The sequence below is a fragment of the Candidatus Poribacteria bacterium genome (assembly GCA_028820845.1).
GTDB lineage: Bacteria > Poribacteria > WGA-4E > WGA-4E > WGA-3G > WGA-3G.
The window spans coordinates 1-115,343 of record JAPPII010000011.1 but is presented as its reverse complement, the minus strand read 5'-3'; the positions used below and the strand labels follow the sequence as shown (position 1 = coordinate 115,343).

97 protein-coding genes and 2 pseudogenes (1 of these 99 running past the window's edge) are annotated in these 115,343 nt (G+C 47.7%); 37 read left to right on the top strand and 62 right to left on the bottom strand.

Features of this window, described 5'->3' with window-relative positions; all coding sequences use genetic code 11:
- The 3 genes from OXN25_02705 to OXN25_02695 form a co-directional block, all read left to right on the top strand.
- Positions 1–254: the final stretch of a DegT/DnrJ/EryC1/StrS family aminotransferase gene (locus OXN25_02705; GenBank protein MDE0423761.1), read on the top strand. 1,156 nt of this gene lie to the left of the window's left edge; 254 of the gene's 1,410 nt are visible here — the last part of the coding sequence; its start codon lies beyond the left edge, outside the window; the stop codon is at positions 252–254.
- A 9-nt stretch (positions 255–263) separates the two neighbouring features.
- Entirely contained in the window at positions 264–1,958 is a 1,695-nt protein-coding gene (locus OXN25_02700; protein MDE0423760.1) for a glycerol-3-phosphate dehydrogenase/oxidase, read from the top strand.
- A gap of 98 nt (positions 1,959–2,056) precedes the next feature.
- The gene (locus tag OXN25_02695) at positions 2,057–3,052 is read left to right on the top strand and encodes an endonuclease NucS (GenBank protein ID MDE0423759.1); all 996 of its coding nucleotides are present in this window, start codon (positions 2,057–2,059) and stop codon (positions 3,050–3,052) included.
- A gap of 288 nt (positions 3,053–3,340) precedes the next feature.
- On the opposite strand, the gene OXN25_02690 is transcribed toward OXN25_02695, so the two are convergent.
- The 7 genes from OXN25_02690 to OXN25_02660 form a co-directional block, all read right to left on the bottom strand.
- Complete coding sequence (locus OXN25_02690; GenBank protein MDE0423758.1) at positions 3,341–3,778, bottom strand: lasso peptide biosynthesis B2 protein; 438 nt, start codon at positions 3,776–3,778, stop codon at positions 3,341–3,343.
- Positions 3,779–3,824: 46 nt separating this feature from the next.
- Positions 3,825–5,495 (bottom strand): asparagine synthase-related protein, encoded by a 1,671-nt coding sequence (locus OXN25_02685; GenBank protein MDE0423757.1) that lies wholly within the window; start codon positions 5,493–5,495, stop codon positions 3,825–3,827.
- Complete coding sequence (locus tag OXN25_02680; protein MDE0423756.1) at positions 5,492–7,225, bottom strand: glycosyltransferase family 4 protein; 1,734 nt, start codon at positions 7,223–7,225, stop codon at positions 5,492–5,494. The genes OXN25_02685 and OXN25_02680 overlap by 4 nt, the downstream gene beginning before the upstream one ends.
- Entirely contained in the window at positions 7,222–8,841 is a 1,620-nt protein-coding gene (locus OXN25_02675) for a glycosyltransferase family 4 protein (GenBank protein MDE0423755.1), read from the bottom strand. The genes OXN25_02680 and OXN25_02675 overlap by 4 nt, the downstream gene beginning before the upstream one ends.
- Positions 8,842–8,889: 48 nt before the next feature.
- Positions 8,890–9,198, bottom strand: a complete 309-nt coding sequence (locus OXN25_02670; protein ID MDE0423754.1) for a PqqD family protein — start codon at positions 9,196–9,198, stop codon at positions 8,890–8,892.
- 58 nt (positions 9,199–9,256) lie between these two features.
- Positions 9,257–11,029 carry an ABC transporter ATP-binding protein gene (locus tag OXN25_02665; GenBank protein ID MDE0423753.1) on the bottom strand — a complete coding sequence of 591 codons (1,773 nt, stop codon included), beginning with the start codon at positions 11,027–11,029 and terminating at the stop codon, positions 9,257–9,259.
- 706 nt (positions 11,030–11,735) lie between these two features.
- On the bottom strand, positions 11,736–12,107 hold the full coding sequence (locus tag OXN25_02660; protein ID MDE0423752.1) for a helix-turn-helix transcriptional regulator: 372 nt from the start codon (positions 12,105–12,107) through the stop codon (positions 11,736–11,738).
- Between the two features lie 241 nt (positions 12,108–12,348).
- Here OXN25_02660 and OXN25_02655 point away from each other — a divergent pair, with 241 nt between their 5' ends.
- Complete coding sequence (locus tag OXN25_02655; protein MDE0423751.1) at positions 12,349–13,425, top strand: VWA domain-containing protein; 1,077 nt, start codon at positions 12,349–12,351, stop codon at positions 13,423–13,425.
- A gap of 4 nt (positions 13,426–13,429) precedes the next feature.
- Here the strand turns inward: OXN25_02655 and OXN25_02650 are convergent, their stop codons facing one another.
- From OXN25_02650 to OXN25_02630, 5 genes are all read right to left on the bottom strand, one after another.
- Positions 13,430–14,428 (bottom strand): branched-chain amino acid ABC transporter permease, encoded by a 999-nt coding sequence (locus OXN25_02650; GenBank protein MDE0423750.1) that lies wholly within the window; start codon positions 14,426–14,428, stop codon positions 13,430–13,432.
- Between the two features lies 1 nt (position 14,429).
- Positions 14,430–15,326: a branched-chain amino acid ABC transporter permease gene (locus OXN25_02645; GenBank protein ID MDE0423749.1), complete on the bottom strand. Its 897-nt coding sequence runs from the start codon at positions 15,324–15,326 to the stop codon at positions 14,430–14,432.
- Positions 15,327–15,522: 196 nt separating this feature from the next.
- Positions 15,523–16,719, bottom strand: coding sequence for an ABC transporter substrate-binding protein (locus OXN25_02640; protein MDE0423748.1), 1,197 nt, complete (start codon positions 16,717–16,719; stop codon positions 15,523–15,525).
- A 66-nt stretch (positions 16,720–16,785) separates the two neighbouring features.
- Entirely contained in the window at positions 16,786–17,547 is a 762-nt protein-coding gene (locus OXN25_02635) for a hypothetical protein (GenBank protein MDE0423747.1), read from the bottom strand.
- 107 nt (positions 17,548–17,654) lie between these two features.
- Positions 17,655–18,251, bottom strand: a complete 597-nt coding sequence (locus OXN25_02630; protein MDE0423746.1) for a phosphatase PAP2 family protein — start codon at positions 18,249–18,251, stop codon at positions 17,655–17,657.
- Positions 18,252–18,316: 65 nt separating this feature from the next.
- Between OXN25_02630 and OXN25_02625 the strand changes: the two genes are divergently transcribed.
- Positions 18,317–18,541 carry a hypothetical protein gene (locus OXN25_02625; GenBank protein MDE0423745.1) on the top strand — a complete coding sequence of 75 codons (225 nt, stop codon included), beginning with the start codon at positions 18,317–18,319 and terminating at the stop codon, positions 18,539–18,541.
- A gap of 122 nt (positions 18,542–18,663) precedes the next feature.
- On the opposite strand, the gene OXN25_02620 is transcribed toward OXN25_02625, so the two are convergent.
- Positions 18,664–19,521, bottom strand: coding sequence for a LamG domain-containing protein (locus tag OXN25_02620; GenBank protein ID MDE0423744.1), 858 nt, complete (start codon positions 19,519–19,521; stop codon positions 18,664–18,666).
- Between the two features lie 328 nt (positions 19,522–19,849).
- On the opposite strand from OXN25_02620, the gene kdsB reads away from it, so the two are divergent.
- The 8 genes from kdsB to OXN25_02580 all read left to right on the top strand — a co-directional run bounded on the left by kdsB (position 19,850) and on the right by OXN25_02580 (position 27,526).
- Positions 19,850–20,581 (top strand): 3-deoxy-manno-octulosonate cytidylyltransferase, encoded by a 732-nt coding sequence (gene kdsB / locus OXN25_02615; protein ID MDE0423743.1) that lies wholly within the window; start codon positions 19,850–19,852, stop codon positions 20,579–20,581.
- Positions 20,582–20,647: 66 nt separating this feature from the next.
- Entirely contained in the window at positions 20,648–22,273 is a 1,626-nt protein-coding gene (locus OXN25_02610; GenBank protein ID MDE0423742.1) for a CTP synthase, read from the top strand.
- Between the two features lie 54 nt (positions 22,274–22,327).
- Complete coding sequence (locus OXN25_02605) at positions 22,328–22,666, top strand: type II toxin-antitoxin system RelE/ParE family toxin (protein MDE0423741.1); 339 nt, start codon at positions 22,328–22,330, stop codon at positions 22,664–22,666.
- The gene (locus OXN25_02600; GenBank protein MDE0423740.1) at positions 22,663–23,061 is read left to right on the top strand and encodes a hypothetical protein; all 399 of its coding nucleotides are present in this window, start codon (positions 22,663–22,665) and stop codon (positions 23,059–23,061) included. The genes OXN25_02605 and OXN25_02600 overlap by 4 nt, the downstream gene beginning before the upstream one ends.
- A gap of 72 nt (positions 23,062–23,133) precedes the next feature.
- Complete coding sequence (locus OXN25_02595; GenBank protein ID MDE0423739.1) at positions 23,134–24,414, top strand: lactate racemase domain-containing protein; 1,281 nt, start codon at positions 23,134–23,136, stop codon at positions 24,412–24,414.
- Positions 24,411–25,670 carry a lactate racemase domain-containing protein gene (locus tag OXN25_02590; GenBank protein MDE0423738.1) on the top strand — a complete coding sequence of 420 codons (1,260 nt, stop codon included), beginning with the start codon at positions 24,411–24,413 and terminating at the stop codon, positions 25,668–25,670. Before OXN25_02595 ends, OXN25_02590 begins: the two co-directional genes overlap by 4 nt.
- Positions 25,671–25,673: 3 nt before the next feature.
- Positions 25,674–26,240, top strand: coding sequence for a TRAP transporter small permease (locus OXN25_02585; protein MDE0423737.1), 567 nt, complete (start codon positions 25,674–25,676; stop codon positions 26,238–26,240).
- Positions 26,240–27,526 (top strand): TRAP transporter large permease subunit, encoded by a 1,287-nt coding sequence (locus OXN25_02580; GenBank protein MDE0423736.1) that lies wholly within the window; start codon positions 26,240–26,242, stop codon positions 27,524–27,526. Before OXN25_02585 ends, OXN25_02580 begins: the two co-directional genes overlap by 1 nt.
- A gap of 101 nt (positions 27,527–27,627) precedes the next feature.
- Here OXN25_02580 and OXN25_02575 read toward each other — a convergent pair whose 3' ends face one another.
- The 14 genes and pseudogenes from OXN25_02575 to OXN25_02510 all read right to left on the bottom strand — a co-directional run bounded on the left by OXN25_02575 (position 27,628) and on the right by OXN25_02510 (position 44,241).
- On the bottom strand, positions 27,628–28,422 hold the full coding sequence (locus OXN25_02575) for a LamG domain-containing protein (protein ID MDE0423735.1): 795 nt from the start codon (positions 28,420–28,422) through the stop codon (positions 27,628–27,630).
- 66 nt (positions 28,423–28,488) lie between these two features.
- Positions 28,489–28,734 (bottom strand): hypothetical protein, encoded by a 246-nt coding sequence (locus tag OXN25_02570; GenBank protein MDE0423734.1) that lies wholly within the window; start codon positions 28,732–28,734, stop codon positions 28,489–28,491.
- A complete protein-coding gene (locus OXN25_02565) occupies positions 28,731–28,985 on the bottom strand; it encodes a hypothetical protein (protein ID MDE0423733.1) in 255 nt (84 codons plus the stop codon). The genes OXN25_02570 and OXN25_02565 overlap by 4 nt, the downstream gene beginning before the upstream one ends.
- 6 nt (positions 28,986–28,991) lie before the next feature.
- Entirely contained in the window at positions 28,992–30,212 is a 1,221-nt protein-coding gene (locus OXN25_02560; protein MDE0423732.1) for a putative DNA binding domain-containing protein, read from the bottom strand.
- A gap of 82 nt (positions 30,213–30,294) precedes the next feature.
- Positions 30,295–32,877 (bottom strand): DEAD/DEAH box helicase family protein, encoded by a 2,583-nt coding sequence (locus tag OXN25_02555; protein ID MDE0423731.1) that lies wholly within the window; start codon positions 32,875–32,877, stop codon positions 30,295–30,297.
- Positions 32,878–33,051: 174 nt separating this feature from the next.
- Positions 33,052–33,234 (bottom strand): annotated as a pseudogene (locus tag OXN25_02550) (type II toxin-antitoxin system HicB family antitoxin).
- Positions 33,234–33,434 carry a type II toxin-antitoxin system HicA family toxin gene (locus tag OXN25_02545; protein ID MDE0423730.1) on the bottom strand — a complete coding sequence of 67 codons (201 nt, stop codon included), beginning with the start codon at positions 33,432–33,434 and terminating at the stop codon, positions 33,234–33,236. The pseudogene OXN25_02550 and the gene OXN25_02545 overlap by 1 nt, the downstream one beginning before the upstream one ends.
- A 166-nt stretch (positions 33,435–33,600) precedes the next feature.
- On the bottom strand, positions 33,601–35,244 hold the full coding sequence (locus OXN25_02540; protein MDE0423729.1) for a site-specific DNA-methyltransferase: 1,644 nt from the start codon (positions 35,242–35,244) through the stop codon (positions 33,601–33,603).
- A gap of 53 nt (positions 35,245–35,297) precedes the next feature.
- The gene (locus OXN25_02535) at positions 35,298–35,714 is read right to left on the bottom strand and encodes a type II toxin-antitoxin system VapC family toxin (GenBank protein ID MDE0423728.1); all 417 of its coding nucleotides are present in this window, start codon (positions 35,712–35,714) and stop codon (positions 35,298–35,300) included.
- Entirely contained in the window at positions 35,711–38,809 is a 3,099-nt protein-coding gene (locus OXN25_02530) for a hypothetical protein (protein ID MDE0423727.1), read from the bottom strand. Before OXN25_02530 ends, OXN25_02535 begins: the two co-directional genes overlap by 4 nt.
- Positions 38,810–38,889: 80 nt before the next feature.
- On the bottom strand, positions 38,890–40,005 hold the full coding sequence (locus tag OXN25_02525) for a hypothetical protein (protein MDE0423726.1): 1,116 nt from the start codon (positions 40,003–40,005) through the stop codon (positions 38,890–38,892).
- 657 nt (positions 40,006–40,662) lie between these two features.
- A complete protein-coding gene (locus tag OXN25_02520; protein MDE0423725.1) occupies positions 40,663–41,340 on the bottom strand; it encodes an alpha/beta hydrolase in 678 nt (225 codons plus the stop codon).
- 143 nt (positions 41,341–41,483) lie between these two features.
- The gene (locus OXN25_02515; protein MDE0423724.1) at positions 41,484–42,116 is read right to left on the bottom strand and encodes an HD domain-containing protein; all 633 of its coding nucleotides are present in this window, start codon (positions 42,114–42,116) and stop codon (positions 41,484–41,486) included.
- A 319-nt stretch (positions 42,117–42,435) separates the two neighbouring features.
- Complete coding sequence (locus OXN25_02510; protein ID MDE0423723.1) at positions 42,436–44,241, bottom strand: metallophosphoesterase; 1,806 nt, start codon at positions 44,239–44,241, stop codon at positions 42,436–42,438.
- A gap of 182 nt (positions 44,242–44,423) precedes the next feature.
- Between OXN25_02510 and OXN25_02505 the strand changes: the two genes are divergently transcribed.
- Positions 44,424–46,265: a Rieske (2Fe-2S) protein gene (locus OXN25_02505; GenBank protein ID MDE0423722.1), complete on the top strand. Its 1,842-nt coding sequence runs from the start codon at positions 44,424–44,426 to the stop codon at positions 46,263–46,265.
- A gap of 201 nt (positions 46,266–46,466) precedes the next feature.
- On the opposite strand, the gene OXN25_02500 is transcribed toward OXN25_02505, so the two are convergent.
- The 8 genes from OXN25_02500 to OXN25_02465 form a co-directional block, all read right to left on the bottom strand.
- A complete protein-coding gene (locus tag OXN25_02500; GenBank protein MDE0423721.1) occupies positions 46,467–47,327 on the bottom strand; it encodes a phytanoyl-CoA dioxygenase family protein in 861 nt (286 codons plus the stop codon).
- Positions 47,303–48,190: a phytanoyl-CoA dioxygenase family protein gene (locus tag OXN25_02495; protein MDE0423720.1), complete on the bottom strand. Its 888-nt coding sequence runs from the start codon at positions 48,188–48,190 to the stop codon at positions 47,303–47,305. The genes OXN25_02500 and OXN25_02495 overlap by 25 nt, the downstream gene beginning before the upstream one ends.
- A 15-nt stretch (positions 48,191–48,205) precedes the next feature.
- A complete protein-coding gene (locus tag OXN25_02490) occupies positions 48,206–49,060 on the bottom strand; it encodes a phytanoyl-CoA dioxygenase family protein (GenBank protein MDE0423719.1) in 855 nt (284 codons plus the stop codon).
- 87 nt (positions 49,061–49,147) lie between these two features.
- Positions 49,148–50,002: a phytanoyl-CoA dioxygenase family protein gene (locus tag OXN25_02485; GenBank protein ID MDE0423718.1), complete on the bottom strand. Its 855-nt coding sequence runs from the start codon at positions 50,000–50,002 to the stop codon at positions 49,148–49,150.
- 294 nt (positions 50,003–50,296) lie between these two features.
- A complete protein-coding gene (locus tag OXN25_02480) occupies positions 50,297–50,950 on the bottom strand; it encodes a DUF1326 domain-containing protein (protein ID MDE0423717.1) in 654 nt (217 codons plus the stop codon).
- Positions 50,951–51,502: 552 nt separating this feature from the next.
- The gene (locus OXN25_02475; GenBank protein MDE0423716.1) at positions 51,503–52,336 is read right to left on the bottom strand and encodes an amidohydrolase family protein; all 834 of its coding nucleotides are present in this window, start codon (positions 52,334–52,336) and stop codon (positions 51,503–51,505) included.
- Positions 52,337–52,372: 36 nt separating this feature from the next.
- Positions 52,373–53,929 carry an ABC transporter ATP-binding protein gene (locus OXN25_02470; protein ID MDE0423715.1) on the bottom strand — a complete coding sequence of 519 codons (1,557 nt, stop codon included), beginning with the start codon at positions 53,927–53,929 and terminating at the stop codon, positions 52,373–52,375.
- A 2-nt stretch (positions 53,930–53,931) separates the two neighbouring features.
- Positions 53,932–54,909 (bottom strand): BMP family ABC transporter substrate-binding protein, encoded by a 978-nt coding sequence (locus OXN25_02465; GenBank protein MDE0423714.1) that lies wholly within the window; start codon positions 54,907–54,909, stop codon positions 53,932–53,934.
- Positions 54,910–55,239: 330 nt separating this feature from the next.
- Here OXN25_02465 and OXN25_02460 point away from each other — a divergent pair, with 330 nt between their 5' ends.
- From OXN25_02460 to OXN25_02435, 6 genes are all read left to right on the top strand, one after another.
- On the top strand, positions 55,240–55,908 hold the full coding sequence (locus tag OXN25_02460) for a DUF1080 domain-containing protein (GenBank protein ID MDE0423713.1): 669 nt from the start codon (positions 55,240–55,242) through the stop codon (positions 55,906–55,908).
- A gap of 3 nt (positions 55,909–55,911) precedes the next feature.
- A complete protein-coding gene (locus tag OXN25_02455) occupies positions 55,912–57,435 on the top strand; it encodes a tetratricopeptide repeat protein (GenBank protein MDE0423712.1) in 1,524 nt (507 codons plus the stop codon).
- A gap of 11 nt (positions 57,436–57,446) precedes the next feature.
- Positions 57,447–58,892 carry a menaquinone biosynthesis decarboxylase gene (locus tag OXN25_02450; GenBank protein ID MDE0423711.1) on the top strand — a complete coding sequence of 482 codons (1,446 nt, stop codon included), beginning with the start codon at positions 57,447–57,449 and terminating at the stop codon, positions 58,890–58,892.
- A gap of 18 nt (positions 58,893–58,910) precedes the next feature.
- A complete protein-coding gene (locus tag OXN25_02445) occupies positions 58,911–59,981 on the top strand; it encodes an NAD(P)/FAD-dependent oxidoreductase (GenBank protein MDE0423710.1) in 1,071 nt (356 codons plus the stop codon).
- 16 nt (positions 59,982–59,997) lie between these two features.
- Positions 59,998–62,880 (top strand): DNA polymerase I, encoded by a 2,883-nt coding sequence (gene polA, locus OXN25_02440; protein MDE0423709.1) that lies wholly within the window; start codon positions 59,998–60,000, stop codon positions 62,878–62,880.
- A 583-nt stretch (positions 62,881–63,463) separates the two neighbouring features.
- Positions 63,464–63,745 (top strand): RNA-binding protein, encoded by a 282-nt coding sequence (locus tag OXN25_02435; protein ID MDE0423708.1) that lies wholly within the window; start codon positions 63,464–63,466, stop codon positions 63,743–63,745.
- Positions 63,746–63,996: 251 nt separating this feature from the next.
- On the opposite strand, the gene OXN25_02430 is transcribed toward OXN25_02435, so the two are convergent.
- A complete protein-coding gene (locus tag OXN25_02430) occupies positions 63,997–64,770 on the bottom strand; it encodes a LamG domain-containing protein (GenBank protein ID MDE0423707.1) in 774 nt (257 codons plus the stop codon).
- A 348-nt stretch (positions 64,771–65,118) separates the two neighbouring features.
- Between OXN25_02430 and OXN25_02425 the strand changes: the two genes are divergently transcribed.
- Positions 65,119–66,801: an FG-GAP-like repeat-containing protein gene (locus OXN25_02425; protein MDE0423706.1), complete on the top strand. Its 1,683-nt coding sequence runs from the start codon at positions 65,119–65,121 to the stop codon at positions 66,799–66,801.
- Positions 66,798–68,393 (top strand): tetratricopeptide repeat protein, encoded by a 1,596-nt coding sequence (locus OXN25_02420; GenBank protein MDE0423705.1) that lies wholly within the window; start codon positions 66,798–66,800, stop codon positions 68,391–68,393. The genes OXN25_02425 and OXN25_02420 overlap by 4 nt, the downstream gene beginning before the upstream one ends.
- A gap of 101 nt (positions 68,394–68,494) precedes the next feature.
- Here the strand turns inward: OXN25_02420 and OXN25_02415 are convergent, their stop codons facing one another.
- From OXN25_02415 to ndk, 4 genes are all read right to left on the bottom strand, one after another.
- Complete coding sequence (locus tag OXN25_02415; protein ID MDE0423704.1) at positions 68,495–69,265, bottom strand: LamG domain-containing protein; 771 nt, start codon at positions 69,263–69,265, stop codon at positions 68,495–68,497.
- Positions 69,266–69,338: 73 nt separating this feature from the next.
- The gene (locus tag OXN25_02410) at positions 69,339–70,109 is read right to left on the bottom strand and encodes a LamG domain-containing protein (GenBank protein ID MDE0423703.1); all 771 of its coding nucleotides are present in this window, start codon (positions 70,107–70,109) and stop codon (positions 69,339–69,341) included.
- Positions 70,110–70,370: 261 nt separating this feature from the next.
- Positions 70,371–71,147, bottom strand: coding sequence for an NPCBM/NEW2 domain-containing protein (locus OXN25_02405; protein ID MDE0423702.1), 777 nt, complete (start codon positions 71,145–71,147; stop codon positions 70,371–70,373).
- 101 nt (positions 71,148–71,248) lie between these two features.
- Complete coding sequence (gene ndk / locus OXN25_02400; protein ID MDE0423701.1) at positions 71,249–71,716, bottom strand: nucleoside-diphosphate kinase; 468 nt, start codon at positions 71,714–71,716, stop codon at positions 71,249–71,251.
- A 325-nt stretch (positions 71,717–72,041) separates the two neighbouring features.
- Here ndk and OXN25_02395 point away from each other — a divergent pair, with 325 nt between their 5' ends.
- Positions 72,042–73,043, top strand: coding sequence for a hypothetical protein (locus OXN25_02395; GenBank protein MDE0423700.1), 1,002 nt, complete (start codon positions 72,042–72,044; stop codon positions 73,041–73,043).
- Here OXN25_02395 and OXN25_02390 read toward each other — a convergent pair.
- Both OXN25_02390 and OXN25_02385 read right to left on the bottom strand, forming a co-directional pair.
- Positions 73,025–73,435: a helix-turn-helix domain-containing protein gene (locus OXN25_02390; protein ID MDE0423699.1), complete on the bottom strand. Its 411-nt coding sequence runs from the start codon at positions 73,433–73,435 to the stop codon at positions 73,025–73,027. The two genes, OXN25_02395 and OXN25_02390, sit on opposite strands and share 19 nt — an antisense overlap.
- Positions 73,432–73,772: pseudogene (locus OXN25_02385) on the bottom strand (type II toxin-antitoxin system RelE/ParE family toxin). Before OXN25_02385 ends, OXN25_02390 begins: the two are co-directional and overlap by 4 nt.
- An 831-nt stretch (positions 73,773–74,603) precedes the next feature.
- Here OXN25_02385 and OXN25_02380 point away from each other — a divergent pair.
- The gene (locus OXN25_02380) at positions 74,604–75,647 is read left to right on the top strand and encodes a DPP IV N-terminal domain-containing protein (GenBank protein ID MDE0423698.1); all 1,044 of its coding nucleotides are present in this window, start codon (positions 74,604–74,606) and stop codon (positions 75,645–75,647) included.
- 43 nt (positions 75,648–75,690) lie between these two features.
- On the opposite strand, the gene OXN25_02375 is transcribed toward OXN25_02380, so the two are convergent.
- The 13 genes from OXN25_02375 to OXN25_02315 form a co-directional block, all read right to left on the bottom strand.
- Complete coding sequence (locus OXN25_02375) at positions 75,691–80,778, bottom strand: C25 family cysteine peptidase (protein MDE0423697.1); 5,088 nt, start codon at positions 80,776–80,778, stop codon at positions 75,691–75,693.
- Positions 80,779–80,880: 102 nt separating this feature from the next.
- Positions 80,881–81,471, bottom strand: coding sequence for a hypothetical protein (locus OXN25_02370; protein MDE0423696.1), 591 nt, complete (start codon positions 81,469–81,471; stop codon positions 80,881–80,883).
- Positions 81,468–81,755, bottom strand: a complete 288-nt coding sequence (locus OXN25_02365; GenBank protein MDE0423695.1) for a EutN/CcmL family microcompartment protein — start codon at positions 81,753–81,755, stop codon at positions 81,468–81,470. Before OXN25_02365 ends, OXN25_02370 begins: the two co-directional genes overlap by 4 nt.
- A gap of 3 nt (positions 81,756–81,758) precedes the next feature.
- Positions 81,759–82,061 (bottom strand): EutN/CcmL family microcompartment protein, encoded by a 303-nt coding sequence (locus OXN25_02360; protein ID MDE0423694.1) that lies wholly within the window; start codon positions 82,059–82,061, stop codon positions 81,759–81,761.
- Between the two features lie 221 nt (positions 82,062–82,282).
- A complete protein-coding gene (locus OXN25_02355; GenBank protein MDE0423693.1) occupies positions 82,283–83,704 on the bottom strand; it encodes a sigma-54 dependent transcriptional regulator in 1,422 nt (473 codons plus the stop codon).
- A gap of 90 nt (positions 83,705–83,794) precedes the next feature.
- Entirely contained in the window at positions 83,795–85,378 is a 1,584-nt protein-coding gene (locus OXN25_02350) for an ATP-binding protein (GenBank protein ID MDE0423692.1), read from the bottom strand.
- A 107-nt stretch (positions 85,379–85,485) separates the two neighbouring features.
- Entirely contained in the window at positions 85,486–86,106 is a 621-nt protein-coding gene (hisH, locus tag OXN25_02345; GenBank protein MDE0423691.1) for an imidazole glycerol phosphate synthase subunit HisH, read from the bottom strand.
- 471 nt (positions 86,107–86,577) lie between these two features.
- The gene (gene ribH, locus OXN25_02340; protein ID MDE0423690.1) at positions 86,578–87,063 is read right to left on the bottom strand and encodes a 6,7-dimethyl-8-ribityllumazine synthase; all 486 of its coding nucleotides are present in this window, start codon (positions 87,061–87,063) and stop codon (positions 86,578–86,580) included.
- A gap of 169 nt (positions 87,064–87,232) precedes the next feature.
- Positions 87,233–88,465, bottom strand: a complete 1,233-nt coding sequence (locus tag OXN25_02335) for a bifunctional 3,4-dihydroxy-2-butanone-4-phosphate synthase/GTP cyclohydrolase II (protein MDE0423689.1) — start codon at positions 88,463–88,465, stop codon at positions 87,233–87,235.
- 224 nt (positions 88,466–88,689) lie between these two features.
- Entirely contained in the window at positions 88,690–89,361 is a 672-nt protein-coding gene (locus OXN25_02330; protein ID MDE0423688.1) for a riboflavin synthase, read from the bottom strand.
- A gap of 1 nt (position 89,362) precedes the next feature.
- Positions 89,363–90,466 (bottom strand): bifunctional diaminohydroxyphosphoribosylaminopyrimidine deaminase/5-amino-6-(5-phosphoribosylamino)uracil reductase RibD, encoded by a 1,104-nt coding sequence (gene ribD, locus OXN25_02325; protein ID MDE0423687.1) that lies wholly within the window; start codon positions 90,464–90,466, stop codon positions 89,363–89,365.
- Between the two features lie 65 nt (positions 90,467–90,531).
- Entirely contained in the window at positions 90,532–90,873 is a 342-nt protein-coding gene (locus OXN25_02320; protein MDE0423686.1) for a hypothetical protein, read from the bottom strand.
- 296 nt (positions 90,874–91,169) lie between these two features.
- Positions 91,170–91,664: a peroxiredoxin family protein gene (locus OXN25_02315; protein MDE0423685.1), complete on the bottom strand. Its 495-nt coding sequence runs from the start codon at positions 91,662–91,664 to the stop codon at positions 91,170–91,172.
- 160 nt (positions 91,665–91,824) lie between these two features.
- On the opposite strand from OXN25_02315, the gene OXN25_02310 reads away from it, so the two are divergent.
- The 3 genes from OXN25_02310 to OXN25_02300 all read left to right on the top strand — a co-directional run bounded on the left by OXN25_02310 (position 91,825) and on the right by OXN25_02300 (position 95,627).
- Positions 91,825–92,991: a tetratricopeptide repeat protein gene (locus OXN25_02310; protein MDE0423684.1), complete on the top strand. Its 1,167-nt coding sequence runs from the start codon at positions 91,825–91,827 to the stop codon at positions 92,989–92,991.
- Positions 92,963–93,820 (top strand): SUMF1/EgtB/PvdO family nonheme iron enzyme, encoded by an 858-nt coding sequence (locus OXN25_02305; protein MDE0423683.1) that lies wholly within the window; start codon positions 92,963–92,965, stop codon positions 93,818–93,820. Before OXN25_02310 ends, OXN25_02305 begins: the two co-directional genes overlap by 29 nt.
- A gap of 157 nt (positions 93,821–93,977) precedes the next feature.
- Positions 93,978–95,627, top strand: coding sequence for a CRTAC1 family protein (locus OXN25_02300; protein ID MDE0423682.1), 1,650 nt, complete (start codon positions 93,978–93,980; stop codon positions 95,625–95,627).
- A gap of 55 nt (positions 95,628–95,682) precedes the next feature.
- Here the strand turns inward: OXN25_02300 and OXN25_02295 are convergent, their stop codons facing one another.
- The gene (locus tag OXN25_02295) at positions 95,683–96,405 is read right to left on the bottom strand and encodes a hypothetical protein (protein ID MDE0423681.1); all 723 of its coding nucleotides are present in this window, start codon (positions 96,403–96,405) and stop codon (positions 95,683–95,685) included.
- A gap of 462 nt (positions 96,406–96,867) precedes the next feature.
- On the opposite strand from OXN25_02295, the gene OXN25_02290 reads away from it, so the two are divergent.
- The 4 genes from OXN25_02290 to OXN25_02275 all read left to right on the top strand — a co-directional run bounded on the left by OXN25_02290 (position 96,868) and on the right by OXN25_02275 (position 101,109).
- Positions 96,868–97,866 carry a hypothetical protein gene (locus tag OXN25_02290; protein MDE0423680.1) on the top strand — a complete coding sequence of 333 codons (999 nt, stop codon included), beginning with the start codon at positions 96,868–96,870 and terminating at the stop codon, positions 97,864–97,866.
- Between the two features lie 30 nt (positions 97,867–97,896).
- Positions 97,897–100,107 carry a VWA domain-containing protein gene (locus OXN25_02285; GenBank protein MDE0423679.1) on the top strand — a complete coding sequence of 737 codons (2,211 nt, stop codon included), beginning with the start codon at positions 97,897–97,899 and terminating at the stop codon, positions 100,105–100,107.
- Between the two features lie 99 nt (positions 100,108–100,206).
- A complete protein-coding gene (locus tag OXN25_02280) occupies positions 100,207–100,503 on the top strand; it encodes a hypothetical protein (GenBank protein ID MDE0423678.1) in 297 nt (98 codons plus the stop codon).
- Between the two features lie 84 nt (positions 100,504–100,587).
- Positions 100,588–101,109 (top strand): molybdenum cofactor biosynthesis protein MoaB, encoded by a 522-nt coding sequence (locus OXN25_02275; GenBank protein ID MDE0423677.1) that lies wholly within the window; start codon positions 100,588–100,590, stop codon positions 101,107–101,109.
- Positions 101,110–101,242: 133 nt separating this feature from the next.
- Here the strand turns inward: OXN25_02275 and OXN25_02270 are convergent, their stop codons facing one another.
- Positions 101,243–102,100 (bottom strand): energy-coupling factor transporter transmembrane component T, encoded by an 858-nt coding sequence (locus OXN25_02270; GenBank protein MDE0423676.1) that lies wholly within the window; start codon positions 102,098–102,100, stop codon positions 101,243–101,245.
- A 232-nt stretch (positions 102,101–102,332) separates the two neighbouring features.
- Here OXN25_02270 and OXN25_02265 point away from each other — a divergent pair, with 232 nt between their 5' ends.
- On the top strand, positions 102,333–102,674 hold the full coding sequence (locus OXN25_02265) for an STAS domain-containing protein (protein ID MDE0423675.1): 342 nt from the start codon (positions 102,333–102,335) through the stop codon (positions 102,672–102,674).
- 97 nt (positions 102,675–102,771) lie between these two features.
- Here the strand turns inward: OXN25_02265 and OXN25_02260 are convergent, their stop codons facing one another.
- A complete protein-coding gene (locus tag OXN25_02260; GenBank protein MDE0423674.1) occupies positions 102,772–104,268 on the bottom strand; it encodes a DUF5695 domain-containing protein in 1,497 nt (498 codons plus the stop codon).
- Positions 104,269–104,276: 8 nt separating this feature from the next.
- A complete protein-coding gene (locus tag OXN25_02255; GenBank protein MDE0423673.1) occupies positions 104,277–104,438 on the bottom strand; it encodes a hypothetical protein in 162 nt (53 codons plus the stop codon).
- A 385-nt stretch (positions 104,439–104,823) separates the two neighbouring features.
- Here OXN25_02255 and OXN25_02250 point away from each other — a divergent pair, with 385 nt between their 5' ends.
- Both OXN25_02250 and OXN25_02245 read left to right on the top strand, forming a co-directional pair.
- Positions 104,824–105,012 (top strand): hypothetical protein, encoded by a 189-nt coding sequence (locus OXN25_02250; GenBank protein MDE0423672.1) that lies wholly within the window; start codon positions 104,824–104,826, stop codon positions 105,010–105,012.
- Positions 105,013–105,212: 200 nt separating this feature from the next.
- A complete protein-coding gene (locus tag OXN25_02245; GenBank protein ID MDE0423671.1) occupies positions 105,213–106,160 on the top strand; it encodes a D-2-hydroxyacid dehydrogenase in 948 nt (315 codons plus the stop codon).
- On the opposite strand, the gene OXN25_02240 is transcribed toward OXN25_02245, so the two are convergent.
- Positions 106,157–107,299, bottom strand: a complete 1,143-nt coding sequence (locus tag OXN25_02240; protein ID MDE0423670.1) for a mandelate racemase/muconate lactonizing enzyme family protein — start codon at positions 107,297–107,299, stop codon at positions 106,157–106,159. The genes OXN25_02245 and OXN25_02240 overlap by 4 nt on opposite strands.
- A 159-nt stretch (positions 107,300–107,458) precedes the next feature.
- Here OXN25_02240 and OXN25_02235 point away from each other — a divergent pair, with 159 nt between their 5' ends.
- From OXN25_02235 to OXN25_02225, 3 genes are all read left to right on the top strand, one after another.
- The gene (locus tag OXN25_02235) at positions 107,459–109,402 is read left to right on the top strand and encodes a hypothetical protein (protein MDE0423669.1); all 1,944 of its coding nucleotides are present in this window, start codon (positions 107,459–107,461) and stop codon (positions 109,400–109,402) included.
- A 176-nt stretch (positions 109,403–109,578) separates the two neighbouring features.
- Positions 109,579–110,658 carry a phosphotransferase gene (locus tag OXN25_02230; protein ID MDE0423668.1) on the top strand — a complete coding sequence of 360 codons (1,080 nt, stop codon included), beginning with the start codon at positions 109,579–109,581 and terminating at the stop codon, positions 110,656–110,658.
- A 129-nt stretch (positions 110,659–110,787) separates the two neighbouring features.
- A complete protein-coding gene (locus OXN25_02225) occupies positions 110,788–111,528 on the top strand; it encodes an HAD family hydrolase (protein ID MDE0423667.1) in 741 nt (246 codons plus the stop codon).
- A 129-nt stretch (positions 111,529–111,657) separates the two neighbouring features.
- On the opposite strand, the gene OXN25_02220 is transcribed toward OXN25_02225, so the two are convergent.
- Complete coding sequence (locus OXN25_02220) at positions 111,658–113,493, bottom strand: ABC transporter ATP-binding protein (GenBank protein ID MDE0423666.1); 1,836 nt, start codon at positions 113,491–113,493, stop codon at positions 111,658–111,660.
- On the bottom strand, positions 113,490–115,160 hold the full coding sequence (locus tag OXN25_02215) for an ABC transporter ATP-binding protein (protein ID MDE0423665.1): 1,671 nt from the start codon (positions 115,158–115,160) through the stop codon (positions 113,490–113,492). Before OXN25_02215 ends, OXN25_02220 begins: the two co-directional genes overlap by 4 nt.
- Between the last annotated feature and the right edge of the window lie 183 nt (positions 115,161–115,343).

The following is a 115,343-nucleotide window of genomic DNA, read 5'->3' as shown; positions in this document are numbered from 1 at the left end:
TTCTCCACACCTTGCCGCTCTTCACACACGGACTCGACATCTACGAGAACAATCGGGGTCCTCTTTGCCCGGTCGATGCGGATGGCGTGTTTGAAACTTATGCAGCCGGGGATCTGCCTGTCACCGAAAAAGCGTGTTCTCAACTGATATTTTTGCCGTTGTTGACGAAACCCGTAGCAGGTGCTGTATCGGGAATTCTGAATGCTATTCGCAAGGTCTCCTTACACAGTCACTTGATAAATGACCGAAGTTAAGGGTAGAAAATGCCCATAGAATTTTCAGCCCGAACCCGATCTAAGAATATTCAAACACTGAAGACCGAACCGTTGGATGTTTTGGTTATTGGGGGCGGTATCGTCGGCGCGGGTGTCATCCGCGATCTTGCGCTCAATGGAGGCATCAAAGCCGGTTTAATTGAACAAGGGGATTTTGCGAGCGGAACGAGCAGTGCTACCTCACAGCTGATCCACGGTGGGTTTCGCTACATCCTGAAACGCGATATTGATCTCGTCAAGCAGTCTCGTAAAGAACGTGAGATTCTTCTGCGCATCGCGCCGAACCTTGTCAAACCGATTCCTTTAGCCCTTCTCTGCTACAAAGGTGATCCGTATCCGTTGACAGGTATGCAACTCGCTGCGCACTACTATAATTCGCTCTCTAAAACAGACAAGTCAGAAAAATCAACAGCGATTCGGGACACTCAAAAGATTCAACAACTCCTCGGATCTATCGCCACGAGTACTCTAAAAGGTTGTGTTGTATTATGGGATAGCATTGTTGACGACGCGAGATTAACCCTCGTGACACTCAAAGATGCCCATCAACACGGTGCGATTATTACAAATTATGTTCGGTTCCTCGATTTCGTCAACCCACCTGATACTGCTCATAACGGCAACCATGGCTACAGGATAATCGCTGAAGATGTTATCACTGGACACCGTTTTGAAATCTCTGCCCGAAAAATTGTATCGGCGACAGGTCCCTGGAGCGACCATGTATGGCGTAAAGATCCGAGTTATGACGGGGTTCCGCGCCTCGTAACGAAGAACGCAAAAGGTGTTCACATCGTCTTACCCAGATGTGGAACAGAACACAATTCAGGGATGTATGGTTTAGTCACCTTCACACGGGGAGAAAAACAACAGGGCGGCAAACCACGCGTTATTTTTATTTTGCCCGGTGCGTATAATACTTCTATTGTCGGTACGACTGAAACGACATCTGAAGAAGAACTATCGGCGGTGCGTCCATCAGCCGACGAAGTAGCGTACCTACTTTCAGAAACGCAACGGATTTTTCCTGAAAAAACGCTCAATAATAATGCTATCATCGCTGCTTACGCAGGCACGCGTCCGCTTATCGCTGCCAATCAACAACAGCGAAGATTTTCAAAAAGCGAATTCGTTTCGAGAGAACACCTCATCACAGAAAGTCCAAGCGGGGTAATGTATTTGTACGGCGGGAAACTCACGACACATCGACATATAGCAGAAGAAACGGTAAATCGTCTTGCTTTGTCTTTGAACGTTTCTCGTCATTGCAAAACCGACACCTGTCCATTACCTAATGCGGTAGGAGAAGTGTCAAACAGAGACCAAAACCACGAGTCATACGGGAATCTTGATACGGCGCGGCTTATTAAACGGTACGGTGAAGGGTATCGCGCGATTCAAGACTTCATCAGTGCCGATCCAACGCTTGCCGAACCGATTACGCCGTCTCTGCCGTTCACAAAGGCAGAACTCCTTTACGCCTGTTGGGGTGAGATGGCGATAACGTTGGAGGATCTTCTCTGGCGACGCACTCGAATCGGTTGGACTCGAGGACAAGGTCTTGACGTCACGTCTGAGATTGCACAATTCTTAGGTGAGAAAAACAACTGGCATCAAGATAGGATCAGGGCAGAGATGGAAAAATACCGCGAACGTATCTGCTGGTTAAATGCCAATCTGTAGGACCTACAATCAATAATTGGTCTGGACCGTATAGATAACGAGGTTAGAAGACCTCGACAGCAGAGGAACACGTTAAGCACTACAGACACAGAAAAACTATGGAAGTTTATCGTTGGGAAGATCGGAAATTTGGGAAGCTGGAACCTTTACGTTTTGGCGCAGAACGCGACTTTGAGGACCTGCTCGAAAAAGACGCAACGCTGGTCCTTGGTGAACCACTTTGCGTCATCAGCAGACAACCCCCGCTGAGTACATCAAAACAGAAAATTGACTTGCTGGCACTTGATCGACAGGGCAATTGCGTAATTATTGAACTCAAGCGCGGGAAACCTTCCCGAACAGCGATCACCCAGATTCTCGAATACGCCGCTGGGGTTTCTCAGCTCTCTTACATAGAATTAGAGCAGCTCGCTTATCGATGGTGCCAACAACAGGGTAAAGAGTTTTCGTCACTTACGGCACTTCACAGTGAATTCTTTGAATACGAACCGGGCGATATTCGACCCTCGGCATTCAATCAACGGCAGCGATTAGTCCTCGTCTCGGAAGGGGTCGATACACGCGTTTTGGAAGTCGCCGAATATCTACGCACGCTTGGGTTGGATCTCACTTATATCTCCTATTTTTCTTACCATGCCCCAGACGAAATTTTAGTCGCTACTGAAACCGTCTTAGGTGGGAAACTCGTCAAGGAAGAGGAACGGACCTATCGCACCACTGCAGAACAGTTCATGACCCTCACATCGTTCGTTGAGACCTTACAATCAAACGAGGAACTTCTACAAATCGTCCATGAATTTTTAGCGTACGTTGACACGTGCGGTGCCACCCTTCGGCCGCGTATCGCCAAGCTCCGCATGACGATCGGTGGCCGCTGGTGGCTTGATACTTACCCATCAAGAAGAGCAACCCACTTCCGCGTTGATGTTCATGCCGACTTTACGCCGCTCCACATCGTCGAGTGCAGAGCGAACTTGCCTAACGTGACAGTCAAGAATTTCGGTATCTCATTCAACATCGCCTCCAAATCCGATCTCGATTATGCCATCGAGATTTTTGAACGCGCCCGGAACTCTATCCTATCTTCCTCATGATATAGGCGAGCGTTAGGTATATAGCGATCTTGATGAACTGGTATTCAAAGTCATAATACAAACGCAAGCCGACGGATGGGGTGAGGTATTCCAAGTCGTTTCATTGCGTTGGGTAAAAGTTTTTTTCTAGAGGTAGTGAACTTTTTCTTGCGGATTGCCGATTTCCAGTCCCTTTCGTATTTTCTTGTGGTGCCCTTTAACTGGGCAGCATGGAGACTTCTGAGAGACTCAACCCACTCCTCTACCGGAAATATTTTTTTTTACTTCATCTTGCTTTCTGCCGTTGGTTTATGTTGAATGAGATGTGCCCCTATTTTGGGCAACAACCATACTCCCGTTTTTGTTAAACCTGATTCGTATAATTTCTCTATAATCTGCTATGACTTCGCTTGGCGGAATTGTTTTTCCATCAACTTCTACCCAGGCATGAGCTGCAAAGTCAAATGGTTTGACAGCAATGACGATTTCACATTCTTCTATGCTTGAGAAATTTATTAAAGTGGATGCTGTTACAATGGACAGAATGAGACATTTTTCTTTTTTTTCTAGCCAAGAATATATAGCAGAAAGTAACTTTATAACCTCTTCGGTAGGTCTGTTCATTCGCCAGAGGGTTCGTTGCAACTGTGTCAGTTGTTTCAGTTTAGTCCGCTTCGCCTTGCGGCTAAGGTTTAGGTCCCAAAAAACAGCCTGAATGGATATGAAAATTGTAGCAAGTCTTTTCACTATATTTCCTCATTTTTTTTGAAGTGAAGACAGGATGAAATAGCACTTACTGTTTTGCTAACCAAGCCTCACAAGCGAAAGCTTTTACGATAAATGGAGTAAACTTGGTATTTCCGCCGCGAAAACTCTGGAGTGCAGAAATAAATTTGTCTCGGTCTACAAGTCCAACATCATACAACCTAGCATTCTGTTGGAAATAAGGGATAATGGCCGGCCACTCTCGATGTAATCCCTGCAAAAGAATGGGATTATGAGGGTTCTCTTTTTTTCGCTTAACAACCCGCTCCGGAAGATATGACTGTGCAGCTTCCCGAAGCACAATTTTTGTGCTTTCATTGCTATGGAGGTTTTGCATGGGCAAAGCAGCAGCGACCTCAAGAATACGTGGATCAAACAAAGGACTATGATGCAGATATGGTGCTGGGATTCCAACATACGGACGGGCTGTTCTGAGACAGAATTCCATACGTTTCTGGACCCAGGTTTTCGCCCGAAACCCTCGGAGAGGACTTGCATGAGTCAACTGCGAGTGGGAAAGATATTCAGGAGGGATTGGCACAATTCTTTGAGGTCTTGTGGGGGCATGGCGCATTAAATCCATGTATGAGTGCTCCCCATTTTTCACTCGGTTATTAAGTCTTTTCAAAGTGCGAATGGGATGCCGCCAAGTTAACATGTCGGCGAACAGGATATGCTCAGGTGCATCAAAGAAGTCGTCCCCACCAAGTCCATTTAGCATGAGACGGATACCGCGAGAAGTGGTGGCATGGTCTATAATTTCCTTACTTTGAAACGTCGAACTCACTGGCTCCTCTGTAGTAGGCATATCAGGAAATCCTTGAAAAGTCCACAATTTTCCGAAATCCATACGTACCAATTTACCGCCATAGTGATTGACCACATCCTGTGCCCATTCTACCTCGTTGCACTCAGATATTTGAAATGAATAATGAAAAGCAATTGGAGGGCGGTGCCCCATATCAGCCGCTACCGCATAGACATAAGATGAGTCAAGACCGCCACTCAAAAAGACTCCGATTGAATCCCGATAATAAGTCATGAATTCGTGAGTAACTTCTGTCATCACTTCGTTAAGGCGGCGAGTACAGATATTCTCGGGCAATGAAGTCTTTTGAGGGAATGGCCACCAGTATTGCCACAGTTTCATTCGCAGTTTTCGACTTTCAAACGTTAGCCCCGTCGCAAGCGGTAACCGTTGAACATCTCTAAACGGGGTACTCCCCACGGGTCTGGGGTGCCCCCCGAGATATGCTATCATGTACGTAGGGTCAAGGTGAGGCATTTCTCTCGTTTTCTTAAACCAACTGAGTGTATTCGAGAGTGAAAGTCTATTTGTGGAAGAACCGACCTGCTCATAGAACAACGAACAGGTACTCAACTTATCTGTCAAGGCGATGAGCTTGTGCTGGTGACAGTCGTAAACAATCACGGTATATTGCCCGTTCATAGCAAGCAGCCCATCAACCCCCTTTTCTATATAGCGTTGCAGTGCCTCAGCGGCTATTCTGTATTCGATTGAGGTATTAAAGACATGGCCCTCAGCAGCTACGGCAATTTTTTTTTCTGGATCTATCAAAACCTCCCCTTCAGCCTCGCTCTCAAAGCGAACGATTACTTTCGCGCTGATATCTACCAGGGTGGAGGCGGTTGTGGAGTCGTTTTCGGGATAAATGTCCATCAAGGTGCACGCTATCATTGGCACTCCCCCTCACGATGTCCTTCAACATTGAGATTTCTCAAATCTGTGGCAGCTTTCTCGAGTGTATCCACATCAAAGGAAAGACAGTGGTATTTCAGTAAATACAAAAGGTGATACCGAAAAACCTCAGGTGTCGTTTGAATTATAGTGCAAAGGTTTGCTTCAAGTTCTGCTACGGCTATCCAATCCGTCGAGTGACTGAGAATCGCATCGATAATCTCTGGTTGGAGTTTTACATCCATTTCCTCATACCATGGTGGAGCGTTGCTTCCCGTAGATGTCAAAATCAAGGGAGTTTTCCGGACTCTGGTGGTTGGCTGCAGAGTCATTGTAGCGTAGTGCTGGAAAGTCTGAAAATATGCTGGACGGAACCACGAAGACTGTTGTAAGGGTAAGGCATGATGGGAGGCAATTTTATGCAGTTCCTCCCATAACTCCATATAACGACCAATGATAATCTTCCAGTCGTAAGTGTCAAGGACATGTTGGCGTGCCTGTCGGCCCATTTTAGAACGCAAATCATCATGCAAGATCAAGAAAAGTAACACTTCACTCATCTGCTCAACATCAACACATACAGACTGACTTAAGTAAAGGTGGTTAAGTCTGAAAGGCAAAAAAGGAGCATAATCACAGATTGTCTCATCACATTCCATCCAATAGGTGGGGACCCGAAAACCGGTTCTTCCATGAATCACCGAGATGCTGTATCCCTCCCAATCCGAGCAAACAACCGGGAGTCCAGAAGACATGCCTTCCAAAACCGTCTGTCCAAACGTTTCTTGAACGTTATCACTCGGCGAAACAAAGACATCTGCAGCGGAATAAAGTAACGGGAAGTCAATCCGAGGACGATTTTTAAGTATGATAACTTGCTCTTGAATATCGAGCTGCGTGGCGTAGGCAGTGACCTTCTCAGCGTAGTCGTAGCGACTATCATCTCCTGCCAATACAAGGACCGCTCTATCTTCTGAACACTTCTCCAGAGCCTTTTTGAATGCAATGAGTAACGGTTGTAGGTCCATCTTGTCGTAATGTGAAAAACGTCCGATCCAGAGTAGAATGACTTTATCGTTAGGTAAGCCAAAATGCTGTCTTAGTGCTTGTTTCTCTCGAGGACGATAAGTTTGCGTATCTACGCCTAAAGGAATACTGTCTAACCTTCCTTTATATTCCAGATTGAAGCCAAATTGCTGAAATAAACGATTCTGTAAGTGAGAAAAATGGTTCTTCATAACCTTCACAGCCGGAACTTCCAAACATACAATTGAATCCCACTGTTGTGCTCCTATGAGAGGCAGAGTGAGAAAGTTTACAAGCTGAAACTGGTAACTAATGGTATGTGTAACTCCCGTTATGGGGATATTTTGGCGACTAATCTGATTCCGGAGATAGAGCATTTGGGCAATATCAGGTCCTTGAGGACTATGAAATACGAGGTAGTTTGTTTCTTGCACCGCCTTCCCAAAATCCTCAAGTTTCAAAAGTTTGATGCGAGGATCCGGTTCCAATAATCCAAAATAGGCTTCTACCTCACCCGCTTCCTGTGGCTTATAGCGCCCTGGATTAAAAAAATGGTACGCTTCAAAATCCCCATACCGCAGTAGGTTTTTCAGAAACTGTTTAGTGGCAACCCTTGCCCCATAGATGCCTTGGCTGGATCCGTTGCGGTATCCGGGATCACCTATATTCGGATCTAATGGTAAAAAACCTCCATACACGTTCATAATGATTGTCCGTTCTTGCTGAGTGAAATAAACCCTTGCTTTACACACCACATGATGTGATAGGTGATATTTGGTACTAAATTATCGGTATCGTCGCCATCCGTTAACAAGAGCAGTGAATTGATAATCTCTGCTCCGGTGGTCACAGCCCTTGCCAAATTCAGAATCTTAAAAACGACAGGAGGATAAATTATATCCTTCATCACATCGTAACTAATAAGATGTTGTGTCTCCAAGAGTGTTTTACCGACAGAAGTAAGTTGTAAAGAGGTATCCTCTTCAAGGTCCGCAGACATGAATGAGAAAAAAGAGAAATCTCTGGTGTTAGCATCGCGGAATAGGATATCCCCCTGAATCTCTGATGACTTTGTGTGCTGCAAGTCCGATGGCACCCTTTCACGCAACGTCTGCCACAGACTAATATACCTGTTGACCATTGTTTCCCATCCATGATTTGCCACCACATAGTGACGCGCGGTTTTTCCAAGGGTCTGACGCAATTCGCGATCTTCAATCAGCAGTGTCAAGAATTCTATGATTTGTTGGGTATCAACGACGATACCTTGTGATAGAATCAAAGGTTTAACATCCTCGGATACGAGAGGCATATAGTTGTTTAACGCGTCATAACTGGAAGGTTGACATATTCGCCTTAGTTTTAAACCATTTTTACCGTGTGCTATTACCCCTCCATCGTCATCGTCAGTTACGATGACAGGAAGGTTATTTCCCATTGCTCTGAGGACTTGAATTTGGTTATCCCGATGAATTGTATCAGAAGGGGAAATAAATATATCTGCAGCCGAAAGTAGGAGCGATTGCGCGGATTTACTTGCATTTGGCATCAATATAATCTGTCTACCTAAATGCGAATTGTCAAGAAAATTCTGAAACTTGTCGGCATATCCATATTCATCAAAGCCGCTTATAATCAGCCGAACATCCCCATGTTTTTCAGCAACAACTTGAAACGCATGAAACAGCGGAAATAGGTCCCCACCCTCATAAACAGAGAAATCTGTCAAACATAAGATGATTAAGTCTTGTCCTGGAAGATCAAGAAGGTATCGTGCATCTTGTTTATCAGAGATGATCTCTGTTGAAGTGTTTACCCCGGATGGAATTGTAAAGATTTCAGGGATGAAGTTTGAACTCGGGAAACTTTGGGCGGACTGATGAACAATTCTGCAAATCGAAGGTTTTGAACATAAAAGGGCATCATATTCAGTTAGCCCTTTACTTATTTTCAGGGGATCTAATGCCAAACGCCACGGCTGAACCTGTATCGTAATTGGAAAAATCTGACCACTTAACCCGCGGAGATGCGTTAGATGGGAAACATCGCTATACCCAAAGTCATGCCAAACATCAATGGAATTCTCTTGAAAGAATTCTGCCAATTCTATGACACTATGGATGGATACACCTGAAATATTAGGAAACGATTTTGGTGGTTGGCAATCAAGCGGTAGAAACACATGGAAATTGTTGATTTTCCTCGAGGAACACAATAAAGCACGTATAAAATCCCAATCTGCTTCCGCGTACCCGCGTATCAATGGATACAAACTCGCAATCTTCATGCACATACTCAACTTTAATAGAGGAACTTTCATCAACATGTTCCAGCAGAAAACCGTGAAGTGATTTTAAGAATGACCTTTTTATTTTCTGGCATCTAAACGTGTGAGGATCCCTTTTTCAAGCAGAGATTCAACTAACGTCTCAATATCTCTCCAGAGGGTCTCTGCGGTAATCTCATATATTGACATTAGCGCCGCCACAATTTCCTCAAGACTCCGTTTATCTTGAATAAGATACCAGAAATCAAGACCGACACCATCTAAAGTGTAGAACTCTCCACTCTCATAATTTAAGAGGGTCGCTGATGCAGGAAAGCCATCCTTCTCATCAAAGACTACGAAATGCACATGTTCGGGGATTGAAAGTTGACCCAATCTTGAAAAAAACATGACTTTATACGACTTACCTCAGTTTTCGGTAGAATTCCTAGATGCGGAATAAGTTTTACTATTTTCTATCACCAGAGGTCTCCTCAAATTGCAAGCGATACAAACGCTCATATAACCCTCTTTGTGCAAGGAGCTCCTGATGCGTGCCTGTTTCTACAATTTTGCCGTTTTCCAAGGCAAGTATTACATCCGCATTCAACACAGTAGACAACCGGTGAGCAATCACAAAGGAAGTCCTTCCCTTCATCAGTCGTTCCAACGCTTCCATAACGACCTTCTCTGTCTCTGAGTCCAGTGAGGAAGTGGCTTCATCTAACAAGAGCAGTTTAGGATTCCGAATTAGCACACGAGCAATGGCAATCCGTTGCTGTTCGCCTCCAGAGAGTTTGATGCCCCGCTCGCCTATCTCTGTGGCGTAACCCTTTTCAAGTTGCGTGATAAACTCATGGGCATTCGCGGCGATAGCCGCATCAATGATGTCCTCTGCTGTCACTGTCTCAGGGTGTCGAGCACCCATTCGGATATTTTCCTCAATTGAACCCGAAAAGAGATAAGGGGCTTGAAACACTGTGCCGATCTGAGATCGTAAGGTACTTAGATGGAGTGTCGTTATGTCATGTGCATCAACAAATATTCGTCCTTGGGTAGGTTCGTAGAAACGCGGAATGAGATTGAGGATCGTGCTTTTTCCTGCCCCGCTTGGGCCTACAACTGCTACAAGTTGACCCGGTTGGATCCCAAAGGTGACATCCTGTAGGACTTCCTCGTTCTCACTATAACGGAAGTAAACGGATTCAAATCGGACCTTTCCCTCCAATTCTACAGCCTCGATCCCCTCAGTCGATTCGGTTTGATTTTCCTCAAGGAAAGTGAACACCCGCTTTGCACCTTCCCCAGCTCTGAGGAAATTTTGATATTCCTGCTGAGCTTGATAGAGCGGAAAGGTGAGTAGGTTCAAATAACGGTTCGCCATCCACAAAAAACCGAGGCTAATATCTCCAGCAAGGACCATTTTTCCACCGATGAGAAAAAAAAGCGGAGTTCCCAACCAAGATGCAAGGGGTCCGAGTGCTGTCAGTGCAGCGACTAACCTTTGATAGACCTCTGCACGAACGAGGGTTTCTATTGAATGCTGGATGAGCCCCATGTCTCGCATCTCATGACAGAGCGATTTTATTTCGCGGGACCCCGCGATCCCTTCTTGAAGTCGTGTCGAAATACTTTCTCGTTCCCGTAAGACTCGCTTTGAAGCGTTCTGCACAGGGGATCGGAAAATAACTGGAAGGTAAACCACCGCGAGAGCAAAGGGAATACTGAATAACCCCAACCAAGGGTTCACCCAGAACACCACGCCCAAGGTAATGACAAATTCAAGACCTGCAACGATAATCCAACCGATCGCTAAAATCCCTTCTGCGGCGGTAGGCGTATCGGAATTGACATAAGCCATGATCTGCCCTGTCGTGTGATTATCGTAGAAACGGCACGGCAGGAATCGCAGGTGTTCATAAACCTGCAGTTGCAGATCACGGCGAGTTTGACCTGTGACCAGAGTCACAAAATACGCCAATCCACAATTCGAGAAATAGATGGCGACTGCAAGGGCCATCCAGAAGCCTACAAGAATGGGTAGAAAATCGGCATCCTTTTCACCAAATACACGATCGAAAAGTTGACCTTCTACCCACGGAGTTACCAGATGGAGTGCCCGGTAAACAGCATTGAGGAGCACACATAGCAGGGCTAAGCCCAAATACGGTTTGAGATATCCTAACAAGCGGAGGGCGATCCTGCCGCCTCCAAAATCTTGTTTCTGTTTTGACGCTGCCAAACGGCTTCCTCCTTTTAGGCTTCCTCCTTAATTATGAAGGAGTGCGAAACGTCTCTGAAACGTTTCTGGCACAATTAGGGGAGCACCTACCCACCGGAGTTATATAAAATCTCCTGCCCATTCGAGTCTTTCTCACTATCACTCCCGACATTGCTTCCATGGGTAAGAAACGTGGCACGGCCGAGAGGGTAAAGTTCGGGTTTAGCGTATGCCTTCTTTTTTGAAGAAGACTTCTTCAAAGAAGACTTCTTGAAGTATGCTTTCAACATTTGGAATCTCCTATAGCAATATATCCGCTGCCTAATAGCACCGGTTTATTCTGTGTTCATCGGATTGCTTTGGCAAGAGAAAAAAAATAAAGTTCCTTGCATTTTTGGCAACCCGCCATTGTATAAGGTGCTAACCCAACAACTTCACAAAACAAGGGGTTTTATGCTACAATGTAGGTTAGCACTGTCATTCCGTACTAATGGCAGTGCCGCGTCAATGGGTGCTTTCACCACCCTCGGCGCCTCTCAAAACAGAGGAAACTACCAATACAATAAATATTATATTAAAAACGCGCGTTTTTGTCAAGGAAAAAATATATTTTTTCCTATTATGGTATTAATTTTACCTGAATATCCAAAAAACAGGCAAGTTTTTTCTAATATTTCCTGAAAATGGACAAGTTTCGGCTTTTTTAGACTTTGGCGGTTCTCAAACATTATCGCTCTATTGACTCAGAACTGAGACCATCAATAAATTTTGTGAGTTTTCTGTTTTCATAAGCCCAGCTGAGTCGTTGGCGAGCGGCTTCATCCCCGAAATAGGCAGCGTTGAAATCTTCGTAGAGAATCTCCTTGATGTTCAACGCAAGGTGCCCGGGGGCGATACCTAAGCATCTTTCCAAAATGGGGCGTTGTTTTTGGTTTGGCTGTGTTCTGCCGGTCTCCCAGTTTCTGACTGTCTGGACAGAAATGTTTATGTTTTCAGCCAACTCTTCTTGGGTGAACTGGAGGACCTGTTCGCGCAAATAGCGTAAGTAGAAGCGATTGATAGGCGTGGATGCCTGGGACGTTTTCTGTGTCTCTAACATAATCAGCCTCCTCTAACATAGACACTGTGCTCTCGGGGCGGCTACGCCCCTCAGCGGTTAGCAATCATCAGTCAATACCTTTTATAGTAAAACCCACAATTAAGTGTGCACTCGGTGACTGGTGCGGTTAGAATGCACGTCCCATTTGAGCGAGTACGCTGCAAAACCGCAACTACCAGTGAAATAATCCTACATCTATTATAGTAGTTTCGGACTTATTTTTTCTATAGGAAAATAAAAAATGAACTGGCTCCGTTTTGGTCATCCAGAATTTCTCCACTTCCTATGGGCAATTCCGCCACTAATTCTGTTGCTACTCTTCGGATTGCGACAGAAACGGAGGGCGCTGCTGCGATTCCACAGTAATGTGGATCCGGCGCATCTACGACGACACAAAGTTCAAGCGGGGTTGCTGTTGTTGAGTTATCTTTTTCTGACGCTGGCGATCGCTCGCCCACAATGGGGCACGGCACCTGAACGGGTTGCAGAAAGGTTGGACGTTATGCTTGGGCTTGATATTTCAACGAGTATGCTGGCAGAAGATAACACATCTGTTCGACGACTCACGCAGGCTAAAGAGGCTATCTTCTCACTCTTAGCGGAACTTGAGGGTGACCGATTCGGTCTGCTTTACTTCGCCGAAGCGAGTTTCGTGGTATGTCCATTGACGAAGGATACCGACACGCTCAGAGAATTCTTAGCAGCAATAACCGCCGATACACTGATCCATAGCGGCACCCGCATCGGCAATGCCATAGAGATAGCGACCGAGCGACTGACTTCGGATCAGGACGACCTAACAGCAATAGACCCCGATGATAGAGGACAGAAGGTGCTGATCCTGTTTACAGATGGGGAGGATCACGGAGAAGCGTCAATCTCAGCAGCTAAAGCGGCGAGTCAGGTAGGCGTATACGTCTACTGCGTCGGTGTGGGTAATCCTGTCCAATCTGTCCCGATTCCGCTTCCACAAGTGCCTGGTACAGAGACTGCGCCGTACAAGCGCGATGTCAACGGACAACTTGTGCTAACGGTATTAGACGAAACGCATCTTCAAGAAATCGCCAAAGCAGGGAGTGGTCGTTACTATCGTGCGTCCCCTGGAATCATAGCGTTACGAACAGATTTAGCGCGACTGGAAAGGCAGCGCGTCAGCATCCATGGAGATGGCAAATACCGAGAACGCTTCCAATTGTTTGTAGCAGGGGCATTAATTCTGCTTATCTGCGAAAGATGGCTATCCGCGAACCGCAGACCGCGAACCGTAGACCGCAAAACGCAAAACGCGGGAAGCGAAAAGCGGGACGCAAATTTCTGACCCCTTAAGCTTTTTTGAGGGTTAATCCACCGGGGCGGAAACGCATTAAGAGGATGAGAATAAGCCCAAAAATAAGGTAGCGTGACCCGCCAAATTGGTAAGGGATAATGAAGCCGGGTCTCAGCACTTCTCCTAACGATCCGAGAATCGCTGCACCTATCATTGCACCCCTTATACTTCCCATACCGCCAAGGACCACCATACAGAGGATGAGGATAGACTCCCAGAATTCAAAGAAAGGTGCGCTAATGTTAACTTGGAATTGCGCCACGAAACCGCCACCTAAACCACCGATGGCTGCACTCACTGCAAATGCCAGTGCCTTATAGCGACTGACATTGATCCCCATACTTTCAGCCGCCTGTTCATCTTCACGAATTGCAACCCACGCTCTCCCGACCCGAGAATGCTGCAGTCGATAGGTGATAAAGACCACTAAGACGAGCAGGATGAGAATATGGTAGTAATTGTGCCAATTCTGATTGAACACCACTCCGAGAATAGCAGGTGGCGGAATGTCGCGAACCAACCCATTTGGACCGCCAATTAACCACTGCTCGTTTTTCACGATACGGAAGAGCAGCTCAGCAAACCCAAAGGTAACAATTGCGAAATAATCACCCGTGAGCCGCAAAGTGGGTGCCCCCCGCAACAATCCCCACAACGCGCCATTGAGCACAGCGAGCGGCAATGCAATCCAGTAACTCACGCCGAGGCGCGCCATCAATAAACCTGCCGTATAGCCCCCAATCAGGTAAAACCCGACATAGCCGAGATCAAGGAGTCCTGTGAACCCACACACAATATTCAGTCCGATAGCCAAGAGCATATAGAGATAGGCGCGGACAATAATCCGCAGCATGTAATCTCCACTTGGGAGACCGAGATAAATATCCTGATGGGACAGGAAGAGGGCGATGGCATCAATGCCATACATTAATAACGGCAGAAAACAGATAAATAAACCAAAGATGATGTTTTTGGGTGTTAATCGATTTTTCATATTAAGCGCGCTGCCCCGTTGATCTGCCAAAGAGTCCAGAAGGACGAATAACAATTACTGCGATCATAATAATATAGGCGATTGCCAAGCGGTATCCGGAGGAGATATACCCCGCTCCAAAAACCTCGGCTAATCCGATAATGATGCCGCCGAGCATTGCCCCAGTAATGTTGCCGATACCGCCGAGAACCGCAGCGGCAAAAGCCGCGACTCCTTTATAGTAGCCCATTGTTGGCGTAACCACTTCTCGCAAACCTACCATCACTCCCGCGACCGCCCCTAAGGCAGAACCGATAATAAAGGTTATAGCAATCACTCGGTTTGTCCGGATTCCCATCAGATTCGCTGCAACAGGATTTTGGGCACACGCCCGCATGGCTTTGCCGATTTTGGTTAGATAAATCAACCTGTTTAGGGCTACCATTAAAACGAGTGCCAATAGGATAATAAACACATCCCTGTAAGGTAAAGACGCGCCTCCGGGAAGTGAAACCGCGTTCTGACTCAGGAAAATAGTAGGGAGCACTTCAGAGGGAAATTGACGGGGCCGGGCTGACCAAATCATTCGCGCGAGGTTCTGTAGTGCCAACGACATACCTATTGCTGTAATCAATGCCGATAGACGCGGCGCATTCCGAAGCGGTCGGTATGCGACCAGATCTATCAGCATTCCTAACATCCCACACAGAATCATACTCAGTGGCAGTGCTATCCAGAACGGTATACCGAAAACAGTTATAAGCATGAGTGCGATATAGGCACCAAACATGAAAATTTCGCCATGTGCGAAGTTAATCAGTTGGATAATACCGTAAACCATGGTATAACCGACCGCGATGAGTGCATAGATGCCGCCGAGTACCAATCCGTTAATAATTTGCTCTAAAAATTGTGCCATAATCTTCTTTTTTTGCCGTCAGCAGTCAGGGCGGTGGCTACGCCACCTTTCGGCAGTCAGTCAAGAAACAATAAAACCACAAAAAGTGGCGAAGTTTCAATTGCCCTTTTAAAAACGAAGGAAGTGAGCGTATTGATGACTATTTCCCTGATGGCGGACTGTTCCGATTCTATAAGGTGAAAAATCCCTTTTAAAATCACTCTAATTCAAGTAGTTGCTGATCAGCGGCAACAAATTGTCCATCCTTCACAATTTTCACGTAAGCCGGTTTATTCACCGTATCGCCATTTATATCAAAATAGGTTAGCCCCGTAACCCCTTTGTAGCCCTCCTCAGGCGTATCCAAAGATGCCAAATGGTCTCGGATGGCTTTTCGGTTATCAGCGACGGCTGCCTCTGCGTTGTAAGTTTTTTCAAGAGCTTCTGCGATCATTCCAACGGCATCGTAGGTCAGTGCAGCCCATGTATCGGGTGCGACCCCGTGCATTTCCTCAAAATTAGCTGCCATCTGTAGGGCATCTTCGCCAGCTGCACCAAAGGTAAAAGGCGTTGTGAGATAAGTACCTTCGGCGGCATCGCCTGCGATTGTGAGGAAGTCAGGGGAATCCACACCGTCCGCTCCGAAGAATTGTGCCTCAATTCCAGCCTCCCGCGCCTGTTTAGCGATCAAGCCTGCTTCAGTATAGAGTCCTGAGATGAAAACAGCGTCGGGATTTTTGGCTTTAATACTGGTGAGTTGTGCCTTAAAATCGGTATTATCGCGATCATAAGCTTCCGAAGCGACCAGGTCAAGCCCTATCTTTTCAGCTTCGTCAACGAATGCGTTCCTTAAACCACGCCCATAATCGTCGTTATCAAAAAAAACAGCGACAGATTGCAGGTCCGTCAAGACTTTGTCAATATATTGTGCGATGAATTTTCCTTGGAAATCGTCGCGATACAAGTTGCGGAACGTCCAGTCGCTCCCTTCACAAACCGTCACATTCGTGGACCCGGGTGACAACTCGACGATACCCGCCCGTTGATAAATCGGTTTTCCAGCCAACGAGCAAGAACTGTTGAAATGTCCAACGACCGCAAGGATCTGTAGATTATTGGCGATGCGCTCTGCTACGAGGCTTGCCTCTGCATCTTTACCGGCATCATCTTCAAAAACCAGTGTAAACTTCATTCCGTTGATTCCACCGGCATCGTTAATTTCTTTTGCTTGGAGTTCAGCACCGCGGCGGATCATCTCTCCAAAAGCGGCGGCATTGCCCGTAAATGGCGCGGCAACGGCGACTTTTAATTCCCTTGGTGCCCTCTGTGTTTGGCCTGTGCTCCTGTCTTGGGCTTGACACCCCAAAATGGACACGAGTCCTACTATTAGTAATCCGACAAGCCAATTTCGCATTTTAGGTATACTCCCTTCGTTATTTAGCGATCCTGCGTGTTATTAGGACGAATTAAGCCGGTGAGGTTATTCGCTATTTTGTTGCAAGACCTGTCTAAAATCAAATTTAAATTGCAATTTATCTGCTTTACCATCTGAATGAATTATCCGAACTTCAGGAACAACAATCCTAACGTCTGTCGTGTCACTGGGAAGTCGATCGAAAACTAAAAGACCACTCCGTCTCGCGCCGGAGAACAATTTACCACTTTCAAAGACGCTATCTTCTATCACAATGCGTCCCCACTCTAATGCTTCGGCATCTATATAGGACTGGTGATACCCATAATAGGAGGGGTAAGTCAGCGGCACATAAGGATTCTGGTGCGAGATATCTACATCGTCGTAAAGTGAGTCGAAGTAATCGGTAGAGAGATTGGCATACTGCGTGTCCTTTCCATCAATTAGAACAGCTATGTCATCAACAAGGACACGACGGTGGTCGCGGTTATGGACGGTAATGCCAAACACGGTGTAGATAGGTTCAACAGCCCCATTCCGCTCAACGATAAGATAAGGATTTAATTTTGGATCTTCGGTGAGTGCGAACAGTTCGACCTCATCAATCGGTTCAATCGTAACCGCGACGCCCTTTTTTTCGACGGTCGCCGCCGCCGTTTCTGGATCAATTTGGGCGTTAAAACGTCCCTCGACGGGTTCCATGTAGACTTCAACTGAAGGGTATGGCGTAGCAGCACACCCAGCCAAGAATACACCAATTAGAAGAAGCAAACCGATGCTGCTCATAATCTGGTATCGGAAATAGACGCGATCTCTCTTAGAAGTCATGTGTCCCACCCTCCTTTGGTAACTATATTTTACACAGCGTGAATTTTATTGTCAAGTGATTTAGTGTTAACACGATTTAATGGTGTTAATCAATCAAGTTTTAGAAACTAAAACTCCCATTTCAGTAGCGTGATGCGTTTATGCCAGACAAGCATGCCCATTGTCGTACCAATTGCTGCGCCAACGACGACATCTGATGTATAATGTCGTCCTAAATAGATGCGCGAGAACCCGACGAGTCCAGCACCGAGGTAGAGCGGAATCCGCCATTTTGGATATTGATACCCCAAAATGGTTGCAACACTAAATATAATAGAGGCGTGCCCTGACGGCATCGCTGGATTCCCCAAAGTTTCATCAAGCGGACGTTTCCTGCCTATCAGCCTTTTCATGCCATACGTTATGCCGGCAGCTCCTATATACGCCGAAGCCAACAACTTTCCGGTTTCTCGATGGGATTCATTTCCGTAGGCCATAAGGAGAATTGAGGCACCCATCACACCGCGATAGTCGCCAAGATCTGAGATACCTCCCATGATCGTCCACATCGGCTCTTGGCGTGGTGGCGCATCATAAATACGGTCAAAAAAGGTTTGATCCCAGCGCGATAAGATATTTTCAGCATCCGCCTCTAACCCTATTGTAAAACAACAGAAAACCGAGACGCTTATGAAGTATGCTTTCAACCGAAAAAACGTTGACAATTGCCTGTCCTTGTGTTGTGATTAAGAGATTCAACAAAGCATTACCGAAGCCGGAGAAAATAAAAATGCAAATACGCCATACTGTGGTCGAGTATGATCTGGAAGAAGCGGCGGCCATGCTCGACATCCCCCGCGCAGACCTAAAAAAAGCGGTTGAAGCAGGACACTTGCAGTGTTACTACCGACGCGGTAAAGATGATTACCGTTTCCACGAAGCGAGTATTCGCGTTAACAAAGACCTGCTCTCCGAGAAAGATTACCTCGCCAAGGTATTGAATTTGACCCTTTGAGTCTGGCACGGTTCGGAATGCATGTCGCATGAATCAGAATCAACGGTATTCAGGTTCTCCGTGTGGCATGAACCGAGGCGAGTACACCGCAAAACCGTGCCTACTGCGTTTGAGATTTCGCGTTACTGTGAGGCTTTGAGTCTACCCCAAGTCGTCGCCAATTTGCCTTGCGCTTCAACAGCGAGAAATGCCTCAACGCTATCGTTCATGATAATATTGACTTCTTCTTCGGTCAGACCACGTTTCCAGACGTTAAGGTCATCCATGAGTCCATTAAACGGACGGTTGTTATCAATATTAAAACCGACGCGAGCCCCCTGTCCCCAATCTGGTGCGATTGGCGTGCCAACGCGAGCCTTCTCTTCCCCAACATTGCTTCCGTTGATGTAAAGCACAGCTAACCCGTCGGCGCGACTGAATGTGCCGGCATAATGTATCCATTCATTGGCTTCATTTTTCCCAGCGCGGATATCAAAGATCGTTGTGCCGCCTGCACTCCGATTGAGCCAGCGATAGTTTCCGTCCCCGCGTGCCTCTGGATGCACAAGCCATGTGTTATCGGCAGCACGTGCGTTGAAAATTGCCATGTCTGAGATAGCCTCAACGTTAATCCACGCGACAATGCTCATTCCTTCGGTTGGAATATCATCAGGCTTGATGTTGGGTCCATCAAGATCAAGAAAACTACCTGCTGCGAAATGAGCAGCTTTGCCAAACTTCCCATCGTCAGACTGTGTGACCTTCCCCTGAATCGCACCGTCATAACCACGGCCAGCCTTGCCAACGACAGTATTGCCATCAAAATCCTCATAATCGAAATATAGGACTAAATCCGGATCGATGATCTGAGCAGATGCGTTCTGAATTTCAAACCCAAGGAACCCTACTATATGTAGAGAGAAGGTGCATATTAGAAATAAGCACACCAGATGCAGGCGGTGCTTAGCAGTTGATGTTAGAAATCGAAAATCTCGTTTCATTTTGAAATCTCCTTTATACGAGTTATCTATCTGTTTTCTTATACAAACCCGTTGTTTGTGTTAAAGTTTATCACTTTCCCAATTGTATTTGCAAATGGAAATTAAAAAAATTCTTGATTTTTAACTCCGCTTTGGGTTAAACTGATTTAGAAGACAGAAAGAAATATAAAGAATAGGACAGACGCAATTTTGACTGTCGGACCTTCTATGAAATAGAGATACTTGGACAAACACAGGCGTTTGGATGGCACAACCTAACAGGTTATGCTACAAAAGAGGGCAGGGCGTAAGTCCTAAAGAATTTAGGGTGTTAAAAGGAAGCATAAGGTTGCAAAGTGTAGGAATCATCCCAGCTCGCTATGCCTCAAGCCGTTTTGCGGGGAAGCCGTTAGCAAACCTGCTTGGGAAGCCGATGGTGCAACACGTCTATGAAAGCGCGTGCCGCGCAAAAATGCTCAACGAAGTTATTGTCGCTACAGACGACCAGCGGATTTACGATGCGGTAACTCAATTCGGTGGAAATGTCCAAATGACGGGTCCGTGTGCGACTGGCACTGAGCGCGTCGCCGTTGTTGCAGAAGAATTAAGATGTGATATTGTCGCCAACATTCAAGGCGATGAACCGCTTCTTGAACCTGCGCAGATAGATCTGATGCTACAACCTTTCGTTGACAGACCCGAGGTGCAAGTTTGTACGTTGAAACAGCGGGTTGAGACTGCTACAGACTATCGAGACGTTAACGTCGTTAAAGTCGTTACAAACCTGCGGGGAGATGCGTTGTATTTCTCGCGTGCGTCTATACCGGGAAGAATCGGTGAGGATGAACTTCACAAATTTCCTGTATATCGACACGTCGGCTTGTACGCTTACCGTCGAGACCAACTCCTCGCTTTCACAAAGTGGAAGTCCACGCCTTATGAACTCGCAGAAGGTTTAGAACAACTCCGTTTTTTGGAACACGGTGTCCCTATCCACGTCGTCGAAACCGACACACCACTTATTGGCGTTGATGTTCCGGCTGACTTAGAGCGGGTAAAACAAATTTTAGAAACAAACTGACACCGGATGGTCAATGCGGAAACTATAGTATTTTTTGTAGTACAAGGAGGGCATTATAACGTAAAAATGACAAAATATATTTTTGTGACCGGGGGGGTTATCTCAGGTATCGGCAAAGGAATCACTACCGCGTCCTTGGGCAGACTGCTCATTAATCGCGGTTTCAAGGTGATTGTCGTCAAGATTGATCCATATCTGAATGTCGATGCCGGTGTGATGAACCCGTTTCAGCACGGTGAGGTTTTTGTCACGCATGACGGCGCGGAAACCGATCTTGACATTGGAAACTATGAACGATTTCTCGGTATTGATCTCAATCAATACTCCAACTTCACCACTGGATCCGTCTATAGTGAAGTGATCGCGAAAGAACGCCGCGGGGACTACCTCGGTCAGACGGTGCAGCTCATTCCGCACATTACGGATGAAATTAAACGCCGAATCTACCAGATTGGTAAAGACAACGAAGCCGAGATTGTGATTACCGAGATAGGTGGAACGATCGGTGACTTTGAAATGCCCCCTTTTGTCGAAGCAATTCGGCAGATGGCAGTCGAGGTGGGTCGTCAGAACACGCTGTTCCTCCATGTATCTCTCATTTACACCTTACCTAACGGCGAAAGCAAAAGCAAACCAACCCAACATAGTATCCGCAAGCTCCAAGAGTTGGGGGTTCAACCAGACCTGTTGCTGTGCCGAACCAGCAAGCCGCTGGAGGAGGCTTTTCGCCAGAAAATCGCACTCCTCTGCGGAATTAGCGAAGAATACATTTTTGAAGGGCTCGACACGAAATGCGTTGATGAAATCCCACTTAATTTTGAACGGCAAGGCATGGGACATCTCGTTTTAAAGCGATTTGGACTTGAAACACGTCCACCGATGGACGCTGAATGGGCTGCAATGGTCGAAAAACTGAAAAATCCGAAACATGAAACCCGGATTGCCGTCGTCGGAAAATATACAACGGGCAGCGATGCTTATATCAGCGTTCAGGAAGCCCTCAAACACGGTGGGATTGCCAACGCAGCCGCTGTTGATATAGAATGGATGGATTCTGAAGAACTCACAGAACAACCGGACCTTGACAGCGTTTTTTCAGATGTTGATGGAATCTTGGTCCCCGGTGGATTCGGCTATCGGGGTATCGAAGGGATGCTGGTCGCCGCGCGATACGCTCGTGAAAATCGGATTCCATACTTCGGATTATGCCTCGGTATGCAGTGCCTTGTGATTGAATTTGCCAGACACGCCGCTCACTTAAAAGCCGCAAACAGCACAGAAGTAGATTCAGAAACACCTTATCCGGTCATTGATTTGATGCCTGATCAACGTGCCATCGCTGATCTCGGCGCGACAATGCGACTCGGCATCTATCCTTGTGTGCTTAAAGAAAATACCAAAAGTTATGCTGCCTATCAGCAACCCATCATTGTAGAACGCCATCGACATCGCTATGAACTGAACAACGCGTATCGCTCGGAATTAGAAGCAGCCGGACTCTGTTTTAGTGGACTGTCGCCGGATGAAAGCCTCGTCGAAATCGCTGAGGTGATGGATCACCCGTGGATGGTGGGTTCACAGTTTCATCCCGAATTTCAATCAAAACCGCTTGCACCACACCCGCTTTTTCGGGAATTCATTGCGGCGGTGCTTCGCCACCAAGAGCAATCAAGAGAGTGTGATGCTTCTTGAAAAATCGAAAATTATCATAAAACTACACGAGAGGGAGCGGACGACAACGTATCAATGCGCGACGCACATCCAAGAAGATTGCAAGTTTATCGGGATGCAAATGGACGAGAACCTTTCTCTATATGGTTCCAATCTATTCAAGATACAAAATCACATGATCGGATCCAGGCACGGCTTGATTTAATCGAATTAGGCAGTCTTGGCGACTATGGATCTGTAGGTGATGGTGTTTTTGAATTGCGCTTTCATTTTGGGTCCGGCTATCGCATCTATTTTGGACAAGTCGATAACACAATCGTTTTGCTGCTCTGTGGCGGTGATAAGTCATCACAGCAGCGAGATATTGTACGTGCAAAAACTTATTGGAGACAACATAAGGAGACATACGGATGAGAAAATACCGAGAATGGCGCGAAGTTCTCATTGAACAACTCGTTGATAGAGGAAATGTCATTGGCTATCTTGAAGCGGTTATGGAAGAGTATCAAACACACGGAAACATTGCTGCTGTCCAGATGGCACTTGAGAGTGCTGTTGAAGCGCAAAGTGAAATATCTAAACTCGCCAAGCATACTCACACTGAACTACAAGTACTATTGAAAGAGCTATCCAGTGAAAAGGCACCGCGGATAGATACACTCAGAACTATTCTCACCGCTCTTGGATGTCGCCTTTCAGTCGAACCTTTGGAGGAGGTAGGCTCTGCGTTTGAAATCAAGGGCGAGAATCACTCTGTTAAGCCGCCTGTGGATGCCAACCCCAAACTTGAAATTACTGATAACCCGTAAGTATATTGTGTGCTAAGAAAGTTCAACGAATTAGACCATTCCAATCATATTATTTTAAGATGGGAAGCATTTATGAATAATACTATTACAGTTCGTTCCGGTGCCTGGTACGGAGACAAGGCGTTGCCACTGAATTTCCCAACCAATTGGGAAGTAGAAATGTTAGGACCTAAGGATGCCCCTGCCCTCTCTGACGCACAAATCGAACGTGCATTCGCTGAGCCAATCTGCACGCCTCGCATCTCAGAACTCGCAAAAGGCAAGAAAAGTGCTGCTATTGTTGTGGATGATCTGAGTCGCCCGACACCTGCTGCAAGAGTTATCCCGTTTCTCTTGCGCGAGTTAACGGTAGCGGGTGTTCCAAAGTCCGAAATCCGTTTTGTTGTTGGACCCGGTTCCCATCGTCCCCTAACGGATGCAGAGATCCCTATAAAGATTGGGGCAGATGTGGCTGCGGAATACGAGGTAACAAACCATAACTTCCTGGCAGGCGATCTCCGGGCATTGGGTAACCTTGATAACGGCATGCCTATCTATATTAATCGTATCGTTGCAGATGCGGATTTCAAAATCTGTATCGGGGGCTTCTATCCGCACAGTTCCGTCGGTTTTACCGGGGGTGCGAAGTTGATTGTCCCGGGTGTCGCAGGATTTGCGACAATATTCTATTTCCATACTTTCTCATCAAGCCGTGGTCCCGCAGTAATTGAGGGAGAGGTAGCACTTGACCGACGCGACTGTGCTGAGAGAGCAGCACAAATTCTCGGACTTGACGCTATCGCAAACGTTACCCTGAATAGTTATCGCGAGATCTCTGGGGTGTTCGTAGGTGACTTTGTGAAGGCACACCGCGCAGGGGCACGTTTCGCCTTGGATACTTATAGCACACCGGTATCTGAAATTAACGAAAAAGAGACCGATTTGGTTATAGTCAACTGCTACCCACTTGATTCTGATGCGATCCAACTCGACAAGGCGTTGGCGGCTTTTAGCTATTTCGAGAACGCCTATACATTAGCCCTCTACCCAGCGAGTGACGGCAGCTGTTACCACGGACTGTACGATAGACTTGATTATCGGCGTTACCTCGACCAGCGGGCGCAACAGATTCCGTCTGAACCTCCGGCACCGGAAATCGGAAGACGCAACCAACTACACGTCTGGTCTGAGCACTTTGGGGCAGATGAGTTCTACAAGGAATACCCAGCGGCACGCCTTTTTCGCAACCTTGAACAAGTGATTCAACTCTTCGCAAAGAAACTTCCGGCACGGGCGCGCGTCGGTGTCTTGCCAGCAGCCGGAATTCAGGTATTAGTCCCAGAGACTGATCCAGTAAATGGAGAAACCGTATGAACAACACTGCTACAGTCCACTCCCGTGCATGGTACGGGGATGAAGAATTGACGCTGAATTTTCCTTCGGGTTGGGAGGTCGAAACATTAGGTCCCAAGGATGCACCTGTGCTTTCGGATGCCCAAATTGAACAAGCATTTGCTGAGCCAATCGGCACATCCCGCATCTCAGACCTCGCAAAAGGCAAGAAAAGTGCTGCTATCATTGTAGACGATTTGAGTCGTCCGACCCCCGCTGCGACAGTGGTTCCTTTCCTCTTGCGTGAATTAGCGTCAGCGGGTGTCCCGAAATCCGAGATCCGATTTGTTGTTGGTGGCGGTTCCCACCGTCCCCTCACCGATGAAGAAGTTGCGAAAAAGATTGGGGCAGACGTTGCCGCTGCGCACGAAGCCACCAGCCACGATTTTATGAGCGGTGATCTCCGTGCATTAGGGAGCCTTGATAACGGCATGCCGATCTATCTCAACCGAGTTGTTGCAGATGCGGATTTCAAGATTTGTTTGGGTGGTATCTATCCGCACGGTTCCGTCGGTTTCGGTGGTGGTGCGAAATTGGTTGTCCCAGGAATTGCCGGTTTCACGACGATGTTCTATTTCCACTCTTTCTCACCGAGTCGTGGACACGCTGTTATAGAAAGAAAAGGCAGTGAACCGGACCACCGTGATTTCTCTGAAGCCGTGGCAGGTGTCTTGGGTCTTGATGTGATCGTCAACACGGTGCTCAACAGTCGTCGTGAAATCTGCGGGTTGTTCGTCGGCGATTTTGTACAGGCGCATCGGAAAGGCGCTCACTTCGCTTTGGAGACTTACGGCACAGAGATCCCAGAAGCGAGCCGGAAAGAGACAGATCTCGTTGTGCTAAACTGTTATCCGCTCGATAGCGATCCAATCCAGACGGGCAAAGCCCTCTGGGCAACACGTCATTTTGAGAAAGCGTATAAGATGGCACTGAATCCAGCGAGTGACGGCATCTGCTACCATGGGCTGTTCGATCAAATCGACTACGCCCGTTTCCTTGAACAGAAAGCGGAGCGGACAGCATCTGAACTCCCTGCACCACAGCTTGGGAATCAAGAGCAATTGCACGTCTGGTCAGAACACTTTTTAGTGGACGATTTTTACAAGAAGCACCCGGGGGCACTCCTCTTCCGTGATCTCGAACAACTCATTGCGCTATTTGCTGATAAGCTGCCCGCAAACGCGAAAGTTGCTGTACTGCCATCGGCGGGGATCCAGGTGTTAGCGCAAGGGAAATAACTCATGAACGATTTCTCTAAAGCAAGCACCGAGCATCCGCAAGTCCCACACAACACGGCTTTGTTTCTACAGCGTATCAATACCGGTCTGGGTAAGATTGAAACCGGCTTGCTGTGTGCGATTATTGCAATGATGTTAGGACTTGCGGTCCTCAAAATTGTCTTGCGCTATGGGTTTCAAATGAGTCTGGCGTGGAGCGATACAATGCTCCAGCATTTGACGCTCTGGTTGTGTTTCCTCGGGGCTGCGCTTGCCACGTGTGAGAGACGACACATCAGTATTGATGTGCTTAGCCGAATTCTTCCCGAAAAAATCACGCGATGGAGTAACCTGAGTGTTGATTGCCTCGCTCTGATTGTTGTCGGCATCTTAGCATACTACGGCTTCGATTTCGTTATAGATGAACAATCAAGCGAGGCTGTACTAATAGGTAACATCCCCTTGTGGTGGGCAAAGAGCATTATTCCGGTCGGATTTGTCCTCATCGGACTTCACTTCGCCCTTCAGATTGGCATCCGTTTAACAAATAGCGGAGCGGTTCCCGACGTGAGTAAAGGAGTGCCGGAATAATGGGTCTCATCATTGGTATTGGACTGGTAGGTTTCGCGCTTTTCGGCGGTGCACTCTTCGTTCTATTAGGTGGTGCATCAATTATCGGATACCTCACGGCAGGCGAACCGATTTCAACGATCCTCATCGACTTCAACCGACTCACGAGAAATTCGACAATCCTGATTATCCCACTCTTCACCTTTGCGGGCTATATCATCGCTGAAGGGAAGGCACCGCAGCGGTTGATTGCGTTTGCGCGTGCCAGCGTTGGATGGTTACCCGGCGGGATTGCCGTGGTTGTCCTTGGAACTTGTGCCTTCTTCACAACTTTTACAGGCGCGTCTGGCGTAACGATTATCGCTCTCGGCGGATTACTATATCCAATCCTGCGTCAGACGTATAGCGACAGATTCTCGCTCGGTTTGGTGACGGCTTCCGGGAGTATCGGACTCCTATTTCCGCCGTGTGTTCCGCTGATTCTCTACGCGATTATCGCTCAGGTACCTATCGAAAGGATGTTCCTTGCGGGTATTATTCCGGGCCTGCTTATCCTCGGTATTTTGAGTTTCTATTGCTGCGGATGGAGTCTTGCCAAACGAATTGAGACCACACCGTTCGATATTCGCGTTTTTCTCCGAACGCTCTGGGACGTAAAATGGGAGCTGCTTCTTCCGTTTGTTGTGTTAGGTGGTATCATCTCCGGCTTCGTTACATTGGATGAAGCCGCCGCGCTGACGGCTATCTACGCCTGTATCGTGGAATTTGGCATCCACCGCTCCATTTCAGTGAAAGTCTTACCGCGTATTGTCAAAGAGAGTACGCTGCTTGTCGGGGCAATCCTCATCATCTTAGGTATCGCTTTAGGTCTAACAAACTACCTCATCACGCTTGATGTACCGACAACTGTCCTCGATTGGATTCAAGCGACAACTGAAAACAAGGTTGTCACGCTCATTGGACTCAATATTTTTCTGCTCATCGTCGGGTGTCTGATGGACATTTTTTCAGCGGTCATCATCGTTGTCCCGTTGTTGCTGCCCATCGCCGAAGAGTTCGGAATTGATAAAGCGCACTTGGGCATCATCGTCTTAACGAACCTTGAGATCGGTTATTTGACCCCGCCGGTTGGCATGAATTTATTCATCTCCAGCATGAAGTTTGATCGGTCAGTCGTTGTGCTCTACCGTTCGGTTCTCTTGTTTATTGTCTTGCTATTGATAGCGTTAGTATTGGTGACCTATATTCCAGATTTGAGTCTCTGGCTGCCTCGGGCTTTAGGGAGGACAACGGAACCGCTTTTTTAAAGGTTTAAAAAGTTCAATTGAAAAATAAAAAAGTCTGGCGAAATGCATCGCCAGACTTACAAAAATAAGGTTTTATATGGACAGTTTGTCCAACTGCGTTGTTAGCGAGTGACCTTTAAATCGCCCCACGTAACAGCGAGTTTCCCCTCCGCTTTGACATCCAAGCTGGTGTCCATCATCTCCTGAATCTCACCTTCATCAAGGGCACGCTGCCAAAAAGAGATTTCATCAATAATGCCTTCTGCGCCGTTCAGGAAGGGAATATAAGGAACAGTTTCCCATCCGAATCTCGGTTTTTCGTGGAGCTGCGGGAATCCACCGGTAATTTTCTTACCGCTGGTTGCTGCCTCCGCACCGTCAATGTATAGGAAAGGATTTCCGCCCCCAAAGTCCCATGTTGCTGCGACATGGAACCATTCGCCCTTCTTTATGATTCCGTCTGGATCGAATTCAACATCCTGCCAATCGGCATCGTCAGCCGCTTCAAAATAGAAACCGAAATCTTCGGGGTTGATGTCAGCGTGGTTAGCCCCTTTGGACACGAAGAAGTAAATGGGTCCGAAACTGGCATCAAAAATCCGATAATCGTCACCATCGGAGCCGTCCCAATCGGGTTTGAACCAGAAGAGTAGGCTTCCTTCTTCAGCGATCTGATCGGGGACTTCCATGTAGGTTTCCGCGCCTTTGAGGGAAATCCCTGCCTGAAATTTGCCATCGGCAACCCACTTGGCGTTACCGTGAAATGTGCCATCATTCCCGTTTCCGGTTCCATCAACGGCTTTGTTTCCACTCCCTTCACCAATCCATGAAAGCAAATCGGCATCGTCAGGGATCCCTGCAAAGGTAGAAGCTACGGCAAATACAGTAATAAACAAGACTAAACAAACGTGTCTCACGGTCTTTTAACCTCCCATTGTTTGAGAATTTTGATGAGAGGAGTGTAGCAGAATTCGTAAATTAAGTCAATTATTTTTTTTCGATTCTGCTGTCAGGGGATCCGCGGATGTCTCAGGCACTCCCGTTTTTGTTAGCCGCTGCGTGATTGTCGAATATGCGGGTCTCTTGATGGAAGGCTCCGCCTGATGTATTTTCGGGCGCGCTCGAAACTGTGGAATAGGGTTGGGTGGTTCATAGGTATTATGTACGGGCCGTTGTCCAACGGAATAATCAACAGCACTTCGTCCAACTCCAACGGGTTGCTCTTTCATAGAATCATATCCCCCATTTGCTGGTTCAACTGATTCTGAATTTTTTGGCGGTGTCGGCGTGTCAAGAGGACATCGTCCTTCAACATTTGCGAACCGATCAAGTACCATTCTCGGTACTGTTCAAAAGCTGTCACTTTTACGAGATGGAGTCTGCCCTTATCGTATACGTGCATACCGTTCCAGATAGGCGGTTTGTCCCATTCGTAAAGTTGGCTTTCAATAGCGGTGATTTTGAAGGTAGGTGTAGGCATTGGTTTTTACTGTTTCTCCACTTCGTGGGGGGACTTTGCTGCAAAAATCGTCAAACGTAATTCTTCGTCAAATACCTCATACACAGGTGTTTTCCCGCTTAGTGTTTCGCTTTCGTTCAAGATGATACCGACCCCTTCCCCTCGGCGTTCTAAAAAATGTCGCCGAGCTACCTGCCTTCTCATATCATCGTCTAATGTAATTTCTGAAAGCAATCGTGCAAGGAGTTCATTACGTGTGGCTTGACTATAACGTAGATTGTCCACTGTCACCGTATTTGCCAGTGCTCCCGGCGAGTAAAGTTCCAGCCGGTCGTCGAACATAAACAGCCGTATTTTTGAACCGGTTTTTGAATAGTCTCTATGCACAACAGCGTTGACTATCGCTTCAAATATGGCGCGCATGCTATATTCTGGATAGTCTATTCTGCCAACATCCTTCCGCGCTGCGACTGCGTTATATCTTTTAACAAACCTCATAGCGTGTATAATCTGTTGGTCAAGTGGTCCCTTAAAGTCCTGGGCATCAAGTTGGTGGTTTGCATCCATTTCCTTACTGAGATAAAAAACGGCTTGAATGAAACTGTTGTAGAGGTAGTCATCAGGGTTCTCATGACACATCAGTACACCGGCTACAGAGGCACGGTTCTGACCATCTTCCTTGACGAGTAAACGCCTTTTAAGGAGTAAGTCTTCTACTTCATCTTCTGTGGCTCCTTCTGTGATAAACCGCTGGTAGAGGTCGCTCTTTAATGTATTTTCATCTGTATTCGGGACGAACTGTTCGTCAAAGGCGATAATACGTGCTTGCGAGCGCGTTTGAAACAACCGCGCCAACTGTTCGGTGGGCATCTCCCTTTTACTACTTCCTTGGCGTATGAAATAACCGTTAGAGGTCTTGTGAACAAACAGGCTTCTCGGTACCTCTATTTTTAACAGATTCTTACCGTCAATCCGTAGCTTTTCTGTAAAAATGAGAAGGATCGGATCAATACTGTCCTGACATATTTCAACGACTGTTTTTTCCGCGTTATCCAATTCCTGCCGGTTTAAACCAACGATTTCGCCAGTGTCGTCAACCCCAATAAGTATTACGCCGCCCCTGGCATTGGCAAAAGCAGCGATCTCGTCAGCAAGGTTGCTTCTGCGCGGCAGTTCTCTTTTGAATTCTATCGTTGCGTCTTCGCCGAGATGTATTTTTTCTATGAGTTCCGTCAGGCTGTTAAACATGTCTTTTCTCCGGTTGTCTTGCTGACAGTATACCATTATTGCTATGTAATTTCAAGAAACAACGTTTTTGTGCAATGCCTTGCTATCTTCCCATGGAATACACATCAATATCCAATCGGGCGGATATTTCCAGAAATTCCTGATCACTGAACACCAACTGAAAAATACCGTGACGTGTGGGACCATCACGCACGACCATCCTACCTGCGGTATTGAACGCGCCCTCAAGCGTTTCCAACACTTTTCGTTTGTATTCGGTGTCAAGGTTACCTTCGAGATGCTGCCCTTTTGTGTCAAAAATCATGACGTGCTTCACGCCGCCAATTTCGTTTGCCATTGCGACAAAATCGGGGTAAATACGTCCTCGCTTCCAACCTTGCACGTAATACTCGCCGCGTTGACGCGCCGCGACTCGGTGCCACCATTGTAATGCAAGTTCCTCATCAAGATAATAGGCAAACCTTCTTTCCAGCTCGGAATCAAATTGCTGCTCAAATACCGTTTCAAACAGGGTTAGCTGCAACGGTTGATAATCCCTTCTTAACAGGGGTCTATCATCAGAGGAGACCTGTATTTCATAACTGTCCACCATCTGGTAATTGGGTTCTTGGGTCTCCAAATCAAAACGGATCTCGCCCTGATCCAGTTTTCTGCGAAAAATCTGTTCTGCCTGTTTCTCGCCTTCACTTTTTACGTGTTCTCGTAGGACATGCGCGAGGTAAGAACGCCTATCGTAGATGGCTGCTTCGGTTTCACCCTCCGTTCTGAGACGTTCGTACATCTGCTCTGCAATCCGAGCGGCTTGCCAGAGATTGGGCATTAGGTCAGACAGTCGCCGTGCAAAATCGGAAATGCTTATTTGCCTCTCAATGTGTGGTTCTTGCTCGGTATGGAAAACAGGTGGAGCCTCATCGACATCAACTGTTGCGGATTGTCGTCGGACCCCCTCGGGTGCTGATGCGTTCGGGTCGGGCGGTTCAATTAGTGACCACTCTATATGCGGTAGGATATGTGCCTGATAATTGAGGCGGACCCAATTTTCGCCATCTTTATGGAGGACCATCGGCAGATAAATGCTCTGATTCTGGAACTGTTGGCGACGTGTTATAGTTTGCCGCTCGACCTCTTGAACTGCATCTGTTTGCTGTGAACCTGATGTACCCACCACTTCGTCCCCTAAACCTGTTAGTCCTTCCGATTCCAATCCATTCGTAACTTGTGTGACAACGGTTCCGACCTCGGCGTTATTGCAATAGACGTAACACTGATCCAGCAATGCGTTCCCGGTGCATTGGGCGTGGGGTTGCCGCATGACCCTGCCTACAAGTTGCGTAATAGCCCTTTGTGCTTGTGTATTGTCAAGCATTACTAACAGATAGGCAAATGGACAATCCCACCCTTCCATCAGTGCGGATTTTGTGATAATCCAACGCACTTGCGAGAATTCAGAGAGTATATTTTCGCGACCGAGTTCATCGTTTTCGGCGGATTTGACACGAACTGCGTTCAAAGGCACCCCAAGATTTTGCGTAAGGTACTCCCGGACATCCTCGGCGTGGATTCGCACACCATCTCGCTGATCCCTCCCTGTTCGTTCAACTCGCACAACAGCGATAGGTCGGATATACCGTCCTGTGCTGTTTTCAAGTGCCCTTGCTTCGTTATCAAGCCGCTCAAGTTCGTCCGCTGCTTGTCCGAGTGTTAACTGCCACTCAGCGTTTGGGAACGAGGTTACCTGCACGGGTAACTTAATCATTTCCTCTTTTTTGAGGTCGGGGCCCCCAATATCAACGAGGAGGTTGCTAATCCCACGGTTCGGTGTAGCAGAGAGTTCGATTACCATCCGTGGGTCAAGACGGTTAATAGACTTGGCAAATTCTTCGTTTGCTGCCTGATTTCTTGCACCATAAGCTTTATGTGCCTCGTCCAGCACAACGATTGGACGGAGTATTTTGAACACGTTAAAGAGACTCTGTTTGATGAGTCCGCGTTCGGTATGACACTCCAGATCGGGGTATTCATTTAGCATCTCAGTATTGCCGAAGATGTTATCAATATCGGGGAAAAAGCTTGGGTAGCGTCCAGAATCCCGAAACATCCGGAGAAATTCTCTGCCCCTTTGCCGGTTGGTTGCTGGGAGCATCAACAGCATGACGCAGAGGTAGTTGGCGATGTCGTCTCTGTTGAAGGTGTCCTCTTTTTCGAGCATTTTGACGCGCCCTGCGCTTGCCCGATTCAACATTTTACGGTAAGGATGTTGCTTATCCCATAGAGCAGCTTTTGTTTGGGCGTAGATTGCCTTGCTTGGCACGATCCATAGGACTAACCCGCGTTGCCACGGAAGACGTTCTAATGCGGCGGCAGCGAGCAAAGTTTTACCACCACCTGTTGGCACTTTGAAGCAGATATGGGGAATTGGGCGGTTTGCCTCGTCGGTGCGGTCAACGTGTTCACCTGCAGTTGTTGCAACGCTGCCATTTTCCTTTAGTTTTTGCCACGCAGCTTTTGGATAATTGCGTAACTCATTGATAAGTGAGGTATCAATTTGTCTCTGCTGCAGCATCTCAATTGTAGTTTCTGAATCACGCCTTGCTTCCGCAAGTGCCTCTAACCAACGCGCCAAAGCGTCGAGTGCACCTCGCTGATACTCCTTTAGCTCCATCATGGGGCTATATCCTTTGAAAATATCTGAACCAGGATTCACTGGATTGTAAGATTTCCAAGATTATTTTTATCTTGATACATGTTGGTAGGAAGGCAAAACTATTTGTTTCTTTGATTTTAACTCTATACTAACAAATTCGGCTGAAACCCCTGAGGGTGTTTGATTAGGTAATTTTGAAGTGGGCTTTGGAACAGTTTCTCCGTCTTCTTGTAAACATTCGATATGAAATTTTATGGCTTCAGAGATTTCCCTACGTGTTTCTTCAAGTGTATCACCGACTGCTACACACACAGGAAGATCAGGAACATACGCACTATAATTTGTGTCGCCTTGTTCAAAAAACACGAGATAACGCATTAGTTAAAGTCTCCTTTTTTTAGAGAAGCCTGTTTCAAAATATAGTTCAATGTACGGGGATGGACATCTTTACCCATCTGTCCTGGAACTGTCACTTTTCCAGGTTTAGTTGGATGTTTAAAATGTCTATGGCTCCCTCTTGTTTTGTGAGCAAACCACCCATCATCTTTAAGTAGTTTGATTACTTCTCTAACTTTCATTATATATGCGTAGATTTTTGTCTTGTGGTAGACTGCGGCCTTTAATATCTTCTACGCTAATAAAGTCTACCACAGAACAAGTAAAAAGTCAACGGTGTTGATAAATCCTTTTGTTGCAGCATACAATGGTGGAAAGCTTCGGCGTGCAGGCTTTCTAAAGGCCCTACTACCTCTCGTGCAGGGCCTCGGGGAGTTGGCAAAATATAATGCCCATGTTTGTGAGTTCACGTTGACCGATGTAGTTGCCTGCTGCGTAGACGATTGCTTTTCTACCGTTTTGATTGCTGGTATCTCGGATGCGTTCGGCGCGCTCAAGGTTAAGGATAGCGGCGTTGCTGCGGAGGTATTCAAGATCGGGTTTGTAGATGAGATGGTAGTCGTTTTTATCGTCGCTGTGAAAAAGTCCATCATCATTTTGTGCTTCCAATGTGTCCGCGCCTACAGAAACACCAGCGGTGGTATACAGTAGATTAGCGGCGAGTGCTGAATACGATGGCAACGCTTCGCCGGTGAGCATCGCCTCTACCTCAATAGGTTTTCCCAAGGTGCAATAGGTAAAGGAGCCTCCCAAGCCTTCGCGGAGGGCATCGTCACGGGCATCGGGGACACCATTGATGACGCGACGGACGCGTTCGGCGGTGATGGTATCGGCGTAGTCTTCGCATTCAATGAGAATAAACTTCCGATTGCCACTATCTGCTTTGTTGAGTGCTAAAACTGCGTGGGCGGTGGTACCGCTGCCAGCGAAGGAATCAAGGATAATAGCGTTTTCATCACCAGCGGTTGCGTAGTCGACAATTCGTTTTATTAAATCCGTCCGTTTTGGATTTGGAAAGTCAATACCTAATGCTCTCATTAAAGAGGCAGACTCATTAATAATCAAATCTGTCCACAAAGAGCTCACTATTCGTCTATCTGATGGAGGGACAAAATGTTCAGGACGATTTGTCGTTGACCTTCGTAGCAAGTCGGGTTTTTGGGGTGATTGCGCAAACCACCATTCATCAATTTCAGTTTGGGTAGGACTGGATCCGCACTCGTCAAGCAAACGGGCATAGTTTTCTATAGCAGCTAGGCTTCTCTCCTTCGACCATCTCCATTGACCTGTTTCTGGGGTTATCCCCATCAACTCATATCGCATCGTTGGTCTGTCAGTGCCGCGCCAATGATTGTTCCAGCTTCCAGCTTTATCTTCATCGACTTCGACTGTCAAATGAGGAAATTTCATATCAGGGGATTTGCTGAAGAAAAGTATATATTCCGAACCGACATTCAGGCGATCTACATACTCAAATTGGGCTTGAACACTTTTGACACCACGGCGGACACTAATTACATTCCTAAAATTTCTCTCTGTAAAAATCTCATCCATTAGCATTCTTAGATGATGCACTTCGTTGTCGTCAATGGAGATAAAAATTACACCGTCCTCCGAAAGTAGTTCTTTGAAAAGATGCAATCTGGACCACATCATACAGAGCCATTTGTCATGCCGTTCCAAGTCTTCGTTATCAATGGGAGTGTTCTCCGCAAGCCATTGCTGCATGAGTGGGCTGTTTACGTTATCGTTGTAGACCCATCCTTCGTTACCGGTGTTGTAGGGTGGGTCGATGTAGATGCATTTAACACGGTTGGCGTAGCGTGGGAGTAGTGCTTTGAGGGCATGTAGGTTGTCGCCGTGGATGATGAGGTTGTCGTCTGTGTCGGTTGGATTGCAGGAGCGGCCTTCGTCGGGTTCGAGCGGTCGGTAGGGGACAGTAAGGTGGTGTGCGTAGATGTGTTGTTTTCCTTTGAATTCGAGTGTGGGCATGGGCAATTCCTTTTGGTTTGTTTGTGCTGTCGAATTGAAGTATTCTCCTCTCGTTAGTTCTTCCAATCTTCCAAGCGCAATCCTACCTCGGCAATTCTCTGATAATCGGAATCAGAAGTAACCAGGATCGCATCAAGAGCAAGTGCCGTAGCAGCAATCCAGAGGTCGCATTCGTCTAAAGGTGTCCCTTGTTGTTGCGCTGTAATTTTTATCCGGGCATAGACATCGCTAACGTTCTCTGGAATTGGGTCACACGGGACTGCAGTAAATAATTCATCTGCCTTTTGCTGGAGATCTTGTTTTCTTTTTCCAGCAGGGAGTCGAGCTATTCCGAACAGAATCTCACCTTTAACAATAGGAGAAATAAAAGGATAATCCGACTCGGTTAGAGAATTTAAACGTCCTTTAACTTTGGGGTTATCTTTCATCAACAGACTCCACGTCGTTGTTTCCAAGAGATACTTGTTCATTCTTTTTTCTGTTCATCCGGCTCAAAGGGCGAATCGAACTTCACAGGTATTTTCCCCTCTTCAATTGACTGGTGCAGTGCTTCAATGTCTTCATCGGTGAGATGTGGTGGTTTTTTCATTGCTTTGATGAGATGTTGGGCAGCGGCATTTTTTCTTATTGCAGGTGCCTGTTTCTGTTCTGATGCCGATTCTGACCAACTGTGAAACTGCTGCAAAGTCTCAGGGTCCAACCTGAGTGAAACAGCCTGATGCGTAGCGAGTAGAATCTGCCCGATTTTTTTCTTACCTGTTGCCCTGCTGTTGCAAGCTTGTTCTATTTGGGGCACTGTAATCATCGGTGTTTTCAAGGTCGATCGGAACTTTATTTTTTCAAGCCACTGGACAGAAAGAAGTTCCGCTAAACCTGTTTCAAAGGAATCTAGCCATATTAGACTACTAACCAGATAAGGTACAATGAGCGCATGTGCATGAAAAAGATTTTCTGAGCTTGTTTCGGTGTTATGAATAATTTTTAATGCTGCTGCAAGACATTCTTCAGGTTTAGCATCTTGTGCTTTCATCACCCTTAGTGCATTATTTTGATCTCCAAACAACATTGATTCAATTAGGTTAAGAGCAGTTGTCATGTTTTCTTTTATAGATGATTCTGACGAATCCTCACGCCATAGAGTTAGAATTTCATGTATATCTACACCAATTGATAATTGAACAAGAATGGATGCTACCAATACATTAGTAATGTTCTCAATAGAAGTGAAATCGGGTGGATTAGGAATAGGCATAGAATTAATTCCTTGATTTTCAATTCCTTTCTCACTTTGATTATGCCTCTGTATTAAGTCGCGCACATTCACCAATTGATATATCCGTTCTGGCAGTTTATTAAAGATTTTGTTTTTAAAATCGTATTGTATTTCAAGAATGGAAAGAAATAGATTTAACACTGGAACGGCATCTCGGTCTGTGATCTGCAGTGTATGGTCCAAAGCTGTCCTTCCGTACCCGAATTTGTACTCAATTTGCGCTAGATAGAACCAAGCGTCTCCTATTGGAGAATCGGGTAGTTCTAAAACTTTCTCATTTGTGTCTGGATTGCTACAGAAACCTGAGGGAAGTTCTTCAGGTTCTGAAGCATAATTTTCACGATTATATACTGACATCCATTGTATGGTGTGCACTATACGTTTCTTTAAAGTGAAGTATTTAACATTTGTGTTGTCTTGGGGAATTGTCTCAAATTTTTGCAACGCTAGGGTTAGCAGCTTCATGCTATCCGACATATTGTCTGCCTTAAAGTGGGCAAATCCGGCATCCACGTAAAAACTAATATGTCTTTCGGTATCCTCAATGTTTTGAGTTCTCTTTGCACCATCTTCAAAAAAAGCAGCTGCTTTCTTCCAATCGTCTAAATGTGCGGCACACATAGCAGCACGACGACATCCCTCTGGAGGCATAACATCTAATTGTCCTGACGGTGGGTTCCACTCGGGAAGAATACGTTCGTAAATACTAAGTGCTTCTTCATAGCGTTTCTGATGCAAATATATAGCTGCTTGTTCTTCCTCTATTATTGGTGATGGTCCCACTTTTGACACAAAATCTTGAAGAACTTTATGAGCTGTATCAGGTTTATCTAAGCATTCATCATAGACCATTGCTTTAGCTCTTGCTGCTGCTGCGGCAAAATGAGGATAACTCCAATCAGTGGTTTTTTCAATTACTTTGTCAAACACATGTAGACACCTTCCCCAGTCTGGATTTTCAAGATCTGCTTCCGATCCCCAGATACCATCTATCAGAATTCGGGAGTCAATGGTATCATCCTCAAAATCTACCAATAACATAGATCGAATATCTGGTTGAAGTTCATCAAGTGCCTCAATAAGATCACTGAGAAATGGAGCGTAGATAGGGCGGCGCGCATAGATAAAGCCAAATAGGATACTGAAAAAGTTGGATTTTTCAGTTTTATGTTCTTCTAATAGTCCCATGGAATCGTAGAAAATGTCCCAAACATCTTTGTCTCTATCTTTGATGTCAATCATTTCTTTAAGATAACCTACCATCTTCTTGGCTGGGAGTAAAATTTGGTTGCATCTCAATACTTCTGTAGCCAGCATTAGACGAGATAGTAGATATGACTGATATGGTTCATAAGGTTTGGTTTCTTCGTCCCAGGCTTCAAGTATTTTTGGAGCTAACTCTGGTTGCACCTCAACCGCAATACGATATTGTAATGACCGAAACATTTGATTTAGAAAGGCATCACCAGGGAATAATTCTTCGGGAGGATCAGTTTTAATATGTGCTAATAGCGAGAATTCTTGACAGAGATTTTTCCAATCATTCTGTGGAGCGTTCATAAATGAATAAATGAAAGCGATAATTCCTTCTTTGTTTTCCCCAGCCATACTATGTGTGAACACAGCCCATGCCTCTATTGTAGTCAGATTCTTTGTTTTTCGGATTGCGTTTGCGATGTCAGCGTGGAGTTCCTTTATTTTATTTTCGTCGGACCAAATTTCCTTGGCTGCGTTTGTCAGTAAAGGTGAAATTGTGTAGTAAGTTTCACTGACTTGATCTATCCAAGGTCCGACGAGTTGGCTAAAAGTGTGGCCTGGATGGGATATAGATTTTGGTATCTCACCAATATTAAGTGCACAATCCTTCCTGAATTCAGTAACTGTCAGACTAAGCCTATAGAGAAATTCTCGTTGATCTTCTGATAGGTCTGCAAGCAATTGGCGCGCATCTTCAAACTCTTTTGCCATCGCTGAGGATGTTTGAAAGATACTTTCGATCATATCTTGTTGCTCCCAGTCTTTTTCCCTTAATTGAGTAAATAGAGCGTGTACAAGCCTTGGATGCCTTTTTGTAGGCAATTGAAACAATTTTGCCAAATCTTTTGCATCTTCAGCGAGGCAACCCATTTCTATAGCAAATTGTTCAATTTCGGAGATGGTAAAATTAGGAACATGGACAACTACCGACGATGATAAACCGAGACTGCGAGTAAGGTTATTGGGTGGGCTATATTGACTCGTGATCAATAATTTTGCACCACGTTCCAGTATCCTGTAAGTTACAACACCCAAGGCTTCCTCATACGCTTGCAGCTGCTGAGATTGTAAGTTCAAATCATCAAGAACGACATTGACTTGTGCTGATTGGTTACTTACTGCATCAGCAAGTTGCTGTAGGTCTGAACAATCTGAGATGCTTCTTTATCTGTAAATTTCAGCCAAAACCAATCGGTATCTATAGCATTTGCGGTCAATTTTGCGAGGGTTGTTTTGCCTGTGTCCACGCCTCCTTGGATTACGACCATACCGTCAGATTGGAGTTTAGTTTGGATATCTGTGAGTAGTTCTGTCCTCGGAACAACAACATCAAGATAGATCGGAGGTATATCAGTTTGTATATGATGGTAAGATTGAATCGTAATATCGGATGAACCTGCGCTAAATGCCGCGTTTGTATTATTGGCTGGTATGGTCCGTGTCGCCAGCATTTGCAGACGCTGCAAATGCTGAATCGGAACCTTCTGCGTTGTTTGATCCTCGAAAATTTCAAGGAATCGAACTTTGGTAAGTTCACGATTTTCTTCTTGTGTTGCCACTGTTAAGGCTTCTTTGAGAAGATGATCGACGACTTTCTTGGCATCAGAAGGCGGGATTGGAATAGGTTGTCGATTACCGTGAAGAACCAGTTTGTCACTTATGGATTTTTCAACAAAACTGGCATCTTTACTGCCCGTTTCCCAAGTAATAGGTTCAATGAGTTGTTCATGAATCTCTTGAGGTGATGACCCCTTCAGAAAATCTTTTACCTCCCCTGATATTTTTCCATCAGTTTGTAAAAAGTCTGATATTTTTTTGATAGCTGGTTCATCATCGGAACAACGGCTCCATACTTCAAGACCCGAATGCCCTTTTCCAAATGAGCTGCGTGTCTCTTTTCCAATCTTAGATCGTGTGAGAAAACGGAATTTCACACGTCGATCTGGATTGTCAGTCTGCAATTCCCAAAAGTTGTTGATTGCGTCATTCACCTCTTGAGATCTGAGCGTTATAGGACGTTGTGTGTGTTTAACTTGTGTTGCCGTGTCAGTATCATTTGATAAGAGGTCAAAGTCTTCTGCACCTTCCAGATAGAGTATCTCACCATCAGCAAGATCCAACCAAGCATTCACGCTGTGCCAGATTTGATAGAGGTATCCTCTTAACTGGGCATCTGCTTGACGCTTGGGATTTGCTTTTAAGGGTTTTCTTTTTCGCTTTTTCCTTGCCATTTTTTCCCCATAACTCGACACTGAAAGAAGGTTAAATTAGGAGGTGATTACGCAACATTCTACTACCAACAGTAAGTTATTTTAACCGTCGACGTGCCACCGATTGCTTGACTAAAGTATAATACATCTGTTAAGCAAAGTCAAGTGAGAAATTACTAAACTTTGACAATTTTAAATGGGATACACATATCGCCCCGCTGGGGCTTTATTACCTGGGACCAATGGTATTTCTATAGACATTCCGCCCCTCTGGGGCTTGTGCCTTCTTCCATTTGCGTTTATTTTTGTACGAGTTGGGTTTTTCTATGGAACTTGAAGAAAAATCAGAAACGCTTTGAAAATGAGCATTAGCTTCACAGAAATCGTCCAAACTATAGGAGAAGTTAGAAATGGGTGTATAAATATTTGTCAATTATTGTCTGAATCATGGATTTTCGGGAATGGCATGGGTTTGACTGATTGGGAAATACTTGGCACAGCCTAACAGGCTATGCTACAGTGCAGCACTTTTAATAATCGCGCGTCAACACTTTACACGCCCATTAGAAATTAGGAATATCACTATGGAAGCAGAAGTGAAGAGTAGCGTTTAGGAGGGATCCGGTGCGGTTGGGAAACCGCACCTACCGAATTTGGAGATGAGGATTATAGTAGTTATCAATTCAGTGTTTCAACCCACTCACTAATAACCCGTGCCATTTCTACGAATACGTCTTCTTCGGTTTTACGGCGTTTGAGGACTTTGAAGCCATGGTCTGCTGTGTCCAATAGATGTAAGGTTGCCTTGTCGCCTAACTTTTCGCAGACGGGTTCTAATAGCTCAAGGACTGCTAATTTATCGCGGGTCCCAGAGAGGAAGAGCATCGGGATAGTGACATCAGTAAGGTGTTCAGCGCGCTCTGTGCCTTCTCTGCCAGATGGGTGCAGCGGGAATGCGAAAAATACGAGACCTTTGACATGCTCAATGGGTTCCTTGGCTGCGGACATTGAGGACATGCGTCCGCTATAAGAGTGTCCACCGACGAGGATGGATACATCGCTTGCGGCTGCGTGTGCAGCAGCGGCAGCAGATCGAACGGTTTGGAGTGCGACTGCCTCTGACTCCCTGCCCCCGCCTCCGCGCTCCATGTATGGGAACTGGTAACGGAAGGTTGCGATGCCTATATCTGCTAACCGTTCGGCGATGGTTTGGAGGGTCGAATGGCGCATATTTGTACCCGCACCGTGTCCGAGGACGAGTAGCCATTTCGCGTTGTCTGGACGTATCAGGATTGAAGAAACTTCGCCTTTTTCCGGCGTTGCGATGAATTTGGATTCGATTGTGTCGTAACTCATGTTTCATACTCCTACGATTTTTATTAAGATCGCGAGCGTGAAGAAATACCCAAGCAAAAACACTCGCTCCTACAGAAGATGCTATTTAGTGCGGTTAGGAAACCGCACCTACCGCGTGGGTTAGGATACTCTTATATTGGATTTTACACGAGGCACTGTTGTACGATGTCTCGGTAGGTCTCTAAACCTGCGATTTCCAAACCCTTCACCTTTGCGAGATCGTCCCATCGCCGTAAAGTGAGTCCATCCTCGAAATACGGAATCCGTTCAAACGCTTTTCGCTCCTCGTCTGACATGTTACCGCCCTGAAGTTTGAGACTCCTTTTTGAGGCTTCGGATAACCCGTCCCAATAAGAGGGATCGGTTGTACATAGGTACCTTTTTGCTGGCACATGCAGCCGGATAGGGGTCGTGACGGCTTCCGGGAAAAAGGGTTGCAGATATTGCGCGCCGACCTCCTCGTGATTCAGGTCTGTATTCAAAAAAGCCTCGCGGGCACTGTGTTTATCTAAAATGATATGCCCGATGTCGTGGAGCAATGCACCTGTAATCAGCGTCGAAGCTGCGTTGCTCTGCTGTGCAAGGGCAGCGCATTGGAGGGCATGTTCTAATTGCGTCACGACCTCATCATAAAACGACTGTCCACGGTCTTCCATGTAGCCGAACAATGTATCAATCTTTTGCTCCGCTGTTCCGCTTCTCATACCCTCTGCCAGACGCGAGTCAATGTACTTTTCAATGTCGCTTGAAATCTGAAATTTGTTATCAAAAACCATGATTCACCACTTTTCCTTAAAGGAGGTCATCTTGTGTGTAAGTATAGCGTAGGGAGAACATTTTGTCAAGTTTGAAGGATTTTGGTGTAGGCTATTTACGGATTAGCGTGATCCCTCAGGGACGACCGGCGAGGTTAGAAACCTCGCCTACCAACTCAAGGTAAAATTCATAAGGGACGACCGGCGAGGTTAGAAACCTCGCCTACCAACTCAAGGTAAAATTCATAAGGGACGACCGGCGAGGTTAGAAACCTCGCCTACCAACTCAAGGTGAAAAGCAATGACGTTGGAAAATCGCGCCTATCGGGTTGAAAGTGTTTTAATCCGAGTTGCTACTAAATTCGAGTGCGTTTGTCGTATTATCAACCGCCATCTGGTAACTCCACCCACCCGTGTAGTCTCCTGAATGGACAGTTATGGTATTCCATCCGGCTTTTAGCGGTAATTCAACATAGGCTCTACCGTAAAACAGATGCTCTCCGGGTGTTGCTGCGAGATTTATCTCAACACCGTTGACAAAGAGCCTACCGAGATTGCTCCACCAGCGAACCTGTGCAAAAACCTGTCGTGCGTCAGGGCTTTTGATGCGGGTTACGCCGTAAGCAGACGACCACTCCGGTTTATTGAGCACTACATCTAAGTTGACCCGTCCTGATTCAACATGATGCTCTTGCCACTGAATGTCTCCGTGCTTCCCTTGATAGGTTTTATCAAGAGATTTGTCATAGGTCGGCAGCTGAGCATCAGCGAAGTCTGGTGGAACGGTATTCGAGGCAGCGATTTCCTCCGTTACATCAAGAGTGAAGGGACCGAGGAGTGCCCAATCGGTAATCATCTGCATCTCCGATGGATTGACGGGATAAACCATTTCCGTACGGCGGTATAGCTGCTCGCCACCGTACAGAATAGAATACTCGTAGGTCGGTAGGGGCAAAAAGGTATCCGATGGTGCAGAGAGCACAACACTTCCAATTACGTCCTGTCCCGGCTTGAGCAGAAATGTAAGTTCATTCGGTGCTGTCTGCCAGTTTTCACTCGAATGGAAAATGAGGTCAACCTCGACCTGTTTTTCTAAACCATTTTTCAAAGCAAGGTCAAGCCTCCCCTCAGACATTGGGGACTCCGATTCGATTTCAAGGTATGGCTGAAGTGTGATTATATCTCTCAACTTCTTTTTGAGTTCAGCAGTCGAGAAATCCGCAGGATAGATGTTTCCGGGTTCAACAATGGCGACGTTAATTTCGTTTCCATCTACCGTCACAATACTGTAGTGGTCAAAAGCACCTGCGATGCGTGCTTCTCGTTCTGTGAACCCACCCCCTGTTGCGCCGAGTACGAAGTATCGTCGGTCGTTGCGGGTGTGTAACGTCAAGTTATGGTAGTGTCCGGCGAACACAGTGTACGCCCGATCGGCGAGTGCATCCTCAACCTGAGACCAACCGGAGTTTTCGTGGAGCCAGGCGGGTTTGTGCAACATAACAAACGTATGACGCACATTTTTGTGTTCCGCCAATTCGTCGGTTATGTATGCGATCTGTGCATCGCCGAACCACGTGCCTGTCCAGCCTTCACTGCTTTCAGGTAGACTGTGTCTCTCTTCCGTGTTGAGTAGGAGAAATAGACAGCCTTTATAGGTAAACGCGGAATAGGTACGTCCGAGGTGTTTTTGCCAATAGTCGTACATGACTCGATTTGTAATATCGTGGTTGCCAGGCAGGGGCAGAAACGGGATTATCAAATCGGATTGGTGCTGCCAAAATTCTTTCCACTCCGCTTCAACCTGCGCCACATCGCTGGTATATCCTTGTATTAAATCCCCAACCATGATGGCGAAGTCGGGTTTCAGGACATTGATTTCGTCGATCGCCCGGTCAAATACGTGCCATTTATCCAAACCGCCCCCCGTTTTATCACCGATAATAGCGAAGGTGAACTTATCTGGATCCGTTGTAAAAGGTCGTTCAACAATCGGCATCCGCTCGGGGCTTTGCAAGCGCTCTGCGACTGTAGGCGTTTGTGCGGTACTTGTAGCGAGAATGGCAAACGACAAGATAAGTACTGCAGCAATTCCGGCAATACTTGTGGGTTTCCAAGATTGTACAACCTGTCTATATATGGGATGCATCTGATTTGAAATCTCCTTCAAATATGCGATAGAGCAGTATAGTACCCGTAGTATATCACAAAGTTATGGCACAACCAAGAAATTTCTATCTCAGCAAAAAATCAAAAAATAGACTTGACATTTACATAAAAACGTGGTATAAAATGTGCAACACTTGAACATCAAACTTTAGGAGGTCGATTGTGCAGACTTCAACATTTACTCCCCAAGAAACCCCTGCCGGTTCTATCCATATTGAAGAATTGCCGATAGAAGCGGTGGAAGAAACCGAACTCGTTTACCATCAGCTCTGTCTCGCTGATGATTTTGAAGACCTCGAAGGCAAACCCTTTCACGTCAACGGTACACACCTCGCGGTTTTCAAGTTTGAGGATAAATTTTACGCCGTCGATAACCGTTGCCCACACATGGGGTATCCGATGTCGAAAGGCAGTATCCGCGACGGTGTCCTTATTTGCCACTGGCATCACTGGGAATTCGACCTCAAATCAGGAGGGTGCTTTTTGGCATCTGGCGATGATCTGAAAGCGTTTCCTGTCGAACTCAGAGATGATGGCTACCTGTATGTCGGATTAGCCAAAGGTGAGCGGGAAGCCGCAAAACGACGGGTCATTGATCGCGGCAAGCGTGCCCTTGAGCGGGGACTTAAAGACCGCAGCACTTTCTTTATCGCCAAGGCTGTTACAGCACTTCGAGATGCAAAAGCGACCCCAAATGAGATCATTCAGCAAGGACTTCACTACGGGGCACATAAAAGTAGTGAAGGCTGGTCATCAGGTGTTGCTATTCTCACTCTCGCTGCGAACCTATGGGACGATATTGACCCGAAAGACCATAATCTATTTCTCGTACATGGGTTGAGCCAGATTAGCCGTCGAACGACTGGCAGTTCACGTCCGTATCGCGCACCGTTTCCGCAAGTAAGCGAGGCACACGATCTCGAAACGCTCATGCGGTGGTTCCGCTATTTCATTGATAAACGGCACGCAGGCGCGGCGGAGCGCATCTTACTGACACTCAACGACCGCGACTACGAAAAATCTGTGATTGCGGATTTCGTCTTCACAGCAGCAACCGACTACTACTTCACTGGCGACGGACACGCCCTCGATTTTGCAAACAAGATGTTCGAGGCATTAGATTACATCGAATGGGAAGGTGCCCATGAGATTTTACGTCCGATTGTGGTTGATCTCGTCAGCCGAACGCGTCATGAAGAGACTTCGCGATGGGCGGATGCAGTGCCTGTATTAGAACCGGTTTTTGAGCGACTTGATAGTATCTGGGAAGAGAATCAAGCCAACACATCGGAACTGGATATCTCCGCATTTACACAAACGCTACTCGGCGACGAGTTTGAACCGACTGTCGCTATAGTCGAGGCGAAACTACGCGCTGGTGTGGATCCGAGAGACATCTGCCGTGCGATGACCTACGCTTCTGCGATTCGTACCGCTCGTTTCCATCTGAAGAACGAAGGGGACTGGCACGATGTCGCGAACATCTACTCGTATGCCCACGCGCTCTACAAGGCTTTTGCGTATGCGCCGAGCACGAATTTGCTGCGCGGGATTTTTCACGGTGTGGTCTTCTTGGCATATCTGCGTTGGTTGAACATGCCCGCCGCCCGGATTCCAAGGCATGGTCAGCGACTGGATGAAACTTACGCGTCTGCTGATAAAATGTTAGCGAGACTTCAAGAGTTTGCGGACTTCCAGAAGGTGTACGAGGCAGAAATCCTGGTGAACCAATATCTCGAAGAGGGACATGACATCGATGCGTTGAAGCGAACACTCGCACACATCCTGCTGCGCGAGGATGCGGAGCTCCACATGTTCCAAGTGCTGGAAGTTGCGTTTCGGCATTACGATTTATCGGAAGACAGTGAAGAACGGCGGATGCACATGCTGGCAGCGACCCGTTACATCACGGCACAAAAGTTGATGAAGAACATTTTATGGTCTACCGAGAATGCTGAACGTCTTGCCCGCGGCGAGTTGCTGAGTGAACGCGAAGATGATTAGCTCTACGATGGTAAATTAGATTGGTAATATCCGAATATTTGGATGCCCGAACTTGTTCGCGAATGTTTCGTTGAGACATGTCCTCAACAAGAATGTAATACAAGGAATGGATTTAGTCTATTCCCAGACTAAATCCAGGCATCCAAAAAACACCGAATTATAGTAAGCCCGAAAATAGGTGAGCACCTGTACCACAAACTGTTAGTTTGTGTTTTCGGATTCTGGAATTGGTAAAACGTCTCGATAGACGGGTTCCATCTTTTCTGAGTATGTATCCCCCCGAACCCACATCACAGGACGCATATTCTTTACACCCTTATTACGTTCCGCATTTGCACTGATATAATGCGCGACGTTACAACGCCGAAAGCGGAGGCTGTGGTTGTCAGTGCTTTTATGCAGGAGTTGGTTGTTGAACCAAACGACTGCTCCCGGCGGCACTTCAACAGCAACACCATCTTCATCTTTGGCATCGCGTGCTATTTTAAACTCGCTCTGTTGCGAACCTTCAAGGTCTTCATGCGCAAGAATGCCATATTTGTGGCTACCCGGAATGACGTAGAGACACCCATTATCTATATCTGCAGCATCAATCGCAGTCCACGTTCCGACGGTCATTTCAGTTTTATACTGATGGTTGAAATACCATTTGTCTTGATGCCACGGGAACCCTAAGCCAATCTTTGGTGCTTTCCATATATAGAGATTGTTGAGACCGAGTAGGTTTGGACCCAATAGGTCAACGATCGGATCCGTTAGGCGGGAATCACGCACACGTGCGAGGAATTCAGGAATATAACAACTGACATGATGGATTTTGTGCATTGCTTGGATACCCGATGCTTCAACTTTCCTATCTTTAACCAACGCGTTTTGATTAATATTATCCACCGGGAAAGGTCGTTTCCCATCAACAATGTTGTCAGCGATCCGACGCAGCATATCGTTTTCTGCTTCAGTGAAAACGTCGTAACGGACGAAGTATCCGTTTTCCTCCCACGCCGATTCTTCTTCAGATGTTAAGGCAAATTTACGTTTCAATGGTGATGTATGGGTACCCATAGATTCTCCTGTGCTTCTGGAATAGGTAGCGCTTCCGAACAAACCGGTTCCATTTTTTCTGAGTGTGTATCCCCTCGAACCCACATAACTGGACGGATATTCTTCACATTCTTATGCGGAACACGTTCTGAATCTGCAGAAATATAATGTGCGACGTTACATCTGCGAAAGCGCGTGCTGTGGTTATGCATGCTTTTATGAAGCAATTCATTGTTGAAAAATACGACGGTTCCCGGTGGCACTTCAACGGCGACACCCTCTTCGTCCCTTGCCCCGAGTGCCAATTTAAACTCATTCTGTTGTGATCCTTCAAGTTCAACGTGCTCACGCACGCCATTTTTATGGCTACCCGGGATAACGTAGAGACACCCATTCTCTACATCCGCAGCGTCAATCGCAGTCCACGTGCCGACTGTCTTTGTGGTTATATACTGGTTGTTAAAATACCATTTATCTTGATGCCATGGAAACCCGAGACCGATTTTTGGCGGTTTCCAGATATAGAGATTGTTGAGACCGAGGATATTTGGGCCAATTAAGTCAACGACTGGGTCGGTGAGGCGCGGGTCCCGTGTGCGTTCAAGGAATTCAGGCGAATAGTGGTTTATATGATGAATAGCGTGCATCGCGTTGGGACCGGATGCTTCAGTCTCTCCATCTCTGACCAATGCGTTCTGGTGAACATTTTTAGCGGGAAAAGATCGTTTTCCGATGGCGATATCATCAGCGATTTGTGCTAAAAAGTTGTTTTCCTCTTTTGTAAAAACGTTGTAGCGGATAAAGTATCCGTTCTCGTCCCAAGAGGTTCGTTCTTCAGGTGTCAGTCTAAACTTTCGTTCTTCAAGCGTTGTATTTGTATCCACGAGTGCTCCTATTCCTTAATCGTCTAAAATTGGTATAACATCATGTTGAACTTCATCTGCCATACCGGGGTAGGTTTTACCGCGAATCCACATGGGGGGTCGTTTTTTATTGACTGCCTCAGGACGCGTCCATTCTGCTTTCGCACTCACATAATGTGCTATGTTAGCACGCCGGAAACGATGACTGTGGTTATCCGTGCTTTTATGAAGGACTTGGCTATTGAACCAGATGACCGCTCCAGCGGGGACCTCAACCGCGACCCCATCTTCATCGCGAGCACCTTCTGCCTGTTTAAACTCTCCCTGTTGTGAACCTTCAAGGTCCTTATGTTCACGAACGCCATACTTGTGGCTGCCGGGAATAACATGTAGACACCCGTTTTCTTTATCTGCGTCATCAATTGCCGTCCATGTTGCAACGGTCGTTCCGGTCTTATACTGATGATTAAAGTACCATTTATCTTGATGCCACGGGAACCCTAAGCCAATTTTTGGAGGCTTCCAAATATAGAGATTGTTGAGACCGAGGAGATCGGGACCGAGAATGTCAACAACGGGGTCGGTGAGCCGGGGATCACGGGTACGCGCAAGGAATTCAGGACAATTACAACTCACATATTGGATATTGTGCATTGCCTGGATACCTTCTGCTTCGACTTTACCGTCTCTGACTAAAGCGTTTTGAAAAATATGATAGTCTGGGAAAGATCGTTTTCCGATAGCAATATCGTCAGCTATCTGACGTATCACGTCGTTTTCTTCTTTTGTAAAAACGTCGTAACGGACAAAGTATCCGTTCTCGTTCCAAGAAGTTCGTTCTTCAGGGGTGAGTTTAAATTTCTGTTTTTTGGAAATTGTATTTGTGTTCATGAATGTTCCTATTTTAACGTGAGTGCGCTTTACAGATTGAAGTTGCTTGAACAAGTTATACCCGTAGCCCCAAACTAACAGTTTAGGCTACATTTCGGATTCTGTAACGGGTAAAACGTTACGATAGACTCCCTCAGACAGCGTTGGGTATATTTTCCCCCGAACCCACATAAGCGGACGCATATAATTCCTATGTGGCACGCGTTCTGCTTTTGCACTTATGTAATGTGCGATGTTAGAGCGACGAAAGCCTTCAGTCTTATTATCCGTACTTTTATGGAGGATTCGGTTGTCGAAGAAGATAACACTTCCGGGTGGGATTTCAACAGCGACGCCATCTTCGTCCCGCGCACCGACTGCCTGTTTAAATTCCTGTTGTTGTGAGCCTTCAAGGTCGACATGCTCAAGAATGCCGATTTTGTGGCTACCCGGGATAACGTAGAGACACCCATTCTCTACATTGGCAGGATCAATAGCTGTCCACGTTCCGACGGTGGTTTCGGTTTTAAACTGCGGTCGCGTATACCATCTATCTTGATGCCACGGGAACCCTAAACCGATTTTTGGTGGTTTCCAGATATAGAGGCTGTTGAGACCGAGGAGATCGGGACCGAGGATGTCAACAACGGGGTCGGTGAGCCGCGGATCACGTGTACGGGCGAGGAATTCAGGAGAATAAAGATTCATCTGATGGATACTGTGCATGGCGTGAACGCCAGAGGCTTCCACTTTTCCATCTCTTACTAAAGCGTTTTGAAAGATACGATGGTCTGGGAAGGGTATTTTTCCGAGAGCGATGGCATCAGCAACTTGGGTCAAAAGATCGTTTTCTTCTTCAGTGAAAACATTGTGGCGGACGAAATACCCGTTTTCGTCCCAAGAGGCGCGTTCTTCAGGCATCAGTCTAAATTTTCGTTCCTCGGATGTTGTATCTGTGTTCATGTTCACCATCCATTCACAAATTTTATAGGGTATCGCTTCATTGCGAGCAGTGTGCCAATGATTTGTTAAAAACAAGACTTACGCAATTTTGACCGTAAGGCATTCTATTAGATGGAAATGCTTAGACGAACACGGTTTCCTTTGGAAGGCACAACCTAACAGGTTATGCTACAAAAGAGCATTCTGCGTAAGTCTTAAAAAAAATTAAACCGAGAGGACAAGTTGCAAATCACGATGCTGAGGCGGGTAAATAGGGTCTGTAGCTGCCGGCAGGCAGCCACAGACATTGCGGAATTACATCGAAAAACTGCCAACAAAGACGTTGTTCGCCGTTCCGCCTTGGTGCCACGTCACCGGGAGGTGACTGTCTTTATAGTGATAGACTTCAGATTTACCGACAATAGCGTTCTGAATTGCTGTCAGCGGTTCATACCAGATTTGGTGTGGCTGTGTGCAGTGCGCACAGGGATAGCGGTTGGCAGATAGCGTGAGGACTTCACCGACCCTTACATCGTACTTCGTGCTTTCTTTCGCGAATTCGACCGCAGCGGTTTGCGTCGTAACAACTTCACCCAAAACGTCAGCGTGCTTTGTGGTTAGCAGATCACGGAGCGCAGTGCGTTGTTCCGCTGTCGTGCTTGGATCCATGTACAACACGCTCTTACGGGTTTCGGTATCGATTGCGAGGTTGCTTTTCGCACTGACGACAGCAACGACGGTTAAGCCATCAATCGAAACGTCGTTCCAGCTTCCGTGCTGGATGTTCCAGACGAGGGTTGCCTCTTTGCCGCCTTCCACAAATTCGGCACCGTAGTGGCATGCCCCGACATAGACACTCGCGGATCTGGCTTCAATGTACTCACCTTGCACGGTTGGGGTTTCGGTCGCAAAGGCGAAACCGGCGACTAAGATCAGTGCGAGTGTTGTTAAAACAGAGATGCTTCTCATCTTGAATCTCTCCCTTTGTTTTTTTAGATTCACCTTAATAGACGTAATCGTAATACTGTACCTATTTGACCTTAAGCCTTATTATATCTTAAAAAAATAAAAAAATCAACTTTTTTGTGCTATTCATTAGGGCTATTTATAGTAATGTTTAGAATTAATTAGACACTCCGCACCGGCGAGGTTAGAAACCTCGCCTACCAGAGGAGGAAAGGTGAGGTTAGAAACCTCGCCTACCAGAGGAGGAAAGGTGAGGTTAGAAACCTCGCCTACCAGAGGAGCGGAAAGTGTCTCTTTATTTTTAGACTTCACTATAGTTTTTAGGTTTTGCCTATTTTTTTCAGAAAGTCGCGAGCACAGCTCGCTCCTACAAGAAGGTACTTGTGGAAAAGAGGCAAATTATTGGAAAACTATGGTAAACCTTAGAATTAATTGGACACACTAAGTTGGCAAGGTTAGGAAACCTCGCCAGCGGCAGCAGGGCAGCCCGTCTTCTCTGAAATGTCTGTTTATTTATCTGGTTTACCATAAATGACCCTGGCTATTCATCAGCGTTCAGAGCAAACGCTGGAGCGTTCCGCCCAAAATTTCTGCTTTGTCTGGTTCTGGGATAAATGTGCAGTGCGTCCGAAATGCTTCAAGTGCATGTTTATAGGTCATAAAGTTCCGAACAACGGGATAGTCGGAACCCCAACAGAGCCTCCCAGGCCCAAAATGCTCGTAGAGGGCGCGGACAATCCAGTGGGTATCCGACTGCGGATAATCCCAGGGTACCTGCGAGACATAAGCGAAACCTGACATTTTGATGTGGATATTCGAAACGTCTGCCGAGGCAAGCACCTGCTTGAGCTGTGGATACGGATGCGCTTCACCGGCACGCGCGCCGCCCATGTGATGACAGAGAAAAGGGATGTCCGGAAATTGTGCTGCGAGTTTTCGGAGCGGTTCGTGCTGATGGCTTCCCATGGCAATGCTGGCGATTAATCCGAGTTCGGCGGTCGTTTGAAAGAAACGCTGCCCTTCGTTGGAAAAGAACCAATCTCCGTTATCATCGCCTCTAAGGTAATGGGTGTAACCCTTGAGGGCATATTTTTCCGCCGCTGTCCTGAGTCGTTCAGATGCACCCACTGTATGATAGGTGTCTGTCCACGAACAATCCACATCGGCGAATTGGATTAACCGATCCGGGTAACGCTTGACACACTCTGCGACGTAATCGTTGTTTTCTGGATTCCTGTCGATGCGGGCACAGATAAGCACTGCTTTATCGACGCCGTGCAGGTCCATTTCGTGGAGGAGTTGTTCGACTTTGCCACGACTTTCATCATCGGGGACTGGGGGTTGGTAGGGCCATCGGGGCCAGGCGTGTGTATGTGAGTCAATTATCATTTTTTCTCCTAAGCAGAAATACATTGATTTTTGTATCTATCCATTTAATCCGAGCATCAAGGCACCTAATTCTTGTTTGTTTGTCTCGCTTGGCTTGACAATACCGACGATCTTGCCGTCGTACATCACGGCGATCCTGTCGCTAAGGTGGAGGAGTTCATCGAGTTCAGAGGAAACGAGCAAAACGGCTCTCGCACGGTTGCGAGCGTATAGCAGACGCGAATGGACAAATCTTGCGGCGTGAATGTCCAATCCCCGCGTCGGATGGGCGGCGAGAATAAGTTCGGGTCTACCCTCTAACTCCCGCGCGACAACGATTTTCTGTTGATTCCCGCCAGAGAGCGTTTTAATCGGGTCAACTATATCCCCAACCTGAATTTGGTATTTATCCAGAGCGTTCAGCGTAGCTCGCTGAATCGGCTTTCGCCGGAGAAATCCGTGCTGACAATAGCGTCTACTTTTATGGTGTCCGATAATGAAATTATTGTCAATTCGGTCATTCAAGCTGATACCGTGTCGGTGTCTATCGGCAGGTATATGAGCAATCCGTTCACCGTTTAAGGTAAGACTCCCGCTATGGATTTGTCGTAAACCTGTCAAGACTTCAACGAGTTGTGTCTGCCCATTTCCTTCGACCCCGGCGATTCCGACGATTTCACCGGGAAATACTTCAAGATTAATCTGATTGAGGTGCTTTTTGCCGACCTCACTTGAATTTGAAGGCCGTTTTTTGTGGACCCGTCTCCGAATGAATTGCGTAAAACCTGTTTTGGCATCTGCATCTGCGGAGAGCGTAACTTTTTCCAAACGGAGCATGGGTGTTGGATTTTCGGTCTGTTCTCGTGTTACAACAGTTGGAATGACAGGTTCACCGAGCATCATTTCCGCCAAGGCTGTCGGATTGGTGTCGGCGATAGGAGACGTAGCGACAGACTGCCCGCGCCGCATTACTGTAACCGTGTCGGCGATTGCCATCACCTCATCGAGTTTGTGCGTGATAATAATAAGACTTTTTCCCTCATTTTTGAGGTTGCGCATGCAGTTAAAAAGGCCCTCGATTTCTTGTGGTGCAAGCACTGCCGTCGGTTCATCCATGATGAGGATGTCCGCACCGTGATAGAGAACCTTCAGGATTTCAGTATGTTGTTGCGTCCCAATCGGCAGAGATTCAACAGGTGTGTTCAGTGGCACATCAAAACCGAGCTGCGCTGCGAGTGCTGTAATCCGTTCTTCTGCTTGCTGCTCATCGAGTAACACGCCCAATTTGCGAGGTTCTTTGGCAAGGACGATGTTTTGAAGTGCCGTGAAAATCGGGATGAGGGTGAAGTGTTGCTGCACCATTCCCAGTCCGAGGTGCATGGCTTGCCGCGGAGAAGAGATCGTTACAGCACGTCCATCAACAAAAATCTCACCGGCATCGGGGCGACACAAGCCGTAGAGAATCTTCATGAGTGTAGATTTACCTGCACCGTTCTCACCAACGATGGCATGGATTTCCCCACGTTGGAGTGTAAAATCTACGTCGGCGTTCGCCTGTACTTTTCCAAACCGCTTATGGATGCCTCGCATCTCAATGATGGGTGCGTTTTTCATCTCTACTCTCGTTCGTGTGGTACGACGATCTCGCCAGCGATAATTTTTGCCTTAAATGCTTCGACCCGTTCCAAAATTTCGTCTGGAAGCAATGAACGGTTGACATCATCGACGATGTATTCAACGCCTCCCTCTTTCAGTCCGTAATCTTTTAGACCGCCAGAAAAACTGCCTTCCTGAACGCTCTTTATCGTTTCGTAGACAGATATTTCTACACCTTTGATAACGCTTGTGAGAACCAAGCCTGGGGCGAGATTATTCCCATTAGAATCGACCCAAATAATTGATTTTTTTAGAGTCTTCGCGGCTTCCAAGACCCCAAGACCACTGGCACCCGCAGCGGCGAGGATAATGTCCACACCGCGGTTGTATTGCGCCAGTGCGAGTTCTTTGCCCCGTGTCGGATCGTTGAACGCTTGGGGTGTAACACCGACATAGTCCGCCACAAACTCAATATCGGGGTTCGTCGCCTTAATACCGGCACGGTAGCCGATTTCAAAAGCCTCCACCAGCGGCACTTTCATTCCGCCGACAAAACCGATCTGCTTTGTCTCCGTTTTCAACGCTGCGATGACACCTGCTAAGAACGTACCCTCGTGTGCGCGGTAGGTGAGTGATGCGACATTGGGTTGTTCTATGATTGCGTCGATAAGTGCGAACTTGACATCAGGAAATTCGCCTGCGACGCGGTTCATCGGCTCTTGAAAAAGAAAGCCGACCCCAATGATAAGATCGTATTTGAGTTTTGCGAGCCTGCGGAGTGTCAATTCGGTATCGGTACTCTGGCTTGGGGTAACTTCTGTGAGTTTGAAGCCCCATTCGTCTTTGGCTTTTTTCGCACCTGCGTAAGCAGCATCACAAAATGAGAGATCCCCACGTCCTGTCACATCATAGATGAGACCTACTTTCAGTGCTGCGGGTGCTGTCCCGATCGTAACAAAATACGCTATAAGAAGCGCGATGAGAATCCTTATGTACACAATATTTTCCTTTCAATTTGTTTTTGGATAGATAGAGATGAAGCGTTCCAACGTTATTTATCATACGCGATTGTAGATTCAAAAGCAAGCAGTATTTGGCTGTTGGTTATCCGCGGTCAGCAAACACGCTTACCCCGAACAAGTTCGGGCATCCTCGCATGAATTTTTGGAAAATTAAATGACCCTATATTTTACGGGAAAAATGTTGCTTTTTTTGTTCTTTAACGTTATTCTATCTATAGCACCTCTGCTATTGCCGCAATAGCGAGGTCCATTAACGAAGGTCTAAACTCCCTTAACAAAAGATGGAGAAGAATTATGGAAATGACTATGAGATTACTGAAGTCAACGACTCTGGGTTTCATTGTGCTTTTAGGTATGGTGCTTTCACTACCAACTTTCGCGGGGACCCAACTGTGGGACTTTGAAGAAAAGCACGATGACTGGGAAGTTGCGAATGGCAATTGGGCAATCAAGGACGGTATCTATCAACTCGATAAAGGCGGGAAAGCCGAGCACTCCCTCGTCGGTGAAGAGGACTGGGACGATTACACCGTTGAAGCGAAGGTTCGGCTGGACGAAGGTAACTGGGCAGGCGTTGTCTTTCGGGCACAGAGTGAGATGGAGTATTACATCTACTACATGAACATTCCGAACAACAAGTCAGAACTCTGGAAGCACAGCAAAGGCGCGTGGGATACGCGCGTCGCGCTGAACAGCAATATCGGTGCTGCTGGAAAACTGAAGATAGAAAACGAAGAGTGGTATGACGTTAAGGTTATCGTTGAAGGCGATACTTTCAAACTTCATGTCAACGGCGAACTTCAGGGTGAACAAACAGACGGCGACTACAAAACTGGTATGATTGGTGTATGGGGCTGGGAAACCGGCGCGAGTTTTGATGATGTTATGATTACTGGGGATAATGTCGTAGATACCCTTGCCGTTGATCCAAATCAGAAACTGGCAACGATGTGGGGTCGCCTCAAGGGGCAGTAGGAAGTGGGACGGAGACTTTCCTATTACACAGTCGCAGCGGTGGCACTCGTCGGGTGCCGCCTTATCTTCGGGTACGTCTCAGACGGGTTCTGTCAAGAAACAGATGTTGCGAACATCGCAGAACGGATCCGCACCTATAAGGCACAACTTGCTGCCGATAGCACTCAGATCGAGACTCGGCTTCAACTCGCAAAGGTTTACCTCCAAATTGAGGCTTATACGGCAGCGGTTGAGGCGTATCAACAATTAATAGCCGCTGTCGAAGGAGTCCCTCACTCGGATATTTTAGCCGAGGCTTACTACGGTTTGGGACTGGCATATACCGGGCTTGAAGGGTTTGAAGACGCTATCGCTGCACACCAGCGGGCGATTACGTATAGCCCCAATTGGGCATATAGCCACGCGGCGTTAGCGAGTGCTTACGCCAATATGCACCGTTATACTGAAGCCCTTGATGCCTATAAAATCGCTGTTAAACTGGATCCGACCGACGAGATGATTCATCATCAACTTGGGAATGTTTATAGCAAACGCGGGGAAAGCGCAGCAGCGATACGGCATCAACGACAGGCAATTGCGATCGCACCGGCGTTCGCAGCTGCACACTATCAACTCGGACTCCTCTATGCTCAAGAGAAACAGTGGGCTGATGCTATTGCGTCCTATCGGACTGCATATTCACACGACGCAACGTTAGTCGAAGCCCTCTACAACCTCGCGCAAGCCTATCTTCGTACTGGGGATACGGCGGCGGCACGCGAGCAGATGGCACTTTTTGAGAAACAGAAAGCGACACTAACACCACTATCGCAGTTACGCGGCGCATTGCAAAGGACACAAGGGACAAAAGACAGGGCTCAGATCCTTGCTAACATCGGTAGACTTTACCTCAAAAACGGACAGTATGAGAAGGCGGTCTGGGAATACCAGAAAGCACTGGGAATGAACCCTGAATTAGTGCTGGCGTATAACGGCATCGGTATTGCTTACACGATGCTTGAAAGATATCCAGAAGCGATTGTAGCACAGCAGAAAGCGTTGGAACTCCAACCCGATTTCGCGAAGGCACACGCAGGACTGGGGTTGGCATATTTCATGCAGAATAAGTTAGCACTGGCGTTGGAACACTACCGGCACGCTGTCGCGCTGGAACCCGATCTTTTAGATGCCCATCTGAAGATTGGAAAAATTCTGCTGAAACAGAAGCGTTATGCGGCGGCAGTGGATACATATCGGGCGAGCGCGGCATTATCCCCCGACAATGCGGAGCTATATCATAACCTCGGTATGTGCTATGCACGCCAAGCGGACGCAGATTTAGAAGCGGCGCGTCGTTACGCACAGGAAGCCATCCGCTTGAATCCGAACGTTGCAACTTACTACAATACGCTTGCACTCATTGCGTTTCGATGTGGAGACTATTTGCAGGCAGAGCAGGCAATCCGAAAGGCGTTGGAACTGGATCCTGAAAATCCGAATTATCAACAAGGACTAAAGCAGATTTCTGGCAAAGTGGGATCGAAATAGAAAGGACTCGCATGGCATACGCAAGCCTTGAAGAGTTCGTGAAAGCCTTGAACCGGGCAGGCGAACTCAAACGCATTAAAACGACTGTATCACCAGACTTAGAGATCAGTGAGATTACCGATCGCGTGAGTAAAGCAGGGGGTCCTGCGCTCCTATTTGAGAATGTCGAAGGCAGTCGGATGCCGCTGCTGATTAACACTTACGGCTCATATCGACGGATGGCGATGGCACTCGGTGTTGATAATCTCGCCCAGATTGCATCCGAAATTGAGGCGATGATTAAGCTGGAAGCCCCCGATTCGCTTCTGGATAAGATGAAAATTCTCCGCCTCCTGTCCCAATTGGCAAACTTTCCACCGAAGACGGTCAAACGGGGTGCCTGTCAACAAGTCGTGCTGACGGATGAAGAGGCATCCTTGGATGTCCTGCCGCTCATTAAATGTTGGCCCCTTGATGCCGATAGGTATATCACCTTACCACAAGTTTTTACGCATAGCCTAAAAACCGGTCAACGAAATGTCGGTACGTATCGTTTACAAAAGTTAACCCCATACACGTTGGCGATGCATTGGCAGATTCACCACGACGGTGCGGCGCATTATCGGGAGTATCAACAGGCAGGGCAACAGATGCCTGTTGCGATCGCACTCGGTGGAGATCCCGTGATGTCTTATATCGGGACAGCACCGCTGCCCTCTGGGATTGATGAACTCCTGTTCGCAGGGTTTCTCCGAAAATCGAACGTTGAGATGGTGCCTGCCAAAACCATTGACATGCTGGTACCTGCGGATGCAGACATTGTGATTGAAGGGTATATTGAGCCGGGTGAGACCTGTATAGAGGGACCCTTTGGGGATCATACAGGCTTTTATTCGTTAGCGGATGAATATCCACTGCTCCATATCACAGCAATCACACATCGCAAGAATCCGATCTATCAGACCATCATCGTTGGCAAACCGCCGATGGAAGACTGTTACATGGGAAAGGCGACCGAACGCATCTTTATGCCACTTATTAAGACGCAGCTCCCGGAACTCGTGGACATGAATTTACCTTTATTCGGTGTATTTCACAATTTCGCACTTATCTCGATTGATAAGCGATACCCGTATCAGGCGAAAAAGATGATGCACAGTTTGTGGGGACTTGGGCAGCTGATGTTCAGCAAGATTATCATCGTTGTTGATAAAGACGTTGACGTTCAGAACGTGGAGGAGGTACTTTTCTACGTGGGAAGCAATGTCGATCCGAAACGCGATGTAACAATTGTTGAAGGACCTGTCGATGTGCTGGATCACGCTTCGCCACTCATGGGTGCTGGGTCAAAGATGGGCATTGATGCTACAACGAAATGGCCCGAAGAAGGCTATCAACGCGAGTGGCCCGAAGAGATTCGGATGTCTGATGAGGTTATCGCGTTAGTGAATGAAAAGTGGAAGAAATATGGGCTTTGAGAAATTAGGAGAAAAACGATGGCAGAAACGATTTACGATGTTGCAGTCATTGGTGCGGGCCCCGCAGGGGCGCAAGCGGCGGTCTCAGCGAGTCACCAGATGCGGCATGTTTTGGTCCTCCACTCTGGCAAAGTGAGTTTTAGCAGAGGGCGTGCTTACTGGTCGAAGTCGGTTGAGATTGAAGATGCGCCGGTATTCCCGGGGATTATCGGACCCCATTTTGCAAAAGAACTCATGCGCTGGATGGAAAGCCGCCCGGTCATGGACTTCATGATTGGTGGTGAGAAACGTAAAACCGGTATTGATATTCGCGACGGATTGGTAACGAAACTCAAACGGAACGGCGAATTGTTTGAACTCGAAGCGTCTACAAAAACACTCAAACGCGGTAGGAATTTAGAAATAGAGAACTTTAAGTCTCGAACCATTGTTGTCGCCGCTGGATTTGATGACAAGTGGCCCGATATTGAGTTTGAACCCGGTGAGGAGCGATTGTATAAACAGTACGCTACCGTCTTTCGCTATGCTGGCAATCGAAAAGGGTGGCACGTCTGCATCCGTTGCGATGGGCATTTGCACGTGAATGAACATCTCGCACTCCTCGGTGTCGGCGACTATATCTACGAGGCAGCGATCGGCGCACAGGACTTCACAGATAAAATTACAATCCTAACGAACGGCAGACCGCACGGTATGTCGCCACCTGTGTTGAAACAGATCCAAAAACGTAAAATTAATATTATTGAAACAAAAATCAAACGGCACATTGGCGAAAAAACAGACCTCTTGGGGTTTGAGATGATTGATGGTAGCGAGTTGTTCTTCCACGGATTCCTCGTTGACGAAGGGTTAATCCCAAACACAAAATTCCTTGAAGGCTGGGACTATCAGAAGGACGAGGAAGGATTGATTATCACAAACGAGGATATGCAGATGCTGGATAGCAGCGGCGAGCCGATTCCTGGGCTCTTCGCCGCGGGCGACATCATATCTGGCGAGCGGAACCTCATTGCGACGGCGTTTGCCCTCGGACAAGAGGCTGGCTTGTCAGCGTCAGACTCCCTGCGCCGATGGCATTTCCCAGATTAGGAGGCAAGACGGCTAAATGCAAGATGAACAGAGAGATACTTTCTACATCATTGATACACACGCCGAGATATTCCGAGCGTACTACGCCATCCGCAACGGATTAACGAGCAGCGTCACCGGTGAAGCGACACACGCCGTGTTTGGATTTGCGGGAACGCTCATTAGAATCCTTTCGCAACTTAAGCCGCAATATCTCGTCGCTGCGATCGATACACCCGGCAAAACGTTTCGCAATGATCTTTACTCAGCATACAAAGCAAACCGATCCGCACCCCCTGACGATCTCGTGACCCAGATTCATCGCATTTTGCAATTACTTGAGGCATTCGGTATCCTAACGCTTGGTAAACCTGAGTTGGAAGCGGATGACATTATAGCATCTCTCACACAAACAATTCTCGATACCCCGGAAGCAGGCCACGTAGATGTTACCATCGTTTCGAGAGACAAAGACCTTGAGCAACTTCTCTGTGATCGGGTAGCGATGTTAGACCTTCACAAAGATACGATCATCGACGTTCAATCCTTGTGGGAGACGAAAGGCATAAAACCGTCGCAGGTCGTCGATATGCTTGCGTTGATGGGAGATAACTCAGATAACGTCCCGGGTGTTGAAAAAATCGGTCCCAAGACGGCAGCACAACTGATTCAGCAGTACGATTCTGTTGACGGTATTTTTGCGCATATTGAGGAAATTAAGGGAAAACGTCGCGAGAATCTGGAGAAGGCACGTTCGCAAATTGCTCTGGCGCAACAACTCGTGACGTTGCGGCGAGATGCGGATTTAGACTTCTCACTGGAGCAGGCTCGCGTTAAACCACTTGACCTGAAGAAAATCCTACCGCTGTTTGAAGAATTGGAACTTAAACGTTATCAACAGGTTGTAACAGAACTCGCCGAGGGCGACGCTGGTTCGGATAGTTCTACGCTCACCCAACCGACAACTCGTAAAGAACGCGTTGCAGCGTTGGCGCGAAAGACGGATTCTATCTTGGATAAAGGGGACTACGACACCGCGGAAACAGGCACCTATTCGGCAATTGTTACACACACCGAATTAAAAGAGCTCGTCGAGACGCTTTCGGCACAAGCGATTTTCAGTTTTGACACCGAAACGGACGGTTTGGAGCGCGAGTCAACGCTTTGTGGTCTCAGTTTTTCGTGGGCACCGAAGCAGGGCGTTTATGTCCCAATCCGCTCACCGCAACCTGAGGGTCATCTCGATGCCGATACGGTGCTTTCCGCACTCAAACCGATTTTGGAAGACCCGGACCTACCGAAATGTGGGCATAACCTGAAATTTGATACGGGTATCCTCATCCGAAACGGGATTAAACTCCAAGGTGCTGTTTTCGATACCTTATTGGCAAGTCAATTGGTTGACGCTCGGACTCCCTCTCATAATCTTGATACGTTGGCACTCCTTCATTTGAATCATAAAATGATCTCCTTTCAGGAGTTAACCGCAGCTCCGAGTGATAACAACAGTGATGAAATGAAGGATTTAGGAGAACTCTTTGAGGCAGAAGCAGAAGAACAGAGAACAATTGATGAGATCCCGTTAGAACAAGCGACAATCTATGCTGCAGAAGACGCTGATATTGCGTTACGGCTTCATCACTTCCTGACCCCGAAATTGGAAGAGATGGACATTACGGCGTTAGTCCGTGATATAGAATCACCGCTCGCCCCTATTCTCGCTGAGATGGAATATAACGGCATCGTTTGTGATAGAGAGGAACTCAAACATCAAAGCGGCGTGATCAGCCAACTCGTTAACACACGGCAAGAAGAGATTCACGAAATAGTTGGGTATCCGTGTAATATTGATTCGCCGAGACAATTAGCACAAGTCCTATTTGAGGAACTCGGTTTCAAACCGGTGAAACGGACGCGCGGTGGTAAAGTTTCTACGGATGTGACGGTTTTGGAAGCCCTCTCTTTGAGAGAGGATATCAATAATCCGAAGACGAGTGTGCCGCGTCTGATCATCGAATATCGCCAATTCCGAAAGTTGCAGAGTACCTATTTGGCGCAGCTTCAGGCAGCAGTAGATCCGAAAACCGAGCGTATCCACACACATCTCTACCAACTCACAACAGCAACAGGACGTTTGAAGTCGGATCGACCGAATTTACAGAACATTCCAGTCCGGACAGAAATCGGGAGACAGTTGCGGCGTGCCTTCATAGCACCCGAGGGCCATAAGTTAATCTGTGCCGACTATTCACAGATTGAACTTCGCATCCTTGCGCACTTCAGCGAAGACGAGCATTTAATCGAAACGTTCACTGAGGATTTAGACATCCACACAGCAGTCGCTTCGCAGGTGTTCGAGGTGCCGACTGATGCCGTTACGCGGGAGCTTCGGGATAAAGCAAAGACTATCAATTTCGGTATCATCTATGGTGTATCCCCCACAGGTCTCTCGCGCCGGATTAAAGGGATGCAGGTACAGGAAGCGGCAGCCCTCATTGCGGATTATAAGACCCGTTTTCCGGGGATAGAGGGCTTTCTACAGGCGTGTGTCCGCGAGGCATCGGATCAGGGATACGTTAGCACGCTTACCGGACGGCGACGGGCAATCCCAGAAATTTACGCTTCCAACCAAAGGCAGCGAAGCCTCGGCGAACGGCTGGCAATCAATACAGTGGTGCAAGGTTCCGCTGCAGACCTAATGAAAGCGGCAATGGTTCGTGTGCAGCAACGTATTGATAAAGACAGGCTCCCCATGAAAATGCTCCTACAGATTCACGATGAATTAGTGCTTGAGACACCCGAAGCACACGCCGAAGCATACGCTGAGATTGTTTGTGAGGAGATGGAGAACGCAATGTCCTTGCGAGTACCGCTGCGGACAGAAGCGGGTATCGGTGATAATTGGATGATCGCGAAGTAACAGTAACATCTTCGACGCTTAAATTTCAGAATTTACAAGACTCACGCAGCTCCTCTACTGGGTGAGGTTAGGAAACCTCACCAGCGGCGTGTGGGCCGTAGGTATTGAAAATCGGCACATTTTGCTGAAGACCGGCACATTTTGTTGTATTTAACCCGTTAAATCCCCGTCATCAGATGGACTTTAAAAGGAAATGGGTAAGCCCGAAAATTATTAAGGTTGACAAACAATATTAATTATGGTATAATTTAGGTTAAGGTAAATTTAAGGGAAATGTGATAGTGTCCGCTGGCAAAGTTACGAGTAGTGTTTTGACAGTTTTACGGTTTGGAACCAGAGCATTCTCAATATGCGATGTGACGAGGGTCCAACAAGAGATTGATAAGAATTACTTTTTGCCAATCTTTCCTACGCTTGCTGCCAAATTTCTGCCTTTGAAAATGCTGACAGTGCTCAGTTTTCTCATTTTCCCGTATTCTTATCCCATTCCTTGTGTTTTGGAAGATGTCGGTACGCATGGATGTGCCGTTTGTATTCATAATACTGGGTTGGGATACATATAATTTCTAAAAGGAGAAACGAGATGAATATCTACGTTGGCAACGTGCCTTATGCGGCCACGGAAGAGGACCTTGAAGCACTCTTTAGTGAGTACGGTCCGGTTGCGACTGCTACAATTATCCGTGACCGGTACGATGGTCGCTCCAAAGGATTTGGCTTCGTTGAAATGGAAAACCAAGAGGATGGCGAGCGAGCGATAGAAGCGTTGGACGGTCAAGAAATGATGGGACGTCCGTTGAAGGTCAACCCAGCACGTCCTCGCGAGCAACGCCGTGAGCCTCGTCAGTATAACGCGGAGATGTAGTCTCCGTTCGGGTGTCTTCCTTAGGAGTACACCCATATAACTTGTGGAATCGGATTGAAGCGATGTCGCCAAGTTGGTAACATCTGCTGCGATGTGACTTGCAAATTTTTGCCCCAGTTTTGGGACATGTTTTATTTAAACACGTTCCAAACCGGGGCTTTTCTCTTTAAAAGCATCGGGGTAAAAATAGAGACGACAGCTGCGGATGCGATAGAAACTACCGCATCCGCAGCATCTCCATCTCTATTGGATTAATCTTGCCGCTTAAGCATGCCCCAAGTGACAGCGATTTTTCCAGCAGGTTCTACCGCGACACCCAAGACCTGTAAACCGTTATTCATAACGTCAGCAATATCGTCATCGGTCAAGGGGGCATGGAAAAGCCCGACTTCGTCCATAGCACCCGTGAACCAGTTGCCATCACCATCCCAAATGCCACACCCGCCGATATTGACGTTGAAATCCGACCGACCGTGGTTGGGCCAGCTGCCTTCTACCGTTGTTGCCTCTCCATCCACGTAAACTTTGGTGAATTCGCGCGTCGCAACAGCAGCAACGTGGTGCCATTCACCAGATGGATGTGGATACGGATTATTATTGCTGCCGGCAGTAGGTGTCCACAAGGCAACAGTCGTTGGGTTAATAAAACCGAACTCCGGTGAATCGTTTTGTCCTATCAATCCGACACGGTTAGAGGTAATATTCCCCGGCTTCACCCAAGCGACAACAGTGAACTCGCGCCGACCGTTGAGGAGTCTTTGACCGGTGCTGACACAGTTGCCCGTGCCATCAAAGCCCAAAGCACCGCCAAACCGACCATCCACCCAAATTGGAGCGTTGACGATAGTTCCATGATTGTTATTTCCTGATGAGTCCATCGCTATGCTTCCTGCCCCGTCATCAAACAACCAAAGACCTACGACACTACTGGGATCAATTTCGGCACTACTGCTGTTGACAGCAACGAGACTCATAGCCATCAGTCCAAGACTGAACAGAATAAATGTTAAAGCATTAAATTTCATTTGAATCCTCTCGCTTTCTTTAGAGATTTCCCGCGTCACGAGGCGGGTTTGTCTTTTGAACCTATTCCGCTGTTCCTGAAGTCATCAGGACATGTTGACTGCCCGATGCTTTCCGCAGCGTTACCAGAAATAGCAGATTAAATTATATTTTGACACATTTTGCATTAAAATGCAAGTTTTTTTTAGAAGCACTATTTTGTTAGTATAGCATAAAGTGCAATAATTCTCAAAAAATAAATAGTCAGAAGAACAAAATTCTGATAGAATACGACAGGAATATACGAATTTTCTTAGTAGTAAAGAACGTAGAGATTTTACACACCAAACCCCATAAATTTAATACGTAATATGTTTGTTAAACGATACACAACAATTTTTATTCTTCTTACGAGTATCTTATGGACAGCCGAAGCAGAAACCGATACACCCGTTTTTACAGAGGTAACTTCGGCACTTGGTTTGACACAAACAGACGCGGTTTGGCCAGCAGGCACACATGCTCTGCCCGAAGTCATCGGGAGCGGTGTCGCTCTGTTTGATTATGATAACGACGCCGCATTGGACATCCTGCACATCCGATTTCCACCACCGGGAAAAACCGATACACCCGCGCCTAACCGACTTTTTCAACAACAACCCGACGGCACGTTTGTTGACGTTACAGATGCGGCTGGCATCGGAGACAAGGGTTACGGACAAGGGGTTGCAATTGGTGATGTGGATAATGATGGGGACGCTGATGTCCACGTAACGAACTACGGACCCGATGCATTTTACCGAAACAACGGAGATGGTACTTTTAGTCTCGCAGACGTAGGTATCTCAAACGAGGGGTGGGGGACATCGGCGACTTTCGGCGATTACGATAGGGACGGATACCTCGATCTCTATGTTGCCAACTACGTTCAATTTGATCCAGCAGCGGTGTGTCGTGGAAAGCACAGCGCGCCAGATTATTGTAATCCGCAAGTTTTTGATGCCGCTCCAGACTGTCTATTCCGAAACAACGGAAATGGCACGTTTACAGATGTGACACAACAAGCGGGTATCGCTGCAATGCCGGGAAGAGGGCTCGGCGTTGTTTGTCTCGATCTGACGGGTGATGGATGGGTGGATTTTTACGTTGCAAATGACGGCGAAGCAAATCAACTCTGGGTCAATCAGACAGATGGCACCTTCAGTGAGGAAGCGATCGTGCGTGGGCTCGCCTTTAACGCTTACGGACAACCTGAAGGCAGCATGGGCATTGCAGTCGGAGATGTCAACGGTGATATGCGGGCGGATCTCTTCGCAACCCATTTGTCCGGCGAAACGAACACGCTTTACATCACTACGCCTTATGCCGTGTTTGTTGATATGACTGAAGTCTCAGGCTTCGCTGGACACGATCTGCTTTTTACAGGCTTCGGGTGCGGATTTCTCGATTTCGACAACGATGCCGACCTCGATATTGCCCTTGTCAATGGACGTGTGAAGCGTGGGACTATTTTAGAGGGTGCCAACGTTGGCGAATTCTGGAACTTCTACGCTGAGCCGAATTTGCTTTTCCAAAATTCTCGGACGGCATCTGAAAATCCAGTATCAACCATCACTTTCAAGGATGTAAGCGCGCTTGCTCCCGATTTCACACACCCGGTTGAAGTGAGCCGCGGCATGGCTTTTGGGGATATTGACCGAGATGGCGATGTCGATATGGTGGTGAGCAGTTTGGACAATCGGATGCGCCTTTTCCGAAATGATGGCGCGCCATCGCAGAACAACTATCTTTTTGTTCAAGCCATCACGCAGAACCGAGATGCACTCGGTGCCCGCGTGACACTACGCACCGAATCCCGCGATCTGATGGCTCACGTCCTGCCGGGAACGAGTTACCTCAGTAGTAGTGAACCGAGCGTCCACTTCGGATTGGGAAAAATCGATGCCGTCAAGGCGATTGAAGTACACTGGCCGGATGGGGATCGTGAAAAATTTCCGGGTTCAGCTGCCAACCGGCGTGTAACGGTGTCCCAGGGAGAGGGGGTGTCCTTTTGAAGAAATTAACGCTCTGTTTATCTCTCATGCTCATCAACACATTTACACCCGTAGAGAGTGAGATTGATGTCCCACAACCCGCGGACCTCGGTTTAGTAAAAGAAAAACTCCTTTTAGATGCTATCGAAGCTGCCCAAGGGTCAGTCCGAAACGCTCCAGACGATGCGAATGTATGGGGACACTTGGGGGATGTCTATCTGAGTCACGGCTGGGAAATTCCAGCGATACCGTGTTATCGCCAAGCCAGCCAACTCGCTCCGAATGAATTCCGGTGGTACTACTTACTCGGAAGACTCAACAAGCAGCACTACCCAAAAGAATCTGTCGAATACCTAACCCGTGCGCTCGCTTTGGATCCAAAATACGTGCCTGCACATCTCTATCTCGCTTCGGCACTCCGTATTTTAGGACGGCTTGATGAAGCACGCCACCATTTGGAACGCGCGAAGCAGCTCCAACCTGACAACCCCTTCTCTGAACTCTGGCTCGGCGAAATCGCGCTGTCGAGGCAGCAGATAGAAGACGCTCGGACGCATTTGGAGAGAGCTCTGCGCCTGAATCCGGGGCAGAGCGAAGCACACGCCTTGATGGCACAAATCGCGATTACGGCAGGGGATACACAAGCGGCACAACAGCACGCACAAGCAGCACGCCAACCGAGCCAGTACAATGAATTATCGGATCCAGCGTGGTGGGAAGTCCTACAAGCCGGTGTCACTGCGCCTCTGTATGCCGAACGCGGGAGACACTATATGTCAAGAGGGGATTATGCCCATGCTGTGGCTGAATTTGCGCCGCTCATCACAGATACGCAAAAAGATATAAAAGTGTGGTTTGACTACGGGATTTCACTCATGCATACAAGGCAACATACTGAAGCCCTTGCTGTGTTTGAACGCACCCAATGGTTACTCCATAACGATGCGGAGATTCAGAAAGAGAGAAGTACAGACGAAATAGCGTATTTGAAAGCACAAGCCTATAACTACATGGGACAGATCTACTATGAAATTGGACAGACAGACGCAGCAGTTCTCGCCTGTCAAAAGACACTTCAGTTCGGAGAATTACTCATCAGGGGCGGAGAAAATGGCAAGCCTCAAGGACAATTGGGCATTTCGGCTTACGGCACTTTTTTCTCGAATGTGCATGCGAATCTGGCAATGGTGTATGAGAACACAAATCAACTTGAAGCGGCGATTGGACACTATCAAAAAGCCCTTGAACTACAGCCAGTAAAACTGTCTCTGCATAGCAACCTTGCTGGTGTCTATTGGAAAAAACGCCGTTATGTGGAAGCCGAGCCGCACTACAAACAGGTTATAGCTCACGAAGCAAGGGATGTCCAAGCCATTTACAGATTAGGTTTAATCTTTGTAATGAAGAATCACTACCTTGAAGCCATCTCCCATTTTAAAAAAGTTATCGAAATTGACGGAACGCACGTTCGCGCGTATGGTGCGTTAGGCGTCGCTTACCAGAAAATAGGACATATTTCAGAGGCGATTGGTACCTTTGAAAAGGTTTTAGAATTAGAACCGGGTAATAAGGTTGCGTTAGACCTGCTCCAGCAGCTGCATGAATCGAAGTAGCGACTTCAGTATGTGTAAGAAGAAGGTATGTGCTCGGGAAAGTCCCTCATAGACGCACTTAGACATCACCAAGCGCGCCTACGAGCAAGAAAAAAGGAAAGTTATTGCCTGATATGATGAGTCGCCTTAATACGACCCCACGTTGTTTCGAGTTTGCCTTCCGGATCAACTGCCAAGTAATTTTGATATCCTTTGTCCATTAACTCTTGGATATCCTCTTGCTCCAATGCCGAGTGGAAAATCATGACTTCGTCCATCAGACCCGGAAAAAAGTTTCCGCCTGGATCCCAGACCCCACAGCCACCGATGTTAACATCAAAAGGTGCTGCGCCATGATTCCCCCATTTCCCCTTCTGCTCGGCGTATTCACCATCAATATAAGTGTGGACGTAGTCCTGAGTCGCAACACACCCGACGTGATGCCAATTCCCATCACCGTGTTTATGTTTCCATGGATTATTTGTCAGCCCCGCTGAAGGCGTCCAGAGGCTAAGTTCATTGGTCGTAATAAAACCAAATTCAGGTGCGTTGTTCTGTCCAACAAGTCCAGTCCGGGCGGGCGGATCGTCCGTGCTCTGTATCCATGCAAGAATAGTAAACTCTTCAAGAGCCTCAAGAAGTTTCTGCCCAGTCTTGACACAGCCCGCTTTTCCATCAAAATCGAGTGCTTTGCCGAATTTACCATCTACCCACGGTGCTTTGACGACCTCGCCGTCGTTTCCTTGCCCGGATAAGTCTTTAGCGACCCCACCTTTGCCTTCGTCAAACAACCAGATACCGACCGCAGATTCAAAATCAATCTCGGCAGGACTGATGTGTGCAACAATGAGACTGAAACAGATTACACCGAGGGTTAATAAAACTTTTTTCACAGTTTTCCTTCCTATGTTTACCGTGAGCGCGCTGGCAAAGCGCGCCCACGCGTGTTGGAAATAGAAATCGTTATTACCTAAAATGGTTAGTCGCCTTAATACGACCCCAAGTTGTTTCGAGTTTACCTTCCGGGTCAACCGCCAAATACTGTTCAAACCCTACGTCCATCAGTTCTTGAATATCTTCCTGTTCCAAGGGGGAGTGGAAGATAGCGACTTCGTCCATTGCCCCTGAAAAGAAGTTTCCACCGGGATCCCAGACTCCACACCCACCAATATTGACATTAAAGGCAGATGCGCCGTGATTTGCCCAACCGCCTTTTTGCTCAACGTATTCACCATCAATATAGGTATGGACGTAGTCCGTCGTAGCGACACACCCGACGTGGTGCCATTCACCGTCCCCGTGTTTGTATTTCCAAGGGTTCTGTGTGCCACCAGCAGTAGGTGTCCAGAGATTAATAGAATTGGCATTAATAAAGCCGAATTCAGGGGCATCGTTTTGCCCGACGAGTCCAGTCCGGTTCGGCGGCGCGTCATTCGTTTTTACCCATGTGAGAATGGTAAACTCTTCGAGATTGTCAAGGAGTTTCTGACCAGTTTGCACACAACTGGCTTTTCCATCGAATTCAAGTGCCTTGCCCCATTTACCATCTACCCAGTTGGGGGATTTGACGAGCTCACCCTCGTTTCCTCCCACAGAAATGTCTCCAGCGACCCCGCCTCTGCCTTCGTCGAACAACCATATACCGACCGCAGTATCAAAGTCAATCTCGGCGGTGCTGATGTGAACCGCGATAAGGCTGAAACACATCACGCCGAGGGTGAATAAAACTTTTTTCACAGTTTTCTCCTCCGATGTTTATCGTAAGCACGCTTCGGAAGCGCGCTGCTACGATTAGATTTTGTTCTCAGTATAACTTCATCGTAAATTATATTGCACAAAATTGCAAGAAAAAACCTGATTCAGACAAAATTTTGTGTGCACATACGATGCAACTTGTCTAAATCAGGCTTAAAATGGTTGTTGGTTAATGGTTAATAGTTCCTGGTGTGGCGGTTGTAATCGTTAATACCAACAACTCTCAACCCAGAGCCATTAACGCTAATAACTTGCCTTCAGATGTCCCCAGATTGTCGGAAGTTTGTTCGCGGGTTCAACAGCGAGTGCTTGTGCGTTGAGGAGTTTCGCATCGCCGATTGCGGAGTGATCACAACCCGCACCATCACCCCCATCGCCCATGATGATTTCAAGTTCGCTTGCGTTCGCAGGGATATCGAATTCGACCTTGACGGCATCAACATTTTTTCCGCCATCAGTGCCTTGGAGTACATCAGACTTGAAGACCTGTTTCCCGTCAACACTGAAGACGAAATCACCACTACCGCCGTGTCCACACTCTGCGGGGTCTTTCTCATCGGACATGCCGACATAACCTTCAAATTTGAGGTAATTGTCGCCACTTAAATCGTAGACGAGTGTAGCAATACTATGGGATCCAATACCACGCTCAAAGTAGATACCACCGATAACGATTTCGTTGCGGGTACCTCCGCCTTCGCCGATCGTAGCATTGTCGGTATCAAGGGGACCGCCCCATCCCGTCCATTCGCCTTCATCATTTGATGGGTTCAGTCCGCAAGCGTTCGGTTTCGGTTCGCTACCGCCAATCAAGGCGAGGTAGGTGACACCCTTTCGCTCATCTTCTTCAACGACCTCATCATAATCGTTCTGAACGGCATCGCCTTCTTTGTTGACTTCCTTGACCGGTTTCGCTCCGTCCCCATCTAAGTTCTCACAGTCGCTCTTCGCAGCGTGGACGCTGAAAGCGAATCCAACAAGAAGCATGACGACTAAAGCAGATACATTAATAAATTTCACTTTTTGTAAACCTCCATCTGTTTATCGTATTTTTTGCACAATAAGCCTCAAATAAGTTTTTAGCATTTGTGCGTATTGGCTAAAAATACTATTTGTCTATATTACACAACTATAGGATGCAAGATTACCTCGTCTACTCGGTCATACTTGTAGCGTTCTTCGGATCGGAATACGATGTCGAGTTCACGCTTAGCACTCTCTTCGGAGTCGGAGGCGTGTACAATGTTATGTGTTACGTTCACTGATAAATCGCCTCGAATTGTTCCGGGTTGCGATTTTGTCGGATCGGTATCTCCATTGATAATACGCACTAATTCTATCGCGCCTCGACCCTCAACAACTAAAGCGACAATGGGTGCCGAAGTCATGAATTCAATAAGTACATCGTAAAAAGAGCGTCCTTGATGGACGGCGTAGAGTGCTTCTACCGCCTCGCGCGGGAGTTGTTGTAGTTTCATTCCGACAATCTTCAGTCCCTTGCGCTCGTAGCGTGCAATAACTTCCCCGATAAGTCCACGTTGGACCCCATCGGGTTTAATCAGCACCAATGTCTGTTCTGTTTCCATTATCCCTCCATCTGAACCCTTTACGTGTGCCTACATAGCACATACACTTTAAACCTGAGCGACTGACTACCGTAATACAAGCCAGGGCCATTCAGTTTTCCAATAATTTACATCCGGATGCCCCAACTTGTTGGGGAAAAGTGTGCTGTCCCGAATAAATTCGGGCTTCCGGAAGCGTGAAGGCTTCAGATATGTAAACTTAACTCTTAAAACTAAATAGCCCTGTAATACAAGCATCTCAGACTTGACATCAAGTCTTTTTAAGTATATCATATTTTCGAGACGGTTTCAATTTTATTTCCCTAAAATAGATTTAATAGAGGTGTTTATGTACGATAAACTCGGAGAAGCGATATTAAAGACAGAAGAACGGATGGAAGTCGGTGTAATTACTGCCCCCGATGCGTCCCACGCTGAAGAGGTGAAACAATTCCTCGGGCATAAAGGCGGCAACTGGGAATGGCATATTGAACGGTGCGTCACGGAAGCACTTGATGCTTTGGAAACCCGTTTCTATGTCGGCAAACTCGACGGCCGCGTGATTACCAACATTATGACGGTCGAGCATGAAGGCATCGGTATCTTAGGGCATGTCTTTACGCTCCCGAACCAACGCAGGAAAGGGGCATGTAAAGGGGTGATGGGATACCAGATGAAGGATTTCCGAGAGCGTACCGGTCGCGCCCTCTACCTCGGCACGGGCTACAACAGCCATCCGTATTACATCTATCACAGTTTTGGATTTGAGAGTGTGTTTCCAGCATCTGGATTTATGAAGTATCATGTCAATGTGGACTTTGAGGAACAGTATTTCGCACCGGCACCTGCGGCACCGAAATCGGTTGAATGGCATGACTGGCCGAAAGTCACGGCACTCTCAGGGATTGTCGGATGGGACGCACTCCGGAGTCTGGCGTGGGATGTCTACGGTCCCACGAATATGGAAGGCGGCTTTCTCGGCTTCAAGCACGCTTTGGAAGTCGAAGATGCTTATGACGCTGCCCAATTGCTGGTTACTTCGGAGGGTGCCATCGTTGGGTGGGCGACTGTAAACCGTGACGGACGCTGGAAACCGGCGACTGCGGTATTGGACCTCTTTTTTCATCCGAATTTCACGGACGCTGTTCCGACGTTGCTTTCGGCGGTGACGTTTCCCGATGTGAAGGTGCAGTGTTATGTTGATAGCGGTGCTGAGCAGAAGGCGGCGGTTTTAGAGACAGCAGGATTTGCCTGCGAAGGTCGGTTTGAAAAGCAGTTTGTGTATGGTGGACAGGATTATGATGTTTTGGTATTTGGGCGGGGTAATTCCTGCTACTCTGTAGAAGCGTGATATTCATCAAGCTCGAGGTTGGCGTTTGTCTTCCTTAGTGGCGCGCTTGTAGACTCTTCAGTAGCAGCGTTAATATGGGTACTTACAGTTTCTAAAGATGTAATTGAAAGACAGCATCCCAAAGCACTGAGAACGGTTCTAAGGGTATCGATCCGCGGTGCTTTCTCACTTGCTAACACCTTCGAGAGGAGCTGGGGATCAATGTCTGTTCTTTTGGCGAGTTTGGAAATTCCGCCTTGTGCTTCAACGACATACCGGAGTGCTAATTGAACTGTGGTGAAATTTCCGTGAAACTGATATTCTTCCATAACAGCAGATAGATAGCCGCTTACATTCTCTTGTTCAGCAAGTTGCTCAATGAGGAGGGTGTCCCATGTTCCATAAATCTTCATCGTTTGTGCCTCTCTTTGCATTCGTTCCAATAGTTTTTTGCGAGTCTAATATCCCGTTTCTGTGAAGACTTGTCGCCCCGCACAGCAGAAGAATAATTGTGTTATCGACTTTACCAAAATAGATGCGATAGCCTGCCCCGAAATTGAGACGTAGTTCCCAAACTCCATCTCCGACAAATTTATGGTCTCCAAGGTTCCCAGTTGTGACAGAAGTGAGTCGTGCTTGAATCCGTTGTCGTACTCTTGTATCTTGAATTGAAAAGAACCATTCTGTGAAAGGTTCGTGACCGTTTGGAATCTGATAAAAATCTATTGCTCTCGGATATGCATTACGCATTGATGATTTCTCGTCTATCAGGGATCAACAAACTGAGAGGAATTATACCACAGCTTGAAGTGTCGTGTCAAAAGAAATTGGGGGACATGTCTGCTTTGTGTATGGGTATGTAAATATTTTGTCGATTATCAGAATGTCTGAATCGCGGATTTTCTCGGATGATCCGGATAACACGGATTTTCAGACTACGTCCTATCAAACCCAGGCTTATCTATGGCGGCTGAACACCACTTCTACAAACGTGTCGGAATAGTAAGTGTCAAAAACTGGACACACCCTTTGTGCATTTTAAGTTGGAAAAATTTTAACATTTGTAGTATTCAGTAAAACCCAGCAGTTGAGCTCCATTGAGCTTGATCACCGAAATCATCTTGAAAAGCCTGCAAATCCTGATTCAGACAATTAATAACTAACCGTCAACCGTTAAACAATCCTGCAAATCCTGCTCCAGATTCATAGACCCCCGACAAACCCACGTCACGCCTGACTTTATGCGGTTTCTAAACCCGTAATTTTCATAGCGTTAAGTATGAAAACTATGAATCACAACCCCACTGCATCCAACCTATGGCTACACAAAGGGTGTCCCTACGAGATGGATATCCCAAAAGACAGTACCGCAATATGGGGCTGAAGAATGGAAACGAAACATGTCTGAAAAAGTTGTAAAAAACCCTTGATATACCAGCGGATTTATGGCATAATTAGTATAGTTCAGAATTAATTGGATATTAGAATTGGTGAGGTTAGGAAACCTCGCCAGCGGTGGCAGTAGTGTGTGCATCTGTCCTACGCGTTTCTGCAGTCGGGCAAACTTTATGAGGAGAACCCATGAAAAAAAGAAAGTTCGGATATAAAACCTTATGGACTGCGTTGTTGCTCAGTAGCAGCTTTCTCATCATATATTTACAAGCCGCTGCAGCCGGAACCCTGTCTTTTACTTCCAAGCACGAAGGCAAATCTAATCTTTATCTTATAGATAGCACAGAACAAAATCTTCAAAAACTCGAAACCAATAACACGAATAAATCCTCTCACACTTGGTCCCCGGATGGACGCTTTTTCGCCTACCACTCCAATCATGCTGGTAGTCCCGACATCTATGTGATGGACATCAGAAACAAAGAGACCCGTCAGTTGATAGGCCATCCCAGCAGAGACCTATACCCCGCGTGGTCGCCTAATGGAAAATGGATCGCCTTCGTCTCGGATCGGACAGGGAATATGGATATCTATAGAATTAATGTGAATGGTTCAAATCTAAGGCGATTGACAAATAGGGGAGACAACAACAACCCCGCGTGGTCGCCAGACAGCCAATGGATCGTCTATGATTCCTATCGCGGTGGGAACCACAACGCAGGCGTTCCTGGACGGCATTATCTCTATAGAATGGCTGCCGATGGCGGTAGGACGGAACAACTCAGAGGTGCTCCAAACTTATTGGGATGCACATGGTCGCCCGATGGCAAACAGATTGCCTTCGCTGCTGGGAATCCCGGAGATCAAGGCATCAACATCTACGTTATGGATACCGATGGCGACAATCTCGGCAGACTTACGCGCGTCGGTGCATGGGCTGAGGCCAGTCAGCCAGCATGGTCCCCCGATGGACAGTGGATCGCCTATGCCTTCAAAAAGGTGGTCCGCCAGCTGAAACCCGGTGAGAGAGTCCCCATCAATGAAGTCTTTGGTGATAGTGCCATCTATCTCGTAAAGGCTACAGGTGATGTCAATGAACCCATTGAGGTGGCGAATGGATTCTCACTCGGTTTAAATCCAGTATGGGTGCCAGAAACTTTCTTCTCCGTTTCCCCTACTACAGAAAAACAAATCACCTTCTGGGGTACGCTCAAACAGTTAGTAATTGACTGACCACTATCGCATTAGGAACTACGCTCATAACTTATGCCCACAACTATTTCCGCACGGCGATTTTCCCGACCTTCTGTTTACGGATATCGCCTTTCTGTGCTGTGAATTTGTAGAGATAAACACCGTTCGCAAGCGGTTCGCCGTCGGCATCGTAGCCGTCGTAGTGGTATTCGTTGTAAGAGACAGAGGCATCAAGCGTGTCAATCGCCACGATACGCCGACCCGTGATTGTGTAGATATTCAGGCTCACCTCGTCAGCACTCTCCGTGAGATAGTAAGCAAAATGCGTGCCGCTTCTGGGTGTGAAAGGGTTCGGAAAGTTAGCAATATTCGCAATCTCAAACTCACCAGCGACTGTTCCCGTACGCTCGGTGTCTGATACATTGCCGTTTGTGTCCTGTGCCTGTAGCCGGACGCGGTACTCTCCAGGTTCCAAAACAGGCGTATAGGTTACCAACAAGAGATTGTTATTCGTTGGTGACGCAGCAATTACATATTCGTCTTCTGGCACGCGCTGCCCGTTCTTCGTGAGGATGATGTGTGCTGAACGCGAGTCAACGCCGTTCGCATCCTCAATCCGTGCAGAGATAACAGGCGTATCCGAGACATAATCCCCATCAATGAAGCCCTGATGCTCAAAGGTTAGTTCAACTGAAGGCGGTGTTGAATCGCTATGGGATAACATCGCGAACGTCCCCGGTAACTCGACCTCCGCGGAGATATGCTCGTCATCAGCAGTCTCCTGACCTACCCGCACCCAATTGCCGTTATCATCGTCTCGCCTATAAATGTATGCATCGTCACTGGTTTCCCCTTTTAGGAACGTAACAGTCGCCACCAACTCCGTCTGTTCAGCCACATCGAGGTGATAGGCAACCTGTGGCGCAGCTTCCGAAACCGCAGCGATATCGGGTTGGTTTGTAATCGTCAAGGCTTCTTCCGAATAGGTTAGTATCGTAGTGGTTTGAAGGTTGTCCGATGGCACAGTAACTTGGAAAGTTCCGTCTGCGCTTCGGATCGGTTGATCAAGCGTATCCGGTGTAAGAACGAACCGATTCCCCGTAAACCGTTTCGCTGCGCTGTTATTTAGTTCCCGCTGCTCAAGGATACTCCCACGCGGAAGTTCCTCAGACGGTGGATCTACGTAGACAGAGATAAGATATTCCCCCGGTGTCGGTTCCCACGGCACCCTTGCAACGCCTTGACTGCCGGGCAAGATTTCGGGAATAATCTGAACATCTCCAAGCGGTGTCGCGTTCTGTAAATCCTCAATCGTTGAGACGGAAGTGGTATGCGGAATAGCCGCAGCAGCTTCAGGGCTCAAGGTTTGCAGATAGAAGCGGACAGGTACATTTCGGGCAGGTGCGCTGCCTTGATTGCGGACTTGCGCCGAGAGCACAAACGGCGGTGTTGTCGTCCAAGCGATCGTCTGGTCCAAAAGGAGAAGATCGACCTCAGATCTGGCCTGTCCAAACTCATAAGTGACGACCTCTGTTTGCAACGTCCGTCCATCTCCTACCTTCACTGCTAAGTAATAGTCAATGAGGTCCCCTTCAGGGTATCCCGGAATCGGGCGTTCGCTTTTATAGGTTGTCCCGGTCTGATGACTCACAGGAATCGTGAAAAACTCGATGCCGTCCCAACTCCAGAAAAGCGTTAGTTCTTCAATACCGCTTTCATCCAACACTTCTGTATAAAGGTGAACAGGTTGATGCGGTTCAACCGGATAAGGTGCAATACGGACATTATCAACGTATCGAGATAAAACATTATAGGAGGCATGACCGATTAAATCTTCATCGGCATTCCAAGCGTAAACTTGTACATCGCCGACATCAAATTCAACACTCGCTGGGATTTCTATTTCTGTGGTGAACCGTCCGTTGGTAACAGTGACATTTTCCTGTTCCGACGGCATGTCAACCGCCTCTTCAATCGCAGGCACAACGATAATCTCGGCATCTCCGCTAAAAGTGCGATCGGGTAATGTCCCAGAGACAGTCAGTAAAGTCTCTCGACTCGGCGAGGTCCCGATTTCTACTTCAACTTGCATCTGTTTGTTCGGCAGTTTCAGCCGAGTCGCTGGGTCCCCGAAAAGTGTAAAGACTTCAGCGAGATCGAGATACCCCGGAGCGTTGATAAGAAACTGCGTCTTGGCTTCAGCGAGCACCGCCCCTATATGCTGCGTTCGTTGTTTGAAGATAACATTGAAAATTTCCAAGTTCAGCAGATAATCACCGTCTAACAGCCCGATGCTGGTTGCGCCAATGACTGCAATCGCACCGCCATTTTCAGATCGGAGGAGCTCCTCAACAAGGCTATTTTTATTGCTGTCAAAGGAACCTGTGTAACAGGTCATACTGATAACCAACGGGAGTTGTGAAATATTGGTTAAGTTCTGCTCAGGATCTTCAAAGTCAAGCATCCGACTGGATGACCAGATACCACCGCCACCGTGTCCGATATAGTTAACGAGGCTGGCACCGTCGTTGAAACCGTCAATCACGCGCCTCGCGATAGGCGATCGGATCCGTTCATCGAAAGTTGCTTCCTCTGTGTGCGGTGCGTAGATACGTTCAGTTTCATATCGACCGTTGAGTTGATTACGAGAGATAAGTCGGTCTGTCTGAGAGTGAAACCGAAGATCCGAACCGGCAAGCATGAGAAGTTTCTTGTGCCACGGGCCGACCTGCGAGGTCGTTTCATAGTTGATTGTCCGTTCAACAAAGATACGGACATCTACACGATTGTTCGCTGGCATCCGTCCAATCAGCATATCTGGGAAACTGTCTGTGCCTCGAAAAGTAACGAATTGGTGGTCGCTTGCCGAAGCACCGTATCCTGGGATTTGCACCTGCGTTGTCGGAACGAAATTGGGTTGGTTCTTAAGATCAATATGTGTATCACCGACGAGGAAGACGTAAGTTGGGGCAGGCGGCTGCCAATTGTCGTAGGCGTAACTGAGGAACTCACGGATCGCATTCGGGTTGAGGATGCCGTGATTAAATTCGTCGTAGATATTTTGGACATCGACAACTTTGGTCCGCATACCTTGCTGATTACGAAAATCGGCAAGTGGTTGAACATCTTCAATGAAACTTTTGTGTGTAATGAGGATGTAATCCGCGGCGTTGTGCGTGCTACGTAAATCGGACGGCGTGTCTACCGAAATTTTCGGTTTTTGGAACCGGTTACGCGCGAGTGCGATATATTGGATGGCGGTATCATCCACATCCTTCGGTCGAATCTGCGTTGAACGGAACGGGAGTCGGTAAGTCTCAGACGCAGAATCGTCAATAATCGGTGCTAAACCGACATAACGGGTCCCGTCAATACCATAAATTTCTATGTCAGGCGTAGAGAAATTCTCTAAAACGACCTCAAAGTTTGGGTTGATAGCTCCAGTTTCATCAGGAAAGGGCGTGATAGCAAAGGGTAGCACATTCCCCTTCGCTTCAAAAGTCCGGCGATAATCAATCTGAATCCAGTTAAGCAGAACGATATCCAGCAGTTGATCGCTACTTCCGGGATTGATGATACGAATGACATTCCGTCCATTCTGGAGAAAAGATTGCGGTCGTTGATTCTGAAGCTGATATTCGGCTTCACCTTTCCAACGTACCTCGCCGAGGCTAACCGCGTCGTTTAGCCATACATCCGCTTGGTGTTCTGTGTTAGATCTCCCATAAAATCCGATCCGTATTGTTGCGGGTACAGCAGTCTCCGCGACACCCGTGAGGGTAACACCGAACGGTTTTGACTCAGGGGCGGTCAATTGTGCCCAGAACCAACTGTCATTTGGCAGTGGTGGCAGTTCCGCTAAAGTAAACCAACGCTCCTGCAGTCCTTGACTGAATTCCTGATACCTCTGGTCCTCCGTCAGGTTCGCATTGGGAAACCTTCTAAAGTGGCTATCTTTTTCAAAGTGAGCACGTGTGAGAAAGTGCGGGTAGCTTTGAGCGTCAACGCTTCCATCAAGAGAGGTCCGCGTCCCCATTCGGCTTCCGGGTCCGGCGTTCCACGAGAGCCAATACACATTCTCATCAGAAAACGGGTTGATATAACTTGCTTCTCCATGAAGCTGCTCGCCGTAGAAAATAATTTCATCCGTTGGATTGAGTCTTCCGTCGCCCTCACCTCGAACAAAGATTGGCACCTGTTTCCCTCTGTTTGTCACTGTCAACGTCCTGGGTGTAATCGCGCCTATATCAACCCCGACTGCCTCCAAGTCTCGTCCAGTAACGCTATACATCCCATCCTGAGTAATACTGAGTTTATGGCGAGGTGCTATGGCAGCAATACTTGGTGCTTGTGGAACTCGGAAGGTCGTCCCACGCCACTGCCTGGCATCTTGCGGATTCACCAAGACGCTTTCAAAAATCGCATCGTAAGCAGCGGACTCAGGCATCAAGGGTCCCCGTTGTGCTAACAACGCTTCACCTGACCGGAGAAAACGAACTTCAACGATAAGCCTGTGATAAAGTCGCAACTCCCGACGCACAGGATTGTATTGGACCGGATTGAATTGAATTGGAAGGACCCGGTTCTCCCGGATCCAACCCGCTTCTCTGGTCTCTACGAGATTGGCAGGAAAAAAGCGGTCGGTTTTAGGGGTGTTGGAGTCCGAATGGAAGGAGGGAAGATCGGAAGGCAGAACATCTGCAGCGATCTTATGCGTGCTAAAATTCTGTTCAACAACACGCACTTGAAAATTGGCATCTACGGGGACACTGATGAAGGTAGACTGCACAGGGAGTCGTAGCGCACCCGGAGACTGGACAGTAAAACGGCATCCCGGAAAAGAGACAGTCTGCGTTTCAACACGAGATACTTGAAATTGATCGTCGTTATCGCCCTCTGTCCGTATTTCAAAATCGGACGCTGGGATGAAAAGTTGAATCGTTACGCCTTGCGGTGTTGTCCGTACCAATTCAATCTCTCGTTGTGCGCCTACGCCTTCACGCACGGCAGTTCTGGCATGCCGATTGCTGGGCGAAACTGGTGCTGCCTCTGCATTGCTGGACGAACCGATGTAGGTGAAAGACCAAAAGGGATCTGTTCCGAGAAAAAAGAGAAGGGAAAAAAATACAAAACAGGTAATTATGCAACGTTTTATCGGGCGAACTTGCATTAAAGAGTAACTCCAAAATAGCTCATCGCGGTCCGCGAAGAAGCGATTAGCAAACCGCGAATAGCAAAGAAGGAAAAACGTAAAGCGAATAGCGGTACGCGATTAGCGATTAGCAAGATGGTAAATCTCAATTTCTCGAATTTGAGCCATCGCGGGCTGCATGACACGATAATGTGGGTAGTAGAAACCGGCAAGCGTTTTCCGCTGGTCAACAATTTTATCATCGGGTTCCGCGATCATCTTATTCACGATTACATCATCAACAGTTCGGGTAACAACAATCCGAATCATCCGCGTCTGAAAGTTCAATCTATCAAAAACGAATTCGGCTTGTGCGCGTTCGTCGCCAATATTACGTCGCTGAATAATCGTATCAAAAGTCTCCCACTCTCCAGTTTCATCGTTTAAATATTGCATTTCAAACCGGAAAAGGTTCCCATTGTGAATAACGATCTTTCGCACGGGATGGATCTCAGCAAACCGGATAACAAAGTTCCGCTCATTTTCCGCCGGAAGTGTGGCAAGCGTCTCAAGGTTCCCATCGTTCATACCCGGATGATTTGACTCCGTGCCGTAGGCGGCTTGTGCAATATTTTGGCTGTATTGGGTCGATAACACCTGTGCCATTCTACAAGCACTGAAGTGTAAGCAGAAAAACAAAACAGTACCGAAAAGTGTAATAGCGCGTTTCATGCTTCCTCCTCCTGAAAAGTTATATCAAAATGGTCTACAATACCCATGACGAGCTCACGAATCGGTGCATCTTCAACACCGAAGACCTCTTGTGCGACACCAGGACCTGCTCCTACAATCACGGTGTCCCCCTCACCCGCACCCACATAGTCAACAGCAATCGTTGGGGTGCGAACAAGTTGCGATTTCAGACTCAGCGGTTGAATAAGCAGCAGCGTCCGATTTTGGTATGCAGGATGTTTAACGACAGAAACGGCTTTTCCGATTACTTTGGCAAGGTACATTTTTCAATTTCCCACTTCTGAGCCTGTGTCTGCTTCATCAAGCAGAGAAAGCGAATCGACAATGCCAACGATGGCAACATCAACCGGCATCCGTTTTCCCGGTACAATGCCCATGGCATCACCGCCAGTAACGATGTAGACAATTTCATCCACACCTGCGTCGTGTAAGGTGTCAACTGCCACGAGCGGTTCAGAAATGGGCTTATATTTCTCGTCTAAAGGTTGTACAAGCAAGAGACGTGTGCCTTCCAAGCTCGGATCTTTTCGGGTCGCGACGACAGTGCCAATAACTTTTCCTAAATCCATTAGTTTTATTTTTCCTTGTTGTCCTTCAATTTATTTAGGGTTGTTGGTTATAAGTTAACATCAATTCGATTAAACACTTCGTCAGTGCTAAACGGACAATCTGCACCCAGTTACAACATAAATTGTGCCATAAACTTTTTAGTTTGTAGCGTGTCCTGCGCAAACTAACAGTTTGCGCTACAAGTAGAACCTATTATCGAACTCACGTTAACTTATAACCTTTAAACCAATTTATACTCAACAAGTTTCGTATGGAGTGTGTTTCGGTTAATACCGAGGATGTCTGCCGCCTTACTTCGATTTCCGTTGGTGTGTTCCAGCACAATTTTAAAGAGGGGCTTCTCAAAGATAGCGCGGATCTCAGCGTAAAGTTCACCCGGCGGCGTTTCGGATTCCATGTGTTGTTCCACATACGCATGAAGCAACCCATAAATCTGTGCATCAAGGTTTCCTTGTTGCGCAGGACTCAGCGAACTCGGTTCATTCAGAATCGGGTCGAAATGCTCAGGCAGCAGCATCTGTCCAGCACACATCACCAATGCACGTTTGATAGCATTTTCCAATTCGCGAACGTTGCCGGGCCATTCATAAGCCGTGAGGAGTTTGACGACCTCTGTAGAGATGCGGATTTCCGGGAGCTGGTATTCCTCGACGAACCGGTGGGTAAACAGATCTATGAGTTCTGAGATGTCCTCTTTCCGTTCACGGAGCGGTGGTAGAGAGATCGGGATGACGTTGAGACGATAGTAAAGATCCTCCCTGAACGCCTTCTGCGCAATTGCGGCTTCAAGGCTGCGGTTGGTGGCGGCGATAATACGAACATCAATAGGGTGCGTTTCCATCCCACCCATCGGCTCTACTTCGCGCTCCTGTAGCACACGGAGCAGTTTCATTTGGACCTCAACCGGCAATTCTCCGATTTCATCGAGAAAGATAGTCCCGCCATCTGCCTGCTGAAATTTCCCTGTCCTTGCGGTGTGCGCATCGGTGTACGCCCCTTTGACGTGTCCAAAGAGTGTGCTCTCTATGAGACTCGACGGCATAGCACCACAATCGACGATGACGAAAGGATTGTGTGCCCGATGGCTGTTTTGGTGTATCAATTGGGCAACCAACTCCTTACCTGTCCCGCTTTCACCTAAAACAAGAACCGTTTCGTCGCTAACCGCAGCGCGCCCAATCTTAAGATATACCTCCTGCATCGCTGGACTCTGCCCGACCATTCTGCCTTGTCTATTGACATCAGGCAACACCGATGTTTTGACATCCTTCGTTTGGTTCGTAGCGGCGGCAGCGCGCGACACAAGATCCAGGAGCTGCCTCTGATCAATCGGTTTTGTCAGATACCCATACGCCCGTTGCTTCGCTGCATCAATGGCCGTCTGCGTCGTCCCGTGTGCGGTAATTACAACGATTGCGGCGGTGCTATTATATTTTTGGATTTCCTCGATTAATTCAAGTCCATTGACATCGCCTAACCAAATATCGAGCAGAATAACATCAATATCGGCGCGCTTGACATGCGCCAAAGTTTCATTCCCATTTCGCGCTCTGAGGGTCTTGTATCCTGCTTTTTCAAGGGTGGCCGCGAGGATGTGTCGAAGACTATCATCATCGTCAGCAATAAGCACTACATTTGACATACTTTTAACCATTCGCTATTCGCTATTAGTCGTTAGCAATTCGCAAAGATGCAAGCGTTACGGAACCTCCTCTTTGCGAATCGCGGACCGCTAACTGCTATTCACTGGCAGCGACATAATGAAGGCTGTGCCGACATCAAGGTTCGGATCAACTTCAATACTCGCTTGGTGTTCGGCGAGAATTTTTTGGCTAATATAAAGTCCGAGCCCCGTCCCTTTTTGTTTGGTCGTATAAAATGGATCAAAAAGCATTGGCACATCTTCGGACGAAATTCCGGGACCATCATCCTGAATTCGTACCCGGACGACCCCAGTTTCCTGTAGGTATTCTGTCTGAACCGTTAATGTCCCTTCTGTATCCATTGCCTCAATAGCATTGTAAAACAGGTTGAGGAGCACCTGTGTAATCCCATCTTCATTTATCTTGACCAGCGGGCAATTGCTGTCATATTGGGTGGCGATTGTGATTGCCCGATGTTCTAATTCGGGACGACAGATAGCGAGACTATTCTCAAGTAGGTGATGAATGTCCTTCTGTTTTGCGGCTTGCATCGCCGGTTTACTGAAGGCGAGCAACTGCTCAATAAATCGGTTGAGTCTGTCCACCTCTTTGATAATGATTCCGGTGTATTCCTTAATCTCATTTTGAGAGAGCTGTATCTGATCGGAATACGTCTCGACTTGAGAATCCGATTCCACCGTATCCGCATGTTGAAGCAATTGGGTGCCAAGTCGGATACTCCCCAAAGGATTTCGCACCTCGTGTGCGATGGTTCGGACCAATCTGCCAAGCGTTGCCATCCGTTCTGACTCGACGAGTGCGTCAATTGTTTGTTGAATCTTGACCCGTTGCGCGATGGTTGACGCAATAATCGTCAATAGTCGTCGGTCGTCCTCTGCTGAAAATTCATCCGATGCCTTGTCAATCGTTAATGTACCGATGACCTGCTCTTCTATAATAATCGGGATACACCAGAAGGCGATTATATCTTTCGACTCAACACTCTCCGGTTCAAAGAGTTTAACGTAGCTCCGCGGATTCCGAGTTTGCGGAACACCGATCGCTTTACCGGATTCAAGCACCTGTCGCTGAATGTCTTCTATCTGATTGTCAGTGCCGCGTTTCATCTCAGCGGGTGTAAGTCCTAAGACGGTTTCCACCGAAGTAACGACCTTCCCATTCTCATAGAGATGCAAAGCCCCGCGGTATATACCAAGCCGTTTAGAGAGGATCTCAATGATGCGTTGAAAGAGACCTTTTAACTCAAGGTTCGCGTTCGCCGCTTGGCTCACCTCAAACAGCGTAGAAATGTCCCGGACCTGTTTCTCTAAATTCGCATTGACACTGTTAATCTCCTCTATTTCGGCGGCACCGCTACGGCGTTGGGTCTGGAATTGACGAATGACACGGATAATACCGAAGACAAGAAACGGATAAAGGAGCGCGACAATCGTGCTTTCAGTGTGCGTCGGATAGCGAAAAACATAAGCCCAATTGGCTACCGTCGTAATGCCGAACAAGACGTTTTGTTCACGAGGTCGAGCATATATCACAGCGAGAATCATCACGCCATAGTAGCAGTGGCTCACTGCGATATAATATTCCTGCATCTGAAACAGATGCGTACCAACATTGACGAGGAGGACAAGAAGCGCGAGAAAAAACGTTAGCATCCTTTTAACGATTATGTCTGAGCGGTGTTTCCGTTGTCAACACCGATCTAAAATTGGTTAAAGCCCTGTTTTAGATTATGAAAGGTTTTTTAACGGTTCAGACACGATTACAAAGCTAAGAAATTATTGAGCATCTTTAACCCGACGCGTCCGCTCTTTTCGAGGTGGAACTGTGTTGCAATGAGATTATCATGCGCAATCGCGCTACAGAACTCAAGCCCATACTTCGTTTTTCCGATAACAATGCCCTGTTTTGCCGGAACAGGGTAATAGGAATTAACAAAATAGAAGTGCGCAGGATTCGGAACGTCTTTGAAGATTGGGTGTGATGCCGTTTGGTAGACTTCGTTCCATCCGATCTGTGGTACCTTTAACATTTCGGTCCCCGAACCTGTCCGGGTCGTCGGATACTTTTTTACATATCCCGGTAGGAGATCGAGGCACTCGGCGTCCTCTTCTTCGCTGTGCTCAAAAAGAATCTGGATACCGATACAGATACCGAGCATCGGCTTGCCAGTCCGATAAAAATCAACCAAGACCTCATCGAGTCCGCGCTTTTGCAGCGTCTCCATCGTGGCTTTTGCCGCGCCGACACCAGGGAAAATAACGCGTTCAGCGGCGGCTATCGTTTCAGCATCAAAGGTAATCCGATTTTCGTAACCGAGATGTGCCAATGCGCGCGCAACACTCGTTAGGTTACCGGCATCGTAATCTATGATTGCAACCATATTTTTTCTGTATATAATCCGCGACTCAGACGGGGGTCCCTATAGTTCATTCGTACTCGGATGCCCGAATTTATTCGGGTCCGTGCGATCTGTCCCGAACAAGTTCGGGCTTCCCAGATGCAAATTATAAAAAAATAAACGCCTCGTTCTGTCCCGAACAAGTTCGGGCTTCCAGATGGAAATTTAAAAAAATAAACGCTCCCGTATTGAACTTATGTTTATCTATTCAGGACTTACGCAGAATCAAAGAAATTCACTCATTCCGACGCAGCCGGTGCGGTTACAAACCGCACCTACCACTGGAATACATAAGGTGCGGTTACAAACCGCACCTACCACTGGAATACATAAGGTACGGTTACAAACCGCACCTACCACTGGAATGCGTAAGGTACGGTTACAAACCGCACCTACCACTGGAATGCATAAGGTACGGTTACAAACCGCACCTACCACTGGAATGCGTAAGTCCTATCTATTATTCAGGGCTTTATCAATCGTTCTGTAAAGATTCGCCGTCTCAATCCCAGCGACAGCCGCTTCAAAGCCTTTGTTTCCTGCCTTTATTCCAGCGCGTTCAAGTGCCTGCTCTATTGTATCTGTGGTGATGACCCCGTAGATGACTGGCGTGTCTGTATTGACAGATGCTTGGGCAATTCCCTTCGCACTCTCAGCAGCAACGTAGTCAAAATGGGGTGTCGCGCCTCGGATGACGGCACCCAAGCAGAGAACGGCATCATACTTTTCACTGCCTGCAAGACGTTTGGCGATTGCGGGAATCTCAAAAGCACCCGATGTCCAAAAAACATCGACCTCATCCAAGTCAACGCCGTGTCGCTTTAGGGCATCCAACGCACCGCCAAGGAGTTTTTCGGTAACAAAACTATTGAATCGGCTTACAACAATCCCGAATGTGAGACCTTCGCCGAGAAGATGTCCTTCATAAACATTTGCCATTTTTTTAACTATTAAATCTGGTCACCGTTCCACTTCGTTTCACGGTGGTTTCTGGTTAAGTTGAACCCATCTGGGTTATGAAAAGTTTCCTAACAATTCACCAAAGTTTGAACAATTTTCGGGAACAACAAGCCAGCAGGAATCTGGATGCCTGATCCCAGACAGAAATTTATTCCTCGTCTAAGAGGAGGTGTCCAAGTTTAGAACGTTTCGTCTGTAAATATCGGCGGTTAAAGGGGTTCGGCTCGGTTTGTAAAGGAACGCGTTCGACAATTTCAAGTCCATGTCCATCTAACCCTCTAACTTTCTGGGGGTTGTTCGTCATTAATCGCATTTTCCGAACCCCCAAGTCGGCGAGTATCTGCGCCCCGATGCCGTAATCTCGGAGATCGGCGGGAAAACCGAGGTGTTCGTTGGCTTCAACGGTGTCCAATCCATCGCTGTCCTGAAGCTGATAGGCGCGGAGTTTCCCTTTGAGTCCCATGCCTCTGCCTTCCTGGCGCATATAGACGAGCACACCCCTGCCCTCTTTCTCAATATTTTGCAAGGCGATCTCAAGCTGCTCACCACAATCGCATCTGAGGGATCCAAAGACATCACCCGTCAGGCATTGGGAATGGACACGGACCAAGATAGGTGCTGCGTTGGCAACATCGCCCTTTGTGAGTGCGATATGGGTTTTATCGGTTTCAACACTCTCGCCGTCGGTATCTGTGCTTTCGTAGGCGTAAAGTTTGAATTCACCGTGTGCTGTTGGAATATCTGCAGTCGCAACTCGCCGAATCAAGGTTTCTGTCTGACGGCGATATGCAATCAAATCGGAAATTGTAATAATTTTCAGTCGGTGTTGTGCAGCAAACTCCAGCAACTCAGGCACGCGTGCCATAGTTCCGTCCTCGTTGAGTATTTCACAGAGAACGCCTGCGGGATAGAGTCCTGCCATACGTGCCAAATCGACAGTGGCTTCTGTATGACCGGCGCGCCGGAGCACGCCACCCGGTTTCGCTTCCAATGGGAAGATATGTCCGGGTCGGACAAAGTCTGAGGGTGTAGCGTTTGGGTCAATGAATTTGCGGATGGTATAGGCGCGCTCTTGCGCCGAGATACCTGTCGTGACCTCTTTCGCGTCGATTGTGACAGTGAAGGCGGTTTGCATCTGTGCGGTATTCGATGCGACCATGGGGTAGAGTTCGAGTTCGGCAAGCCTCTCTGAACAGGTAGGCAAACATATCAAGCCACGACCATATTTCGCCATGAAATTGATAGTCTTTGCCGTCACCTTTTCAGCCGCCATGATGAGATCGCCTTCGTTCTCGCGATCGGGTTCATCAACAACGACAATCAGTTCCCCATTTTGGATTGCAGAGAGTGCTTCAGGAATGGTGTTAAATGTATTTGACATATTTTTAATTATTAAATCTGGTCACCGTTCCACAATGTAAAGCTCAGACAAATTGTTCGCTGATCACTCACAATTTCGTTTCACAAATCAACGGTATGAATGCCGCATGGCATTCCCCGGGTTTTCGGTTAAGTCCAACCGCCTTTGAGTTATGAAAGGCTTTTATCATAAAAAAGTTGCCTGCTATAACATCAGACGCTTAACCAAAAACTGACAGCCGATGATCAATCCATATAGCCGTGTTTCGCTAAAAAACTCAAATTGAGGGTCTCGGAACCGGTTTGCTCAGTCCAACCCGACACCTCGTCACTATTTTTCAGAAGTGTTTCAATATAACGCGCAATAAGATCGACTTCAAGATTGACCCTGGTCCCAGTCCGTTTCATATCCAAAGTCGTGACCGCCTTCGTATGCGGAATCAAAGCGACTTCAAAGGAATCTTTAGAAACATCTGACACAGTTAAACTGATACCGTCAACGGTGACAGAACCTTTGTAAGTGATGTAGCGTCTGGTATTATCGCTTATCGTTACCCGCATTAGAGAGGCATCGCCCTCGTCTTTCCAAGCGCAGATTGTCGCCACTTCATCCACGTGTCCAAGGACCAGATGACCACCCAGTCTGTCACTTAACCGGAGTGAACGTTCCAAGTTAACCTGTTCACCGACTTTCCGCTCACCTAACGTCGTCCGGCGTAAGGTTTCAGCAGATATATCCCCAGCGAACGCCTCCGATGTTAGAGAAACGATCGTAAGACAAGCACCGTCAACGGCAATACTGTCGCCGACTTTCGCATCCGTGAGGACTTCACTCGCCTGAATTTCAAGGATCGCACCTTCCGATTTGCGTTGGATACTTCCAACGGTTCCAAGTTCTTCAACGATCCCGGTAAACATGCTACAGATACCCCTCAATGAGAAAGTCGGCAGCATCAGAAATAGGTGTGATACTGACGCGTTTCAAATGCGGTACATCCTTTAAACTTGCAAGCCCTTCACCGCCGATAGGTCCAGGGGCATCCCGCCCACCAATCAATTTCGGTGCGATAAAACACATCATCTTATCTACAACGCCTGTGGCTATCGCCGAGGCATTGACTTCCCCACCACCTTCCACCAAGACGCTTGTTATCTCACGCGCACCCAATATCTCCATCAAACGCTCGAAACACACTTTACCCTTTTCCTCTGGAACGATTATTACTTCTGCCCCCACCTTTTCAAGAGCACCGATGTTCTTCGCGGGTGCGTCCGGTGTGACAGCAATAATAACTCCTGCACTGCTCGCAGGGTTGAAGATGCGTGCGTCCGTGGAGGTTCTCCCGTGTGAATCTAACACAATTCGAGTTGCGTCCTGTCCTTCTCTATCCTGAAGCCGCGTCGTCAATGCCGGATTATCGCGGTCAACTGTCCCTTTGCCGACGAGTATAGCATCTACTGCGTCGCGAATTTCATGTCCGCGCTGTCGTGATCCCTCAGAGGTAATCCACTGCGATTCGCCTGAGGCAGTGGCGATTTTCCCGTCAAGGCTCATGGCGGTTTTCAAAATAACAAACGGCTTGCCGGTCTGAATGTATTTCCTATGGACCTCATTCAACTGCGCTGCTTCTTCAGCACACGTGCCGACATGGACACGAATCCCCGCCTCTTGCAACTGACGGATCCCGTTGCCTGCGACACTCGGATTCGGATCAACCTCTGCAACATAGACTTCAGCAACACCTGCTTGAAGGACTGCCTCCGTGCAAGGCGGTGTTCGTCCCCAATGGCAACACGGTTCAAGGTTCACATAAAGCGTCGCACCTCTGGCGTTTTCGCCTGCGGCGTTCAAGGCGTGGACCTCGGCGTGTGGGGTTCCGGCTTTTTGATGATACCCTTCACCGACGACCCGTCCGGCTTTCACAACAACCGCACCGACGAGCGGATTTGGACTTGTGCGTCCTTTGCCCCGACGCGCTAAATTCAAGGCGCGTTTCATAAAGGTTCTATGTGCTTCATCCATGAAGAATAGACATAACACGCCGCTGGCGTGCGGGCTCGGACCCCCATTCGTGTTGAGTTCCATTGTCAGGATAAATCCGTGTTACTGCCGTTTCCTATAGGAGGCGGCTCGTCGAATGGGACGCCTTTGGCTTCCGCTTCGAGTCGACGCTTGTTCCAATCAGCGATTTCCTGATATGCTTGTCTGATGCCTTCAGCTCTGCCTTCAGCTCTGCCTTGTTCAAGACCTTGGGCTTTACCAATTTCTACGCCCTCGGCACGAATCCTGTCTCTATAGAGTTTCGCATATCCTAACATGATGCCCTCCACTACATGGGATAGAATGAAAAACCAACCGACTATGAGCGTCATTAGAACCGCCATGCGGGTTAATATCGTTTCACCCAAAGCCTTCCAAGTCCAATCCAATAAAAGCTCTGCTGAAACATTGAGAATTACCAAACCTGAAAAAGTCCATACAAAGAGACGGAACCATTTTCGCGGGATCCTCACTAATGATACATAGTCACTCTCACTTCTATTTAAAAAAAGTACTCCAGTAAAAAGGTTGCTGCCAGGGTATTATTTTTTCAGCAGTTAGGTTAATAGTATATCATATTTTGTTCAGAAATCAAAATGAATTTTTATACAGTTGTCAGTTGTTGGTTGTTAGTTGTCAGTTAAGAAGTGTGTTTGTAACAGGTCACGTCTGACTTTTAAGATTGCTAACGGCTGACCGTTATCTCTTTTAGACACTGAAGAATTTCTTCTTGCGGGACGAGATCGAACTGGTGCGAACCGATATACATATATTGAATAACCCCGGCTTTGTCAATGACAAACGTTGCGGGACGGGCGATGTTGTAAGCCTCCAGACTCAGCCAGTGATAGACTCCATAACTTTTGATGACCTCTCGCGTCTTGTCAACCAACAGCGGGAATGTAATACGATTTTTATCGGCATAACCCCGGAGTTCACGGGGCCACTGTCCAGCAATCGCGAGCGGCGTAGCCGTCCATTCCGAGTATGCCTCCATATATTCCTGCCCCGTCGCCAACTGGCGGCGGCTGTTCGGTCACCATGTCCCCCTAAAGAAGGTTAAAACGACGTTCTGAACGTCCCGATACACTTCAAGCGAAATCTCCACTCGCTGATGCGAGGGGAGCGTAAAGAGTGGTGCGGTATCACCGATACTGAGAATTTTGTTTTTTCGTGGCATGGAGGCATTTTATCAAAAAGAAGGGTTGGTGTCAATTGGGTTTTTGGGGACGCAGAAGTGCAGAAGTCGAAACCCTTGACTTTTTTCCCACTACAGGTTAAAATGAAAACATACCATCAAACAGTACCGAATAAAACAGGAAAAAATCAGGACAAGTCTCATGCGAAATTGGTTGACAATTGCTACTCTCCTTTCACTCTGTGCACCACTATTCGGTATCGCCGATACAGAACCGAGTGACCACAGCAAATACGTCCAACACGTGGAGCAAGGCTTTGTGTTCACATTTCAGGGGAATAATAAGGAAGCCATCAACGCGTTTGAAGCCGCGCTCGCCATTGAGCCTGAACATGCTGAGATTTTACACTATCTCGGAATGGCGTATGCTCAAGAAGAGCTTCTGAACAGAGCCGTCGAGAACTACCAACGTTCCCTCGCATTGATGCCGGATAATATCGAGGCACTCTATTCACTCGGTGTCGCTTACTTCAAACTCGATAAATGGGCAGAGGCAGTTGTGCCGTTACAACGGGTCGTTGAACTCGATCCCCAACACGCCCGCGGGCATGAGGTGCTCGGCAAATCACTCGTCCGACTACGCCGATACGCAGAAGTCGTCCCAATTTTGAAACAGGCACTCGCATTGAAACCGAACGCCGCAGGCACCTACTACGAACTTGGCACTGCATACCTCAATCTCAAAGAATACGCTAAAGCGATAGAGAACTTCAAACAGGCGATAGCATTCGGACCCGCCCGTTATGCCGACCCACACTTTGGACTCGGGACGGCGTACCTCCGCTTAGGCGATCGAGAGAAAAGCCGAGCGGAAATGCAAATCTTCCAACAATATCAGAAAGAGTCCGCCGAATACGAACGTCTCACACGCCTTACACGCAACGAACCGAACAATCTCGAAGCATGGACAGGTTTAGCCAGTCTGCTCATGCAACAAAAGAACTATGGACAAGCCGTTCAGGTCTTTCAGAAGTGCATCGCACTCGATCCGAACAACGCCACCTTTTATCACGGACTGAGCCGAGCGTTTATGAACCTCAACTATCCCAAACCCGCAGTGGAAGCCGCTAACAAGGCAATCCAACTCATGCCGAACGAAGCCATCCTTTACAACACCCTCGGTAGCCTTTATGCGATGCAAGGCAATAGCCGAAATGCTATTGTTGCGTTCCAAAAAGCCATAGAACTCGATGGTGAAGAACCCTTCTACCATCTTAACCTCTCAAGACTCTACCAAGGCATGGGTAACCAACGACTCGCGCAGGAGCATCACCGCATTTATGAATATCTCATGTCCAAAGAAAAATAGTTGTCTCGGTATTGTATGCACCTTGATATTCAGTTTCGGCACCTGTTTCGGTATCCTCGCAGCAGAACCAGGACTCATATTGGTACCCGCTGGCACCTTTACGATGGGCAGTGAGCGTCGCGCCGCCGATGAAAGACCGATGCACAAAGTCTATCTCGATGGCTACTATATCGGTAAATACGAAGTGACGAACGCCGAATACTACGAATTTTGGAAATCGCAATCAGAAAGCAACGTCCCAGACGCAACGCCTCAACACACTCCCGAAAGTTTCCCACATCTCCCGCATATCGGCGACTGGCCCGCACGCGCTGAACAGTTCCCGAATTATCCTGTTGTTGGTGTATCGTGGCACGATGCTGCCGCTTATGCAGCGTGGAAAGGGATGCGCCTGCCAACTGAAGCGGAGTGGGAGAAGGCGGCGCGCGGGTATACCAACAGGATATGGCCCTGGGGGAGCGCAATGGAACCGCACGCGAACACTGCTGAGGCAAAGGATGGCTACGAGAACCGCATCGCACCCGTCGGGAGCTTTCCGAAAGGCAAAAGTTATTACGGTGCCCTGGATATGGCTGGCAACGCCTGGGAATGGACAGCCGATTGGTACAGCGATGTGTATTATTCGTACAGTTCACAAGCCGCCGCAAAACGTCCAAAAAAGAATCCAACGGGACCAGCGGTCGGCAGTTGGCGGGTTCTCCGAGGCGGTTCATGGATCGATGCGCTCACTCGGTGCAGCACGACATTCCGATTTTATCTATACCCGAACCTGAAAACCGCTTTTGTCGGTTTTCGACTCGCAAAAACTGCTGAAAAAAGCGAAAAGTAGGTTAACGTGTGTTTACTTGTACTGCAAACTATTATAAAATCTAACAATCAACAGAAATTCTAACGAGCTATAAACTTACGTGCGATAAATCGCACTACTACAAACCGATTTCCTGTTTGTAGTAGGGCAATTCATTGCCCGTTGATTTACACGCATTATGAATAAACGGCAACTTGGGCTATTCATACAAATATTCCTCCTGCTAACCATCGGCAGTGTTGCCGCAGAACTTCCCACCTTCACGGATGTCACCGAAGCAGTCGGTATCCAATTCAAACACAACAACGGTAAAACTGAACACAAACACATCATTGAAACGATGGGTTCGGGGGTCGTCTTCTTCGATTACGACACAGACGGCGATGCCGATCTCTATTTTGTTAACGGCGGTCCTATCCCCGAAGAGACGCAAAATCCAACACAAGCCAAACTCGGAAATGTCCTCTATCGCAACGAAGGAGACGGGCATTTTATAGATGTCACCGAGACAGCAGGTGTAGGGGACGCAGGCTACGGGATGGCGGCTTCCGCTGGCGATATTGACAACGACGGTGATGCCGACCTCTATGTCGCAAACTTCGGAAACGATAGGCTTTACCGAAATAATGGAGACGGCACTTTTACCGACATCACCGAAGTCGCCGGGATTGATAACTCCCTCTGGAGCATCGCAGCCGTCTATCTCGATTTCGATGCCGATGGCGACTTGGATATTTTCGTCGTCAACTATCTCGTGTATGAAGTATCGATGCCGGTAACGACCTATAAAGGTATTGTCGGTTACGGACATCCGCGCAGCTACGAGGGAACACCGGATGTGCTCTACCGGAACAATGGGGACGGCACGTTTACCAATATCGCAGAAACGGCGGGTGTCACAAATCCGAGCGAAGGCAGAGGCATGGCAGCAATCGCTTGTGACTACGATAACGACGGATTCCCTGATATTTACGTCGCTAACGATACCAACCGCAATTTCATGTATCACAACAATGGGGACGGCACCTTCACCGACGAGAGCCTATTCATTGGGGTCGGTTATGACGAAAAGGGAGTCGCCGAAGGCTCTATGGGTGTGGACGCCGGAGATTATAACGGAGATGGATGGTTTGACCTCATCGTTGCGAATTCGGAGAAGGCAACCCTCTATAAGAACGAGGAGGGTCTTTTTTTCGTTGATGCGACAGCGGATAGTGGATTGGAGCAGCCAACACTACCCTTCGTCGGCTTCAGTCCGCTTTTCTTGGATTACGATAACGACGGTTATCTCGACATGTTCTGTGCAAACGGACACCCCCAAGATGTTATCGGCATCTTAACCGACCATGAGACTTACGCGCAGCGCGACCAACTCTTTTGGAACAAGGGAGACAGCAGTTACACGGACGTTTCAGAAACCGCTGGTTCCTATTTCACAGAGCCACTTGTCGGCAGAGCCGCCGCTATGGCTGACTACGACAACGACGGCGATACCGATATTGTCATCATGAGCTCCAATCAACGTGCTGTTCTCCTTCGGAACGATGGTGGAAATCTGAAAAATTGGGTGGGTCTTAAACTGGTCGGTACCCGTAGCAATCGCGACGGTATCGGCGCGAAGGTCCGACTCGTAGCAGGAGGCGTGGCACAGATTCGGGAGGTAAAGAGCGGTTCAAGTTACGCATCAGGAAGCGATATGCGCCTCCTGTTCGGTTTAGGTGAAAACCAACATGTTGAGAAGATTAATATTGTCTGGCAGAGCGGCGCAACACAAGAACTAACAGCGGTGTCTATCAATCAGTATTTGACGATTGTGGAGCCGGAATAAACAACAAAAAACCCGTATCCAAGCAAGGATACGGGTTCTCTGTTCGGAAATAAACTTAGTTCCGTTTGAGGTTTGCCCACTGGGTTGCGAGTTTGCCTTGCGGCTCGACAGGTGTCAAAACATCTAAGAAGAGGTTATTCGTCGTCGGTGCGATGAGCAGATCAGTGTCCGTGGGTTCAAAGTGGAGGTTGACGTAATCGGCACCACCGGATTCACCGCATTTGAAGTGCAAGAAATTCTCACCCTTCTTGAGTTGAATCTCAGTCGGTGTTGTGACGACCTGAACACCGCCAGTCCACGCGGAGTTGTCATAGACTTGCTCCCCGTTGATCCAGATCTGTGCGTGGTCATCGTGCGCCGGGTGCATTACTGTCGTCCGTTCGTCGGGTGAAATAATAGCAATAATGCCGTGCCATGTGATGTCTCTTGCATCTGGATGCCCGTGGCTTGTCGACATATTCACCTGATCCTCAACATTAATGTCAACGATCGACCAAGCGAGTGAACCACCGTTATCCGGAAGGTTGACGATAGCGTTCGCCGTTTTTCCAGCACCGTCGCGTGTGGAAACGGAAGCGTTTGAGATAAGACCGCTGCTGCCTTCAGCGAGATAATCAATACCAGCAGAAGTACCAAAGCCACCGGTATTCGTTACCAGATCCATTCCCCACCATTTTGCAATCCAGTTATCACCCGCTGGCTGCCAATTTTGTGCGAGTGCCATCGGTGTAATCATGACAACACAAGCAAGTGTGATAAAGATTGTGATTTTTTTCATAGCTATGAAATCTCCTTTTCTTCAATATTCACAAGGTTCCGGGTTTCGAGCAAGAAGCGCGCTTCTCAAAGCCTCAGCACCTCATCAGATTTTACATTCGGTGATCGCAGTACTGCATGCAAATCACGTTTTTTAATGCTGATGTTCCACCGGTAAACCGATGTCGGTTTTTGTCAGCGTTGTGATTCTTTTTATATTTTCTGCAGAGTAGTATACGTCACTCCAAGAAAATAATGGAATCACGATAACAAATTATAGCACTTTTTAACGTTGAATTGCAAGAAAAAAGTACATTTTCTGAAAAATTTCTTAAAAGTGTATCATTAAGCAGAGAACTTGTCAACTTTAATTTGTTCTACTCCGTTTCCTATGGTATAATAAAATAATCTGAATTCTGCAAAAACACCGATGCCCTTTCGCTACTATTATGAAAACGGATTTTGATTTCTTGGGTTACGCTTTATGAAAATGGGACGATTGTTAACCTTTGCAATATCTATCCTATGGACGTTGAATACAAGCGTTCCTCCAATTTTCGCAGAAGCACCGACGACCCCCAAAATCCTGTTTACCTCCACGCGCGATGGCAATCGCGACGTTTTCATTATGAACCCCGACGGTAGTGAACAAGTGAACCTAACACGACACCGCGCAGATGACCAACAAGCCGTCTGGTCTCCTACCGGTGAGAAGATTCTTTTCGTCTCCGATCGCGGTGGTACGCGGGACTTGTACTGGATGGATCCCGATGGATCCAATGTACGACGCTACTTTAAATTCAAGATAGAAGATTGGAGGACAGATCCAACTTGGTCACCCGATGGTACGCAGTTCGCTTACGAACGCATAAACTGGGGAAAATTATCGATTACTCTCCATATTGCGACCCTTGGAGAACAAGATGCAGAACCGCTTGCGGATGCCTCTTTTCCTGCATGGTCGCCAGATGGCATGGAAATTGCTTGTAATGTTGGTGGACGCCTCACACTTATCAACGTCCGCACAGGCGCACAAAAACAACTCCTCCCCAAGAAAGCAGTGAATTTTCAACGCGATCCGTCCTGGTCTGCTGCAGGAGACAACCTCGCTTTTACTTGGAATAAGCATCCGCTGCCACCGGTCGAGGCGAAGAGAGGCGTGTGGGATGTATGGCAGGCGAAAATGACAATCTATATCGTAAACCGAGACGGTACCGGACTCCAGCAACTTATCGAAGAAGACGGCCCCTACGCACAATATCCTGCTCTATCACCCAACGGAAAAGAGGTGCTTTATACACAGGAAACTCATGGAAATTTTCAGATTTTCAAACTGGATCTGAACAGTGGTGTTCGGACCCAGTTGACGCATCATCTTTCATGGAATACTGGAGGAGACTGGTTTGACCCGGCATACGCGTTGCCGGTTTCACCCCAACCGAACCTGCTAACCATGACCTGGGGAGAAGTTAAAAAGAGATAGTCTCTTTAGAAATACAATGGAGAAAATATCATGAACCGGTCCCGTAGACGACAACGTTCAGTGTGCGCATTGCTCTTTGCGGGTATTGTCCACCTGACCCTTGCCATTATCTTTATGTTCTCTTTCTACGCGGACCGACACATCGGTAATGAAGACGCGCTGGCAGTGGAACTCATCAATCCCAAAGCCTTCCGAGAACAGCGGCGTACCCTCAAACCGCCGCCACCTAAGACAATTCTCATTCCGAAGCGTACCGATGACACTACTGACGCAAATCAACGCCATTTAGATTTACTCGCTTCTGCCAACTTAATGGATGAGACAATTCGGCAGTCGGAGGAGGCACTGCTTAACAACGCGACGAAATCTGTGTCGGACACGGAAACAATACTCCCAGACGTAACGACGGATGCTGAACGGTACAATAGCCGTGCAACACCGATCGCTGAATCGGTAGACAGCCCTTTTCAAACGACACCGGGAGCGGGCGTAGAGAGCCTACGGCAACGCGTCAAAGGCGAGGGCGGCGGTGGATTCCACAGGCTGGAATCTACAGGTGTCTCTGAAATCGGGACTGTCGGGGAGGGAGACGGTGGGGACACTGGCGAAGGCAGCGGTAAGGGTCCCGGCAATCCGTTCGCCAAAGCACTCAAAAACATTGCTGACCATATCATCGGAACGCGGGAATTGGATAAAGTAAACGTCGTGTTCGTCCTCGACACCAGTGCCAGCATGCGGGATAACATCCAAGAAGTCGCTGCAAACCTCTACGCTATGACGGATGAATTCGATCTCGTCAACTTGGAGTATCACCTCGGTATGTCCGAATTCAGCGTCCGGCGAGAGGGTCAAAGGATTGAAATCCGCTCCCTGTTACCCGAAGTCAGCATGCTCCGCAGGCGGATGCAAAAAGCCACCCTCAGCGGCAACGAACACGCGCTTGACGCACTCACAGACACACCGCATTACATCGACTTCCACGCCGATGCCGATAAGTATATCGTCCTTGTAACCGACGAACCCGCCTCAACACATCTCAAAAAGGCGGACGCTTACAAAACGATGCGGCAGAAGGTTATCGAACTCTATCAACTTGAGGATATACGCGTCAACGTGCTCGGATATCCAGAGCAGTTTCAGCAAGAGTTAGCGGAGATGACAGGCGGACTCTGGCAGCGGATTCCCGGAGATGTCGTCAATGCCTCCACGCTTCCGAGTGATCGCGTCGCCAATGAAGGGTTCATGAAGGTGTTTCGAGACATCGCTACTGACCTGCGCCGCAACAGTGGTAAACTCCTGTTCAGCATGGAATCTCAGTTTGAAGTCTTTCTCGAAGACGGCGACGTGCCAATGAAGAAACTACAGCGTGAATTCAGAAAAAACGGTGCCCGCTTAGCCGGTATTGACAACCTATTCGGAAGTGCGACGGTCTGGGAGAAACAGAAGGGTGACTTATGGGTCATCACCGACTATACTAACGGACGTATCTACACGGTTCGGAAAGAGGACAACAAGTTGAACGTCTACTCCGGTATCTACCCCGAAAGTTGGAACGCCTCTACAAGCCTCACGGCTATGACGCAAAAACGGGGAAGCCGATGGCTCATGAACGACCGGAATCGGCGGCGGATGTTCACCATTCGCAGTGAAGATAACCGATTGAACATCTACGACGGCGCAGCACTCAGCGCGTCGCCTGACAAGGCGGTAAAAGGATACGAACCGGCTGTGGATATCGTCGTTATGCTCGATTACAGCCGGAGTATGGGGGGGAAGTCTCAAGCCGTCATGCTCGGTTTAAGCACGCTACTCGGTAGGTTAGACATTCTACCGATTAACTATCGCATTGGACTCATCCGGTTTGCTGAAGCGAAAGACGCAATCAAGGTCATCAACGGTGCTGTCGTTACGCAGATGCCCCTCAACGAGGCGATGTTGGAGAGTTATATGGAAGACCCATTTGGCGGCGACGAACACCTCATTGATGCAATCGTCGAAGGCGTTCCGAAAGTGAAATTTAGTCCGTATGCCAGCCGATTTTTGCTCATCCTGACAGACGAACCGACAACCGGAAAATATCCACCTGAAGATGCGCTTAATCTATGTCTGTCATTAGGCATCCGTGCTTATATTATCGGACATCCGGGTCCCACAGATTTTCAAAAGACTCTTGTTGAAAAGACAGGCGGACGCTTCTTTACAATGCCGAAGCACCTAAACCAAGCATTTCCAAACCAATAAGATGAGTGGGCAGCCACAAGGGCTGCCCCTACAAGATGTGTATTTATTTTTTGGATCTACCATAATAACCAACAACTGACAATCACATTACGAATTACCATGGATGCAACGATCCAATCCCACATAGAAAATCTTCACAGGGAAGCACCTGCCTTATATCTTCCTTACTCCGGCTGGCTCTTTGGATCGGAGAAACGTATGGAGGTCTATGGCAACCAACAACACGTCGGACGCTTCACTAAACTAATGGAGGCATGGATGAACCTTGGGGAACCAAAATATACAGACTATCATGTTGAACTCATCTGTCCTGCGGCAGCAGATGACACCAGTTCTCACAGTTATCTCGACAAGAGACCAAACGCAACGCTGAGGTTTTCTCTGAACGAAGTTTAAGGACGCTTCGGACACCCACAAGGAGTGTCCCTACAGCCGCTTACATATTTGGACAATTCATCATAACAACAAAAAGGAGCTACTATGGCAACAACTTCCACAAGCACACAACAACACAGAGAAATGGCAACCGAAGAGGGGCCTGTCGCTGTCGCTATTGTCACCGTGAGCGACACACGTACCCCCGAAACAGACAAAAATGCAGCATTTTTACGTGAACAACTCGCTGCAGAGGGAAACAGCGTCGCTGCCTATCAGATCATCAAAGACGAACCCGACCAAGTCGCTGCTGTGTTAAATAAAATGGCGGAAAGCGATGCACAGGTTATCCTTTTCAACGGCGGCACAGGTATCGCGCCACGCGACACGACGTTCGATATTCTCAATCGTAAGTTGGAAAAGACGCTCCCCGGATTTGGGGAACTCTTTCGGATGTTCAGCTATGATCAGGTCGGCGCAGCGGCGATGCTCTCAAGAGCAACGGCTGGTGTTTATCGTGGGAAAGTGGTTATCTCCACGCCGGGATCAACGGCTGCAGTGGAATTGGCATGGGAAAAACTGATTGGACCGGAATTGCAGCATCTTGCATGGGAGGTCGGACGCTAACCCGCTTCTCACCAACCACGGTAGGCGAGGTTTCTAACCTCGCCAATTCTTCCTAACAAAACACCCCAATTCATCAACCCAAATCTGACCGCTAACCCCTAAACACAACCCAGTACCCAAAACCCGTAACCCCTCACAACACCTCACGCGTAAAAGTATAAATACCCCGCAACCACGACCCGTAATAGATACCGTTCGCATAGAAAAAATAGAGCAGCTTCAACGCGATGATGCCAACCAAACAGGCAAACAGGATCGTCAGCAGGCTGTAATCCAACATTCCCATCTTCAGGGTCCGCAGTGAAGTGCGTTCCGCCATCGTCTCTGCTGAAAATCCTCGACTTTCAACGGATTCGCTGAGATGCGTCGCATGCCGAATATTCCCCGCCAAGATTGGACGAAAACTATTCAGCACCCCACGACACGTGGCGAGTAGATTGAGCCGAAGATACCGGAACCCTCGCAACCGTTGCGAGCGGAGAACTGTCGCTGCTTCATTTGCAATAACTGGAATGAAATGCAGTGCCGTTGTCACCATGAAAGCGAGTGTCGATGGCACGCGCAATTGTGTCAGTGCGAGGAGGAGATCGCGGGGTTGCGTCGTCCAGACGATAAAACACCCTATGACCAGCGTCGTGTTGAAGCGCAGAGATTGGACAATGCCGTGAAACAAGCCTTCCCGATAGACGCGGATGCCGCCTGTCATCTTCCCGATGAGCGGTAGATCGGCAGGCACGAGTGTGAATAGCACGGTGCGCGGAAACTCATTATAGAAGATTGCTTGACTGTAAATTAAGCCCCAAGTCGTGAAAAAGAGGAAGGTACAGAGGAGTCCGATTTGCCGCCACGTCGGCACGGAGGCGGCAATCAGCGTTAGGCTACCGAGAAAACAGACGAACAATGCCGTCGGACTATCCAGCAGGATAACGAGACACCCTGCAATGAGCATCATCAGGATTTTTGTGCGGGGTTCGAGTATCGTATTGCGCATACTATAAGTATAGCAGGTTTGGGGCATGTTTGCTATTTAATTGTCTGAATCGCGGATGACACAGATTAGAGATACTTCCGTCAGAACGTGCGAGGTTGGATAAGAAAGATTGGCGAAAAACGAACCTTTTTTCATAGAATCTGACTAACGTAACGAATACATCAATAGAACGCTAAGAGAGTATAAAAAAATTAAACGCAAATGGTTTAGGAAATAAAAAGGAGAAAGTATCATGAGAACCCAAATTCGCCAGGAAAATGGCATCGCAATCTTGGAACCCAACGGAAAGATAGTAGGACCCTCAGTAACAGAATTACGGGAAGTCATCTCACCACAGATAGAGACCTCCGATGCACCCCGTATCCTTATCAATTTCGAGAAGGTCAATAAGATTGACGGCTCAGGACTCTTTGCCCTCATGGAAGCACGTGCCACAGCAGCTCGGAAACAAGGACGTATCGGGGTCATCAACGTTGGGAAACACATCAAAGACTTGGTGGCTGTGAGCCGGATTGTGAGTCTCTTTGAACACTTCGATAGCGAGGATGCTGCGGTTTCGGCATTAGCAGCATAACATCTAAAACTTGGTGAAACGTCAAGAGGGGACTGGTCTAACCAGTCCCCTTCCCTTTTTAACAAGAAGAACGGCGAGGTTAGGAAACCTCGCCTACCTATTTGGCAGTTAGCGTTAGGCAGAGGGTTTCTTGTCCTTCTGCATAAGGCACTTCCCATTCAAGTTGCTCGCCATGTTTGACCCTGCCTGTACTACATCGGTACGCACCGAACCGCATCCCACGGATAGAGATATGCGCGCAATCAGCGTGCTTGGACGGCTTCGATAAGACCAGTTCCAACCGTCGTAGGTCCTTTGCGAGTGTCGCCTTCTCAATGCGTGCCTTTACCGTCTCCAGTGTCACACCGAGCGGTACGAAGGAGCCCCTGACTCCTAACCCGTCTTGTGGAATGAGGGTGTAGTCGTCCGCTGTCTCGGAGACAGCGCATCCGTAACCGACAAGCCCGAAATCAGGATCCTGGATGAGATAGGATTTCAGCATACTCAAGTTGCCGTATAATCCCATGCCGACTTCGCCAGAGAAACAGCCGTTGCGATAATAGTTGTATTCCGGTGATCCTTTCTCCGGTGGGTTGAACCGCCACTCCCTGCCGTTGTAGCCCTTGCCAGATGGATCGACACAACTCCAGACAGCCAAAGCCGCACCGTAAGCCTTTTGTAAGTAGTGGAGATCCCCCGTCTGTTCAAATCTATCAAAGAGCGGACGCGCCAAGAGCGGTGTCGGGTAGCACCCGATATACCGCATGTTCGTGCAGTAGGAGAACCACATCGGGGTTGTATCGCGACTGGCGAGGATTGTCTGCACAGTGCGCTTTTTCAACGGTTCATCGTCAGCGACCTGCGCTAAGTAGTATAACGCCGCTTTTGAGGCGTGATCGAAACAATACTCCGACGCGAACGGATATTCCTCCTCAAGGAAAAACGGGAGACATCCCTCAATAGCGTCTAAGAGCATCCGGTATTCCGTCCGCATACCTTCCATTTTCAGCGATCTCAGAAGATGTGCCAGAATCGGCGAACCCATCGGGGCATGCGTTTTGGACATGTTCCCACGGTGGTAGTCGATGTAATTCTTCGTCTCGTAGACGCTTTCGTAAGTGGAATCTTGGTAAGAAGCATAAGCCGTGTGATAGGCAAGTCTGAGGTACTCCAAGGGTTCGCGAGTCGTCTTTATTCCGTGTAGTTTCGTAATCCGATACATTTGATAGTAGATGTTATAGACATGCGGATAGTTGTAGATACGCCAGACGTAGTCCCATCGCCGCCACGACCCCTCACGGAGTCCAATGAGCGAGTTCAGTACCTGATAGTTGTCTTTATCCTGCAGTTTGCGGTAGAGAAAGTTCTCTATAAATTCATCAAGGGCGTGAATTTCCTGCTCGTTGGGGTAATAGACGTTCTTTCCGGCGAGGAATACCGGTGGCGCGAAGCACCGATCATCGCTGCCCCCCATATCAATTGAACCACAAGGTGCCTCTTCTTCTACAATCAGCCTTTCGGCATCGTTATTCCAAATCCGAAAACTGTAGTGGCAGAGATCGTCCGGATCCATGACGCGTTGATTCTCCACGATGAACCTCGCCCGCGCCTTCATCAAGGTCTCTACCGCATCTCCGTTTCAGGAAAAAGCCCATACCCAGAGATCGCTTCCAAGGGAGTGTCGCCTTGTGGGACAATAAGCAGGTGGTCGCCTTTGCCGCTTGCCCGCGTCGCGAGGATATAGGAAGAATGACCGGAGACAAACGAACTCTCAATTAATAACACCGCTTCGTCTATCTACGTCAAGCATGTAATGTGCATTGGTTAAACGGAGATACGCGTCGTGTGGAGTATAACGTGCATATTTTAGCTGCAGCATAGTGTTGCTCGCTTTCGCGCCGTAAAGGGAGATTCGGTTTTCCTTGAGCGTAAGGGTTTTAGTGGAATCTGTCAAGCGGAAAATGGTCGTCGGTAGCGCATTCAGTTCCTCTGTAGGAGCGACCTCGCAGTCGCGACTTCTAACTATGATGGAGGCGGTACCCCAATACCTGTGGGAGGGGTTTCTAACTCCGACTCCTCACTATGATTATGCACAATTCTGTAACCCAATGCCGCTTTTTTACGTTACGATTTGAAAAACCAAGATGCGACTTGCTCGGAGGATGCGGAAATGTCAAAATTGACGGGTCCAGGAGCCTTAAGACGGATACGCGTGAAAAGGACTGCCCTCTACAGCGCGATGGGACGCAGGCATCGTAACATTCGCTATGGGAGTCGGTCATCGAAAAGTCCTCAGCCCCTCAGCATTACAAGGCTTCTATGGTATGCTATCAACGCCCGCCAAAAACGGATTGGATAAAGCGAAATCTGAGAAATCAGATTCTCAAATAGCCGTCAGCAATCATACGAATGCGTATTAGGAACGATAGGCGCGGTTGGGAAACCGCGCCTATCTGTTTTTAAGGAGAAACTTCCTATTGACAGTCCCCCCAATTTGTGCTAAACTTCGGCACATGTGAAAGGCTATCACAGGAAATTCTATAACGAAGGAGACTATCAATGGCTAAACACAAAGTCTTGATTGCCAGTGGAATCAGCCAAGAAGTTGCAGATATGCTGCAGGATGCCCCATCAGAAATGGAAATCCAATTTCTACCCGAAGGCGGACAACTGAAGGACCATATTTCAGATATTGAAATTCTCTACGGCGTGGTGTCGGAGGAGGCACTCCCACACGCGACATCCTTGCAATGGGTGATGCAGCCCTTCGTCGGGGTGGAAAGGTCGATGTATCCCGCCTTCAAAGAGAGTCCCATCACACTCATAAACAGCAAGCGTCTGTATGGACCCCAACTTGCTGAGCACGCCTTCGCGTTGCTACTTTCCCTAACCCGTGGCATCAACACACAACTCGACCTGATGCGTGAGAAAGAGTGGAAGTGGCTCCCATGCGTCGAAGTGTCTGGAATGACAATGGGAATCCTCGGACTCGGCGGTATTGGTCGGGCAGTCGCCCAACGCGCCAAAGCATTCGATTTTGAAGTGATTGCGGTAGACCCAGAACCGATGGAAAAACCGGACACCGTTGACGAATTAGGACAACTCGATCAGTTACACGAATTTCTCTCCCGTTCCGAAGTGCTGACGGTCTGTTGCCCAATCACACCGCAAACCCACAAATTGCTGTCTCATGCCGAATTTGATGCCCTGCCAGAGGGTTGCTTCTTTATCAACGTCAGTCGCGGCAAGGTGGTTGATGAGGATGCCTTGGTCGCTGCACTAAAAAGTGGAAAAGTGGCAGGCGCAGGATTGGATGTCACCTATACCGAACCGTGTCCACCCGACAATCTACTCTGGACCCTTCCGAACGTGATTCTAACGTCTCATACTGCCGGTGCATCCCAGAACATTGCCAAACGCGCAATGCAGACGTTCCTTGACAACATGCATCGCTATGTGAACGGCGAACCCTTAATCAACGTTGTGGATAAGGAAAAGGGATATTAATCTTCTATCGCCAATGCTGCTAACGCATCGGTATCAATATCGACACCAATTCCGGGCACATCATCAAGGACGAAAGCCCCGTTCTCAACAGTCGGTTTTCGTGTGGTGATCTGCCCTTTCATCTGATATGCTTCCGGGGAATGCTCCATAATCAGGAAGTTCGGAATCGCTGCGGAAAATTGAACGGTTGCAGCAATTGATAAGATACCACCGCCACCGATGTGTGGTGTCACTGGAATGTTGTAGGTATCAGCAAGGCTTGCGATGCGTTTGCCCTCTGTGAGGCCAGTTCGACCGATGTCAGGCATCGTGATGTCGCAGGCGCGCCGTTCAAACACCTCCCGCAATTCATAACGCGTGCGCGTCCACTCCCCAATCGCAACCGACATATCCAACGCCGCTGCCAATGCTGCTTGCCCAGGGATGTCTTCAGGTGCCGTCGGCGATTCTAACCACAATACATCCAATTCCTCAAGCCCACGTCCGAGCATAATCGCCTCTGGGACGCTGTATTGGGTATGGAGATCGACCATCAATTTGATTTTTGGACCCACGGCTTCGCGGACTGCCGCGACAATCTCCAAAATCTCGGCGCGCCCGTGCGTTGCGTGAATCTTTAACCCACCATAGCCTTGTGAAACGTGTTTAGTCGCTTGCTCGACGGCTCTCTCCGGTGTGGTGCCTCCTACGCCAGCATACAAAGGAATCCTATCCCGATACCGACCCCCGAGGACTTTGTGAACGGGTTTGCCAGACGCCTGTCCGATGATGTCCCATAACGCAATATCACATCCAGCGAGCGCATCAATAAAGAATCCCGTATAGTGCCCACGCTCCCGCATGGAGGTAAACATGCGCTGCCAGAGGTATTCCACATCAAACGGATCTTTTCCCATGAGTACTGGACGACATAAATCTTCGACAATCGTTTTGGATGTGCGTGGGGAGACCGGACTTTGTGCTTCGCCGTAGCCGACGATTCCGTCTGACGTAGTGATTCGGACAACCGTCGTCTCATGGTGGCGTGAATAGATGGAACGCCACCCTTCGGGGGCAACGGAATAATGCGGTCCCTGTTGTGTTGATGATCTCTCGGGTTGGAACCGAAGCGCGAACGCCTCAACGTGTGTAATTTTCATAATTCAATACCTCTGGAGGCGGGATTAACCTCAATCTTTCTCACGGATTTCCTTGAACTTTTACCTAAATCAACGTAAAATATGAGCAGATGGTTCATTTTTCCCGCTAACACGCCAACGATCCTTCATGGACTTCCAGTCATCCAGTAGACGCTCACTATGTCTTCATCAGCACGCACACCTACAGAAACACCAAACCGTGAAAAAATTACCGCCCGTACCATTCTTATATCTCTGCTACTTTTACCTTTCATCTACAAATGGCATATCGAATGTGAAGCACTCCGATACACGTTCCCGACGTTGATGGCACCCTTCTACAGTGTTGTGTTCACGCTCTTGGTCATCGCCACAATCAACCTCGTGTTAAAAAAATATGTAGCCAAGCACGCCCTAACAGGTGGCGAACTGATTAGCCTCTATGTGCTAATGTCCATAACACTTCTGTTCATGTCTTACGATATGTTCCTCCCGCTCGTCTCAATTATTGTCCACGCCTTCTATTTCGGCACACCCGAAAACGAGTGGCGCGAACTGTTTTGGAGCTACTTACCAGATTGGCTAACAATCAACGATTCAAGCGTGCTGCGCGCCTTTTATCTCGGCGATGAACCGTTTTTTGAGACCTATTATTTAATGAAATGGGCGATCCCGACGTTCTGGTGGTGCGCCTTCACCTTCGCGCTTATCTTCGTGATGCAGTGTATCAACGTTATCCTCCGAAAGCAGTGGACAGAACAAGAACGGCTCGTATATCCGATCGTTGAACTCCCGTACCAACTCGCCTACAATACAAACCGATTCCTTCGCAATCGGGCGATGTGGTGGGGCTTTGGCATTGCCGCAATCATCAGTCTTTTCAACGGACTCAACATCTTTTTCCCATCTATTCCAGCATTCCCCAATAAGCACATACCTCTCAACGCGCTATTCACCGAAAAACCGTGGACGGCACTCCTCCGGGGCGGAAATGCAATCATTATCTACCCATTCGCAGTCGGACTCGGATTCCTCATGCCACTCGAACTGCTTTCATCCTGTCTCCTCTTTTTCTTTCTCTATAAAGTGCAATATTTCATTGCGATCCTAACAGGGCTGGAGAACGTTCCTGGTTTTCCTTATCCTTACGAACAGAACATCGGGGCGTATATTGGTATCTGCGCGGTCGCCCTTTGGGGTACACGTCGGCACATCTGGCGGGCATTTCGTACGGCGTTTGGACAAAGAGGAACAGCCGATGCCGCTGAACCGATGCGATACAGAAGCGCATTTCTGGGTCTCGTTCTCGGTGGAATATTCATCATCGGATTCGCAATGCGCGGCGGAATGGCACTGTGGATTGCGATCCTATTTTTTGCCGCACATTTCGCAACGATTGCGATTCCACTTACACGCATCCGAGCACAAATCGGCTTTCCTATTCACTCAACAACCTTTATTGGTCCACACCATAGCCTCGTCAGCATACTCGGCACGCGGCGCATCAAGGCACAAAACCTGACCTGGTTTTCCCTCTTTTTCTGGTTCAACAGAGACAACCGGAGTCATCCAATGCCGCATCAACTTGAAGCATTCAAACTCGCCGAACGCGGCAACCTTGACGTAAAAGGTCTGTCCCGTCTTATGCTCACCTTAACAGTCATCGCAATGCCGTTGTGTATCTTCATGTTAGTAGAGACGTTCTTCAACCTCGGCGTTAATACCGGTAAAGTAGGCGGACAGATTAATAGTTTCGGCGGGAGAGCGTATCGCTTCCTTGAGGGGTGGCTCACTTCGCCACAAGACCCAAACAGCGGTCATATCGCCGCGATAACGATCGGCTTCTCCCTAACACTCCTACTTTCAGCCGTACGGAGTCGGCTGTTTTGGTGGCCGATCCATCCGCTCGGTTATGGAGTCTCCTTCCATCTCCATCTCTTTTGGGCAGCGTTTATTATCAGCGCGCTCGCCAAATGGAGCGTCCTTAAATACGGTGGGCTCGGTCTCTACCGAAAGGCAGTTCCACTCTTTCTTGGCTTGGCATTAGGAGATTTTGTGATGGGAAGTTTCTGGAATATCTTAAGCATCATCCTCGATAGGCCGACGTATACGTTTTATTATTGATTAGCAGTCAGCAATCAGCGGTCAGATGTTCGGATCCAGGGTTTCCGTTCTACCATCTTGCGTCTCCCCATTTTGTGTGATATACTGTTGAGATACAGTTTCGATTAACTTTAGACGAATTGGCAATCCTAAAAGCGAAGTGTCAGCTCTACCACTACAAAGGACTCCCATCAAAGATGAACGTCCCGTTATCACTTATAGAGAATAGCCTCTCAAAATCTCTCAAATACGAGATTCGGCTCGCAAAATGCACGAAGTTCAAGAAGAATCGTATTTTTCGCTGTTGGGTCGCCGATGGACCGAGTTCCTTGCCAGAGATGTTTCTCGTCAAGATGGCGAGACATACTAAACGTGAACCATATAATCCTAAATCGGATTGCGTTGGAAGCCCGGCTTGGAAATTCTTCAATGAATGGGCTGCACTTCAATTCTTGGGTGAAATTGATAGCACTCAGACAATCAGTCCCAAGTTCATTACGGGCGATGTTGTTCAGGGTTTCATCGCATTTGAGTACGTGCCGAAAGCACGTTCACTCAGAGATATCTTACGTAATGCCAACGCACACGAGCGAAGACATGCCCTATTGACTTACGCGCAGGCAATCGGACGTATGCACGGAGCTACCTATAGCAGAAGAAACCAGTGGCTCCGTTTGCGTACGAGTCTCGGAACATTCCTACAGGCGGACCCAAGCACATTTGATGGAATTCTCCGAACTTTTCGCAGGCTCGCAACATTTGTTGAACAACCCGTATCTGTCGCCGTTGAGACTGAGTTATCTGAATTAAAGGAGATGCTTTCGGATGCCGACCTCTTCTCTGCCCTCAGGCATGTGGACATCGCGCCCCAGAATTATCTATTGTTTAATGACGGTGCAAAGATTGTTGACTTTGAGTACAGTGTCTACGGGCACTTTCTACTTGATGCACCTCTCGGTCCTTATCCCTTTCCAGTGCGTTGGGAGTATGATGATATCCTGGCGAAAGAAATCGAAAGTGCCTATCGGGCAGAATTATCTTCTGGTTTTCGAGGAGCACTGGATGATAGTATTTATTACAAGGGAACACTGGCAGCTTGGATATATTGGTTGCTACGTCTTGGTCCCGTTCCGCGGACGCGTGGGAATACGATGAAAGGGATTGATTCGCTCGTATGTCGGTGTAAAGCGGTCGCATGTCTGAGCCATGAAATTGAGTGTCTGCCACGGATAGGACGTATATTTGCGCAAGTCGCAGCAGTTTACGAAAGTCATTGATGATTCCAGATTCTTTCCATAATGTGTTTGCTGCCATTACCTTGTGATGCCTTCACAATTATTGGACTAAAATCGTATGTATCTACGCTATTTTCAATAACGGAATCCATCTCGGGAGATGTAACTGAAATGACAATTAACGGGGTCTTTTTTGATTTATACGGAACACTCTTGGTATACGGAAATATGGATGCCGCATGGTCCGATTGGTTAAAGACCCTGCATGCGCAGCTCAGGTTGTGCGGATTGACTCTTTCAATTGAGTCACTTGCCAAAGCGTGCGATCAGTTTTACAGTAAAAGTGAGCCAACGCCACGACAGCACGATTTGACGGTGTTTGAACAGCGTATCCAAAACCTCTGCTTTGATTTAAAACTGAATCTCGCCGCTGAAGATATAAAGGTGATAGCGAATAAAGTTGCCAACGCTTGGCAAAAACATATATCGCTCGATTCTGAAGCACACCACGTGCTGCATACGCTCCATCGTTCCAAAAAACTTGCTCTCGTGTCCAATTTCGATCACCCTCCGCACGTTCATTCGGTCCTCAACAAACTCGATCTCACACCCTATTTTGATTCGATTGCTATTTCCGCTGAAGTAGGGGTCAAGAAACCGGATCCGCGCATATTTGACTCGGTATTTGAGCAGACTGGAATGAATCCCGAAGAAGCCATTTATGTCGGGGACACAAAGGATGATACTAATGCCGCCCGCGGCGCAGGTCTTATTCCAATACTGATACAAAGAGATAACGAAGGCAATGCCTTTGACTTCAGCGTCAATAAACACAATATGAACGAAAAAGAATACATAACGGATGTGAAGACAATAACCAAACTTTCTGAACTGCTAACACTGTTTCCTTAAACCCTATGTCTCTAACCAACATCAATAAGCATTAGCATGGGAGCATAGAAATGGCTGTAAAGGTAGTTATTTTCGATTTAGGCGATGGCAATAGTGACGAACTTCAAGGTGCAGCGCAGGTTGGGATGTTTAGGTGGATTCATTTTCCACTACATTCATATTTCCTTGCCACAACCTTTGCATCTCTTCGCATGTTTCCAAAAGCACCTCTAACGTTCCTTCCGCTTCTATTCTTCCGTCCTTGAGAACGACTATATTATCGGCGTGTTGTAAGGCAATAGGGCGATGTGACACGACAATGTACGTGCTTATGGGTAAACTATTTGAAGTCCGCCCGCGTCTTGCAAATACCCGATTCCATAACTTTTGCTCTGTTTCCACATCAAGTGCACTGGAAAGATCATCAAACACCAATAACTCAGGCTCACGCACCAACATTCGCGCCGCTGCTGTTCGCTGGCGTTGTCCACCGGAGAGTCTAACACCTCTGGGACCAATCACTGTACCCAGTCCACTTTCAAATGCTTTGAGATCGTCCTCCATCACTGCTGCCCAGATCGAAGCCGGAAGATTGACGTTATCTTCCGGTAGCCCCATCAGAATATTGTCTCGAAGGGCATCGCTGAAAAGTCGTGGAACTTGAGGCGTGTATGCACAGCGTGGGGGTACGAGGAACGATGCCGCATCCACGATGGGTTTACCATTCCAGTAAGCGTTTCCGGTGTCTCGAGGTAGATGCCCTAATAGGACCTCTAAAAGCGTTGTTTTACCAGAACCAACCCGTCCGGTAATGACAGTAATGGTCCTGGCTTCAAGGCTGAGGTTGATATTTTCAATCCCGCGTCCGGTATCTGGGTAACGATAGGTTAACTCTTCGACTTCAAGGCGACTTAGATGATGACTTCTGTTTTTGACGATGAGGGGAACGCTCGGAAAGTTACCGCGTAGGTATACCGGTCCAAGTCTGAGTAGTTTCTCTTGTGTATCATCGGCTGTCAGTTCAGAAAGTCGTTTCAGAGAAACACCGGCCTGCTTGAACGCTGCTAACAAACGTCCAAGCCAATTGGCGAATCCTAATACCGAAATCTGTCCGAGCGCGATGTAATTAACAAACAGTGCGAAATCACCTACGGTAAAAACGCCGCCTCTCATCATCTCGCCAGCCAATATTAAAATCACGCCCATCGCGAGGTTGATTGTTGTCGAATTCATCGAAGTTAGCAATTGGTTGAAAAGTTGATCTTTGACAACAGCCTTGCGTCTTGCCTCGCTGAGTCTATCAAAATGGTGAACGGCATTCGCCTCGGTGTCTGCCACCTTGATCGCCTGTGCTGCCCCGAAAAGTTCGCTGAGAAAGCCGGTGACACGACCTGTGGCTTCACGGTTTGCACGCCGATAAGTTTGAATGCGCTGACCCAGCCCGTTCGTTAGGGCTACAATTGCTATCATGGGTAGAAAGGCGAATAGTGTAATGAAAGCATTGACACGCAACAACACAACCAACGCAATAAGAGCAGATAGCGCGTGTCCGCTCAATTCAATAACTATTGTGATGGGAGCAACTGCACCTTGCGCATCATCATCAAAACGATTGATTATCTCACCGGGGTTTTGCACAGAATGAATATCTGCGTCTCGCAGGAGGGATCTGAACAAATTCTTGCGAATCAGTGTTTGAAGTTTACCTTCAAAATAGGCATAGGTTGCAGCATAGCTCTGTTCAAATATTTGGATAGTCAACCGCGTGCCCAAGAAGAGAATCACCAAGGTCCACAGATCGAAACGGACCGGTGTTTCACCTGTTAAGGCGTTAAAAAACTCACGTATGATTAACCCAATGAGGAGTGGCAAACCATAATAAGCCAAGGAAAAAATAAAACTAAGACCATACAACAGCGGGCTAAAACGGATTAGCCGCCAGAAATAGTGTCGTTTCCTTTCACTGTTGAGCGGTAGTATTTTCACGTTAGAAACTCCTCTAACCCTGTTCGCAAGAGACCAAAAAGAATGGAATTGGGATTCGCTGCCAGATTTTCATATTCTCCATATTCTCTGATCCGCCCTTCCTCGAGAATCATAATTTCGTCTGCGCGCTGCACAGTCGAAAGCCGATGTGCAATTATAATCGCAGTCCGATTTCTCAGGAGTGTGTCTATTGCTCGCTCAAGGTGCCTTTCAGTGGCAGGATCCAGACGCGATGAGGCTTCGTCCAAGATTATCAATCCGGGTTCCCTGAGGAAAACTCGCGTAAATGCCAACAGCTGCGCTTCGCCAGCAGAAAGTCCACCGCCCCCTGAAGGAAGTTCTGTATCAAGTCCGTCCTGCAGCGCATCGTACCAAGCACCCAATCCCAAGGCTCGGAGACCCACAAGGACTTGATCATCCTCAATTGTTCGATCAAACAAGGTTAAGTTATCTCGAACAGATGCCTGAAAGAGTTGGACATCCTGTGTGACGATGCCGATGTGCCGACGCAGGTCAGACAATTGTAGGTTCTTTAGGTCTGTGTCGCCTAAGTAAATCGTGCCATCACTGGTGTCGTAGAGACGAAATAGAAGACGAGAAAGCGTGGTTTTTCCGCTTCCGGTGCGTCCGAGCAGACCCAGTACTTTACCCGGACTTAGATGAAATGACAGGCTCTTGAGAATGGGTTGCCCCGGCTGGTAGGAAAAGGATATATTTTGGCACTCAACTGACAATGCTCCCATAGGAAGAACCGCTCCTGAACCATCTTGGATTTTGGGTTCAGTTAGCATAAGTTCCCGAACACGCCTGATGCTAACCTTAACCATTTGGAAGTCCTCTATCTGGCGTTGAATCCTGTTCAGGGGTGCATGCAACATCTGGAGATAATGGAGAACAAGATAGACTGTCCCGATAGTAATAGCATCGGCTTGGAATAGGTATGCACTAAGTCCCATCACAGTCGCGAAACCGACAGCGAATACAACGTTCGATATAGTCCACCCCACATCAGTGATAACATCGGCTTTGAATTTTGATAGGACTGATCGTCTCATGACCTCATGAAAACGCCGCATCACATAAGCGATTGCGCCATTAGCCCGAATGTCTCGGAGTCCAGAAAGACGTTCCTCAAGAAAACTCGACAGATCGGCACTCGCCTGTCTCTCAGTGTCCCAATAAGGCTCAGCGAGAAGCTGTGAGCGAATATGAACCATCAAATAGACCGTCACAAGGACTCCGAGGATCGCACTCAGTCGCCAGTCTTCGTAAAAGAGGACAATCAATGTGCCAACTGATAACAGAATGCCACCTAATATCTCCATCACAAACTGAGAAAAAAAGTTAGCAAGCCTATCTACATCGCCATCAACGCGTTCAATCAATTCACCGGGCGTGTGGGTGGTATGGAAGGAAGTATCCAATCCTAAAATATGAAGGGTCAAATCTGTCCGTAGGCGGTTGGTTGTCCGCCAACTCACATCACTGCTGACGTATACTGAGAAGGCAGATACAGCCTGATGAATCAATCCGACACCAATGAACAGGAGCCCGGCTTGAATCAATTTCTGTAGTGCCTCGGTGGATCTCGCAGTATCAATGAAATGACGCACAATTAATGGATTGATGAGTTGTAAACCGATACTGCCAAACAAGAGCAGTGTCATCAGCAAAACTCTTGGCCACTGTGGTTTGAGGTAGTCAATAAGTAAACCCCAATATTGACTGCGTGGTATTTTCATATAGTATATCTAATGAAGCAGGAACCTGTCCTTTCGTTTCCCAGAGTTTTTTATATCGCAATAAGTAGTTTTGGACATAGGCAATTTCAGTTTTCTTAATGTTATCAC

What these genes read in the sequence shown, in the direction of transcription:
- OXN25_02700 (MDE0423760.1), top strand. Translation starts at nt 264, where the DNA reads ATGCCCATAGAATTTTCAGCCCGAACCCGATCTAAGAATATTCAAACA.
- OXN25_02695 (MDE0423759.1), top strand. Translation starts at nt 2,057, where the DNA reads ATGGAAGTTTATCGTTGGGAAGATCGGAAATTTGGGAAGCTGGAACCT.
- OXN25_02685 (MDE0423757.1), bottom strand. Translation starts at nt 5,495, where the DNA reads ATGATAGCGTGCACCTTGATGGACATTTATCCCGAAAACGACTCCACA.
- OXN25_02680 (MDE0423756.1), bottom strand. Translation starts at nt 7,225, where the DNA reads ATGAACGTGTATGGAGGTTTTTTACCATTAGATCCGAATATAGGTGAT.
- OXN25_02675 (MDE0423755.1), bottom strand. Translation starts at nt 8,841, where the DNA reads ATGAAAGTTCCTCTATTAAAGTTGAGTATGTGCATGAAGATTGCGAGT.
- OXN25_02670 (MDE0423754.1), bottom strand. Translation starts at nt 9,198, where the DNA reads ATGTTTTTTTCAAGATTGGGTCAACTTTCAATCCCCGAACATGTGCAT.
- OXN25_02660 (MDE0423752.1), bottom strand. Translation starts at nt 12,107, where the DNA reads ATGTTAGAGACACAGAAAACGTCCCAGGCATCCACGCCTATCAATCGC.
- OXN25_02655 (MDE0423751.1), top strand. Translation starts at nt 12,349, where the DNA reads ATGAACTGGCTCCGTTTTGGTCATCCAGAATTTCTCCACTTCCTATGG.
- OXN25_02650 (MDE0423750.1), bottom strand. Translation starts at nt 14,428, where the DNA reads ATGAAAAATCGATTAACACCCAAAAACATCATCTTTGGTTTATTTATC.
- OXN25_02645 (MDE0423749.1), bottom strand. Translation starts at nt 15,326, where the DNA reads ATGGCACAATTTTTAGAGCAAATTATTAACGGATTGGTACTCGGCGGC.
- OXN25_02640 (MDE0423748.1), bottom strand. Translation starts at nt 16,719, where the DNA reads ATGCGAAATTGGCTTGTCGGATTACTAATAGTAGGACTCGTGTCCATT.
- OXN25_02635 (MDE0423747.1), bottom strand. Translation starts at nt 17,547, where the DNA reads ATGACTTCTAAGAGAGATCGCGTCTATTTCCGATACCAGATTATGAGC.
- OXN25_02625 (MDE0423745.1), top strand. Translation starts at nt 18,317, where the DNA reads ATGCAAATACGCCATACTGTGGTCGAGTATGATCTGGAAGAAGCGGCG.
- OXN25_02620 (MDE0423744.1), bottom strand. Translation starts at nt 19,521, where the DNA reads ATGAAACGAGATTTTCGATTTCTAACATCAACTGCTAAGCACCGCCTG.
- OXN25_02610 (MDE0423742.1), top strand. Translation starts at nt 20,648, where the DNA reads ATGACAAAATATATTTTTGTGACCGGGGGGGTTATCTCAGGTATCGGC.
- OXN25_02605 (MDE0423741.1), top strand. Translation starts at nt 22,328, where the DNA reads ATGCGCGACGCACATCCAAGAAGATTGCAAGTTTATCGGGATGCAAAT.
- OXN25_02600 (MDE0423740.1), top strand. Translation starts at nt 22,663, where the DNA reads ATGAGAAAATACCGAGAATGGCGCGAAGTTCTCATTGAACAACTCGTT.
- OXN25_02595 (MDE0423739.1), top strand. Translation starts at nt 23,134, where the DNA reads ATGAATAATACTATTACAGTTCGTTCCGGTGCCTGGTACGGAGACAAG.
- OXN25_02590 (MDE0423738.1), top strand. Translation starts at nt 24,411, where the DNA reads ATGAACAACACTGCTACAGTCCACTCCCGTGCATGGTACGGGGATGAA.
- OXN25_02585 (MDE0423737.1), top strand. Translation starts at nt 25,674, where the DNA reads ATGAACGATTTCTCTAAAGCAAGCACCGAGCATCCGCAAGTCCCACAC.
- OXN25_02580 (MDE0423736.1), top strand. Translation starts at nt 26,240, where the DNA reads ATGGGTCTCATCATTGGTATTGGACTGGTAGGTTTCGCGCTTTTCGGC.
- OXN25_02570 (MDE0423734.1), bottom strand. Translation starts at nt 28,734, where the DNA reads ATGAAAGAGCAACCCGTTGGAGTTGGACGAAGTGCTGTTGATTATTCC.
- OXN25_02565 (MDE0423733.1), bottom strand. Translation starts at nt 28,985, where the DNA reads ATGCCTACACCTACCTTCAAAATCACCGCTATTGAAAGCCAACTTTAC.
- OXN25_02560 (MDE0423732.1), bottom strand. Translation starts at nt 30,212, where the DNA reads ATGTTTAACAGCCTGACGGAACTCATAGAAAAAATACATCTCGGCGAA.
- OXN25_02555 (MDE0423731.1), bottom strand. Translation starts at nt 32,877, where the DNA reads ATGATGGAGCTAAAGGAGTATCAGCGAGGTGCACTCGACGCTTTGGCG.
- OXN25_02545 (MDE0423730.1), bottom strand. Translation starts at nt 33,434, where the DNA reads ATGAAAGTTAGAGAAGTAATCAAACTACTTAAAGATGATGGGTGGTTT.
- OXN25_02540 (MDE0423729.1), bottom strand. Translation starts at nt 35,244, where the DNA reads ATGCCCACACTCGAATTCAAAGGAAAACAACACATCTACGCACACCAC.
- OXN25_02535 (MDE0423728.1), bottom strand. Translation starts at nt 35,714, where the DNA reads ATGAACAAGTATCTCTTGGAAACAACGACGTGGAGTCTGTTGATGAAA.
- OXN25_02525 (MDE0423726.1), bottom strand. Translation starts at nt 40,005, where the DNA reads ATGGCAAGGAAAAAGCGAAAAAGAAAACCCTTAAAAGCAAATCCCAAG.
- OXN25_02520 (MDE0423725.1), bottom strand. Translation starts at nt 41,340, where the DNA reads ATGAGTTACGACACAATCGAATCCAAATTCATCGCAACGCCGGAAAAA.
- OXN25_02515 (MDE0423724.1), bottom strand. Translation starts at nt 42,116, where the DNA reads ATGGTTTTTGATAACAAATTTCAGATTTCAAGCGACATTGAAAAGTAC.
- OXN25_02510 (MDE0423723.1), bottom strand. Translation starts at nt 44,241, where the DNA reads ATGCATCCCATATATAGACAGGTTGTACAATCTTGGAAACCCACAAGT.
- OXN25_02500 (MDE0423721.1), bottom strand. Translation starts at nt 47,327, where the DNA reads ATGGGTACCCATACATCACCATTGAAACGTAAATTTGCCTTAACATCT.
- OXN25_02490 (MDE0423719.1), bottom strand. Translation starts at nt 49,060, where the DNA reads ATGAACACAAATACAATTTCCAAAAAACAGAAATTTAAACTCACCCCT.
- OXN25_02485 (MDE0423718.1), bottom strand. Translation starts at nt 50,002, where the DNA reads ATGAACACAGATACAACATCCGAGGAACGAAAATTTAGACTGATGCCT.
- OXN25_02480 (MDE0423717.1), bottom strand. Translation starts at nt 50,950, where the DNA reads ATGAGAAGCATCTCTGTTTTAACAACACTCGCACTGATCTTAGTCGCC.
- OXN25_02475 (MDE0423716.1), bottom strand. Translation starts at nt 52,336, where the DNA reads ATGATAATTGACTCACATACACACGCCTGGCCCCGATGGCCCTACCAA.
- OXN25_02470 (MDE0423715.1), bottom strand. Translation starts at nt 53,929, where the DNA reads ATGAAAAACGCACCCATCATTGAGATGCGAGGCATCCATAAGCGGTTT.
- OXN25_02460 (MDE0423713.1), top strand. Translation starts at nt 55,240, where the DNA reads ATGAGATTACTGAAGTCAACGACTCTGGGTTTCATTGTGCTTTTAGGT.
- OXN25_02450 (MDE0423711.1), top strand. Translation starts at nt 57,447, where the DNA reads ATGGCATACGCAAGCCTTGAAGAGTTCGTGAAAGCCTTGAACCGGGCA.
- OXN25_02445 (MDE0423710.1), top strand. Translation starts at nt 58,911, where the DNA reads ATGGCAGAAACGATTTACGATGTTGCAGTCATTGGTGCGGGCCCCGCA.
- polA (MDE0423709.1), top strand. Translation starts at nt 59,998, where the DNA reads ATGCAAGATGAACAGAGAGATACTTTCTACATCATTGATACACACGCC.
- OXN25_02435 (MDE0423708.1), top strand. Translation starts at nt 63,464, where the DNA reads ATGAATATCTACGTTGGCAACGTGCCTTATGCGGCCACGGAAGAGGAC.
- OXN25_02430 (MDE0423707.1), bottom strand. Translation starts at nt 64,770, where the DNA reads ATGAAATTTAATGCTTTAACATTTATTCTGTTCAGTCTTGGACTGATG.
- OXN25_02425 (MDE0423706.1), top strand. Translation starts at nt 65,119, where the DNA reads ATGTTTGTTAAACGATACACAACAATTTTTATTCTTCTTACGAGTATC.
- OXN25_02395 (MDE0423700.1), top strand. Translation starts at nt 72,042, where the DNA reads ATGTACGATAAACTCGGAGAAGCGATATTAAAGACAGAAGAACGGATG.
- OXN25_02390 (MDE0423699.1), bottom strand. Translation starts at nt 73,435, where the DNA reads ATGAAGATTTATGGAACATGGGACACCCTCCTCATTGAGCAACTTGCT.
- OXN25_02380 (MDE0423698.1), top strand. Translation starts at nt 74,604, where the DNA reads ATGAAAAAAAGAAAGTTCGGATATAAAACCTTATGGACTGCGTTGTTG.
- OXN25_02375 (MDE0423697.1), bottom strand. Translation starts at nt 80,778, where the DNA reads ATGCAAGTTCGCCCGATAAAACGTTGCATAATTACCTGTTTTGTATTT.
- OXN25_02370 (MDE0423696.1), bottom strand. Translation starts at nt 81,471, where the DNA reads ATGAAACGCGCTATTACACTTTTCGGTACTGTTTTGTTTTTCTGCTTA.
- OXN25_02365 (MDE0423695.1), bottom strand. Translation starts at nt 81,755, where the DNA reads ATGTACCTTGCCAAAGTAATCGGAAAAGCCGTTTCTGTCGTTAAACAT.
- OXN25_02360 (MDE0423694.1), bottom strand. Translation starts at nt 82,061, where the DNA reads ATGGATTTAGGAAAAGTTATTGGCACTGTCGTCGCGACCCGAAAAGAT.
- OXN25_02355 (MDE0423693.1), bottom strand. Translation starts at nt 83,704, where the DNA reads ATGTCAAATGTAGTGCTTATTGCTGACGATGATGATAGTCTTCGACAC.
- OXN25_02350 (MDE0423692.1), bottom strand. Translation starts at nt 85,378, where the DNA reads ATGCTAACGTTTTTTCTCGCGCTTCTTGTCCTCCTCGTCAATGTTGGT.
- hisH (MDE0423691.1), bottom strand. Translation starts at nt 86,106, where the DNA reads ATGGTTGCAATCATAGATTACGATGCCGGTAACCTAACGAGTGTTGCG.
- ribH (MDE0423690.1), bottom strand. Translation starts at nt 87,063, where the DNA reads ATGGCAAATGTTTATGAAGGACATCTTCTCGGCGAAGGTCTCACATTC.
- OXN25_02335 (MDE0423689.1), bottom strand. Translation starts at nt 88,465, where the DNA reads ATGTCAAATACATTTAACACCATTCCTGAAGCACTCTCTGCAATCCAA.
- OXN25_02330 (MDE0423688.1), bottom strand. Translation starts at nt 89,361, where the DNA reads ATGTTTACCGGGATCGTTGAAGAACTTGGAACCGTTGGAAGTATCCAA.
- ribD (MDE0423687.1), bottom strand. Translation starts at nt 90,466, where the DNA reads ATGGATGAAGCACATAGAACCTTTATGAAACGCGCCTTGAATTTAGCG.
- OXN25_02310 (MDE0423684.1), top strand. Translation starts at nt 91,825, where the DNA reads ATGCGAAATTGGTTGACAATTGCTACTCTCCTTTCACTCTGTGCACCA.
- OXN25_02305 (MDE0423683.1), top strand. Translation starts at nt 92,963, where the DNA reads ATGAATATCTCATGTCCAAAGAAAAATAGTTGTCTCGGTATTGTATGC.
- OXN25_02300 (MDE0423682.1), top strand. Translation starts at nt 93,978, where the DNA reads ATGAATAAACGGCAACTTGGGCTATTCATACAAATATTCCTCCTGCTA.
- OXN25_02295 (MDE0423681.1), bottom strand. Translation starts at nt 96,405, where the DNA reads ATGAAAAAAATCACAATCTTTATCACACTTGCTTGTGTTGTCATGATT.
- OXN25_02290 (MDE0423680.1), top strand. Translation starts at nt 96,868, where the DNA reads ATGAAAATGGGACGATTGTTAACCTTTGCAATATCTATCCTATGGACG.
- OXN25_02285 (MDE0423679.1), top strand. Translation starts at nt 97,897, where the DNA reads ATGAACCGGTCCCGTAGACGACAACGTTCAGTGTGCGCATTGCTCTTT.
- OXN25_02280 (MDE0423678.1), top strand. Translation starts at nt 100,207, where the DNA reads ATGGATGCAACGATCCAATCCCACATAGAAAATCTTCACAGGGAAGCA.
- OXN25_02275 (MDE0423677.1), top strand. Translation starts at nt 100,588, where the DNA reads ATGGCAACAACTTCCACAAGCACACAACAACACAGAGAAATGGCAACC.
- OXN25_02270 (MDE0423676.1), bottom strand. Translation starts at nt 102,100, where the DNA reads ATGCGCAATACGATACTCGAACCCCGCACAAAAATCCTGATGATGCTC.
- OXN25_02265 (MDE0423675.1), top strand. Translation starts at nt 102,333, where the DNA reads ATGAGAACCCAAATTCGCCAGGAAAATGGCATCGCAATCTTGGAACCC.
- OXN25_02260 (MDE0423674.1), bottom strand. Translation starts at nt 104,268, where the DNA reads ATGAAGGCGCGGGCGAGGTTCATCGTGGAGAATCAACGCGTCATGGAT.
- OXN25_02250 (MDE0423672.1), top strand. Translation starts at nt 104,824, where the DNA reads ATGTCAAAATTGACGGGTCCAGGAGCCTTAAGACGGATACGCGTGAAA.
- OXN25_02245 (MDE0423671.1), top strand. Translation starts at nt 105,213, where the DNA reads ATGGCTAAACACAAAGTCTTGATTGCCAGTGGAATCAGCCAAGAAGTT.
- OXN25_02240 (MDE0423670.1), bottom strand. Translation starts at nt 107,299, where the DNA reads ATGAAAATTACACACGTTGAGGCGTTCGCGCTTCGGTTCCAACCCGAG.
- OXN25_02235 (MDE0423669.1), top strand. Translation starts at nt 107,459, where the DNA reads ATGTCTTCATCAGCACGCACACCTACAGAAACACCAAACCGTGAAAAA.
- OXN25_02230 (MDE0423668.1), top strand. Translation starts at nt 109,579, where the DNA reads ATGAACGTCCCGTTATCACTTATAGAGAATAGCCTCTCAAAATCTCTC.
- OXN25_02225 (MDE0423667.1), top strand. Translation starts at nt 110,788, where the DNA reads ATGACAATTAACGGGGTCTTTTTTGATTTATACGGAACACTCTTGGTA.
- OXN25_02215 (MDE0423665.1), bottom strand. Translation starts at nt 115,160, where the DNA reads ATGACACTGCTCTTGTTTGGCAGTATCGGTTTACAACTCATCAATCCA.